General features: G+C 65.2%; 97 protein-coding genes and 1 pseudogene (2 of these 98 cut by a window edge). 65 read left to right on the forward strand and 33 right to left on the reverse strand.

Features of this window, described 5'->3' with window-relative positions:
* Nucleotides 1-101: the end of a class I SAM-dependent methyltransferase gene (locus LRR16_RS06135; protein ID WP_232205181.1), read on the forward strand. The gene continues 769 nt to the left of window position 1, outside the view; 101 of the gene's 870 nt are visible here — the last part of the coding sequence; the start codon falls outside the window, past its left edge; the stop codon is at nucleotides 99-101.
* Nucleotides 94-612, forward strand: a complete 519-nt coding sequence (locus LRR16_RS06140) for a DUF2938 domain-containing protein (RefSeq protein WP_232205182.1) — start codon at nucleotides 94-96, stop codon at nucleotides 610-612. Before LRR16_RS06135 ends, LRR16_RS06140 begins: the two co-directional genes overlap by 8 nt.
* Before the next feature lie 27 nt (nucleotides 613-639).
* Here the strand turns inward: LRR16_RS06140 and LRR16_RS06145 are convergent, their stop codons facing one another.
* Nucleotides 640-1,212 carry a TetR/AcrR family transcriptional regulator gene (locus LRR16_RS06145; protein WP_232205183.1) on the reverse strand — a complete coding sequence of 191 codons (573 nt, stop codon included), beginning with the start codon at nucleotides 1,210-1,212 and terminating at the stop codon, nucleotides 640-642.
* 184 nt (nucleotides 1,213-1,396) lie between these two features.
* On the opposite strand from LRR16_RS06145, the gene LRR16_RS06150 reads away from it, so the two are divergent.
* The 4 genes from LRR16_RS06150 (at nucleotide 1,397) to LRR16_RS06165 (ending at nucleotide 8,456) form a co-directional block, all read left to right on the forward strand.
* Complete coding sequence (locus LRR16_RS06150) at nucleotides 1,397-2,590, forward strand: efflux RND transporter periplasmic adaptor subunit (RefSeq protein WP_232205184.1); 1,194 nt, start codon at nucleotides 1,397-1,399, stop codon at nucleotides 2,588-2,590.
* A 35-nt stretch (nucleotides 2,591-2,625) separates the two neighbouring features.
* Nucleotides 2,626-5,793 (forward strand): efflux RND transporter permease subunit, encoded by a 3,168-nt coding sequence (locus LRR16_RS06155; RefSeq protein WP_232205282.1) that lies wholly within the window; start codon nucleotides 2,626-2,628, stop codon nucleotides 5,791-5,793.
* Nucleotides 5,790-7,289 carry an efflux transporter outer membrane subunit gene (locus LRR16_RS06160; protein ID WP_232205185.1) on the forward strand — a complete coding sequence of 500 codons (1,500 nt, stop codon included), beginning with the start codon at nucleotides 5,790-5,792 and terminating at the stop codon, nucleotides 7,287-7,289. The genes LRR16_RS06155 and LRR16_RS06160 overlap by 4 nt, the downstream gene beginning before the upstream one ends.
* Nucleotides 7,290-7,442: 153 nt before the next feature.
* On the forward strand, nucleotides 7,443-8,456 hold the full coding sequence (locus tag LRR16_RS06165; protein ID WP_064575275.1) for a tripartite tricarboxylate transporter substrate binding protein: 1,014 nt from the start codon (nucleotides 7,443-7,445) through the stop codon (nucleotides 8,454-8,456).
* Between the two features lie 5 nt (nucleotides 8,457-8,461).
* Here the strand turns inward: LRR16_RS06165 and LRR16_RS06170 are convergent, their stop codons facing one another.
* Nucleotides 8,462-9,658, reverse strand: coding sequence for a multidrug effflux MFS transporter (locus LRR16_RS06170; RefSeq protein ID WP_232205186.1), 1,197 nt, complete (start codon nucleotides 9,656-9,658; stop codon nucleotides 8,462-8,464).
* Between the two features lie 13 nt (nucleotides 9,659-9,671).
* Nucleotides 9,672-10,148 carry a MarR family winged helix-turn-helix transcriptional regulator gene (locus LRR16_RS06175; protein WP_232205187.1) on the reverse strand — a complete coding sequence of 159 codons (477 nt, stop codon included), beginning with the start codon at nucleotides 10,146-10,148 and terminating at the stop codon, nucleotides 9,672-9,674.
* A gap of 227 nt (nucleotides 10,149-10,375) precedes the next feature.
* On the opposite strand from LRR16_RS06175, the gene LRR16_RS06180 reads away from it, so the two are divergent.
* Together LRR16_RS06180 and LRR16_RS06185 are read left to right on the forward strand one after the other, a co-directional pair.
* Nucleotides 10,376-11,623: a molybdopterin-dependent oxidoreductase gene (locus tag LRR16_RS06180; protein ID WP_232205188.1), complete on the forward strand. Its 1,248-nt coding sequence runs from the start codon at nucleotides 10,376-10,378 to the stop codon at nucleotides 11,621-11,623.
* A 6-nt stretch (nucleotides 11,624-11,629) separates the two neighbouring features.
* On the forward strand, nucleotides 11,630-11,983 hold the full coding sequence (locus tag LRR16_RS06185) for a cytochrome c (RefSeq protein WP_064575281.1): 354 nt from the start codon (nucleotides 11,630-11,632) through the stop codon (nucleotides 11,981-11,983).
* 57 nt (nucleotides 11,984-12,040) lie between these two features.
* On the opposite strand, the gene LRR16_RS06190 is transcribed toward LRR16_RS06185, so the two are convergent.
* Complete coding sequence (locus LRR16_RS06190) at nucleotides 12,041-12,946, reverse strand: LysR family transcriptional regulator (RefSeq protein WP_232205189.1); 906 nt, start codon at nucleotides 12,944-12,946, stop codon at nucleotides 12,041-12,043.
* A 170-nt stretch (nucleotides 12,947-13,116) separates the two neighbouring features.
* Nucleotides 13,117-13,890, reverse strand: a complete 774-nt coding sequence (locus LRR16_RS06195; protein WP_232205190.1) for an SDR family oxidoreductase — start codon at nucleotides 13,888-13,890, stop codon at nucleotides 13,117-13,119.
* A gap of 576 nt (nucleotides 13,891-14,466) precedes the next feature.
* Here LRR16_RS06195 and LRR16_RS06200 point away from each other — a divergent pair.
* Both LRR16_RS06200 and LRR16_RS06205 read left to right on the forward strand, forming a co-directional pair.
* On the forward strand, nucleotides 14,467-15,885 hold the full coding sequence (locus tag LRR16_RS06200; RefSeq protein ID WP_232205191.1) for a hypothetical protein: 1,419 nt from the start codon (nucleotides 14,467-14,469) through the stop codon (nucleotides 15,883-15,885).
* Nucleotides 15,886-15,892: 7 nt separating this feature from the next.
* On the forward strand, nucleotides 15,893-16,540 hold the full coding sequence (locus LRR16_RS06205; protein WP_232205192.1) for an SMI1/KNR4 family protein: 648 nt from the start codon (nucleotides 15,893-15,895) through the stop codon (nucleotides 16,538-16,540).
* 159 nt (nucleotides 16,541-16,699) lie between these two features.
* Here the strand turns inward: LRR16_RS06205 and LRR16_RS06210 are convergent, their stop codons facing one another.
* The 3 genes from LRR16_RS06210 to LRR16_RS06220 form a co-directional block, all read right to left on the reverse strand.
* Complete coding sequence (locus tag LRR16_RS06210) at nucleotides 16,700-18,001, reverse strand: sodium:proton antiporter (protein ID WP_006575674.1); 1,302 nt, start codon at nucleotides 17,999-18,001, stop codon at nucleotides 16,700-16,702.
* Between the two features lie 78 nt (nucleotides 18,002-18,079).
* Nucleotides 18,080-19,588, reverse strand: a complete 1,509-nt coding sequence (locus tag LRR16_RS06215) for a sensor histidine kinase (RefSeq protein ID WP_232205193.1) — start codon at nucleotides 19,586-19,588, stop codon at nucleotides 18,080-18,082.
* Nucleotides 19,518-20,192 (reverse strand): response regulator, encoded by a 675-nt coding sequence (locus tag LRR16_RS06220; protein WP_023264320.1) that lies wholly within the window; start codon nucleotides 20,190-20,192, stop codon nucleotides 19,518-19,520. Before LRR16_RS06220 ends, LRR16_RS06215 begins: the two co-directional genes overlap by 71 nt.
* A gap of 143 nt (nucleotides 20,193-20,335) precedes the next feature.
* On the opposite strand from LRR16_RS06220, the gene LRR16_RS06225 reads away from it, so the two are divergent.
* The 4 genes from LRR16_RS06225 to LRR16_RS06240 all read left to right on the forward strand — a co-directional run bounded on the left by LRR16_RS06225 (nucleotide 20,336) and on the right by LRR16_RS06240 (nucleotide 24,176).
* Nucleotides 20,336-21,313: a tripartite tricarboxylate transporter substrate binding protein gene (locus LRR16_RS06225; RefSeq protein ID WP_064575289.1), complete on the forward strand. Its 978-nt coding sequence runs from the start codon at nucleotides 20,336-20,338 to the stop codon at nucleotides 21,311-21,313.
* Nucleotides 21,314-21,412: 99 nt separating this feature from the next.
* Nucleotides 21,413-21,856, forward strand: coding sequence for a tripartite tricarboxylate transporter TctB family protein (locus LRR16_RS06230; RefSeq protein WP_232205194.1), 444 nt, complete (start codon nucleotides 21,413-21,415; stop codon nucleotides 21,854-21,856).
* Nucleotides 21,853-23,358: a tripartite tricarboxylate transporter permease gene (locus LRR16_RS06235; RefSeq protein WP_006575679.1), complete on the forward strand. Its 1,506-nt coding sequence runs from the start codon at nucleotides 21,853-21,855 to the stop codon at nucleotides 23,356-23,358. Before LRR16_RS06230 ends, LRR16_RS06235 begins: the two co-directional genes overlap by 4 nt.
* A 29-nt stretch (nucleotides 23,359-23,387) precedes the next feature.
* Complete coding sequence (locus LRR16_RS06240; RefSeq protein ID WP_232205195.1) at nucleotides 23,388-24,176, forward strand: substrate-binding domain-containing protein; 789 nt, start codon at nucleotides 23,388-23,390, stop codon at nucleotides 24,174-24,176.
* A 34-nt stretch (nucleotides 24,177-24,210) separates the two neighbouring features.
* Here LRR16_RS06240 and LRR16_RS06245 read toward each other — a convergent pair whose 3' ends face one another.
* Together LRR16_RS06245 and LRR16_RS06250 are read right to left on the reverse strand one after the other, a co-directional pair.
* Nucleotides 24,211-24,813, reverse strand: a complete 603-nt coding sequence (locus tag LRR16_RS06245; RefSeq protein ID WP_232205196.1) for a hypothetical protein — start codon at nucleotides 24,811-24,813, stop codon at nucleotides 24,211-24,213.
* A gap of 62 nt (nucleotides 24,814-24,875) precedes the next feature.
* Nucleotides 24,876-25,100: a DUF2188 domain-containing protein gene (locus LRR16_RS06250; protein WP_064575299.1), complete on the reverse strand. Its 225-nt coding sequence runs from the start codon at nucleotides 25,098-25,100 to the stop codon at nucleotides 24,876-24,878.
* 228 nt (nucleotides 25,101-25,328) lie between these two features.
* Between LRR16_RS06250 and LRR16_RS06255 the strand changes: the two genes are divergently transcribed.
* Together LRR16_RS06255 and LRR16_RS06260 are read left to right on the forward strand one after the other, a co-directional pair.
* Nucleotides 25,329-25,859: a carboxymuconolactone decarboxylase family protein gene (locus LRR16_RS06255; RefSeq protein WP_217488891.1), complete on the forward strand. Its 531-nt coding sequence runs from the start codon at nucleotides 25,329-25,331 to the stop codon at nucleotides 25,857-25,859.
* Nucleotides 25,856-26,374 (forward strand): SgcJ/EcaC family oxidoreductase, encoded by a 519-nt coding sequence (locus LRR16_RS06260; RefSeq protein WP_232205197.1) that lies wholly within the window; start codon nucleotides 25,856-25,858, stop codon nucleotides 26,372-26,374. The genes LRR16_RS06255 and LRR16_RS06260 overlap by 4 nt, the downstream gene beginning before the upstream one ends.
* An 82-nt stretch (nucleotides 26,375-26,456) precedes the next feature.
* On the opposite strand, the gene LRR16_RS06265 is transcribed toward LRR16_RS06260, so the two are convergent.
* Together LRR16_RS06265 and LRR16_RS06270 are read right to left on the reverse strand one after the other, a co-directional pair.
* Nucleotides 26,457-27,947, reverse strand: coding sequence for an acyl-CoA-binding protein (locus LRR16_RS06265; RefSeq protein ID WP_232205198.1), 1,491 nt, complete (start codon nucleotides 27,945-27,947; stop codon nucleotides 26,457-26,459).
* The gene (locus LRR16_RS06270; RefSeq protein WP_232205199.1) at nucleotides 27,940-29,238 is read right to left on the reverse strand and encodes an MASE1 domain-containing protein; all 1,299 of its coding nucleotides are present in this window, start codon (nucleotides 29,236-29,238) and stop codon (nucleotides 27,940-27,942) included. Before LRR16_RS06270 ends, LRR16_RS06265 begins: the two co-directional genes overlap by 8 nt.
* Before the next feature lie 142 nt (nucleotides 29,239-29,380).
* Here LRR16_RS06270 and LRR16_RS06275 point away from each other — a divergent pair, with 142 nt between their 5' ends.
* From LRR16_RS06275 to LRR16_RS06290, 4 genes are all read left to right on the forward strand, one after another.
* Entirely contained in the window at nucleotides 29,381-30,838 is a 1,458-nt protein-coding gene (locus tag LRR16_RS06275; RefSeq protein ID WP_232205200.1) for an HdeD family acid-resistance protein, read from the forward strand.
* Nucleotides 30,839-31,073: 235 nt separating this feature from the next.
* A complete protein-coding gene (locus tag LRR16_RS06280) occupies nucleotides 31,074-31,607 on the forward strand; it encodes a TetR family transcriptional regulator (protein WP_232205283.1) in 534 nt (177 codons plus the stop codon).
* Between the two features lie 55 nt (nucleotides 31,608-31,662).
* Nucleotides 31,663-32,541, forward strand: a complete 879-nt coding sequence (locus LRR16_RS06285; RefSeq protein WP_232205201.1) for an NAD(P)-dependent oxidoreductase — start codon at nucleotides 31,663-31,665, stop codon at nucleotides 32,539-32,541.
* Nucleotides 32,542-33,424: 883 nt separating this feature from the next.
* Nucleotides 33,425-33,808 carry a cupin domain-containing protein gene (locus LRR16_RS06290; RefSeq protein ID WP_174780259.1) on the forward strand — a complete coding sequence of 128 codons (384 nt, stop codon included), beginning with the start codon at nucleotides 33,425-33,427 and terminating at the stop codon, nucleotides 33,806-33,808.
* Between the two features lie 319 nt (nucleotides 33,809-34,127).
* Here LRR16_RS06290 and LRR16_RS06295 read toward each other — a convergent pair whose 3' ends face one another.
* Nucleotides 34,128-35,057: a LysR family transcriptional regulator gene (locus tag LRR16_RS06295; protein WP_232205202.1), complete on the reverse strand. Its 930-nt coding sequence runs from the start codon at nucleotides 35,055-35,057 to the stop codon at nucleotides 34,128-34,130.
* 143 nt (nucleotides 35,058-35,200) lie between these two features.
* Between LRR16_RS06295 and LRR16_RS06300 the strand changes: the two genes are divergently transcribed.
* The 8 genes from LRR16_RS06300 to LRR16_RS06335 all read left to right on the forward strand — a co-directional run bounded on the left by LRR16_RS06300 (nucleotide 35,201) and on the right by LRR16_RS06335 (nucleotide 45,181).
* Nucleotides 35,201-36,133, forward strand: coding sequence for a tripartite tricarboxylate transporter substrate binding protein (locus LRR16_RS06300; RefSeq protein WP_232205284.1), 933 nt, complete (start codon nucleotides 35,201-35,203; stop codon nucleotides 36,131-36,133).
* Between the two features lie 161 nt (nucleotides 36,134-36,294).
* Entirely contained in the window at nucleotides 36,295-37,551 is a 1,257-nt protein-coding gene (locus tag LRR16_RS06305) for a CaiB/BaiF CoA-transferase family protein (protein ID WP_232205285.1), read from the forward strand.
* On the forward strand, nucleotides 37,548-38,330 hold the full coding sequence (locus LRR16_RS06310) for an enoyl-CoA hydratase-related protein (RefSeq protein WP_232205203.1): 783 nt from the start codon (nucleotides 37,548-37,550) through the stop codon (nucleotides 38,328-38,330). Before LRR16_RS06305 ends, LRR16_RS06310 begins: the two co-directional genes overlap by 4 nt.
* Nucleotides 38,327-40,129 carry an acyclic terpene utilization AtuA family protein gene (locus tag LRR16_RS06315; protein ID WP_232205204.1) on the forward strand — a complete coding sequence of 601 codons (1,803 nt, stop codon included), beginning with the start codon at nucleotides 38,327-38,329 and terminating at the stop codon, nucleotides 40,127-40,129. The genes LRR16_RS06310 and LRR16_RS06315 overlap by 4 nt, the downstream gene beginning before the upstream one ends.
* 286 nt (nucleotides 40,130-40,415) lie before the next feature.
* Nucleotides 40,416-41,558: a zinc-binding dehydrogenase gene (locus LRR16_RS06320; protein ID WP_232205205.1), complete on the forward strand. Its 1,143-nt coding sequence runs from the start codon at nucleotides 40,416-40,418 to the stop codon at nucleotides 41,556-41,558.
* A gap of 91 nt (nucleotides 41,559-41,649) precedes the next feature.
* Nucleotides 41,650-42,813: an acyl-CoA dehydrogenase family protein gene (locus tag LRR16_RS06325; protein ID WP_232205206.1), complete on the forward strand. Its 1,164-nt coding sequence runs from the start codon at nucleotides 41,650-41,652 to the stop codon at nucleotides 42,811-42,813.
* Nucleotides 42,814-43,294: 481 nt separating this feature from the next.
* Complete coding sequence (locus LRR16_RS06330) at nucleotides 43,295-44,377, forward strand: porin (protein WP_232205207.1); 1,083 nt, start codon at nucleotides 43,295-43,297, stop codon at nucleotides 44,375-44,377.
* A 285-nt stretch (nucleotides 44,378-44,662) separates the two neighbouring features.
* The gene (locus LRR16_RS06335) at nucleotides 44,663-45,181 is read left to right on the forward strand and encodes a hypothetical protein (protein WP_232205208.1); all 519 of its coding nucleotides are present in this window, start codon (nucleotides 44,663-44,665) and stop codon (nucleotides 45,179-45,181) included.
* Nucleotides 45,182-45,350: 169 nt separating this feature from the next.
* Here the strand turns inward: LRR16_RS06335 and LRR16_RS06340 are convergent, their stop codons facing one another.
* Nucleotides 45,351-46,385: an efflux RND transporter permease subunit gene (locus LRR16_RS06340; RefSeq protein ID WP_232205209.1), complete on the reverse strand. Its 1,035-nt coding sequence runs from the start codon at nucleotides 46,383-46,385 to the stop codon at nucleotides 45,351-45,353.
* Between the two features lie 59 nt (nucleotides 46,386-46,444).
* Here LRR16_RS06340 and LRR16_RS06345 point away from each other — a divergent pair, with 59 nt between their 5' ends.
* Genes LRR16_RS06345 through LRR16_RS06360 form a run of 4 tightly spaced genes read left to right on the forward strand, consistent with a single transcriptional unit; the run spans nucleotide 46,445 to nucleotide 51,923 of the window.
* Nucleotides 46,445-47,482: a zinc-dependent alcohol dehydrogenase family protein gene (locus tag LRR16_RS06345; protein WP_232205210.1), complete on the forward strand. Its 1,038-nt coding sequence runs from the start codon at nucleotides 46,445-46,447 to the stop codon at nucleotides 47,480-47,482.
* Nucleotides 47,483-47,504: 22 nt separating this feature from the next.
* Nucleotides 47,505-50,231, forward strand: a complete 2,727-nt coding sequence (locus tag LRR16_RS06350) for an HAD-IC family P-type ATPase (RefSeq protein WP_232205211.1) — start codon at nucleotides 47,505-47,507, stop codon at nucleotides 50,229-50,231.
* A complete protein-coding gene (locus LRR16_RS06355; RefSeq protein WP_232205212.1) occupies nucleotides 50,228-51,073 on the forward strand; it encodes a universal stress protein in 846 nt (281 codons plus the stop codon). The genes LRR16_RS06350 and LRR16_RS06355 overlap by 4 nt, the downstream gene beginning before the upstream one ends.
* Nucleotides 51,074-51,092: 19 nt before the next feature.
* Entirely contained in the window at nucleotides 51,093-51,923 is an 831-nt protein-coding gene (locus LRR16_RS06360) for a universal stress protein (RefSeq protein WP_232205213.1), read from the forward strand.
* A gap of 38 nt (nucleotides 51,924-51,961) precedes the next feature.
* Here the strand turns inward: LRR16_RS06360 and LRR16_RS06365 are convergent, their stop codons facing one another.
* The 3 genes from LRR16_RS06365 to LRR16_RS06375 all read right to left on the reverse strand — a co-directional run bounded on the left by LRR16_RS06365 (nucleotide 51,962) and on the right by LRR16_RS06375 (nucleotide 56,301).
* Nucleotides 51,962-54,685 (reverse strand): bifunctional acetate--CoA ligase family protein/GNAT family N-acetyltransferase, encoded by a 2,724-nt coding sequence (locus tag LRR16_RS06365; protein ID WP_232205214.1) that lies wholly within the window; start codon nucleotides 54,683-54,685, stop codon nucleotides 51,962-51,964.
* A 45-nt stretch (nucleotides 54,686-54,730) separates the two neighbouring features.
* Nucleotides 54,731-55,186, reverse strand: coding sequence for a universal stress protein (locus LRR16_RS06370; protein ID WP_174781649.1), 456 nt, complete (start codon nucleotides 55,184-55,186; stop codon nucleotides 54,731-54,733).
* A 101-nt stretch (nucleotides 55,187-55,287) separates the two neighbouring features.
* Complete coding sequence (locus tag LRR16_RS06375; RefSeq protein ID WP_370646760.1) at nucleotides 55,288-56,301, reverse strand: zinc-dependent alcohol dehydrogenase family protein; 1,014 nt, start codon at nucleotides 56,299-56,301, stop codon at nucleotides 55,288-55,290.
* Between the two features lie 320 nt (nucleotides 56,302-56,621).
* Between LRR16_RS06375 and LRR16_RS06380 the strand changes: the two genes are divergently transcribed.
* The 3 genes from LRR16_RS06380 to LRR16_RS06390 all read left to right on the forward strand — a co-directional run bounded on the left by LRR16_RS06380 (nucleotide 56,622) and on the right by LRR16_RS06390 (nucleotide 59,470).
* Complete coding sequence (locus LRR16_RS06380; RefSeq protein ID WP_174781650.1) at nucleotides 56,622-57,461, forward strand: universal stress protein; 840 nt, start codon at nucleotides 56,622-56,624, stop codon at nucleotides 57,459-57,461.
* Between the two features lie 73 nt (nucleotides 57,462-57,534).
* Nucleotides 57,535-58,893: an MBL fold metallo-hydrolase RNA specificity domain-containing protein gene (locus tag LRR16_RS06385; RefSeq protein WP_232205215.1), complete on the forward strand. Its 1,359-nt coding sequence runs from the start codon at nucleotides 57,535-57,537 to the stop codon at nucleotides 58,891-58,893.
* A 46-nt stretch (nucleotides 58,894-58,939) separates the two neighbouring features.
* Complete coding sequence (locus tag LRR16_RS06390; protein ID WP_174781652.1) at nucleotides 58,940-59,470, forward strand: flavodoxin family protein; 531 nt, start codon at nucleotides 58,940-58,942, stop codon at nucleotides 59,468-59,470.
* A 54-nt stretch (nucleotides 59,471-59,524) separates the two neighbouring features.
* On the opposite strand, the gene LRR16_RS06395 is transcribed toward LRR16_RS06390, so the two are convergent.
* Both LRR16_RS06395 and LRR16_RS06400 read right to left on the reverse strand, forming a co-directional pair.
* Complete coding sequence (locus tag LRR16_RS06395; RefSeq protein WP_232205216.1) at nucleotides 59,525-60,130, reverse strand: helix-turn-helix domain-containing protein; 606 nt, start codon at nucleotides 60,128-60,130, stop codon at nucleotides 59,525-59,527.
* A 260-nt stretch (nucleotides 60,131-60,390) separates the two neighbouring features.
* On the reverse strand, nucleotides 60,391-60,837 hold the full coding sequence (locus LRR16_RS06400; RefSeq protein ID WP_232205217.1) for a hypothetical protein: 447 nt from the start codon (nucleotides 60,835-60,837) through the stop codon (nucleotides 60,391-60,393).
* 436 nt (nucleotides 60,838-61,273) lie between these two features.
* Between LRR16_RS06400 and LRR16_RS06405 the strand changes: the two genes are divergently transcribed.
* The 5 genes from LRR16_RS06405 (at nucleotide 61,274) to LRR16_RS06425 (ending at nucleotide 65,664) form a co-directional block, all read left to right on the forward strand.
* Nucleotides 61,274-62,464 (forward strand): PAS domain-containing sensor histidine kinase, encoded by a 1,191-nt coding sequence (locus tag LRR16_RS06405; RefSeq protein ID WP_232205218.1) that lies wholly within the window; start codon nucleotides 61,274-61,276, stop codon nucleotides 62,462-62,464.
* Entirely contained in the window at nucleotides 62,461-63,108 is a 648-nt protein-coding gene (locus LRR16_RS06410; RefSeq protein WP_232205219.1) for a response regulator transcription factor, read from the forward strand. Before LRR16_RS06405 ends, LRR16_RS06410 begins: the two co-directional genes overlap by 4 nt.
* Nucleotides 63,109-64,067: 959 nt before the next feature.
* Complete coding sequence (locus LRR16_RS06415; RefSeq protein ID WP_174781657.1) at nucleotides 64,068-64,571, forward strand: universal stress protein; 504 nt, start codon at nucleotides 64,068-64,070, stop codon at nucleotides 64,569-64,571.
* 226 nt (nucleotides 64,572-64,797) lie between these two features.
* Entirely contained in the window at nucleotides 64,798-65,232 is a 435-nt protein-coding gene (locus LRR16_RS06420) for a YeeE/YedE family protein (protein WP_232205220.1), read from the forward strand.
* Between the two features lie 9 nt (nucleotides 65,233-65,241).
* A complete protein-coding gene (locus LRR16_RS06425; RefSeq protein WP_232205221.1) occupies nucleotides 65,242-65,664 on the forward strand; it encodes a YeeE/YedE family protein in 423 nt (140 codons plus the stop codon).
* Between the two features lie 141 nt (nucleotides 65,665-65,805).
* Here the strand turns inward: LRR16_RS06425 and fdhF are convergent, their stop codons facing one another.
* Both fdhF and LRR16_RS06435 read right to left on the reverse strand, forming a co-directional pair.
* Entirely contained in the window at nucleotides 65,806-68,598 is a 2,793-nt protein-coding gene (gene fdhF / locus LRR16_RS06430; protein ID WP_232205222.1) for a formate dehydrogenase subunit alpha, read from the reverse strand.
* Nucleotides 68,592-69,437 (reverse strand): formate/nitrite transporter family protein, encoded by an 846-nt coding sequence (locus LRR16_RS06435; protein WP_232205223.1) that lies wholly within the window; start codon nucleotides 69,435-69,437, stop codon nucleotides 68,592-68,594. The genes fdhF and LRR16_RS06435 overlap by 7 nt, the downstream gene beginning before the upstream one ends.
* Before the next feature lie 216 nt (nucleotides 69,438-69,653).
* On the opposite strand from LRR16_RS06435, the gene LRR16_RS06440 reads away from it, so the two are divergent.
* The 5 genes and pseudogenes from LRR16_RS06440 to LRR16_RS06460 form a co-directional block, all read left to right on the forward strand.
* Nucleotides 69,654-70,151 carry a hypothetical protein gene (locus LRR16_RS06440; RefSeq protein WP_232205224.1) on the forward strand — a complete coding sequence of 166 codons (498 nt, stop codon included), beginning with the start codon at nucleotides 69,654-69,656 and terminating at the stop codon, nucleotides 70,149-70,151.
* A 460-nt stretch (nucleotides 70,152-70,611) separates the two neighbouring features.
* Complete coding sequence (locus tag LRR16_RS06445; protein ID WP_370646761.1) at nucleotides 70,612-72,939, forward strand: copper-translocating P-type ATPase; 2,328 nt, start codon at nucleotides 70,612-70,614, stop codon at nucleotides 72,937-72,939.
* 45 nt (nucleotides 72,940-72,984) lie between these two features.
* A complete protein-coding gene (locus LRR16_RS06450) occupies nucleotides 72,985-74,715 on the forward strand; it encodes a phage integrase family protein (RefSeq protein ID WP_232205225.1) in 1,731 nt (576 codons plus the stop codon).
* 72 nt (nucleotides 74,716-74,787) lie between these two features.
* Nucleotides 74,788-75,390 (forward strand): hypothetical protein, encoded by a 603-nt coding sequence (locus LRR16_RS06455; protein ID WP_232205226.1) that lies wholly within the window; start codon nucleotides 74,788-74,790, stop codon nucleotides 75,388-75,390.
* Nucleotides 75,391-75,430: 40 nt separating this feature from the next.
* A pseudogene (locus tag LRR16_RS06460) lies at nucleotides 75,431-75,897 on the forward strand (tyrosine-type recombinase/integrase); the annotation flags it as partial.
* A 357-nt stretch (nucleotides 75,898-76,254) separates the two neighbouring features.
* On the opposite strand, the gene LRR16_RS06465 reads toward LRR16_RS06460, so the two are convergent.
* From LRR16_RS06465 to LRR16_RS06500, 8 genes are all read right to left on the reverse strand, one after another.
* Entirely contained in the window at nucleotides 76,255-76,770 is a 516-nt protein-coding gene (locus LRR16_RS06465) for a hypothetical protein (RefSeq protein WP_232205227.1), read from the reverse strand.
* Nucleotides 76,771-76,901: 131 nt separating this feature from the next.
* Nucleotides 76,902-77,216: an antibiotic biosynthesis monooxygenase gene (locus LRR16_RS06470; protein ID WP_006575691.1), complete on the reverse strand. Its 315-nt coding sequence runs from the start codon at nucleotides 77,214-77,216 to the stop codon at nucleotides 76,902-76,904.
* Between the two features lie 50 nt (nucleotides 77,217-77,266).
* Nucleotides 77,267-77,557: a DUF1330 domain-containing protein gene (locus LRR16_RS06475; RefSeq protein ID WP_064575313.1), complete on the reverse strand. Its 291-nt coding sequence runs from the start codon at nucleotides 77,555-77,557 to the stop codon at nucleotides 77,267-77,269.
* A 136-nt stretch (nucleotides 77,558-77,693) separates the two neighbouring features.
* Nucleotides 77,694-78,611, reverse strand: a complete 918-nt coding sequence (locus tag LRR16_RS06480; protein WP_232205288.1) for a tripartite tricarboxylate transporter substrate binding protein — start codon at nucleotides 78,609-78,611, stop codon at nucleotides 77,694-77,696.
* Nucleotides 78,612-78,893: 282 nt separating this feature from the next.
* Nucleotides 78,894-79,697, reverse strand: a complete 804-nt coding sequence (locus tag LRR16_RS06485; protein WP_006575694.1) for a metallophosphoesterase — start codon at nucleotides 79,695-79,697, stop codon at nucleotides 78,894-78,896.
* Entirely contained in the window at nucleotides 79,694-80,674 is a 981-nt protein-coding gene (locus LRR16_RS06490) for a diacylglycerol kinase family protein (protein ID WP_232205228.1), read from the reverse strand. The genes LRR16_RS06485 and LRR16_RS06490 overlap by 4 nt, the downstream gene beginning before the upstream one ends.
* Before the next feature lie 51 nt (nucleotides 80,675-80,725).
* On the reverse strand, nucleotides 80,726-81,217 hold the full coding sequence (locus LRR16_RS06495) for a VOC family protein (protein WP_064575320.1): 492 nt from the start codon (nucleotides 81,215-81,217) through the stop codon (nucleotides 80,726-80,728).
* 189 nt (nucleotides 81,218-81,406) lie between these two features.
* Complete coding sequence (locus LRR16_RS06500) at nucleotides 81,407-82,066, reverse strand: glutathione S-transferase (RefSeq protein ID WP_232205289.1); 660 nt, start codon at nucleotides 82,064-82,066, stop codon at nucleotides 81,407-81,409.
* A gap of 190 nt (nucleotides 82,067-82,256) precedes the next feature.
* Here LRR16_RS06500 and LRR16_RS06505 point away from each other — a divergent pair, with 190 nt between their 5' ends.
* Nucleotides 82,257-82,856 carry a TetR/AcrR family transcriptional regulator gene (locus LRR16_RS06505; RefSeq protein ID WP_232205229.1) on the forward strand — a complete coding sequence of 200 codons (600 nt, stop codon included), beginning with the start codon at nucleotides 82,257-82,259 and terminating at the stop codon, nucleotides 82,854-82,856.
* On the opposite strand, the gene LRR16_RS06510 is transcribed toward LRR16_RS06505, so the two are convergent.
* A complete protein-coding gene (locus tag LRR16_RS06510; RefSeq protein ID WP_232205230.1) occupies nucleotides 82,845-84,344 on the reverse strand; it encodes a HAMP domain-containing sensor histidine kinase in 1,500 nt (499 codons plus the stop codon). The two genes, LRR16_RS06505 and LRR16_RS06510, sit on opposite strands and share 12 nt — an antisense overlap.
* 114 nt (nucleotides 84,345-84,458) lie before the next feature.
* On the opposite strand from LRR16_RS06510, the gene LRR16_RS06515 reads away from it, so the two are divergent.
* From LRR16_RS06515 to LRR16_RS06540, 6 genes are all read left to right on the forward strand, one after another.
* The gene (locus LRR16_RS06515; RefSeq protein WP_232205231.1) at nucleotides 84,459-84,899 is read left to right on the forward strand and encodes a helix-turn-helix transcriptional regulator; all 441 of its coding nucleotides are present in this window, start codon (nucleotides 84,459-84,461) and stop codon (nucleotides 84,897-84,899) included.
* A gap of 76 nt (nucleotides 84,900-84,975) precedes the next feature.
* On the forward strand, nucleotides 84,976-85,386 hold the full coding sequence (locus LRR16_RS06520; protein ID WP_232205232.1) for a VOC family protein: 411 nt from the start codon (nucleotides 84,976-84,978) through the stop codon (nucleotides 85,384-85,386).
* Between the two features lie 332 nt (nucleotides 85,387-85,718).
* Nucleotides 85,719-86,360, forward strand: a complete 642-nt coding sequence (locus tag LRR16_RS06525; RefSeq protein ID WP_232205233.1) for a (2Fe-2S)-binding protein — start codon at nucleotides 85,719-85,721, stop codon at nucleotides 86,358-86,360.
* Nucleotides 86,357-87,538: a xanthine dehydrogenase family protein subunit M gene (locus LRR16_RS06530; RefSeq protein ID WP_232205234.1), complete on the forward strand. Its 1,182-nt coding sequence runs from the start codon at nucleotides 86,357-86,359 to the stop codon at nucleotides 87,536-87,538. The genes LRR16_RS06525 and LRR16_RS06530 overlap by 4 nt, the downstream gene beginning before the upstream one ends.
* The gene (locus LRR16_RS06535) at nucleotides 87,535-89,829 is read left to right on the forward strand and encodes a xanthine dehydrogenase family protein molybdopterin-binding subunit (RefSeq protein WP_232205235.1); all 2,295 of its coding nucleotides are present in this window, start codon (nucleotides 87,535-87,537) and stop codon (nucleotides 89,827-89,829) included. Before LRR16_RS06530 ends, LRR16_RS06535 begins: the two co-directional genes overlap by 4 nt.
* A 177-nt stretch (nucleotides 89,830-90,006) precedes the next feature.
* Nucleotides 90,007-90,822 carry a MetQ/NlpA family ABC transporter substrate-binding protein gene (locus LRR16_RS06540; protein ID WP_232205236.1) on the forward strand — a complete coding sequence of 272 codons (816 nt, stop codon included), beginning with the start codon at nucleotides 90,007-90,009 and terminating at the stop codon, nucleotides 90,820-90,822.
* Nucleotides 90,823-90,829: 7 nt separating this feature from the next.
* Here the strand turns inward: LRR16_RS06540 and LRR16_RS06545 are convergent, their stop codons facing one another.
* The gene (locus LRR16_RS06545; protein WP_232205237.1) at nucleotides 90,830-91,744 is read right to left on the reverse strand and encodes an EamA family transporter; all 915 of its coding nucleotides are present in this window, start codon (nucleotides 91,742-91,744) and stop codon (nucleotides 90,830-90,832) included.
* A gap of 101 nt (nucleotides 91,745-91,845) precedes the next feature.
* On the opposite strand from LRR16_RS06545, the gene LRR16_RS06550 reads away from it, so the two are divergent.
* Nucleotides 91,846-92,733, forward strand: a complete 888-nt coding sequence (locus tag LRR16_RS06550) for a LysR family transcriptional regulator (protein ID WP_232205238.1) — start codon at nucleotides 91,846-91,848, stop codon at nucleotides 92,731-92,733.
* Between the two features lie 58 nt (nucleotides 92,734-92,791).
* On the opposite strand, the gene LRR16_RS06555 is transcribed toward LRR16_RS06550, so the two are convergent.
* Both LRR16_RS06555 and LRR16_RS06560 read right to left on the reverse strand, forming a co-directional pair.
* A complete protein-coding gene (locus LRR16_RS06555) occupies nucleotides 92,792-93,640 on the reverse strand; it encodes a tetratricopeptide repeat protein (RefSeq protein ID WP_232205239.1) in 849 nt (282 codons plus the stop codon).
* Entirely contained in the window at nucleotides 93,618-95,681 is a 2,064-nt protein-coding gene (locus LRR16_RS06560; protein ID WP_232205240.1) for a bifunctional 2',3'-cyclic-nucleotide 2'-phosphodiesterase/3'-nucleotidase, read from the reverse strand. The genes LRR16_RS06555 and LRR16_RS06560 overlap by 23 nt, the downstream gene beginning before the upstream one ends.
* A 284-nt stretch (nucleotides 95,682-95,965) precedes the next feature.
* Between LRR16_RS06560 and LRR16_RS06565 the strand changes: the two genes are divergently transcribed.
* The 12 genes from LRR16_RS06565 to LRR16_RS06620 all read left to right on the forward strand — a co-directional run.
* Nucleotides 95,966-96,487 (forward strand): sigma-70 family RNA polymerase sigma factor, encoded by a 522-nt coding sequence (locus LRR16_RS06565; protein ID WP_232205241.1) that lies wholly within the window; start codon nucleotides 95,966-95,968, stop codon nucleotides 96,485-96,487.
* Nucleotides 96,488-96,515: 28 nt separating this feature from the next.
* Entirely contained in the window at nucleotides 96,516-97,550 is a 1,035-nt protein-coding gene (locus LRR16_RS06570) for a FecR domain-containing protein (protein ID WP_232205242.1), read from the forward strand.
* Between the two features lie 230 nt (nucleotides 97,551-97,780).
* Entirely contained in the window at nucleotides 97,781-100,240 is a 2,460-nt protein-coding gene (locus LRR16_RS06575) for a TonB-dependent receptor (protein WP_232205243.1), read from the forward strand.
* Nucleotides 100,241-100,271: 31 nt separating this feature from the next.
* The gene (locus tag LRR16_RS06580) at nucleotides 100,272-101,006 is read left to right on the forward strand and encodes a DUF4198 domain-containing protein (protein ID WP_232205244.1); all 735 of its coding nucleotides are present in this window, start codon (nucleotides 100,272-100,274) and stop codon (nucleotides 101,004-101,006) included.
* The gene (locus LRR16_RS06585; protein WP_006578879.1) at nucleotides 101,007-101,306 is read left to right on the forward strand and encodes a DUF3649 domain-containing protein; all 300 of its coding nucleotides are present in this window, start codon (nucleotides 101,007-101,009) and stop codon (nucleotides 101,304-101,306) included.
* A complete protein-coding gene (locus LRR16_RS06590) occupies nucleotides 101,303-102,952 on the forward strand; it encodes a PepSY-associated TM helix domain-containing protein (protein ID WP_232205245.1) in 1,650 nt (549 codons plus the stop codon). The genes LRR16_RS06585 and LRR16_RS06590 overlap by 4 nt, the downstream gene beginning before the upstream one ends.
* Complete coding sequence (locus LRR16_RS06595) at nucleotides 102,949-103,236, forward strand: DUF3325 family protein (protein WP_064575348.1); 288 nt, start codon at nucleotides 102,949-102,951, stop codon at nucleotides 103,234-103,236. Before LRR16_RS06590 ends, LRR16_RS06595 begins: the two co-directional genes overlap by 4 nt.
* A gap of 278 nt (nucleotides 103,237-103,514) precedes the next feature.
* A complete protein-coding gene (locus LRR16_RS06600) occupies nucleotides 103,515-105,776 on the forward strand; it encodes a DUF6603 domain-containing protein (RefSeq protein WP_232205246.1) in 2,262 nt (753 codons plus the stop codon).
* Between the two features lie 2 nt (nucleotides 105,777-105,778).
* Complete coding sequence (locus tag LRR16_RS06605) at nucleotides 105,779-108,325, forward strand: hypothetical protein (RefSeq protein WP_232205247.1); 2,547 nt, start codon at nucleotides 105,779-105,781, stop codon at nucleotides 108,323-108,325.
* Nucleotides 108,322-112,161: a hypothetical protein gene (locus tag LRR16_RS06610; protein ID WP_232205248.1), complete on the forward strand. Its 3,840-nt coding sequence runs from the start codon at nucleotides 108,322-108,324 to the stop codon at nucleotides 112,159-112,161. Before LRR16_RS06605 ends, LRR16_RS06610 begins: the two co-directional genes overlap by 4 nt.
* 54 nt (nucleotides 112,162-112,215) lie before the next feature.
* Entirely contained in the window at nucleotides 112,216-113,778 is a 1,563-nt protein-coding gene (locus LRR16_RS06615; protein ID WP_232205249.1) for a hypothetical protein, read from the forward strand.
* Nucleotides 113,771-115,343 carry the 5' portion of a S8 family serine peptidase gene (locus LRR16_RS06620; RefSeq protein WP_232205250.1) on the forward strand. The gene runs 839 nt beyond the window's last position, so only the first 1,573 of its 2,412 coding nucleotides appear in the window; it begins with the start codon at nucleotides 113,771-113,773; the stop codon falls past the right edge of the window. The genes LRR16_RS06615 and LRR16_RS06620 overlap by 8 nt, the downstream gene beginning before the upstream one ends.

The raw sequence follows: 115,343 nt of genomic DNA on the forward strand, positions 1-115,343 counted from the left end.
CCTTCGCACCCTACGTCGACGGCGGCGAGGTCCGGTTTACCTCGGCGTGCTGGATGGTCGAGGCGACGGCGGGCTCGCGCGAGGAGCACGGCCATGCATGACAAGCTGCCGCTGCTGGCCGTCGCCATCGGCGCCGGCGCAACGCTGACGATGGACCTTTGGGCCGAGATTCAACGGGTCGGGCTCGGCATGAAGCCGCTGGACTACGGCATGGTTGGCCGTTGGCTGGGCCATATGCCACGCGGCCGTTTTCGACACGAGGCAATCGGTCAGTCGCCGGCGATTCCGGCCGAACGCTGGATCGGCTGGACTGCGCACTACGTGACCGGCATCCTGTTCGCGGCGGCGCTGCTGGCCATCTGGGGACCGCAGTGGGCCTGCCGTCCGACCCTCGGCCCCGCGCTGATCGTCGGGCTCGCCAGCGTGGTGTTTCCCTTCCTGCTGATGCAACCCGGCATGGGCGCCGGCATCGCGGCCCGCCGCACGCCCAAGCCCGGCGTCGCCCGCTTGCGCAGCCTCGTCACCCATGCGGTATTCGGCCTTGGCCTGTACGCGTCGGCCCACGTGATGCTGTTGCTCGACGGGCTGCTGCCGGGCATCTGCGGGGGATGACGCCGACCGCGTCCTGACATTCGCCAATCAACCGGCGGTCGCGGCCACCCCGGCCCCCTGCAGGAAAGCCCGCTCCGCCAGACCCGCCAGCCCGGCGCGGGCAATCCGCCCGCGCCGCTCCCCGTCGAGCAGGCCGATCAGCACCGATGCCCAGATTTCGGTCAGTGCCTGCGCGGTAATGTCGATCCGAAACACACCTTGCTGCTGGCCGCGCAGAAAGAAGGCGTCCAGCTTGCCCTCCCAGTCGGTCTGCCAATCCGACGAGACGCCGGAAACCACCTCCCGCCAGTAATAGATCAGGAACGCCGCCACCTCGCGTTGCTCGATCATGTTCGCATTCAGGCGTCGCAGTGCGTCAAGGGGAGAGGGGTCGTCCAGTTCGGCGCACTGGACGACGTCGGCCAGCACGCGCACGCCATAGTCGATCAGGCGGGAAATCAGTTCGTCGCGTGTCCGGCAGAACCGGTACAGCGTGGCCTTGCTGATGCCGACGGCTTTTGCCAGGTCCTGCAGCGTGCCGCGCGGCTGGTCGACCAGCGCAAGCGCGAGCGCGGCCAGCAGGCGGCTGTTGTCTTCGTTCGATGCGGGGACGGCGGTCATGACAAGGTGAAATCCATTCTTTGTATCTCAAGAAGCACTTTCTGTGGCGTTTGCGGGGACGCAGCGCGTCGGTCCCGGATTATCCGGCAAAACAGGCAACTCCCATACCATATGAATCTTTATTGATTCATATGATGAATGAGCGTAGCATGCGCTCCTTTGCCGAACACTGAAGAAGGTAGACATGAATCACTTCCCAACGCGGGGATGGCGCACGCTGGCGGTAGCCGCCGCGGTCATCGTCACGGCGGCATGCGGCAATGCGGAACAGGCGGCCGCCCCGGCGGCGCCCTCGGTCGATGTGCTGACGGTGCAGCCGCGGCCGATGGCCGTCAGCAGCGAGCTGCCGGGCCGCATCGAGCCGGTTCGTGTCGCCGAGGTGCGGGCACGGGTCGCCGGCATCGTGCTCAAGCGCAACTTCAAGGAAGGCAGCGACGTCAAGGCCGGCGATCCGCTGTTCCAGATCGATCCGGCCCCGTTGCAGGCGGCGCTGTCGCGCGCCGAAGGCGAGTTGGCGCGTGCCGAGGCGGTACTGGCTGACGCCGACGCGGTGGTGCGCCGCTATGCGCCGCTGGTCGAGATCGAGGCGGTCAGCCGGCAGGATTTCGATGCGGCGCAGGCCACGCTCAAGAGCGCGCAGGCCGCCCGCCGCAGCGCGGCCGCCGAAGTCAAAACCGCGCGGCTCAATCTGGAGTATGCAACGGTGCGGGCGCCGATTTCCGGCCGGATCGGCCGCGCGCTGGTCACCGAAGGCGCGCTGGTCGGGCAGGGCGAGGCGACGCCGATGGCGACCATCCAGCAGCTCGACCCGGTCTACGTCGACTTCAAGCAGCCGGTCGCCGATGTGCTGCGCATGCGTGAGGCGCTGGAGCAGGGCCGGCTGCAGCGGGAGCCGGAAGGCGGTGTGCCGATCGTCGTGACCATCGAAGGCACCGACAAGAAGCGCGAAGGGCGGCTGCTGTTCTCGGACATCTCGGTCGAGCGCGGCACCGGACAGGTGTCGCTGCGCGGCCAGTTGCCCAATGCCGACAGCCTGCTGCTGCCGGGCATGTACGTACGCGTGCATGTCACGCACGCGGTCGATCCCGCCGCGATGCTGGTGCCGCAGCGGGCGGTGCGCCGCAGTCCCGACGGCAAGGCCCAGTTGCTGGTCGTCGGCAAGGGCGACGTGGCGGAGACCCGCCAGGTCCGCACCGGCCCGATGCAGGGCGCCGAGTGGCAGATCCTCGAGGGCGTGAAGCCGGGCGACCGCATCGTGGTCGGCGGCGAAGCCAGTCCCGGGCAGAAGGTCACCATCGCCCCCGCGGCGCCAGCCAGGCAGACCGGGGAAGCCGGACAGTCCGGCCCCTCGAACCCTCCTGCGGCGGAACGAGGCTAGGCGCGCAGGCGCCGCGCCACTGAACAGACATCATGCTGCCAAGATTCTTCATTCATCGCCCCAACTTTGCCTGGGTGCTGGCGATCTTCATCGTGCTGGCGGGCCTGCTCGCGATGCCATCGTTGCCGGTGTCGCAATATCCCACCGTCGCGCCGCCGCAGATCGCCATCTCGGCGGTCTACCCGGGCGCGTCCGCGACCACGCTGGTCGATTCGGTGACCAGCGTCATCGAGGAGGAACTGAACGGCGCCAAGGGGATGCTGTACTACGACTCGTCCAGCAGCTCGGCCGGCATCGCGGAAATCACCGTGACGTTCGCGCCGGGCGTCGATCCCGATCTGGCGCAGGTCGACGTGCAGAACCGGATCAAGCAGGCCGAGGCACGCCTGCCGGCCGCGGTCACCCGCCAGGGCCTGCGTACCGAGCAGGTCAGCGCGGGCTTCCTGCTGGTCTACTCGATCAACTTCAAGGGCGACGACGCTGGCAAGGACATGGTCACGCTGGCCGACTACGCGGCGCGCCGGATCAACAACGAGATCCGCCGCGTGCCGGGCGTCGGCAAGGTGCAGTTCTTCGGCGCCGAGGCCGCGATGCGCGTGTGGATCGACCCGCAGAAGCTGCTCGGCTTCGGCCTGTCGGTCGCCGATGTCAACGAGGCGATCGCCGCGCAGAACGTGCAGGTGCCCGCCGGCAGCTTCGGCAGCCCGCCGGGCAGCGCGGACCAGGAGCTCAGCGCGACCATCGCCGTCAAGGGCATGCTGACGACCACCGAGGAATTCGGCGCGATCGTGCTGCGCGCCAATCCCGACGGCTCGAAGGTGACGCTCGCCGACGTTGCTCGCCTCGAGGTCGGCCTGCAGGACTACAACTTCGACATGCTGACCAGCGGCAAGCGCGCGGTCGGCGCCGCGGTGCAACTGCGCCCGGGCGCGAACGCGCTGGAGACCGCCCGTGCGGTCCGCGCCAAGCTCGAGGAGTTGTCCAGGTCCTTCCCCGACGACATCGAGTACTCGGTCCCCTACGACACCTCGCGCTTCGTCGAGGTCGCGATCGAGAAGGTCATCCATACGCTGGTCGAAGCGGTGGTGCTGGTGTTCCTGGTGATGCTGCTGTTCCTGCAGAACCTGCGCTACACGCTGATTCCGACCATCGTCGTGCCGGTCTGCCTGGCCGGCACGCTGGCGGTGATGTATGCGATCGGCTTCTCCGTCAACATGATGACGATGTTCGGCATGGTGCTGGCAATCGGCATCCTGGTCGACGACGCCATCGTCGTGGTCGAGAACGTCGAGCGCATCATGGCCGAGGAAGGGCTTGGGCCTGTCGAGGCGACCGCCAAGGCGATGAGCCAGGTGTCGGGCGCCATCATCGGCATCACGCTGGTGCTGGCGGCGGTGTTCTTCCCGCTGGCCTTCATGTCGGGATCGGTCGGCGTCATCTACCGGCAGTTCTCGCTGTCGCTGGCCGTGTCGATCCTGTTCTCGGGCTTTCTCGCGCTGACCTTGACGCCCGCGCTTTGCGCGACGCTGCTCAAGCCGATTCCGCAAGGCCATCATGAAGAGAAGCGGGGCTTCTTCGGCTGGTTCAACCGCCGGTTCAGCCGGCTGACCGAGCGTTTCACCGCGCTGAACTCGAAGCTGCTGCGCCGCGCCGGCCGCTGCATGATCGTCTACGGCATGGTGGTGGCGCTGCTGGCGCTGCTGTACACGCGGCTGCCGGAATCGTTCGTGCCCATCGAGGATCAGGGCTACTTCGTGGTCGACGTGCAACTGCCCCCGGGCGCGACCAACCAGCGCACCGAGGCCGTGGTCAAGGAACTGGAGAGCTGGCTGCTCGGCCGCAAGGCGATGGAGTCGACCACGATGGTGCTGGGCTTCAGCTTCTCGGGCAGCGGCCAGAACGCGGCGCTGGGCTTTCCGACGCTGACCGACTGGTCGGAGCGGGGCAGCGGCCAGCATGCCAGCGACGAGGTGGCCGCCTTCAACGCGCAGTTTGCGGGGCTGAAGGAGGCGCGCGTGATGGCGGTCGATCCGCCGCCGATCGAAGGGCTGGGCAATGCCAGCGGCTTCGCGCTGCGCCTGCAGGATCGCGGCGGCCTGGGACGCGCCGCGCTGGTGGCGGCGCGCGATACGCTGCTGAAGGAGGCCAGCGCCTCGCCGGTGCTGGCGTACGCGATGATGGAGGGTCTGGAGGACGCGCCGCAGCTTCGCCTCGATATCGATCGCGACAAGGCCGAGGCGCTGGGCGTCGGCTTCGAGGCGATCAACACCGCGATTTCCAGCGCCTATGGTTCCGCGACGGTGGCCGACTTCGCCAACGTCGGGCGGCTGCAGCGGGTCGTCGTGCAGGCCGACGTGCGCGACCGCATGACGCCCGAAGCGCTGCTGTCGCTGAACGTGCCGAACGTGCGCGGCGAACAGGTGCCGCTGAGCGCGTTCGCCACGCCGGAGTGGGAGATCGGCCCGGTGCAGGTGTCGCGCTACAACGGCTATCCGACGATCAAGATCATGGGCGACGCCGCGCCCGGTTTCAGTACCGGCGAGGCCATGGCCGAGATCGAACGGATCGCCGCCAGGCTGCCGGCAGGCATCGGCTACGAATGGACTGGGCTGTCGTACCAGGAACGGCAGGCCGGCGCGCAGGCGCCGCTGCTGCTCGGGTTGTCCTTCCTGGTGGTGTTCCTGCTGCTGGTCGCGCTGTACGAGAGCTGGGCGATTGCCGCCTCGGTGATGCTGATCGTGCCGATCGGTGCGCTGGGATCGGTGCTGGCGGTCAATGCCCTTGGCATGCCGAACGACGTCTATTTCAAGGTGGGGCTGATCACGATCATCGGTCTGGCGGCCAAGAACGCGATCCTGATCGTGGAATTCGCCAAGTCGCTGCGCGAGCAGGGCATGCCGCTGATCGACGCCGCGCTGGAGGCGTCGCGGCTGCGGTTCCGCCCGATCGTGATGACGTCGATGGCCTTCATTCTGGGCGTCGTGCCGCTGGCCATCGCGACCGGCGCCGGCGCGGCCAGCCAGCGCGCGATCGGCACCGGCGTGATCGGCGGCATGCTGACCGCGACTACGCTGGGTGTGGTGTTTGCCCCGGTGTTCTTTGTCTGGGTGCTGTCGCGCTTCAAGCGGTATCGGGACAATGCAGGGGACAGCGCACGAACCACGACGCCGACTGCAACCACGACGACGGAGGGCGCGCAATGAAATCGATTCGATACCGCACGACGTTGCCGTGCCTGCTGTTGAGCGTCACTGCAGCCCTGACCGGTTGCTCGTTGGCGCCGGTCTATGAGCGGCCGGCGGCGCCAGTGCCCACGCAATGGACGTCCGGCCCGATGACGCAGATGGCCGGGATGGCGGCCGGCGAAGCACAGGCCGCGCCCTCATCGGCCGCCGTGCTGCAATGGGACCGCTTCATCGTCGACGACAAGTTGCGCGAGCTGGTCGCGCTGGCGCTCGAGAACAATCGCGACCTGCGGCAGGCGGTGCTGAACATCGAGGCGGCGCGCGCGATGTATCGCGTGCAACGTGCCGACCGTGTGCCGGGGCTGCAGGCTGAGGCGGGCGGCACGCGGCAACGCGTGGCCGAGGACCTGCGCCAGCCGGGCATGGGTTCTGTCCAGCAGACCGTGCAGGCCAGCATCGCGGTGCCGGCGTTCGAGCTCGACCTGTTCGGCCGCGTGCGCGACCTGTCCGAAGCCGCGCTGCGGGAATACTTCGCGACCGAGGAGGCCGCACGCAGCGCGCGGATCAGCCTGGTCGCCGAGGTCATCCAGGCGTATCTGGCGCGGGACAGCGCCCAGCGGCGCCATCTGCTGACCACGCAGACGCTGCAGACGCGCGAAGCGTCGCTGCGGCTGATTGCCCAGCGCCGCCAGGCCGGCACGGCGACCGCGCTCGATTTCTACGAGGCGAGCGGGCTGACCGACCAGGCGCGCGCCGACCTCGAACGGACCGACCGCGAGTTTCGCCAGGCCACCAATGCGCTCGCGCTGCTGGTCGGCGTGCCGGACATCGCCGCGCAATTGCCGCAAGCGCCGCGCGACGACGTGCTGCTGGTGCAGACACTGGCGCCCGGCACGCCGTCCGAGCTGCTGATTCACCGGCCGGACATCCTCGCCGCGGAACAGCGGCTGCGCGGACGCCATGCCGACATCGGCGCGGCACGCGCGGCGTTCTTTCCGCGCATCACGTTGACCGGCATGTTCGGCAGCGCCAGCGGCGAGTTGTCCAACCTGTTCGGCGCGGGCCAGACGGTATGGTCGTTCGCCCCGCAACTGACGCTGCCGATCTTCTCCGGTGGCCGCAATCTCGCGAACCTCGATCTGGCCCATGTGCGCAAGGACATCGCGGTGGCCAACTACGAGAAGACGATCCAGACCGCGTTCCGCGAAGTCTCGGACGCGCTGGCGGCGACCGACACGCTGCGCCGCGAAGAAGTGGCCCGCCGCGCCGTTGCGCAGACCAGCGAGCAGACGTTGCGCCTGTCCGAGGCGCGCTACCGCGCCGGCGTCGACGACCATCTGCGCTATCTGGAGGCGCAGCGCAGCCACTATGCCGCGCAAACGGCGCTGATCGACGTGGCCGCGCAGCGGCAAAGCGCGCTGGCCGCCCTGTTCAGGGCCCTCGGCGGCGGCTGGTCGAGCGAGCGGACGCAGGAGGCCGACGCGTCCACAGTGGGGCAACGTTCCCCGACATAGTGCTTCGGATGCCCCGTTGGGTAACACCTTGGGGATCCGTTTTGGGGCGGGCATTGGCCTTAAGTTTTTCTTGGGAGACGGCAAATAAAGTCTTAATTTTCTTTATTTGAGCGGGCCAGTAACATCGGGCGACCATAAGAGGAGAAGCCTGCCATGCCCGCCGTTCGCAACACCGTTCGCAACCCCGTTTGCAACCCCGTTCGCCGCCGTACCTTGCTCGCCGTCGCCGCGTTGTGCGCGATGCCTTCGCTGACAGTCGCCGCGGACAAGTACCCATCCAAGCCGATCCGCATGGTGGTTGCCTTCGCGGCGGGCGGGGCGAACGACACCATCGCCCGCATCCTGGCCAAGGAACTGCAGCAGAGCATGGGCCAGTCGGTCGTGGTCGAAAACCGCGGCGGCGCCGGCGGCCTGATCGGCTCCGACATGGTCGCCAAGGCGACCCCCGACGGCTACACGCTGCTGCTCGGCAGCGCCGGCGCGCAGACCATCATGCCGGCACTGACCCGCAAGATGCCCTACGATCCGCGCACCGGCCTGGCTCCGGTGTCGCTGGTTGCGGAGGCGGCCAATGTGCTGATGGTCAGGACCGGTCTGCCGTTCAACAATGTCAAGGAACTGCTGGCCGGCGCGAAGCAGAAGCCCGGCGCCTATACCTACGGCTCGTCGGGCAATGGCACCACGCTGCATGTCTCCGGTGCGCTGATGGAAAAGCTGGGCGGCATCGACCTGCTGCACATCCCCTACAAGGGCAACGGCCCCGCGATGAACGACCTGTACGCCGGCAACGTCGACATGGTGTTCGGCTCGGTCCCGGTGGCGATGGCGGCGCTGAAGACCGGCAAGGCGAAGATCCTGGCGGTCACCACGAAGAAGCGCATCCCGTCGCTGCCCAATGTGCCGACCATGGCCGAAGCCGGCGTGCCGGGCTACGACTTCTCCAGCTGGTACGGGCTGTTCACCACCGGCGGCACCGATCCGGCGATCGTCGAGCAATTGGCGCGCGAAACCGCCAAGGCGCTGGCCAAGCCCGACGTGGTCGCCGCGCTGGCGCAGCAGGGCGTCGAACCGGAGAGCAGCACGCCGGCGGCATTCCGCGCCCGCATCAACGACGAGCTGGTGCGCTGGGAGCGGGACGTCAAGACGATGAAGATCGCGGCGGAGTAAGACCGTCAGTCAGTATCGGCGCGCGCGGCGACGCGGTATGCGCACAGCGCCGCGCCGGTGATCGCGATCTGCACGATGGCGCAGGCCGTCGCCGGCGTCGAGCCGAATCCGACCAGCCTGGTGCCCAACGCGCCGATCGCCATTTGCCCGCAGCCGTAGAGGCCGGCGGCCGCGCCGGTCAGTCCGGGCACCGCCGAGATCGAACGCGACAATGCCGCGGGGCTGGCCAGTCCCGCCCCGACCGTCAGCATGAAGGTGATGGCGATCAGCAGCGGGGCGGTGAGCCAGCCGCCAAGCTGCACCAGCAGCAACGCCGATGCCATCGACAGGCTCAGCCCCGCGCCGGCATTCAGGAAGACCTCCGGCCTGAGCTGGCCCGCCAGGCGCTTGGTGATCATCGTTCCCACACTGGCGCCGACGATCGTGACCGTGGCAAACCAGCCGATCTGCCAGACCGGCAGACCCAGCTGGTCATGGACGATGTACGGCGAGGTCGCCAGATACGGGTAGAGCGCGGTCGTCGAACAGGACCCGCCCACCATGAAGCCGAGATAGCGCCGATTGCGCAGCAGGCGGCGGTAGTCTCGCGCGATCGTCAACACCTGCAGCGATCGGCGCTCCGGATTCGTCTCGGGCAGCAGCCGCCAGGCGCAGTACACCATCACCCCGGCAATGGCGACCAGGAATACATAGATCGCACGCCAGCCGAACTGGTCCGCGAGAAACGATCCCACGACCGGCGACAGGCCCGGGCCTACCAGCGTCAGCAGGTTCAGCAGCGCCAGTTCGCTGGTCACACGGTCAGGCGCGGCGGTGTCGCGCACGATCGATCGGCCCAGCGTGATGCCCGCAGCGCCGCCGAGCGCCTGCGCCATCCGCGCGAACAGCAGCCAGGTCAGCGACGTTGCGAACAGGGCCAGGATGCTGGCGCACAGGTATAGAGCCAGCCCGATCAGCAGCGTGGGCCGCCGCCCGATCGTGTCCGAGACCGGCCCATAGATCAGTTGGCCAAAGGCCAGTCCCAATACGTAGTACGTGATGGTCTGCTGCATGCCCGCGGTGCTGGCGTGCAGATCGGCGCCGGCGAGCGGCAGCGCCGGCACGAAGATATGCATGGCCATGGTGCCGCTGAGCGTCACCAACACCAGCAACCACATCGGGGCACGGACGGAAGGGGGAATCGCTTGTTGTGAGGACTGCATGATCGGGGCCGCTTCAGACTTCGGTCAGGCGGCGTGCGATTTTCTCGAGGGCGGCACGGGTCGTGCGCAATTCTTCGGGCGACAGCGCCTGCAGGATCTGCGCTTCGATTTCCAGACTCTTGCCCAGCATGCGTTTGGCCATCGCCCGGCCTTTCGTCGTCAGGCGAATGCTCTTGGCGCGCCGGTCGGACTCGTCCGCCTCCCATTCGACCAGACCCATCTCGCGCAACTGCGACAACACCCTGACCAACGACGACTTGTCGAGCGCCAGGTATTCGGCGAGCTCGCCCTGGCGCATGCTCGGCGCCGACGATTCATAGAGCGCCACCAGCGGCGCGCGCGAAGCATCGGTCAGCCCGAGCTCGCGAAAGCTCTGGTCGACGGCTTTTCGCCAGCGGCGATAGACGGCGCCGACCAGACGGCCGAGACGTGCGGGGGATTGTTCGACGGCGGAGAGATCGGGGGGCTGGGACGGCGGAATGGGTGGCATGCAAACTATTTTGCCGGGTAGATGGTTTGCATGTCAACCAAGCGCTATGGGCCAGACCTTGAGGCTCAAGAGGCCGGGAGCGGCGGTTCGATAGGCGATAAGGCTTCAGGGAACGGCGAAAGGCATTTGATTTCCCGGTAAGCGATATCAAAATTACCGGTTTTACTTGTATTCCCCGATCTTTTACGCTGGTCGCCATTCAATATTCGAAAGACGAGGAGACTTGAATGGGGGACCAGCATAAGCGCAGCGTTACCGATCCAAGCCGCCGCACCGTCATCAAAAGCGGTGCGGCGCTAGCGGTTCAGGGAACGCTCGGCCTGGTGGCACCGAGCGTGTTCGGAGCGACGCGGACCAGGGAAATGCCGTTCGACAACGGCCATCGCGAGCTGGTGGCATTTCCGCAGAAGCGTCCGCTGATTCTGCTGACAAGCCGGCCACCGCAGCTGGAAACACCGTTTGAAGTGTTTCGCGAAGGCGTGATCACTCCCAATGACGCATTCTTCGTGCGCTATCACTGGAGCGGCATTCCCACGGATATCGATCCCGCCAGCTATCGCCTGAAGATCGACGGCCATGTCGGCAACGCGATGGAGCTGTCGCTGCGGGAATTGCGCAAGATTGCCGATCCCGTCGAATTGGTCGCCGTCAACCAATGCTCGGGAAATAGCCGGGGATTCTCCGATCCACGCGTCAATGGCGGTCAGCTTGGCAATGGCGCGATGGGCAATGCCCGCTGGACCGGCATTCCGCTGCGGGCGCTGCTGGAAAAGGCAGGCATCAAGCCCGGCGCGGTGCAGGTCAGTTTCGATGGACTGGACCGCCCTCCGTTGGAAACAGGACCCGACTTCGTCAAGACGCTGACCGCCGACCACGCGATGGATGGCGAAGTCATGCTGGCCTGGGCGATGAACGGCAAGGACCTGCCCATGCTGAACGGCTACCCATTGCGCCTCGTCGTGCCTGGGCACTACGGTACGTATTGGGTCAAGCATCTGTCCCACATCCAGGTACTGGATAAGCCGTTCGACGGATTCTGGATGAACGCCGCCTATCGGATTCCGGCGAACGACTGCGCTTGCGTCACGCCAGGCACCGCGCCCAGCAGCACCGTTCCGATTGGCCGATTCAATGTGCGCTCCTTTATTACGAGCCATATGCAGGACAGTGTCGTCCCGATGGGCCGGGACGTCATCGTCAAGGGCATTGCGTTCGACGGCGGGCACGGCATCCAGGACGTCGCATTTTCCGACGATGGCGGCGCCAGCTGGCGCGCGGCATCGCTTGGCAAGGACCTGGGCCGGTATTCGTTCCGGGAGTGGACCATTGCGTTCCGTCCGAACAGGAAGGGCACCTATGACCTGCGGGTTCGGGCGAAAAGCCGGTCTGGCGAGACGCAGCCACTGACGGCGAACTGGAATCCGGCTGGATACATGCGCAACGTGGTGGAATCCACGCGCATCATCGTCAGGTGAGGGACCATGAAAAGAACGACATTGCCTTCCATCGTTGCTGCGCTCATTGCCTTCGCAACAACATCGAGTGCGACAGCGCTCGAAGTCCAGCTCCCTCAGGAAACGGCCATGTACCAGCCCAGTACCCTGCCGGGATACGCGCTTGCGCTGCAAAATTGCATGACCTGCCATTCCGCGCAATATGTCTCGACGCAGCCCGTGACTTCGTCGCGGACCTACTGGGAAGCCACCGTCAAGAAGATGAAGAAGCCGTTCGGCGCCCCGCTGAAAGACGAGGACATACCGGCGATTGTCGATTACCTCGTCAAGACCTATGGGGCCGAAAAAGGGGAGGGCGTTTCCTCGACCGTGAAAAAGTGAGGCGATGCAGGTGCGGGTGCAGGTGGTTCGCGGCGCGATCGTGGCGCTTCTCTGGTATCAGGCCTGGAGATGCGGATGGATCAATTCCTCGAACCACTCGATAAACGCGCCGACGCGGCGCGATCGATGGCCGCGATGCGGATAGATCAGCGAAATCGGCATCGGAGGCGGGCGGAATTCGGGCATGACTTCCACGAGCCTGCCTCGGTCCAGCAGGTGCTGTACGTCGAAACGCGGGATCTGGATCAGGCCAATTCCGGCGGTGCAGCAGGCGACATAGCTTTCGGCATTGTTGACGACGAGGCGGCTCGGAATCGTCGCATGATGCAGCGTGCCGTGCGACATGTATTCCCATGGCAACTCGCGTCCGGTGGTCGGCGAGGCATAGCCCACCGCCCAGTGGCCTTGCGAAAGATCGCCGGGATGCGCCGGCATGCCGTATTCGTGCAGATAGTCGGCGCTGGCGCAGTTGATCAGGGTCAGCATGCCGAGCCGATGCGCCACCAGGCTGCTGTCCTGCAGCATCCCGACCCGGATCGCGCAATCGACGCCTTCACGTACCAGGTCGATCGCGCGGTCGGTCGACCCCATCACCAATTGAAGCCTGGGATAGCGCCGCAACAGGTTGCGCAACGCCGGCGCAACCAGACGCCGTGCGATGCGGCTCGGCATGTCTACATGCAGCCGTCCCGAGACGGCGCGCTGGCTGGCGCGAAACATCTGGCCGATGTCGTCGGCCTCGTCAAGAAGCGGGCGAACGCGATCGAGCAGCAGCATGCCGTCGGCGGTCAATTGCACCTGCCGCGTGGTCCGGTGCAGAAGGCGGACGCCAATGCCCTGTTCCAGCTGCTGGATGGCCGCCGACACCGTGGTACGCGGCAGATCCAGCGCATGCGCCGCCTTGATGAAGCTGCCCATTTCCGCCACGCGGACAAAGACGCGGTATTGATCCAATCGGTCCATACGATTTCTTCCGTTGCCGCCATGCTACGGCATCGGCCGTCGTACCGGGAGCCGGGGCGCAAGAAAACGGCCCGCTCATGCGCCGATGGAACCGGGCGCGAGCAGGCCGTAAATGGGGGTAGGGGGAATCAGGGGGAATCCGCGGAGAACGTCGTCAGACCGCCGACCGCTTACTTCGTGGTGTAGCCGCCATTGATCAACAGGGTCTGACCGGTGATCCACCAGCCGTCACTGACGAGATGGCGGATAAAGGGAACCACGTCTTCGATATCGGTCAGGCCGGTCGCCGAGAACGGGGACAGCGCCGCCGCGGTCTTGTGATAGGCGACCGCGTCTTCGCCCTCTGCGGGATAGAAGAACGGGGTATCCATCGGCCCCGGCCCAACCGCGGTTACCGAGATACCGCGCGCGCCGAACTCCTTGGCGGCGGCCCGCGTGAAATGCTCGACTGGCGCCTTGGTGCCGGCATAGGCGGAATAGAAGGGTGTAAATGCGCCCAGCAGCGAAGTCACCAGCGTCACGATCTTGCCGTTGTCGTTGACGTGCCGACCGGCCTCCTTCAGAAAGAAGAAAGCGGACTTCGCGTTGACCGCGGCCATCTCATCGTATTCGGCTTCGCTGACCTCGAGGATCGGCTTTTTCAATACCTTGCCCACCGTATTGATGGCGATGTCCGGCCTGCCCACTGCGGCCACCGTATCGGCGAACAGTTTGCCGACCGCAGTCGCACTGCCGAGATCGCCCTGGAACGCAACGGCCCGGGCTCCGGCGCGCTCGATCGCCGCCAGTGTCGCTTCGGCATCGGCCTGACTGGCCGCGCTGTGGTAGTGGATGGCCACCGCCTTCGCGCCTTGCTCGGCGAGGTCGCGGGCAATCAAGCCGCCAAGGTTCTTTGCGCCGCCCGCAATCAGGACGGTCTTGTTCCGGATCGAATGGTCTGCCATTGCGGTCTCCCGTGCGTGTCGAGGGGACCAGTGTAGGCAGCAAACGGTGGGAAATTGAGAGGGCGCGTTGGGATGGACTATCCACGAATTGTGGACAATGCACCGCACATGCGAATTCCAGATCGCGACCCACGCGGAGTCTTCAGAAGGGGCATTTGGCAAAAGACAGTTTCTTATTGCCGACGTAGTTTCATTCTCCTCCCGGCGGGGAACAAGGCCGTCGCGTCGCGGTGCGGCTGATCCGGGCGCCGGCTCCAGTGATCTGACCGAAACATCGCTACACGATAAAGGATTGCATTTATATCCCTCTTTCGTATGGGAATGGATTCCGTTTGCTGAATTTCAGTTGACGGAAAAAGTTAGGAGAAAATTAGCATAAATACGAGAAGATGCCTTTGATCAAATACATCGGCAAGCCATTCTTTTAATCCAGATGGAAATTTATTTCATCCGTTGCTTCGAGCGATTCCAAATTATCCAGTGATATTCTTGCGCCGCATTTGGTGCCAAGTCTGTGGTCAGGAACGGTTGTGTGCACGACGGCCGTGGGGATAAAACGAATTTGGAAAACAGCTCATGCGCTCACGGAGCCAATGGTTTGCTTTTGATTCCCGCGCCGCAACGCTTGCTGCGGCTACCCTTGTTGCTTTGATTGCCGGCTGCGGAGGAGACGGTGCACCGGACGCCAAGTCAACCCTTTCCACGCAGGAGCCGATGCTCCGACCCGCTGCGGTAGTCCAGGTCGACGTGCCCGCCATCACTCAGGACAAGTGCCAGAACGACGCTGACTACATTTTCATGAGCGAGGACACCTCGAGCGACAATCAGCAGCTTGCATTGGTGAACCGGCATGTGGACTGCCGTTCGGGCCTGAGCGACCAGTTCGACCTCTACGTCGAGCTCAAGGAAAAGGACGGCGTCTACAGCTACGCCAATCCACAGGTCGATGGAACCGGTGACGTCGTCAGCGATTCGATCGGAACGGTTCGCTTTCGTACCAAGATGAGCGTCTATGGTCCCTACAACCGCCTCAGCAAGCGCGTGGCCGTGAGCGTCAAGGCGGAGGGATTCAACCCTAACCTTGAGTACAAGGGACCCGTCAAGCAGCCACTCATCAAGGTCATGCCGATCTTTGCCTGCGGCGAATCCCAGGAGGTCTCGGGCTACACGCCGGAATGCACCGTGGCTGGCAGCCCTCTGAGCGTTCCCTTGAATGGCGGGGAGGTCAGTAGCGAGTACACGATCACCTTCAATTGGGTTCAGACCGCCGAATTGAAGCGGGACGCGCTGACTTTCCCGGTCAAGTTCGACACGTTCGCCTTTGCGCCCGATGGTGCATCGTTCCAGAGCGCCTATGGGCAGACCATCTCGTTCTATCCGCGGCTCGATTCGTCCGGGATCCTTGTACGCTGCGACCGCGGGGTGGCGCACGGTGGGGAAAACGGCTGCGTCTTTCCCCAAGCCGCTGCGGTGCTTACCGTATCTCCTGCCGGCGCGGAGGAATATGCAGCTCACATCATGGAAGCCCAGGCAGCCGGTGCGCCGGGCAAGTTCCAGATGAAACCCGGCTTTCGAGCGATTGCCGATGATTCTGTAAGAGGGAACGGTCTTGAACTGCAGCGCACGCAAATCGAGATAATGAGGGACGCCAACCGATACGCATCGTGTGGTAGTTCGAGCTCGCTTATCAGTCAGAATCCCAAGGCCAGCGCCTCTTGTTCACCAACTGGCGGTGTGGCTACGTGCCAATGTGACGAATATCCCTTCGCAAGCACGTACCAGGGGGCATTCGAATTGCCATCGACCACTTCAGCCAAGTACATCTTGTCCGCTCACAATGCAAAAGGTGGAAATGACTTGCTAACATTCTATCGACAGCAACGCGTCATTGATCGCTCCTATGAAACCGGACAGCCTGGAACCCGTGTAGATCCTTATCCAGCGTTCGTTCGTGAGTATGGCGGTGACGCGTTCTGGGTGCATGTAACTCAGTGAGATAGCAATGGATGCCACCGTGGTACAGCTATGGAAGCGCCTGGATACGCTGCTCCTGGAAAGGGCGGAGCCGATGTACGCCATCTTGAAGCCGCCAGCACAGTCTGCCGATATCGACGCGCTTGAGCACACCTTGAGGTTAAGGTTGCCCGATGACGCACGCCAATGTTACATGTGTCACGGTGGCCAGCATTTCCAAGACTGGAATTCGCTCGCCTTCTTCCCATTCCTCTATTGGCATGACTTGGATCGCATAAGGGAGGACACGAAGTTCCTGTCGACGTTCCGTGAGGAGGGCATTGCAGCGGATGGCAATGCTGATATGTGGTTCCAGCCTAACGATTCGATTGCGGCACATCAATGCGTACGTTTTGACTACTGGAACCCCAAGTGGATTCCTATTGCGAAAAGTGTTACAGGAGTGAGGCTTTTTATTGATTTGGCGCCTGGTCCCGCGGGTAGGGTCGGTCAACTGGTCGTATGGGAACAAGACAACAATGCGAATGCACAACTTGTCGTGGCCCCAAGCCTTGCTGCTTATCTATCCGATATGGCCGATGCACTTGAGCACGACTGGCTACGCCTGTCAGGGAAGGAATGGTGGGATTGCATCCTGAATGGACCGTCTGGGGATAAATGGCCACGGAAAACTTAGCAGGGTTCCCAACCAATGAATACCGATGTCGCATCGCTTTGGAGGCGCCTTGATGCGCTACTTGCTAAGCGGGCAGCGTCAATGCAAGCCATTCTGCGCCCTCCAGCACTGCCGGGAGAGTTGCGCGCAGCCGGACCCGCCGAAGCACGCAGAGCCCTGTCACCTCCGGACCCGCTGGTACATCGCCATCAGTGGCGTGGCGGTCGAACCATGCAGCACTATCGACACGACGACCGTGCACAAGGTGATCTGCAGCAGTAGGTCGGCCTGCGCCATTTCCGGGGCATGGGCGAGCGAATAGGCCAGGTAGTACAGCGAGCCGATGCCACGGATGCCGAACCATGCGGTAAGCCGCCGTTGCGCCGGCCGCAAGCCCATGCCGGCCGTGGAGAGATAGACCGAGAGCGGCCGGATCAACAGGATGAGCAGCAGGGCGCAGCCCAGCGCCGGAACGCTGAACGTCGCCCGAGTCAGCATGGCCCCGATCAGAAGCGTGACGCAAAGCTCCGCCAAACGCTCCACGTCCAGGGAGAACGCGGATACGGTCTGCGTGAGATACGCCGCGGCCTTGTGCTCGTGAGTGGCGACCTGTTCGAGACCCTTTATGGGGACGGTACCGAGCACTTCGTCCGGCGGCGTGTTCGGGTTTTCGTCGCGTTCCACCTGGCGCATTGCCACACCGGCCGCAAACACCGCCAGGAAGCCATAGGTGCTCGCCGATAACGCGGCGCCATAGGAGACGCCGATCAGTCCCAACGTGAAGAAGCTCTCTAGCCCGACAGCCTCATGAAAGCGCATGCGCAAGGCAAGAATCGTCTTGCTGGCCAGCAGGCCCAGCGCGGCGCCGATCGCGAGGCCCCCTACCGTTGCCCAGATCAGGTCGACGGCAATCCATCGCGTCAAACCGGGGCCCAGCTGGTGATGGCCGAGCAGGCCCAGGCCAAGCATCACGAAGGGAAATGCCGTGCCATCGTTGAGGCCGCCTTCCCCGGTCAGGCTGAAACGAACGATGTCCCGGTCTTCGGTGTCCTCCATTTGCACGTCGGAGGCGAGCACGGGATCCGTGGGCGCAAGGATGGCGCCGGCAAGGACCGCGACGCCGAGCGGCAGGCCGAGCCAACCGACCCCTACCGCGCATACCCCGGCGATGGTGAGCAGCATCGCCACACTGGCAAGCTGGACCGGCAATCGCCATATCCGATATGACATGCGCACGCGCAAGCGCAGCCCGACGCCGAACAGCGAGATCAGCACGGCGATTTCAGTGACGATCTCCAGCGCGGCGACGTGGTCCGGATCGTGGAGATCGAGCAAGATAAGCCCGGCGCCAACCGGTCCGAGCGCCACGCCAAACAGCAGGTATAGCGCCGAGGGGGCGATCGGCATCCGTTTCACAACCGAGCCGATGAGGCCCATCGTTACCATCAGCCCACCGATTACCAGCGCCCAGATCGCGAACATCGTGACCTCCCGGCCAAGCCGGTTCGCCAACGCCGGGCGCAATATTCGACTCGCCCGTACGCAGCTATCCGCACCCAATCAACTTAGGCGAAGTTGGGCGATAGACGCAATGCCGGGCGCGGGCGCGGCGGGCAATTCGATCCGAACCCGAAGTCCTCGTCCATCGGGCCCGTCCTCCAGCAGTACCCGCCCGCCATGCGCCTCGCAAATCTGGCGCACGATAGCCAGGCCCAGACCACTGCCCGGCTGTGCCACGTTACCCAGGCGCGCGAATCGATCGAAGGCCTTGTCCCGCAGCGCCGGTGCAATCCCCATGCCGCTGTCGTCCACCAGAACCAGGTGCGTGGCGGTGCCGGCAATCACCGTCACTTCCACCCGTCCGCCCGCTGGCGTGTATTGCACGGCGTTGTCCAGAACGTTGGCGAGCATCTCGCGCAGCATGCCCTCGTCGCCATTGACGTAGGCCTGCGCCTCGTCGCGGGCGATCAGGCCAAAGTCCAGCTGCCGGTCGCGTGCGGCCAGATACCACTCGGCCGACACCGTCCTGCATAGCGCCGTCAGGTCGAGCGGATGTGCCGCGGCGCCAGCGGCAGAATGCGGCGGCTGGGCATCGCTACGTGCCAGCGTCAGCAGCTGGTTGGTCAGCCTGATGGTGCGGTCGATTGCGTCCCTGATCTCGCGCCATTCCGGCTTGGCCTGATAGGTGCGCACGGCATGGTCTGCCTGAGTTCTGACCAGTGCCAGCGCGGTGCGCAATTGATGCGAGGCGTCGTCGAGGAATTGCGATTGCCGCGAGATCATGGCGCGCAGGCTGTGCAGATAGCCGTTCAGCGACGCGAGCAGGGGATGGACTTCGCGCGGCAGCTCGGGGACGTCGATGGGGTCCAGACTGTCGGTGCCGCGGGCGCGCAGCGTTTCCTCGATGTTCTTCAGCGGTCGAAGCGCGACATGTACGGCCAGCGCGATCAGCGCAATCGAGGCGGCAATCAGCAGCGCTTGCTGCCACAGCGTGGTCGCCAGCAGCCGCATCGCCATATCGTCGCGCATTTCCAGCGTTTCGCCGACCTCGACCAGAGCGATACCGCCATCGCCAGCGCCTGCCACCGGTTGCCACAACGCCGCGACACGCAAGGGCGTGCCGAGATAGTCGGTATTGTAGAAATGCACGAGAGCAGGGTAGTCGTCGCTGCGCGGCACATCGTTGGGCATCGCGGGTAGATCGCGATCGCCGGAGACAAAACGCCCCGCCGGATCTCGCACCCGGTAATAGATGCGGCCGCGCGTATCGACCTGGAAGGTATCCAGCGCAACGTAGGGAACGTCGACCACCAGTTGCTCGTTGCGATAATCCAGCCGTTCGGCGATCGCGCGCGCGGAGGCCAGCAGCGTGCGGTCATGGGCCTGGTTCGCTTCGGCCAATGCCGTGCGATACGACGTGAAGGCGGTAAAGAGTCCTACCGCCACCAGTGGAATGGTCAGGCGCCACAGCAGACGCCGGCGCAGACTGTGCCGCCTGTCAGCCGTCGCCATGGTTCGCTTCGAGCAGGTAACCGATACCCCGGACGGCGGTAATCGTCGTTTTGCCATTGCGCAGCTTCTTGCGCACGCGCGACACGTAGAGCTCGATGGCCTCGGGATTGACTTCATCGTCGAGCGAGAACACCCGTCCCAGCAGGCTTTCGCGGGTCACGACCCGGCCCGCGCGAATGAACAGCGCCTCCAGCACCGCATGCTCTCGCCGCGACAGCGTCAGCGGTTCATCGCGCAGCAGAAAGGCGCGCTCGACCGAGTCGAAGGCGAGGTCGCCGAAGCGCGTCACGGGCTGGCCACCATGGGTGCGACGCAACTGCGCCTTGATACGCGCGCTCAATTCACCGAGGTCGAAGGGCTTGGCGATATAGTCGTCCGCGCCCAGGTCCAGGCCCTTGATGCGATCGGCAACTTCGGTGCGGGCCGTCAGAATCAGAATGGGCGCGCCGATGCCGCGAGCCCTCGCAATACGCAGTACCTCCAGGCCATCGATGCCGGGCAATGACAGGTCGAGCAGGATCAGGCCATAAGGTTGGTCCTGCAGCATCGACAGAGCCGTTTCGCCATCGGGGACATGATCGATATCGAATCCGTCCGCCCGCAGGGATTTGACCATCCAGGCTGCCAGCTCCTGATGGTCCTCGATCAGCAATAAACGCATGGAATAGGGTAAACGCTAGGCCGTGACAGTCGCAATGACAGGCTTGCGACAGGATCGGGCTCTACGATACGGCCAATCGCGCGGAAGTCAATTCGTGTTCGCGCGCCATAACAACGACCACAACGACCGGACCAGGAGACCCTATGACCGCCATTCCCAAGCTTGTTGCCGCCGTGCTCGCGACCGGTTTGCTGCTATCGACCAGCGCGCAAGCCCAGCCATCGCGACCGGAATGCATTGCGCCCGCCAAGCCGGGAGGCGGATTTGACCTGACCTGCAAGCTCGCACAGAGCGCGTTGCAGGACGCCGGGCAGCTGAAGTCCCCAATGCGCGTCACCTATATGCCGGGCGGCATCGGTGCGGTCGCCTATAACGCCGTGGTGGCGCAGCGGCCGGCCGATGGCCAGGCCATCGTCGCGTTCTCCAGCGGCTCGTTGCTGAATCTTGCGCATGGCAAGTTTGGCAAGTACGGCCCTGACGACGTCAAGTGGCTGGCCGCCATCGGCACGGACTACGGCATGGTCGCGGTCGCGGCCAACTCGCCATACAAGACGTTGAAAGAGTTGATGGCCGCGATGAAGGCCGATCCGCAGAAGGTGGTGTTTGGCGCCGGCGGCTCGGTCGGCAGCCAGGACTGGATGAAGGCGGCACTGGTGGCCAAGCAGGCCGGCGTCGAACATCGCGCGATGCGTTACGTCGCATTCGAAGGCGGCGGAGAGGCCATCACCGCGTTGCTCGGTAACCACGTGCAGGTCGTGCCCGGCGATATCGGCGAAGTCGCCGGCATGCTCGAGGCCGGCAAGATCCGCGTGCTTGCGGTGCTGTCGGACAAGCGGCTGCCGGGCAAGCTGTCGGGCATTCCGACCGCGAAAGAGCAGGGGTTCGATGTGCAATGGCCGATCGTGCGCGGCTTCTATATGGGGCCGAAGGTGCCGGACGCTGAATTCCAATGGTGGAGCACCGCGTTCCGGACCTTGCTGGCTTCCCGCCAATTTGGCGAGGCGATCGACGCGCGTGGCTTGTTCCCGTTCGCCAAGACCGGTCCGGAGCTGGACGCCTATGTCAGGGCCGAGGTGTCCCGTTATCAGACCCTGGCGCGTGAATTTGGCCTGCTGAAGTAGGCCGGCAAGCGGCCTGTGCCGGGCGCATGCCGCCCGGCATTCCTCCTGGCATTCCTCCTGGCGTCGCGTTCGCGGCCCTTCCAATACGCCGAGACATCGATGAATAGTGATCGCGTTTTCGCCATCGCGTGGCTGCTGCTGAGCGCCGCCGCCGCGTGGGTGGCCACCGGCTTTACCGCCGAGTTCAGTTACGAGCCGGTCGGCCCGCGGGCATTTCCGCTGTTGCTGTGCGTGCTGATGGCACTGTGCAGCGTCTGGTTACTGCTCTTCCCAGGACCCAGGGTGGCCTGGCCAGAGCGCCGCGGCGTCATCCGGCTCGCCATCATGGTGCTGACCTTGCTGGCGTATGCGCTGGTGTTCCAGTGGCTTGGCTTCGCCATTGCCACCGCCTTGCTGACGATCGTGCTGGGCCGGCTGTTCGGCGGCGGCTGGCGGGCCTGCGTGGCAACGGGCGCCGTCATGGGCATCAGCCTGTTCTTCCTGTTCGATCGCTGGCTGGAAGTCACGCTGCCGATCGGCTCCCTGATCGAGGGTCTGCTATGAGTGCGTTCGAACATCTGCTGCATGGCTTCGGCATCGCGTCGCAATGGTCGAACCTGCTGGTCGCGGCCATCGGCGCCTTTATCGGAACGCTAGTCGGCATGCTGCCGGGGCTGGGCCCGATCAACGGGGTCGCCATTCTGCTGCCGCTGGCGTATGCGATGAAGCTGCCCCCGGAGACCGCGCTGATTCTTCTCGCGGCGGTTTACATGGGATGCGAGTATGGCGGCCGCATTTCGTCGATCCTGCTGAATGTGCCGGGCGACGCGGGTGCGATCATGACCGCGATCGACGGCTACCCGATGGCGCGCAAGGGGCTGGCCGGCGTGGCGCTGTCCATCTCGGCGTGGAGTTCTTTCGTGGGATCGGTGATTGCCACCATCGGCCTGGTGATATTTGCGCCGGTGCTGGCCGACTGGGCAGTCGCCTTCGGTCCCGCCGAGTACTGCGCCCTGATGGTATTTGCCATCGCGTGCCTGGCCGGCATGGTCGGCGACAAGCCGGTGCGCACGCTGCTGGCGGCATTGATCGGTCTGACTCTGGCCACCGTCGGCGTGGACGCCAATAGCGGCGTGTACCGTTTCACCTTCGACAACGTGCACCTGTCCGACGGCATCCAGTTCATCGTCGTGGTCATCGGCTTCTTCTCGGTCAGTGAGTTGATGTTGATGCTCGAGCAGCATACCGAAACGGGACAGCAACTGGTCAAGAACACCGGCCGCATGATGTTCAACGCCCGTGAAGCCGCGCAGACCTGGTGGTGCACGGTACGTTCGTCGGTCATCGGCTTTTTCGTCGGCGTGCTGCCGGGGGCGGGTGCCACCATTGCCAGCGCGATCACCTATATGACCGAGAAGCGCATCTACGGCGGCAACGGGACGTTCGGTCATGGCGATATTCGCGGCGTGGCAGCACCCGAAGCCGCCAACAACGCCTCGGCGACCGGCTCCTTCGTGCCGATGCTGACGCTTGGCGTGCCGGGCTCCGGTACGACCGCGGTGATGATGGGCGCGCTGACGCTGTACAACATCACGCCCGGCCCGATGCTGTTTACACAGCAGCCGGATATCGTCTGGGGCCTGATTGCGTCGCTGTTTATCGGCAACGTGATGCTGCTGGTGCTGAACATCCCGCTGGTCAATCTGTTTGCGCGGGCACTTTCCACGCCGATGTGGATGCTGGTGCCGGCCATCGCGGCCATCAGCGCCATCGGCGTCTACGCCGTGCATGCGACCACCTTCGATCTGGTGTTGATGACGGTGCTCGGCGTGTTCGGCTACATCCTGCGCAAGATGGATTTCCCGATGTCCGCGCTGATCCTCGGCTTCGTGCTGGGCGAAATGCTGGAACAGAACCTGCGCCGCGCGCTGTCGATTTCGAATGGCGACGTGGCGGTGCTGTGGTCGAGCCCGATTTCGGCGGGCTTGCTGGCGGCGTCGATCACGATGCTGATTGCACCGTTTCTTGTCCGGCGGTTGCGCAGTGTGCGCAGGCAAGCGGCGTAAGGCCTGGAACGTTCCAGAGGAGATTGGCGATGTCCCTGTTGATGGCACCATGGCACCGCGCACTGGCGTTTGCCTTTGCTGTGCTGATCTGGTCCGGCCAGGCGTTGGCGGCCGATATTCATGTCGTGACCTCGGGCGGCTTCACGGCAGCGTACAAGCTGCTGGTGCCCTTGTTCGAACAGGCGACCGGTCATCGCGTGATCAGCGCCTATGGCGCTTCGATGGGCAACGCGGCCGACGCCATCCCCAACCGGCTCGCGCGTGGCGAGCGATTCGATATCGTGATTCTGGCCGATAGCGGCCTTGCAGCGCTGCAGCGCGAAGGGCGGGTCCAACCGGATTCACGGGTTGACCTGGGTCGCTCGCTGATTGGCGCGGTGGTCAGAAAGGGCACCGAGCCGCGGCCCGATGTCAGTACCGTGGAAGGCTTGCGGCAGGCCTTGCTCGATGCCAGGTCGATCGCGTACTCCGCCAGTGCCAGCGGCACCTATCTGTCGACCGAGCTGTTTCAGCGTCTCGGTGTCGCCGAACAGGTCAAAGGCAAGGCGCACCGCATTCTGAGCGAACGTGTGGGCGCCGTCGTGCTGCGAGGCGATGCCGATCTCGGTTTCCAGCAGGTCAGCGAACTGCTGCCGTTCACCCAGCTGGATTTCCTCGGCCCGATCGCGGCCGAAGCACAGCAGCGCGTGTTCTTTTCGGCCGGCCTGACGGCCGACGCGCGTGAACCCGAGGCAGCCCGGCAGCTGATCCAGTTCCTGGCGTCGCCTGCCGCTGCACCCATCGTCCGCATCACGGGGCTGGAGCCCGCAGGCCAGTGACACGGCATGGCCGGCCATTCGCGGCCTGCCGGGGCTATTGGTCGCGTTGCAGGTCGGCGAGCAGCTTCCGGCGTTCGCCCTTCTTCCTGATCTGTTCCGTATCCAGGGTAGCGCCATGCAAGCGCAGCCTGTCTGCCGCGGGCGTCACGACGAATCGACGCCGCGCACCGACCGGAAGATCCTCGGAACCGTAGACGCCGAGGACAACGATCGTCACGGCCTGCACCGCCGCAGCCCCTTCAGGCAGCTCCCGCAGTGCGGGCGCCATCAGATGTTCGAACGAGCCGATGTCCCGGATCGCCGCCGGCTGCAGCGGCCCTTGCCGCGTGCGCTCCAATGGCCGCGAGTAGGCCCGCTGTTCTTCGTCCTGAGTTTCGGTCGCCGGCATGACGATCGTTCTGTCTGGCGTCTCCAGCGCAATGAGGACGCTTTGCACATAAAGCGGGCCCCAGCTCATGTTCGTCACGAAACAGCGCGCGGCAAGGCCGTCCCCCGGGCCGCGCGTGATCAACAGCGTGGCGCGCAGTTGCCGCCGGTAACTGCTGACGAACACCTGCAGATAGATGACCCATACCAGCAAGGTTCCCACGCCCGTGAACGCGGAAATCAACTGGCTGTGGTCGAGAATCCACTGCAAGACATGCTCCGGGGAACGGTTTGGCACGAGAGGGCCCGGGGGGAGGCGTGCCGGGATCTTCGCTACCCCTTGATGTCGCGAGGGTCGTTGCCGAAGCTGTTGCGCTCGCGAATCCGGCCGTCGGCGCCATGGATGAACAACTCGACCTTTGCCTGTTGCGCCGCTTCGGTCGCGGAGGCAATCGCCTCCTGTTGTGTCGCGTAGGTAGGGCCGGTGCCGTCCGTTCCCTCGATCTGCACCGCCCATTTACCGCCGTCGGTCGGCACAACGTGGACATTTCCTGCCATGGTCGCCTCCTGTCAGTGCTTGGCTTGCATTCCGTTGTACGCCGAGCCGCAGAGATGCGGTATCGGGCGCCGTCTGACCGCGCCGGAGGCCAGGCGCAGCGTCCCGACCGATGGGACGGAGACTGCCAAGAGAATCGGGCAAGCATCGCGGACCAATAGGCATTCGCGCCTGCCGGCCGCAGCTGGACAATGACACGGTCAGACAACACCACCGCCGAGGGGCCTGTCATGCCAGATCGCCATCGCTTCGCTTTCCTTTCCCGTCTTCGTTCCGCCGATCCCGCCCTCGTGCTCGCCGCAATCTACGTCAGCGCTACGTTCAGCGTGGCGTACGCCCAAGGGGTCACCGGTAACCAGCCGGCGCAAGGCACGCCGCGCGAGCGCGGCAACGCCACCATGGACAAGCTTTCCGGCGGGGCGGGCCAACCCGTGCTGAACGCGTTGCGCAGGGACTTCCCACCGCTGGCGGACGCCATCGTCGACTACTCCCTTGGCGATGTCTGGTCCCGGCCCGGGCTGGACGACCGCACCCGCCAGCTCGCCGCCATCGCCGCTTTCGCGGCGCAGGGGAACCTGCAGGTCCTGAAGATCCACGCCGGCTACGCGCTGCGCCTGGGCGTGACGCCAGAAGAATTGAAGGAGGTGGTCTACCTGACCACGGTCACCGCCGGCTTTCCGCGGGCTATCGATGCGGCGAACGCGGTGCGCGAGGTGCTGGAGGCTGCTGGGCAGGGAAAGGGCGGGGTGGCTCCGCGTTGAATGGGATCGAGCGATCAGATCCTGATTTTCTGCCGCTTGTTATCATTGAATTTGCCAAGCCAAATGCGACTTTCTGCGATACCAGCGATATGAAACATCCCGAAGAAGCGTTGCAAGCTTTTCAGAATGCCTGGAACCAACACGATATGGAATCCCTTGGAGCCTTGTTCCATGAGGATGCGACGTTCGTGAACCGGTTTGGGCGATACGTTCGCGGCGTCGAGGCGATCATCGAGATGCACGCCCCGATTCACGCAACCATCTACAGTGATTCCACGCTCGAGAACGAATTGATAGACGTGGTGGCAATCGGTACTGATGCGGCGGTCATGCATTTCTGGAGCCGGCTGACAGTCGGAACGGCTCACCCCGCGGGCCCGCATGCTGTCGACACGCTGATCCTCGCCGTGCTGACGCGACAGGCGGGCGAATGGCGAATCAAGGCGCTCGAGAATGTCACCCTGACCAATCCTCGCACGGGTGAGCCCGTTTTAAGAGACGACGCGAAGCATTGAACCGGTAGGCGGTATTCCCGTACCCGCGCAACACGGTGCCGACGTACGACGCGGGAGGTCGCTTGGGGGTAAGGATATACCGCTAAGGCACCGCCGCTTCCTCTCTCGCCCGCAGCTCCTGCACCAGGCTGACGTAGGCCTGCATCGCCGCCTGCGTCGTCATGCCTTTGCGTGCCGCCCAGGCATCGTACTTGGCGCGGCCAACGACATCCATGACGCCCGGGCGCTCGCCTACCACATCGCCAATGCTGCCTTGCTTGTAGAGCGCGTAGAGGGCCAGCAGCGTGTCGTTGTCTGGCGCCTGGCGCAGCGTCTTCGACAGCGCCGCGGCTTCGGCGAACGCCTTTTCCTGCGGGCTCGGCCCTTCGGGAACCGGCTCGCCGCCGAAGAAGTGGTCTTCCAGCGTGACGTCGTCGGGAAACCAGCGTGCCTCGAGCAGCTTGCCGGCGCGCATCGCGAGTGCCAGTACGCCCGGCGAAGCGAGCGCATTGCCGGCCATCAGCGTGGCCGGCAACACCGCCACGCCGGCGTTCAAGCTCGGCATGCCGAAGGCGCCGAAGCGCAATGGCGGCTGACCCATCGCCCAGCCCTTGAGCCGGGCCAGGCCCTTGGCGCCGCGGTAGACGCCTGTCGCGCGGTTCGAGCCCGGTTGCAGCCATGCAAAGTCGGGAATGCCGGAGGCGTAGAGACCGGCGAAGTCCCCAGATTCGAGAAGGCGCCGCACGGATTCGAGCAGCGACAGCACATCGGCGGGCGCCATGGCCGCATCCACTGGTCCCATGCCCAGAGAGGCCGCGGCCGTGACATCGAAGAATTCCAGCACGTTGCGGGCGACGATTTCGCGGTCGTTGTCCACGCAGACCATGTGGTAGCTGTCCTCGAGCACCACCATGCGGGCCAGCCCGGCGCGCTTCCTGCCGCCGATGTGTTCGACCAGGTAAGTCGCCGAACGCAGGCTGGTCAGCTCGTCCTCGCGCGCATGGACGACCAGGGTCGGGCACACGATTCGGTCCAGCGCCGTCATGACGAACGCGCGCAAGCGGTCTACTTCGCGGATGCAAGCGAGCGGTACCCATCCATAGTGGAAGTTCTCGCCGCGCTCGAACTTGGCCTTGACGATGGCGCGCAGCTGCTCGTTCTTGATGCCGTACGGGTCTTCTTCCATGACCTTCATCCGCGCGGGCACACCCGGCAGCCGATAGAGAAGGCTGCGTGCGCCCCGATACCAAGGCGTTGCCCAGCCATCGATATAGACCGGCGGCGCCAGCACCACCAGCTTGCCCTTGGCATGGCGTTCGCGCTTGGCGGTTTCCACCGCCAGCAGCGAGCCCATGCACATCCCCATCAGGTGCAGCACGTCGTGCTGATCGATGATTTCGTGGTACTTGGCCCGTACCGCTTCGAGCCAGTCCTCCGCGCGCACGTCGACCAGGTCCTCCGGCGTCGTGCCGTGACCGGGCAAGGTCAGCGAATGCGTGACAAACCCCGCGTTCTTGAGCCGCTTGTGCATCGAGCCCAGGTCGTACTGCGTGCCGCCCAGCCCGTGTATCAGGAAGACGCCGGGCTCACGCATGGCGTTCCGCGCCGACCGGCGAAACCAGACGCAGCAGGCATGCCACGCGTTCGACCGCGCCATCTGGTCCCCGTACCGGAGCCAGACGCGCCTGCACATGCAGATCGCGGCCGTCAAGCCGGATGTCATACGCATCGGTGCTCATATCGCGATGTCCGGCGGACACAGCTTCCCAGCCGGCCTGCGCCAGCGGCCGGTCCGCATCGTCGACGCGGTCGAGCCAGTCGCGGATATTGCGCAGCTGCGCCGCCTCGGCGCCGAGTACGGCTTCGGCCGATTCTCCCCACCACGCGACGCCGGTGACGGCATCGAACTCGACGCTCGCCACGCCATTGGCCTGCAGCGTCCGTTCGTAGCGCAGCTGCCATTCACGTGCCTTGGCCAGTGCAATTCGTCGCGCCTCGTTGAGCGCGCGGCCGGCCAGAAGCAGCACGGCCCAGACCCAGACATAGGCCTGCACTTCGATCACCGACTCGCCCGGGAAACCTTCGCGGATCGCAAACGGTCCGCCGCCATGCGCGGTCAGCCAGATGATCAGCAGCGCGCCCACCATCGTGGCAACGGCACCGCCGCGCGGGCCCCAGAACATCGAGGCCAGCAGCAGGAACGGCATCGGCAGGTAAGTAAGCGTCGCCGCGACGTCGCCAAAGCGCTGATGCACGCTGCTGTCGAAGACGATCAGGGTCGTCAGCAGGAACAACGCGAACATGGCCGCGCCGGCGCCGAACTGCTTCATTGGCATGCCGCCGGAGCGCTTGACCGCAAATCCCTTGAAGCCGACGATCACGGGTGCGACGAGCAGGATGCCGACGATCGTGGAAAACGCCCAGGCGCGCCATTCGCGGGATAGGTCGATCGCGCGCTCCGGTTGCAGCCAGCGCCAGAACTCCACGGCCAGCGTCGCGCCCACCACACTGGTGACGATGGCGCCTGCCACGAGCAGTGCCGCCGCGGTCAGCGGCCGTGCGGCCTGCTGGCGATGCGAGGCGATCCAGGCGCCGATCGCAATGCTGGCTGCCTCGATCAACGCGAATGCAAGCGCGGCGCCGAAGGGCAGGGCGTGTCCGGCCACGCCCCAGATCGCCGCGGCAACCACGGTGCCGGCCAGCACCGCCGCCCGCATGCCGGGCGGACTCACCAGCCAGGCGCCGAAGCTGACGCCGCAGGCCAGCCACACGGCGACCGCTTGCGTATCGCTGGCGGCCATGGCGCGCGACAGCACGCCGACGGCCAGATAAACAACGGCGATCAGGATCGCCACGACGATGAAGCGGGTGCCTGCAGACTGCATCGGTATCCCCCATCGATCCGAATTCCTGCCGGAGCGAACCGCCCGCGCGGCCGCCATGCGTCGATGACGATAGTAGTACAAGGTCGCGCGGGCGCAACATTGTGACTAGAATCCGCGTGGAAGACATCGCCCTGGGGAAACGATGATCCGGCTCGCGTTGATCCTGTTGGGATTCGACTATCTGCGCCAACGGGCACGCGGAATGTTCTGGCTTGGCATCGCCTTTTTACTGGCCGGCATCGTGTTGTTCATCGATGGACTGGACGGCGCGGTCTATTTTCCGCTCGAACTCTTTGCGGTGCTGCTGATGGCTGGCGGCATCGGTACGCTGGTCGTCGCGTTCGTCGGCGCGGGCGGCATGCGGACCATGCGCGTGTTCAAGGGACTCTCGCTGATGCTCGCGGCATCGCTGATCCTGGCTGGACACCATCACGGCCACTTCTGGCTGTCGATGATCTTCGGCACGCTGTTCCTGCTCGATGGCTTGCTGCAATGCATATCGGCGAGCGTGGTCCGGTTCCCGCGCTGGCGCCTCGCCGTTGGTATGGGCGCGCTGGAAATCCTGATTGCGATGTTTTTCTTCCAGCCTTATCCGACGGACTATCGGGGCACGGTGCCTTACGCGTTGTCGCTGTGGATGTTGTTCGGCGGCTGGGGCATGGTCATGCTGGCCTACCGCGCGATGCGGGTTCCCGAGACGACAACGATCGAAAGCCTGATGCACGGTCCGCGACGGCGGCGCGGCGGGGCAGAGAAGGGCGGCGCCGCGGACGCCGGTTCTCCGCCGTTTCGTACTGGCACGGCGCAAGAGCCCGTGCACAAGGTCACGAAGACGCTGCTGTTTCCGCAGCCCGAACCATCCACGACGCTCCCCGCCAAGGATGGCCGGGCTCTGACGGTCCATGTCTGGACGCCGTCGGGGTCGGTACAGCGTCCGCTACGGCGCCGTCCGCTGGTCGACCGCTATATCGCCGCGGTCGACGCCAACGGCGCGATCTGGACCGGCCATGCCGCGCTGGAATCGCCGGAAGGCATCTACATCAGCTTCGACCCGGCCACGCCATTGAACCGTACGCCCGACAGCGTCGCGCAAGCACTGCGCGCGTCCAGCGACAACGATGTGGAGGGGCACTTCGAACCTGACTATCGAACGGAGTCGGCCCGCCGGGGCGATTCCACCGCGCGCGTGCACCTGCGCAACTACGATCCGGCGCGGCTCGAGCGATTCCGGGATGCCTGGTGCTCGGATACGACCTACAACCTGACGTATCGCAATTGCGCGGTCAGCGTGGCGCGCGGGCTGGAGGCAGCAGTGGAGGGCGCGCTGATGCGCCGGCGTGGCAATCGGCACAGCTGGGGCCTGCTGCTGACGACGATGCTGACGCCGGAACTTTGGCTTGCTGCGCAGATCCGCAAACGCGCGAAGACGATGGCATGGACGCCGGGCCTGGTGCGCGACTACGCGCGTGCGCTGAGCCTGCTGGTCGATCCCCATACGGGACCGCAAGTCCGGCGTGCATGGCGGCTCGGCATCCCGGCATTGAGGCGGCTCCAGCGTCAGCGCCGGCGATGGCAGGAGGAGGACGAGCGGGGCTGGTGATTCGTTCGCGGGTCCAGCTCGGGAGCGGAGGGCGCGGGGCGATCCTGGCACAGGAGGCACCGCAGTCTTGGCGATTAACGCTGGCGAGTTACCCGTGCTATATTAGAAAACGATCGATTCCAAAATAAACGATATCCTGAGCATGGCCTCCCAACCGCAAGCCCCCTCCGGCCCCCGCTCCCGCAGCCCAGGCCGACCGCGTGAATTCAACGTCGATCAGGCGCTCGACCGGGCCGTGCGGGTATTCAGCGAACGCGGCTACCACGGTGCCTCGATCTCCGATCTGACGCAGGCCATGCATCTGGCACAGGGCAGTCTCTACAAGGCGTTCAAGGACAAACAGCAGCTTTTCCTGGCGGCGTTTGACCGGTATCGCGCGCAGCGGATGGAGAAGCTGCGCCATGCCATTGGCGAGGGCGGTACTGGACTGGAACGGCTGCGCAAGACGCTGGCCTTTTATGCCGAATCCTCTCAGGGGGCGATGGGCCGGCAAGGATGCCTTGTCGTCGGCAGCACGGCGGCGCTGTCGGCGTTCGAGAAACCACTGGCCGACCACGTCTGCACGGCGCTGGCACGCAACGAAGCATTCCTCGCCGATCTGATCCGTCAGGGCCAAGACGATGGATCCATTGCTGCCCACGTCAATGTCGAGGCCACCGCGCGGATGCTGTTGTGCCTGACGCAAGGCATGCGCGTGGTCGGCAAAACCCGCCGCAGCCGCGAAGACATGCATGCGGTGGTAGAGGCCGCGCTCAGGGCGCTGGCCTGATTTTTTTTGTCTATTTAGGAAATGATCGATTCCATTTGAGCAAGGAGAATCCCATATGAAAGTCGCATTTCTCGGCCTCGGCACGATGGGCCTGCCGATGGCAGTCAATCTGGTCAGGGCAGGCCACGCGGTGCGGGGCTGGAACCGCTCGCCAGCACCGATGACGAAGTTGGCGGAGTTCGGCGCGCAAAGCGCTGCCACACCGCGGGAAGCCGCCGCCGATGCCGATGTCGTGATCTCGATGCTGGCCGACGACGCTGCCACACGCGCCGCCGTGCTCGAGGCGGGAACGCTGGCCGCCCTCAAGCCCGATGCAATCCACGTCAACATGGCCACGGTATCGGTCGCCCTGGCCGCCGAACTGGCAGCGCTGCACCAGCAGCAGGGCGTTGCTTACGTCGCCGCGCCGGTGCTTGGCCGCGTGAATGTCGCCGAAGCGGGCGAGCTCAATATCCTGGCTGCCGGCGCTGCCGCGACGGTAGCGGCAGTGCAACCGCTGTTCGACGTGCTGGGCCAAAAGACCTGGTACCTGGGCGAGCGGCCCGAGCAGGCCAATGCCGCCAAGCTCGCGGTGAACTTCATGATCGGCAGCGCGATCGGCACCATGGGCGAGGCGGTCGCGCTGGCGCAAGGACATGGCGTGGACAAGGCCGAGTTTCTTGAACTGGTCACATCAACAGTATTTGCCGCACCGGTCTACAAGGGCTACGGAAAGGCGATCGCCGAGGAGCGCTTCGAGCCGGCCGGGTTCAAGCTGGCACTTGGCCTCAAGGACATACGTCTTGCGCTGGCGGCAGCGGAGGAGGTCAACGTACCGCTGCCGTTGGCAAGCGCATTGCGCGACGCCCACATCGAAAGCCTCGCGCACGATGAAGGCCATCTGGACTGGGCGGCGTTGTCGCGGACGTCGGCACGTCGGGCAGGGCAGAGGTAGGACGATGTCAACGGAACGTTTGCACGCCGAGGCCTGGCTGAGCGAGAGGGCAGAACCCTACGCTTGTACGAACCTACCCTGTGTCGTCGCTGGAAATCGCATGGCCTTGGTCGCGCAAGGCCCTCGTCCAGCGCTTGATGCGGGCACGAGGGTCGCCCTCGGGCAGCATACTCGTTCGTTATTTCGGCCGCAGCCCGATGATGTGCTCGAGGTCTTCCCGATTCATGCCGGGGCTCCGAGCACAACGCCCGTCTTCAATGCTCGAACCTGGGCCAGTACCTGGTCCCGCACGGCGTCTGGTAACACCGTGGGCAGAGGAGAGGCTTGACGGAGCTCCTGGGCACGCCGGGTCCGGCCAAGCGCTTTGCGCCAGGATCGCTTGGCAAGGATCGATTCCCACTCTGACCACAGTGAATCGGACCGGTAGTCCCCCTTTGCGCGCCATCCTGTGCCCGGAACAATAGGGCAGGATTGGCCTCGATCAGTCGAACTGCCTCTCTGTGGAGCGCCAAACTCTGCAGGTCCTGCACCTCATGGCGGCCAGGATCTGTTCTGACCCGTACCTCGAGCTGTGGTGCAGCACGCCTGGAGGACGCCGCAACAGAATCCACCGGCGCCGGCTGGAACGTACGTGACGGCCGAGGTCAACAAGAGTGCTCAATCAGGAAGGCATGCACATGCTCAAAGGAAAATATCGCCATATAACCGCAGACTTACGTAGAGACCTATTTGTGAGTGCTGCCTTTTCTGTTTAGTCGCAGCCCGGGGTATTGCCTGTCGATTCACTTTCGTTATCGAATCGTTCCGACTTTGCTATTTCCTGATCCACGAGGTCTCTGTTAGCCTCTTTGCTGTTACAAGAGCGAGAAAGGCGGTGAAGCAAATGGAAACTAAACGTGCTCGTGGCTGTGTTATACGGCCTTCGCAGTTATCGGTCTACAGTCCGGCCAACCATCATGGTACCAAGAACATTAGACTAATTGGGGCCGATACGGGCGCGCGTCACTTGGAAATGTTGCTGGGCGAAATTACGGCCGGAGGAAGTGCCTTGCCGCATGCCCACCCGGGTCTGGAGCAAGCCGCTTACATACTGGAAGGATCTGGAGTTGCCACAATTGACGGTACGGAACATGAGGTGTCCAGTGGCGATGTACTGTTCTTTCCCGAGGGTGTTTTCCATTCCGTCAAGGTTACCAGCGGCGTGCTTAGGCTGCTGGTGATTTACTCCCCTCCCTATGGCGAGGATCCTGCCAAGGTGCTCAGGTAAGTGAAATGGCCGGACAATCGTGGAGGCTGCCGGGTTAAGTTGGGCGCGGTCCGGCAACAGGATTTTTTAGCTCCCGATAGTAGTTTGCCTCCGGTTTTTTGCGAGGCGAAACATAGCCGAGCGGTTCCGTCAGTAGAGTGGTGATCGAACCCGGCCGCCACCCTGCTGGCTGGCTCGAGGGATTCACGCGTGGTTTCGGCAGTGCGTAGATGAATCAGCTCAGCCTAGTGGATGGCGTTAATCGCTTCGGTAAGGGTGGTGTCATTGCTACCGCCTCGCACCGCATGGCTGCTGCGCTGCACAGCTCTCGCTCCAAACTTTAATCCCCAACAACATGGGACAGCGCATTTTGCTCAACATATGAGCAAAAGCGCTCCACGGCGGTCGACATACTGCGCCCCGCTAGGCTCAAAATACCAATGCGACGTTGCATGACTGGATCGTTTAAAGAACGCGCTGCCAAGCCCGCCTGTCCCAGATGGGTGAAGGTACTTCGAGGCAGAGCCGTCAAACCTAAACCCGAGGCAACGAGCCCTCCGATGAACTGCAAGTCCATGCTCGCAACTTCCAACACCGGGCGGATCGTAACTCCGGCTTCTATAAATGCGGCATCCGTTGCTGCGCGGGTACTGGTGCCGGGTGTAACAGCGATGAATGGGCGGCTAGCGAAGACCCGCCAGCTCAATGCCCGGTCGCGCGTCTTGTGATCGTTCAATGCGTCGTCTCGAGGACACACCAGCACGAAATGGTCATCGTACAGGTGGCGATAGTTGAATCGACCGTCCGGCGGAGGTTGCACGCCCAGCCCGACATCGATTTCGCGGCGCTCCAGCAGAGCTAGGATTTGATCCGCTGTATCTACCCTCAGGGTGAATCCAACTCCCGGATAGTCGGTGCAGTAGCGCTTGACGGAATCCAGGAGAAGGTATTGGGCAATGGACGGCAGGGCAGAAACCCGTACCCGTCCCCGCTTACCTTCCATGAACTGGTACAGCTCTCCCGTGGATTCATTGAACTCATCCAACACCCGAGTGGCAATGGGAATCAACTCCTCGCCCTCCGGCGTAAGTGTCACGCTGCGAGTGTCGCGGTCGAAGATCCGCGTTCCGAGGCTTTCTTCCGCAAGGCGTACGATCCGGCTGAGTGCTGGTTGAGAAACGTGTAGGTGTTCCGCCGCCGCTGTGAAGTTGCCATGCTTCGCAATGGCCAGGATGGCCTCCAGCTGCTTTAGGGTGAGACTCGTCCGCATCTATACCACCTTGTTATCGATTCCATCTGATTATTCTACTTCTTCTCTTGCTCGGGTTTCCGCACAATACCTGGAACCGCAGCACAAGCGGGACATTGGAGACAAAGGTGAAGGAATCATTCTTGCGGCGCCTTGCCTGCGCCATGGCGGCGGTACTGGTCACATCCGCCCCAGCTTTGGCTGACAACTATCCCAGCAAACCGATCACACTTGTGGTTCCGTTTGCCGCCGGCTCTGGTACCGATCAAGTGGCCCGCGCGATGGCTACCTCAATGCAAACTGCCTGGCCGGGAACGCCGGTAGTCGTCGATAACAGACCTGGTGCAAACGGCTTCATCGCCGCACTGGCCGTAGCCAAGGCAGCACCTGACGGCTACACGTTGTTTGTGACGACGAACACTACCCAGTCGGCCAACCCACACCTGTTCAAGAAGCTGCCCTATGACCCGGTCGCCGATTTCGCTCCCATAGCGGCGCTGGCACGCGGTTCTACTGTGCTGGTGGTGCCCCCGTCGAGTCCCTACAAGACGGTGGCGGAGCTAATAGAAGCAGGAAAGAAGCACGAATTGAGCTATGCCGCCGCCAATTCGTCCGGCCGTGTGAGTGCAGAGATGCTCAGTCAGATGACGGGAGCGAAGGTTCTGTACGTGCCTTATAAGAGCAGCCCCCAAGCTATGACCGACCTCATGGGTGGACAGGTCGACTTTATGTTTGCCGATGCTCCGACTGCCACGCCCATGGTAAGGGCCGGAAAACTCAGGGCCATTGGCTATGCCGGCGCCACGCGTTCTGAGGCCTTACCCAGTGTGCCGACGCTTATGGAATCGGGCATTAAAGGCTATGAACTCTACTACTGGGTCGCGGTGTACGCACCGCAAGGTACGGCACGAGATGTAATCCAGCGGTTGAATGAAGTGTTCGTTGCCGGTGCTAAGACCCCGGCGATCGGCACCGTCTTCAGCAACGCTGGACTGGCACCCTACACGACCACTTCACAAGGGTTGGCGAATCTCCAGCTTCGGGAAACCGAAAAATGGGGGAAGGTGATTCGAGCTGCCGGAATCCAGCCGGAATGACACCTGACTTTTTTCCGTGAGTACGTAAGACGTCGCCCTCGACAGGGCACCCTTGCCAAATCCTGGATTCAGGACTGACGGACGCATTGATGCGTGCAGTCCCCCGGACTTTTCCGCAAGCGGCATCCCAACCCAATGAGCGAAGGAATATCAGTTTCATTATGACCTGTATTTTGAGCAACGTTTCGGGCCCGCTCCAAGGCGTGCGGGTGCTGGATTTGACCACCGTGTTCATGGGGCCTTCCGCAACCCAGATGCTGGGGGACCTGGGCGCGGATGTCATCAAAATCGAAGCACCCCAAGGCGATTCCACACGCGGCATCGGGCCGTCTGGCGAAATCGGGTTGGGCCCCATCTTTCTCGGTCTGAACCGCAACAAGCGCAGCCTGGCGCTGGATTTGAAGACACCTGAGGCTATTCGAGCGCTGCTGCGGTTGGTCAAAGAGGCGGATGTATTTGTCACGAATGTGCGACCCGCGGCCATGGGGCGATTGGGCTTGGGCTATGACCGCCTCATGGCGATCAATCCGCGCTTGATCTATGTCAGTCTAGTTGGCTTTTCTCAGCGCGGGCCCTATGCCGCGAAGGCAGCGTATGACGACCTGATCCAGGCTGCCACTGGCTTGGCCGCGGCCGTGGGAGAGGTTCAAGGAGGCGTCCCGCGCTATGTGCCCAGCACCGTTGTAGATCGCTCCGTGGGGCTGTACGCCTTTGGAGTGATCACCACGGCCCTATACGCACGCGAGCGCACCGGGCAGGGTCAGTTCATTGAAGTCCCGATGTTCGAAACCATGGTGCCCTTTCTGCTCGGCGATCACCTTTATGGAAGAACCTTTGTGCCCGCTAAGGGCGAATGTGGCTACCCGCGCGTGATGACTCCGAACCGGCGTCCCTTCAAGACCCTGGATGGCTATGTGTGCTGCATCATCTATACCGACAGGCAATGGGACATATTCCTGCATGCCGTAGGGAAGGGCGACTGGCTAAAGACTGACGCGCGCTTCAGGGATATTCGCTCGCGCACAGAATCCATTGATGCGCTCTACCAGTTGATCTCCGACGAGCTCGAGCGGCGCACTACTGCGGAGGTGTTTGAGCTGCTGCCCGTCAATGAGATTCCCATCTTCCCCATGCACACCTTCGACACGCTACTGGAGGACGAGCATCTGAGGGCCACCGGCTTCTTCAGGAAGACCATGCACCCAGTGGTAGGTCAAATTGTGGAGACCGCTGTCCCCAGCGAATGGTCTGGTACCCCGCCGGCCAACCACCGGCCAGTGCCAATGCTGGGCGAGCACACAACCGAGGTGCTGCGAGAAGCCGGGTTTAACGACGAAGAAATCGCGGATTTCATAGCCAAGGGCGCTGCTCGCGTAGCTTGTGCTACGTCGAACCTCGGATCGGAGCAAGCGGCATGAATGCGGAAAAAACAACCGTTGAGCTTCACAGTCGTAAGGAAGACGGTGTGCTGTGGCTGACCATAGACCGCCAAGAGCGGCGCAACGCCATGAGCCCAAACGTCATTGCTGGGCTGACCGAAGCGATGGAGCGCGCCCGCACCGATCGCGAACTGCGCGCAATCGTGGTCAGCGGGGCGGGGGACAAAGCATTCTGCGCTGGGGCAGATCTACAGACTGGCACATCGTTCAAGTTCGACTACTCCGAACCGCAGCACGCTTTCGCCAATCTGCTGCGTACAGCGAAGGCTGCGCGTGTGCCCCTGATTGCACGTGTCAACGGTGCATGTATGGCTGGTGGCATGGGCCTGCTAGCGATGTGTGACTTGGCGATCGCCGCACCACATGCTCGCTTTGGTCTGCCAGAAGTGAAAATCGGTGTGTTTCCAGCCCAGGTATTAAGCGTGCTGCAAGGCTTGCTAGGCCGGCGCGCGCTAACCCAGATGTGCATCACCGGCGAGTCCGTGGATGCGCCCACCGCGCTGGCTTACGGCCTGGTCAACGAGGTCAGTACGGACTTGGATGGCGCCGTGCAAGCACTGTTGGCTCGGATTTTGGATAAATCACCGGCCGCAGTCCGTCGCGGCTTATATGTCATGAAGCATGTCGAACACATGACCTTTGAACAGTCCGTGGCGTTCACTGAAGGACAGATAAGCCTCTTCGCGCTGTCCGAAGATGCCGCCGAAGGTCAGCTGGCATTTCGCGAAAGGCGGCAACCGCAATGGAGCGGCCGATGAGTCAGGACAGAGTGATACGAATTGGGGGCGCTTCGGGATTTTGGGGTGATTCCAGCGTGGGTGCGCCGCAGTTGGTGGCTAGGGGCCATGTTGACTACCTGGTGTTCGACTATCTGGCTGAACTTACCATGTCCATCATGGCGTCCGCCCGGCTTAAAAAGCCCGAACTTGGCTATGCCACGGACTTTGTCACGGTGGCAATGAAGAGCGTTCTCCATGATGTCGTAGACAAGGGCATACGCGTCGTCAGCAACGCCGGCGGCGTGAATCCGCAGGGCTGTGCCGATGCCTTGCGGGCCCTGGCGGCCGAGCAAAATGTTTCTATCAAGATCGCCTTGGTAACGGGTGACGATGTTATGCCGCAGCTGGCGCAGTTGCGAGAAGCTGAGCCCCCGGTGACCGAACTGCAAAGTGGGGCGCCGCTGCCGTCCAAGGTGCTGACAGCAAATGCGTATCTGGGTGCCGGGAGCATCAAGGCGGCGCTAGACGCGGGGGCGGACATCGTTATCACCGGCCGCTGCGTGGACTCAGCTGTCACCCTGGGAATTCTCATGCACGAGTTCGGCTGGTCGGCCACCGACTGGGACAAGTTGGCCTGTGGCAGCTTGGCGGGTCATATCCTGGAGTGTGGGTGCCAGGCTACAGGCGGACTGCACACCGACTGGGACAGCGTGCCAGATTGGGCGCATATCGGTTATCCCATCGTCGAATGTAAGTCCGATGGCAGTTTTGTCGTCACCAAGCCAGAACGCACAGGGGGGCTCGTCGCACCGCAGGTGGTGGCTGAACAGATGCTCTACGAGATCGGTGATCCGGCGGCTTACCTGTTGCCCGACGTGATTTGCGACTTTACCCAGGTGCAGATGACTCGCGACGGCCCGCAGCGTGTGCTGGTGCAAGGCGCCCGTGGGCGCGCACCGACCCACAACTACAAGGTCTGCGCCACCTATATGGACGGCTTCAAGACCTCCGCGCAAATGACCATTGTGGGCTTTGACGCTGTGGCCAAAGCGCGCCGCACCGGCGAAGCGATTTTTGAACGTGTCGGTGAGATGCTCGCGGTTCAGGGGCTCGAACCTTTCAGCCGCATCCATGTTGAAGTGCTGGGCGCCGAGAGTTGCTTTGGCCCAGATACGCAGGCCTTTGGCACTCGCGAAGTCATCTTGCGTCTGTCAGCCTGCCATACGGACAAGGCGGCGCTCGAACTACTATCGCGCGAGATTGCGCCAGCAGGCACATCCTGGGCCCCCGGCACGACGGGATTTTCGGGGCGTGCGTCAGTGTCGCCCATGATTCGGCAATACGCTTTCCTCCTGGATAAGGCATGCGTGGAGCCGCATGTCGATTTGGACGGTGTTCCGCTCCACGTCCCCCCCGCATCGCAGACTGCTAGCGACATCGCTCCCGCGTCTGAGGACCTCAATATTGGACTCGAGTCAGAGGAACTGTCCCTGCCGTCAATCACTGTGCCACTGATCCGTCTAGCTTGGGCTCGCTCTGGCGACAAAGGCAATACTTCCAACATTGGTGTCATCGCCCGCCAACCGAAGTGGCTGCCGCTTTTGCGCGCCCAATTGACTGCCGAGAGCGTGGGCCGTTACCTGGGGCACCTGGTCGAGGGTCCCGTGACGCGCTATGAAGTGCCGGGGATCGACGCCTTCAACTTTGTGTGCGAGCGGGCATTGGACGGTGGAGGAATGGCCTCGCTGCGGAACGATGCGCTGGGCAAGGGAATGGCGCAGATTCTGCTGGCCATGTCAGTACAAGTCCCCCAAGCCTGGTTTCCGTCAGAGGCGTAGCCGCGCAGGTAGCCGTCAGAACACTGTTGTGGTGCAGCCAGGCGGAAACTGACCGCGGACAGATCCACCGCACTGGATAGACACGTCTACACATTGCCGAGCAAGACCCCATGCGGCACGCCGAGCGAGTCCCTATGGGATGGCAATAGTTGCAAGCTGCGGTCGCTACAAGGCAGTGATCGAGGTGAGGCGTCAGGTTAGTGAGTCGTCTGATCGCTATATCGCAAAATACCAGGAGCGCTGAGGTATGTACCTGATCGGCGCGACATTGAAACCAGAGTAAACCATGAATAAAGCATTGCCCGCAGGCATCCGCGCGCTGGTGTCTCACTTTTCGGAGACCCGCGAAGAAGCGCTTGCTACCGGCGTCGAATTGGTTGAGCAGCCAGCGCCGGATTTCGCCTCGTTATCGGAAACGGAGGTCCTCGTGGAAGTCGAAAGCGCTTGTGTCGCATATGTCGACCTCCTGATGCTCACCGGCCAGTATCACCATCGTCCACCACTGCCTTACACGCCAGGTCTTGAGTATGCCGGTGTCGTGCGCGGCGTGGGATCTGCAGTTCCGCCCTCTGTGCTAAAGCCGGGGGACCTGGTAATGAGTGACTACATGCACACAGGCCCACGGAGCGCGGGCGCGCATCAAGCTTGGGGCGGTTGGGCTCAATACGCTGTTGCTCCCCACAATGCGCTGATCCGCCGGCCGAACAACTTGTCCGCGGACGCGGCCTGCAATCTGCTGCTTAACGTTGAGACCGCATACTTTGCGTTGGTAAACCGCGCCAATCTGGTTCAAGGCGAAACCGTGCTTGTTACGGGGGCAACAGGAGCGGCGGGTCTCGCCACAATTCAGGTGGCAAAGCTCCTTGGTGCTCGACAGGTGATAGCCGTTGGCCGCGGGGTAGAACGGCTGCAAGCCGCAGTGAAGCAAGGTGCCGATGATGTTATTGACCTGCTCACGGTCGGGCACGAAAACAAGACTGCATTGCGCGATGCGGTCAAAGGGCTTACCGGCGGACGCGGCGTCGATGTTGTGATCGACGGCGTGGGTGGGGAGTGGCTAGTGGACTCGCTACGGACGCTGTCGTTTGGCGGTCGCATGGTGATCGTTGGTTGGGCCGCGAACACTGGCGTGGCCGCCGGTGGCGGTCGCGGCGGGTCACTTCAGCCTGACGTGCTGCCGACCAATCTCGTGCAGCTGAAAGGGCTCACGGTGATGGGATCGCCAATGGTCATTACTGGACAACGCGACCCTGGTGCGCGCGAGACCCGGCGGGCCGTCATTATCGACTGGATGCAAAAAGGCAAGCTGACGCCAGTCGTTAGTAGCGCCTTTCCTCTCACGTCATTAGAGCAGGCGATGCGAGCGCGGCTTGCCGGGGGCATCATCGGCGGCTGTGTCGTTCGACCGGTCGACCCTATCGCCATCTGAGTCTAGCCATCAAGCGTATCGACCGGCCAGCCGCTGAAATGACTGCCGAACAGTTCACCATGCGACTAATCGTTCAAAACGGATAATTTCAATGTTCAATCTGACAACAGAGCAGCGCGCCATCCGCGACGGCGTCGCTGCCGTCTGCCAACGGTTCGGCGATGAGTACTGGGCCGAGTGTGACAGGGAAGGGCTATTTCCACACGATTTCCACCGCGCCATGGCGCAGGACGGCTGGTTGGGCGTGACCATGCCTGAAGAGTTCGGCGGTGCTGGGCTGGGAGTTACCGAGGCGGCAATTGTGATGCACACCGTCGCCTCTTCAGGTGGTGGTATGACCGCCGCTTCATCCATCCATATCAACATGTTTGGTCCGCATCCACTAGTCGTTCACGGATCCGCTGAGCAGAAGTCGCAGTGGTTGCCGCGTTTGGTGCGAGGAGAAGACCAAGTGTGCTTCGGTGTGACCGAGCCGGACGCGGGCTTGAATACGACCAACATCAAGACGTTTGCGCGGAAGGTCGATGGCGGTTACCGCGTCAGCGGCCGAAAGATGTGGACCTCCACAGGTCAGGTCGCCAATAAGATCCTGCTGCTAACGCGCACTGCGCCCAAATCCGAAGGGGAGAAGCCCACCGACGGCATTACACTTTTCTACACGGAGCTGGACCGAAACAAAGTCGAAGTGCGGCGGATCGCAAAGCATGGTCGCAACGCAGTCGACTCCAACGCAGTGTTTATCGACGACCTGTTTGTTCCCGACGAGCACAGAATTGGGGAGGAGGGAAAGGGTTTTACGTACCTGCTCGACGGTATCAATCCGGAGCGGATCCTAGTCGGTGTCGAGGCCATCGGCATCGGCGAGGATGCACTGCAGCGTGCTGTCCGCTATGCACAGGAACGTATCGTATTCGATCGGCCGATCGGACAGAACCAAGGGATTCAGCATCCTCTGGCCGAATGTTGGCTCAACCTCCAGGCGGCGCTGATGATGGCTGATCGTGCGGCCCATCTTTACGACACTGGTCAACCGTGCGGTGCCGAAGCCAATGGAACCAAGCTGCTCGGTGCACGCGCCGGTTATCAAGCGTGCCTTCAGGCTGTCATGACCCACGGCGGTATGGGCTATGCCAAGGAGTACACGGTGGAGCGACTCTTGCGCGAAGTCATGATTGCGCGACTTGCACCGGTGTCCGAACAGATGATCCTGTGCTTTATCGCAGAGAAAGTTCTTCACCTTCCCAGGTCCTACTGAAGAGTGCATGTAGATATCACCGCAACAGAGTGGGCAACGCCTCGACAATGGCATTGCCGTTGAGGCCCTCCCTCCCAGGCAGATGACCGTCATGGTTTTGGGCCGTCGACTACATGCAAAAGTACGCCGCATTGAGGGACAGATGCGCCGTGAGGCCCGGCAGCCAAGAACGTCATAGCGTCGGGGCGGCCACTGGACACAGGATCCGTACAAGCGCCAGATTCGGCGCTGATATCCGCCGCTCGAATGCGCGTCAATGGCGCGGTCGGCTCGCCATGCGTGGCCAATCAAGAATGCTCTCAAGTCGTGCCCCCCGGGAATGAGATTTGATCCGATGCCATGCCGTTGAGAGCAATCTGAAGCTATTTCTCTCGGCTCATCAAATGCGGGATGCAGCAAAAAATAAAATTGTTCATGGAGGAGACTTATGCTATTGGGAAGGCAGAATTGGTTCGTCAGGTGTGTACCAGCAGCGGCATCGATGTTCTGGTTCAATTATGCAGATGCGCAGACAAGCATCGCGATTTATGGTATCGCCGACGCAAACGTCGAGTACGCGACAAACATGTCCAGTGTTGTGCCGAACGCCGCCAATGGTTTTAGAACTGGACCAGGCCACAGTGTTGCGCGGGCGAACTCCGGTGGGCAGTCTGGCTCTCGCTGGGGCTTGCGTGGCGTAGAGAATCTCGGTAACGGCTTACGGGCTCTGATCGTTCTGGAAGGCGGGTTCGGGATAGATACGGGTAGTATGCAGCAGGGCGGCCGGCTGTTTGGACGCCAGGCCTATGTCGGCATGGCGGCCGAAAAGATGGGCAGTATCACGTTCGGCCGACAATACACCGCAATCTTCGATTCGTTCGCAAACTTCTCACCGCAGGGGTACGCTGCCCAGTATGATCCGCTCTGGCTGCAACTCGGCTTAAATGCGCGTTCGGATAACACCATGAAATACGTGGGGAAATTCAGTGGCTTCACGGCAGCTGCGCATTGGTCGTTGGGAAATGGCGTCGCGGGAAATGGTGAAATACCTGGACAGTTCCGACGTGATAAAGGCTATGGCGCAGCGGTTCGCTATACCTCGGGCTTGTTCGGTGTCGCGCTTGTTTACGACCAATATAATCCCACCCTCAATGCGACCACGGGAGCCACAGGCTCGAACAGGAAGGCCGGTGCCGCTGCCAGCTATGTAGTCGGTCCCGCGAAGATAATGGGCGGTTATCGGTGGGGAAAGAACGAGGGCGCGGCAAGCCAGACGATTTCGCGGGACGACTACTATTGGGTTGGAGTCAACTATCAAATATCACCGATCACCCTGACGCTAGCGTACTACTACGATGACTGGAAAAACTTCAATGGGGCCAATCCGAAGAATCCATGGCAAATTTCCTTTGCCGCGAACTACGTATTCTCAAAGCGTACTGATTTGTATCTGACGACTGCGTTCGCCAGGAATGCTGGTCTTGCGCTCGACACGCAGCTGATCAACAACGTGAACGGATACTACCTTGGTAGCGATAAGACAAGCATGGTCGGCGTCGCGCTCGGTATTCGCCATAGGTTCTGACCGTGCAGTCATAGTGAGCCGGCCACCGAGCGCGAAAGTTCCCCGGTGGTTGACTTTACGGTTCGCCGGACGGTTCGGAGGTGTGGAAGCGAGCGCCATAGCGAAGTACAAAGGACGTTTATGCGTAGCAGTACAAACTCTGGGGAAAAGCTCGTCTCCGGGCTGTCGAGATTGCATCGTGAAGTCCGGCGAGTGACGCGGGGGGTGGCAGCACAGGCAGCGAAGATCTCCAAAGGGAATCACCGAGACTTCCTCGCTTGTGTGACCGCGCTTCTGGATCAACGCATGGTCGATGCCAATAGTGATGGAAAGGTGATCTGCCTGGCTTCCGCCGTCGAGTTTGGTCTGACGATGCCCCACCAATGGTCATGCTGCCGAGCGGCCGTGCTCAACGCTAATTCTGACGCAGTACGCGTTCTCTTTTATGCCGTCGTTCGTCGCATTCAAGATCTCCATGCAAGGCAGAACAAGATACCAGTCACCCGCGAAACAGCGCGTGCAGCCCGCCGCCCGCAGGGCCGCATAGTATTGGCGACAGCCGTTCATGCGGGTACATCAAGCGCACGCGCGACTGGCAAGCAATGCAACGAATGCGAAGGACTTCTCGCGGATGCCTGCCGTGCGGACGGTCACGAAGAACTGCGGCCGGCGTTGGGAGGGGGGCTCCGCCGTACCGGCGCGGGTTTTGTGTCGGAATTCCAAGCCTACGAGTGCGCGGTATGCGGCAGCCATTGGTCCCGTCACAAAATCGAAGCAAGCCTTTTCGTTACGTGGGTTATGCGCGACCAGGAAGGATCGCACTAATCGATGAGGCGCCGCGATCCAAGCTCTGCTCGATGCGCAATGCCGAATCAGCGGTTGGCTGGCCGGCCCCGGCGACTCTGCCGTCCGGTATCCGATGGCACGCCGCGATCGATCTGGCTGTCGGCTGGCGCCATATCGGCATGGGATGGCGCGGGTTGACCGAACCACCTCAGCCAGCAAAGCCCAGCACACCCGCGGACAGGGAGGCGACCAGGATCGCCATTTTGGAGGCATTGATGACGCCCGGCTCCCCGGTGAAGGCGAACCAGGGCGCCAAGGGAAATTCGCTGAAGATCGACCCCACCAGTTCCATCGCCGCGAAGACGATGGCGAGGGTCAGCGGAACTGCGCACGCGACCACGGCGCCCGGGCGAACGCCAAGGCTAACGAAGCTCACGATAAGAATGATAACGATGGCGTGCCAGAACGAGTCGATGAACTCCCCGATGGCGACGCTGATCGTGCTGGACTGGTCGGCCACCAAGGTGGGTTCGATACCGACCGGAAGATCCGCACGGATGCGCTTCATCTCCCGCGCAACATTTCTGCCGAGTGCAAGAATGTCGCCGCCCTGACGCATCGCGATGGCCAGCCCGATCGCCGGTGTGCCGTCCACCCGGAATGGCGCTTGCGGTGGGTCGCCATAGGCGCGCCGCACCTGCGCAAGGTCGCCCAGCCGGATATGCCGCCCGTCAACGACGAAGGTCGCCGAACGAATATGGTCTTCGTTGGCGGATGCTCCCGAAACGCGCAGGAATACGCGTTCTCCCTCTGCCTGGACCACGCCGGACGGCCGCACTATGTTCTGCTGCTGGAACGTCGACAGCAGCGCGTTGTAGTAGAGGCCGAGGGTCGCCAAGCGCGTGGTCGAAAACTCGATGACGATCTGTTCATCCTGAGCGCCGAGCACCTCGATCTTCGATACAGCAGGCACGGCAAGCAGCACCGAGCGGGCGCTTTCGACGTAATCGCGCAGCGCACGCTGCGAGTATCCCTCGTCGGTAAAGTCGAGGATGATGTCGAACGTGTCGCCGAAGTCGTCGTTGAAACCGGAGCCAACCACGCCGGAAGGCAACGCGCGCCGAATGTCGCTGACATTCTTGCGAACCTGATACCAGATGTCCGGAATCTCGGAAAGTGGTGTGGCCCCTTGCAGGTCGATGAAAATTGTCGTGCTGCCCGCCGTCAGCTTGCGCTGCGTCAATGTCCCGCTCCTGGTCCGCGTCTACTCTGGAAAGACGCCACCATCGCAAGGAGCAACAGATGAAAGCGCTGATTTACCAGGGGCCGGGTCGGCTGAGCCTGGAAGACAGGCCCCGTCCCACGGTGCAGTCCCCGACCGATGCGGTCGTACGCGTGACGGCGACCACAATCTGCGGTACGGATCTGCATATCCTCAAGGGAGACGTGCCAACGTGCGAGCCGGGCCGAATCCTGGGCCATGAAGGCGTTGGAGTGGTCGAGGAGGTCGGCACTGCCATCGCTACGCTCAAGCCCGGCGATCCTGTCTTGATCTCTTGCATTACCTCGTGCGGCAGGTGTTCATATTGCCGCCGCGGCATGTACTCACATTGCCAGAGCGGCGGATGGGTCCTCGGACATCGTATCGACGGTACCCAGGCCGAGTTCGTTCGCATACCGCATGCCGAAACAAGCCTGCATCGGATTCCTGACGGCATGGACGAGGAAGCGCTGGTCATGCTGTCCGACATTCTGCCGACGGGCTTCGAATGCGGCGTGCTCAACGGCAAGGTGGAGCCGGGCAGCACTGTCGCGATCGTCGGCGCGGGGCCGATTGGCCTGGCGGCGCTGTTGACGGCGCAGTTCTACTCGCCGTCCCAATGCATCGTCATCGATCCGGATGCCAACCGGCTGGAGGTGGCCCGCGCGTTCGGCGCCACGGCATGTATCCGGAACAGCGAGGCCGACCCGGTCGAGGAAGTCAGGCGGCTGACCGATGGCCTGGGCGCCGACTGCGTTATCGAAGCCGTGGGTATTCCGGCGACCTTTGAACTGTGCGAGGAGCTCGTGGCGCCGGGCGGGACGATCGCCAACGTCGGCGTTCATGGGGTCAAGGCGGATCTGCACCTGGAGCGTCTTTGGGACCGGAACATCACGATCACGACGCGCCTGGTGGACACGGTGAGCACACCGATGCTGCTCAAGGCGGTAGGAGCAGGCAAGCTCGATCCAGCCCGATTGATCACCCATCGGTTTCGTCTTGACCAGATGCTCGCTGCTTACGATACGTTCGGCAAGGCAGCCAGTACCAAGGCGCTCAAGATGATCATCCGGCCCTGATCGATGCCGGAGGGCGCGACATATGACCACGCCGCTTGCCAGGCGGGAGCCACTACCCACCCCTGTGGACGTCGGCCTGACAGAGCAGCAGGCACGCGACGCGCTTGAGCGATACGGGCCGAACGCCCTGCCGCAACCGGCGCTGCCGACGGTGGCGGCAGTCTTTGTCAGGCAGTTCCGCAGCCCGCTGATCTATGTGTTGCTGATCGCCGCGCTGGTATCGCTGGCGTTGGGCGATCTGCGGGATGCGGTCTTCATCGGACTGGTGCTGTTGATCAACGGCGCCGTCGGCACGGCCCAGGAATACTCGGCAGACCGGGCTGCCCATGCCTTGCGCGATCTGCAGCAGCCAAAGGCGCTCGTCGTCCGTGATGGCAAGCAGCGGGAAATCGATGCGCTCGCCGTGGTGCCGGGCGACCTGGTGCTGCTGCAGCCGGGCAACCGGGCACCCGCGGACTTGCGGCTGCTCGAGGCGGATGACCTGCGGTGCGACGAATCACTGCTGACAGGCGAATCGCGTCCGGTGGCAAAGTCGGCCCACACCGCCCAGGCCGCCGGCGAGCGTCCGGCCAACATGGTGTTTGCCGCCAGCATGGTGACGCGCGGGCGAGGGCGGGGCGTCGTGACGGCCACCGGCGCATCGACTGAACTCGGCAAGATCGCCGGGCATGTGCTCGGTGGCGAAGGCCACGTGGCTCCCCTGATCACCAGGCTCGATCGCTTCTCTCGCATCATCGGGCTGGTCGTCGCGGTGGCCCTGGCAGTCCTCATTGTGGTCGGATGGGCGAGAGGGATGCAGTGGCATGAGATGTTCATGATGTCGGTCGGTCTTGCCGTCAGCGCCATCCCGGAGGGGCTGCCCGTGGCCATTTCGGTGGCGCTGGCCGTGGCAATGCGGAAGATGGCGCGGGTTAATGTCATCGTGCGCCGGATGCCGGCCATCGAGGCGCTCGGATCGTGCACGCTGATCGCCACGGACAAGACCGGTACCCTGACATTGAATCAACTGTCTGTGACCGACCTGACCCTGCCGTCAGGCGCGCACTACCGTTGCGATACGGGGGCCGACCCGCACGCCTGTTCGATTCGCGCCGTCCATTCCGTGCCAACGTCAGCCGACAGCACACAGGCCGATCTGAAACGGCTGCTGTACGCAGCGGTCATGCCCAATGAAGGCGAACTATTGCTCGATGGTGGGGCTTGGCGCGGGACCGGCGACACCGTCGATGTTGCCTTGCTATTGCTGGCCGAGAAAGCGCGCGTTGCACGAGACGCCCTGCATGCGGCGTCGCCGTTGCTGCAGCGGATTCCCTACGAGCCTGACCTGCGCTATGCCGCGTCGTTTCACCATGGAGCGGACGGTGTCCATGTTTACGTCAAGGGCGCACCCGAAACGCTGATCGAGATGGCGGACAGCATGGACCAGCGGGGCGACGCGGTGCCGATCGATCGCGCCTTGTTGATGCGGCAGAAGGACGAGATGGCGTCACGCGGCTTGCGGGTGCTGGCATTCGCCAGCGGCACCATAGAGCGGGACACGTCGGGTCAGTATGGCCATGGTCACCTGGTCGACTTGACCTTTCTCGGCATGGCCGGAATGCAGGATCCAGTGCGGGCGGAGGTGCCGGCGGCGATCGCAGACTGCATCCGCGCCGGTATCGGCGTCGTGATGATTACCGGAGACGACCCTCGCACCGCAGCGGCGATTGCAAGCGAAGCCGGGCTGATGTTCACCGACGACCAGATCTGCACAGGAACCGAGGTGAGCGCGGCCGAAGTAGCCGGTGAATCGGCGCTCGACCGGCTGACCGAACGCGCCGTGGTTTACGCGCGCGTCGAACCTCAGCAGAAGCTCGCCATCGTCCTGTCGCTCGCGCGCCAGGGCAACGTGGTCGCGGTGACGGGCGACGGCATCAACGACGCGCCGGCATTGCGGCAGGCCCATGTGGGCGTCGCCATGGGCCGCGGCGGCACCGACGTGGCACGAGAGAGTGCCGACGTCGTGCTGACCGATGACAACTTCGCCTCCATCGTCAACGGCATCCGCGAGGGCAGGGTGGCCTACGCCAACATCCGCAAGGTCATCTTCATGCTGTGCTCGACCGGCGCGGCGGAGCTTCTGCTGTTTGCGCTCGCCATCCCGCTGGGCCTGCCGATGCCGTTGCTGGCGGTGCAACTGCTCTGGCTCAATCTGGTGACGAACGGCATTCAGGACGTGGCGCTGGCCGCGGAGCGTGCCGAAGGCGACGAGCTCCGCTATCCGCCGCGCTCGCCTGGCGAGCCGATCTTCGATCGCGTAATGATCCGGCGCGTTGTGCATTCGGCCATTTGGATGGGGCTCGGGGGCTTTGTGGTCTTCTACGTGGCGCTGCGGCGCGGCGAGAGCGTCGAATCGGCACGCAATCTGCTGTTGCTGCTGTTTGTGCTGTTCGAGAACGTGCAGGTGTTGCTCAGCCGATCGGAGCATCATTCGATCTTCCGGCAATCGCTGCGAGGCAATCCACTGCTGGTGGCGAGCGTGCTGCTGACGCAGGGGCTGCATATCGCCGCCATGTGGCTGCCCGGCGTCAGCGACACGCTGCATATCGCACCAGTGTCGCCAGCGAGCTGGGCGCTGCTGTTGGCCATTGCGGCCACGCTGCTGATCGTCATGGAGCTGGAAAAGTGGTGGGACAAGCGGCCCGACGGCGCGCCGCGCGCCCAGGTTCGCTACACGGGCGAGCGTCGCCAGCGGGGAGGCACGCCATGAACGTTTCACATGACTTCGCCAGCGTCATGGTGCATCTGGACGCGGGGAGCCGTTCGTTGTACAGGCTAGAGCTCGGTGCCGGTCTCGCACTGCGGCTCGATGTGCCGCTGACATGTCTGTATTCAACGTTCCAACCGGATCCGGCATGGCTGCGCAGGACCGACGACAGCGATCGCTACCTCGGCGAGATTGAGCAATGGCACCAGCGGACTCGCGAGCAGATGCGACGGCAATGGGCTGCGTTGATGCCGGAACTGCCGCGCGGCACGCGGTGGCTGGCGAGCGAAGCTGATCCGCTGGACTTTTGTGTTCGAACGTCACGGCAGGCAGGCCTGCTTCTTCTTGGCCTGCCTGACGATGTCGATCAGCATGCCTTTGTCGCGCCAGGCTTTGTCGAAACGATGGTGATGGCCAGCGGCCGGCCCGTACTGCTGATTCCACCACAAGGGCGATGCTCGCTGCATGCGCCTCACGCGGTCATTGCATGGGACGGAAGCCGGGAGGCGAGCAGGGCGCTGCATGACGCCATGCCGCTGCTCGCCGGCGGATCGGCGACGATTTTCCATGCCGCCAAGCCGGGCGACGCAACGCGCGGCGGCGGCGGCCTGCATCATGCCATCGCCGTTCTCGCCGAACACGGCGTATACCGCGATGTGAGGGTGGAGACGGTGCGAAGCGACAGCGACGTAACTCGACGCCTGCTGGAGGCGGTCGCCGATACGGGAGCCAGTCTGTTGGTAATGGGCGCTTACGGGCATGGCACGGTACGCCAATTCGTGCTCGGCGGCGTCACCAGGATGGTGCTGGCGCGTGCCGTGGTGCCGGTACTGATGTCACATTGAGTTACGCTCGGAGACAATCATGGAATTTCAAACGATCCTGGTCGAACTGGACGACGATGCTGCTTGCGCTGATCGGATCCGGGTGGCCGGGGATCTGGCGCGGCGTTATTCGTCGCACGTGCTGGGCCTGACCGCGACCGGTTTTCGCCTGGAGCCGTTCCGCTCGGTCGGCGAAGAGGCCCGCCGCTATGCCGAGGCTGCGCAGCAGACTCTGCGCCGACACGCGCAACTCGCGTCGGAACAGTTCACCCGTGTGCTGACGGAGGCGGCGCCAGGCGTCCCCCACTCGCACCGCTTGGTTGAGGAAGAAGCCGGCTGGGCGCTGGCGACCACGGGACGGGTGGCGGACATCGTCGTCGTGCGCCAGCCCCTGTGGCCGCCTTCGACGCCGCCATTGGCCTCCGAACCGGTCGAGTATGCGCTGCTGAATGCCGGGCGGCCGTTGCTCGTCGTGCCGGAAGGGGTGCGATCGTGCCCGGCCATCCACGTGATGATTGCCTGGGATGGCGGGCGAGAGGCCGCGCGGGCGGTCGCCGACGCCATGCCGTTCCTCAGGCGCGCCGACCGTGTGACGGCGGTCGCGATGACGACGCCGGAGCGGCAGGAGGAAGGCGCCCCGCTGGAGGACTTGCTGGCCTACCTGCGCCGCCACGGCGTGGACGCAAGCGGCATCAACGAACCAGATACGCCGCAGCCGGGTCCCGCCTTGCTGGCGGTGGCGACGGCGCTGGGCGCGGATCTGATCGTCGCCGGCGGCTATGGCCATTCGCGCATGCGCGAACTGATGATGGGCGGGGCGACTCGCAGTCTGATCCGGGCCTCCCGTGTGCTGGTGCTGCTGTCGCATTGAGCGGCGGGCGGCGCGACGGCCGGCACGCCGCCCCATCGTCAGTCCAGATCCAGCCGCAGGTGCCAACCGTTTGCCGCGGGAGCGGCACGCGCGACGGTGAAACCGCACGCGGTGGCCAGGGCCAGCATGGCGGCGTTGTCGGGCAATGTCATGCCGACCAGGCGGGCAAGCCCCCGCGTCCGGGCATAGGCGATGGCCATTTTCAGCAGCAAGGTGCCCAGCCCACGATGCTGCAGGTCCGAGCGCACGGCGATGGCAAATTCCGCGCTCAAACCATCCGGATCGGCCGCTAATCTAGCTTCGCCAATGATCTGTCCTGCGTCGACAGCCGGCTTGCCCGCGCTGTTGCCGCGCCCGTGGGCAGCATCGGGCGACAGTACCGCGACGAATGTCATGTCGCGCGCATAGTCCAATTGGGTCCAGCGCAGGAAGTGAGTGGGATCGGCAGGGCGATGGATGGCGCAGAAGAATCGCCGATGCGCATCGATCTCGCTCAGCGCATCGACGAAGGCGGCATAGCGCACGGCGTCGTCGGGTCGAATCGGGCGCAGCAACAACGTGTGACCGTTCCAGTCGATCGTCTGCACCAGTTCGGTGGGGTAGGGCAGGATGGATAGCCGATCGGTCGGTCGCCCGCTGGCAGGGCGTATGCCGACGCGGGCATCCAGCGCCAGCACGCCGCTCTCGTCGGCGATCAGAGGATTGATATCGAGTTCCGTCACCTCTGGCAGCTCGCACGCCATGCGCGCGATACGGATCAGCACGCGCAAGATGCCGCGGCGATCCGCGGCGGGCACCGCGGCGTAGGCGCCCAGCACGCGCGCTACTCTGGTGCTGTCAACCATCTGGCTGGCCAGCGCCTCGTTCAGAGGCGGCAGACCGATCGAGCGGTCGCCGATGCGCTCCACCGCGGTGCCGCCCTGGCCGAACAGCACCACGGGGCCGAAAACCGGATCGGTGGCAATGCCGACGATCAATTCTCGTGCACCCGGGCGGCCGGCCATACGCTGGACCGTGAATCCGTCGAGGCGCGCGCCGGGATGGATGGCACCGATGCGCTCGAGCATCCGTGTCGCATCGGCGCGCACTTCCTGCGACGACGCCAGATCCAGTGCCACGCCGCCGACCGAGGATTTGTGAGTGAGGTCTGGGGAGCGTATCTTCAGCGCGACCGGGAAGCCGATGCGCGACGCCACCTCGGCGGCGTCGACGGGGTCGCGCGCGATCTCGGTTTCGACCACCGGTATGCCATAGGCCTTCAGCAGGCGCTTGGATCGCGCCTCGTCCAGCATCGTGGTCCCTTCGCGCAAGGCGGCCTCGATCACGGCCCGCGCGGCGTTGCTGTCGACGCATTCCGTGTCGTCCGCCTCGGCGGCGCTCGGCACATGCAGCAGCATGCGTTGATTGCGCTGGAACTCGACCAGCTGCAGAAAGCCGCGAATCGCCTGCTCCGGCATGGCGTAAGCCGGGATGCCGGCTCGCTGGCAGAGCAGCCGCGCGTCGCGCGCATCGTCGCCACCGAGCCAGCACGCTAGCAAGGGGTGCGTCGCGCCGGCCGCGCCGTCGATGATGGTTTGCGCCACGGCCCGCGTGGGCACCAGTGCGGTCGGTGCATGGATCGTGAGCACGGCGTCGACGTCGCTGGCATGCGAGACCACGGCCAGTGCATTCGCATACCGGCCAGCGTCGGCGTCGCCAACGATGTCGACGGGGTTGCCGCGTGACCATCCCGCCGGCAGGCAACGGTCCAGCGCCGCAATGGTGTCGACACCGAGAGTCGCCAGGGTGCCACCGCTCAGCACCAGGGCATCGGTCGCCAGCACGCCTGCGCCACCACCGTTGGTGATGATACAGAGCCGCTCGCCCGCCAGCGGACGCCCCCGAGCCAGCGTCTCGACGGCGTCGAACAGCTGCTCGGTGGAGGTGACGCGCAGCAAGCCTGCGCGCCGGATGACGGCATCCCACACATCGTCTGCGCCAGCCAACGCGCCGGTATGCGAGGCGGCGGCACGCGCCCCGTCGGGCACGCGCCCTGCCTTGACGATCACCACCGGCTTGCTTCTTGCTGCGGCGCGGGCCGCGCTGAGAAACTTGCGGCCGTCCCGAACGGCCTCCACATAGAGAAGGATGGCGCGCGTGGAGGCATCCGTCGCCAAATAGTCCAGCACGTCGGCGACGTCGATATCCGCGCTGTCGCCGAGCGAGACAAAGTGCGAAAAGCCAATGTCGCGCGAGCGGGACCAATCCAGCACCGCGGTGGCAAGCGCGCCGGATTGGGTGGCAAAGGCAAGCGGCCCACTCTTGAGCGGGCCCGTGGCGAAGCTGGCGTGCAGGCCGATCCGCGGCACCATCAGGCCGACGCAATTCGGCCCCAGCACGCGGAGCAGGTAAGGCCGGCTGGCGTCGAGGATGGCTTGCCGCCATGCAGCCCGCTGGCCGCCCTCCGCGGGTGGGCCCGCCGTTACCACCACCACCGCGCGTGTGCCCTTCCGGCCTAATTCCTCGACCAGCTTCGGTACGGACTCTGCCGGCGTGCAAATGACGCCCAGTTCCGGCGCCTGTGGCAGCGCAGCGACGTTGCGGTAGCAGGGCCGTCCTGCCAGTGTGTCGTACTTGGGATTGACCGGATACACGGGCCCGGCGAATCCACTCTCCATCAGGTTGGCGAGGATCGCGGCGCCGATGCTGCCGGGCCGGCGCGATGCCCCGATCACGGCGATCGACTCGGGCCGGAACAGATGCTCCAGATTGCGCGTGCTCATTGCCGCGGGCGCCGGGGCAGGTGGGCAGAGTCGGGCCGCATCTTCTCAATCCTCCTTCTCGCTGCGGATCAGAAGGACCGGCTTGTTGGACTGCCGAATCACGCCTTCCGCGACGCTGCCCATCACCAGTCGACGCACGCCGCGCCGCCCATGGGTGCCCAACACGATCAGGTCGGCGTTCCTCGCATCGGCTTCAGCGACGATGGTATCCGCGATCTTGCCGGGCGACACCGGCCGCTCGATCAGCTTCAGCTGGTGTTCGATGCCGGCTTGCGACAGACGTTGCCCGGCCTCGTTCAGCGCATGTTGCCCGTTGGCGAGGATTGCCTTCATCAGCATGTCGGGGTTGTAGTAGCCCGCATCGAAGTAGACGTCGACATTCTCGGCAATGAACAGGGCCTCGACTTCGGCTCCGCACGCTTTTGCCAGCGTGATGGCCTGGGTCAGGGCGAGGTCGGACGAACTGCTGCCGTCCACCGCCAGGACGATCTTCCTGTACATGATTGCACTCCTCCGTAGTTGGGCTGGCGCCCGGGATCCCGATGTATCGAGCTTAGCCATTTGATCGCGAACGCCGTTGACCTTAATCAACTTTGCGTCGATCAAGGTCCGATCCTGAGGACCGCCGCGCCGGCAAGGCGGCCAGCGCGCAGGTCCGACAGCGCCCGATTGGCATCGGTCAGCGCATACGGCGTGACCTGCATGTGCAGGGACACTTCGTCGGCAATGCGCATCATCGCGTGCCCGTCCGCGCGGGTCAGATTCGCCACCGAAACCAGGCGACGCTCCTGCCAGAGCAGGCTGTAGGGAAAACCAGGGATGTCCGACATATGGATCCCACCGCAGACGACCGTTCCCCCTTTGCGTACGGCGGCGAGCGCGAACGGCACCAGCGCCCCGACCGGAGCGAAGATCAGCGCGGCATCGAGCGCCACCGGCGCCACCTCATTGCTGCCGCCAGTCCACAAGGCGCCGCTTGCCTGTGCCAGCGCCTGGGCAGCGGTGTCGCCCGGACGCGTGAAGGCATAGATCTCCGCGCCTCGCGCGAGCGCAATCTGGGCCACCAGATGCGCGGCTGCGCCGAAGCCATAGATGCCGATTCTGCGCGCAGGGCCAGCCATATTGAGGGTGCGTAGCCCGATCAGGCCCGCGCACAAAAGCGGGGCGGCCTGCAGATCGTCGTAAGCCTGCGGAATCGGAAAGCAGTACGCGGCATCGGCGACGGCGTAGTGGGCGTAGCCGCCATCGCGGAGATAGCCCGTGAACTGCGGGGCGTCGCACAGATTCTCCTGGTTGTTGAGGCAGTAGTCGCAGTGCATGCAGGTGCGCCCGAGCCAAGGAACGCCGATCCTGTCTCCGGGTCGGAGACTGGTCACACCTGGGCCACAGATGTCTACGCGGCCGACGATCTCATGGCCAGGAATCAAAGCGGGCTTCGGCAGCGGCAGCTCGCCATCGACGATATGCAGATCGGTCCGGCAGACGCCGCAGGCCGATATCGCGACCCGGACCTCGCCAGGACCTGGTTCGGGAATGGGTACTTCGCGCAACTCGAGCTCGGGCGAATGGCCATCGAAGACCATGGCATGCATAGTGGTGCGAGTCGCGGTGTTCATGGCTGGTGGACTATGGATCTTGGCCATTGGGACCCGGCGCATAAGCGAGCGCAGAGGGGACGAATTGTTGCATCGCCATGGCTCCAAGTGGGATTGCTTCGCGTCGGCGTCGGCGTCCGCTTTTGGCAAGGCATCGCGGTGCCGGTACCCGCACTGTCGACTGTACGTGGCGCGGCAGAAATTTCCTTGACGTCCATCAATGAAACGATCGACGTGCCATTGCAGCAAATGCGAGAAGACGCCGTGACGCCTTGATGTGCATCAATACGGACGAGGATCCTTTCCATACAGTGAAGGCATGTAACGTCAGGAGAATCGCCATGCCTTACAGCAACATCATGGTCCACCTGGACGCCGGCCGGCGTGCGATGCATCGACTGGAGCTGGCCGCAGGCCTTGCCAGGGATCACGGTGCCAGGCTGATCGGTCTGTATGCAGGCTTCATGCCGGATCCGGCCTGGTTCTATTTGATGGAGGGCGCCGGAATCGTGCTGGAAGCCGACCGCAGGCGCAGGCAGGAAATCAGAGAGGTGGTGCGGCGCCAGTTCGAGGCGTGCATGCACGCTTTTGGACTGGAGCGTGCGCAATGGCGGGTCGTGGAAGGGGTGCTGCCGTCTGCAGTAGTGCGCGAAACGCGCGAGGCCGACTTGATTGTCGCAGGTCAGTACGATTCGGAGGACCCGGGCAGCTATGTGGCACCGCAGTTCGTCGAGTCCCTCGTGCTGGAGTCTGGGCGCCCCGTGCTTGTCGTTCCTTACGCGGGGACGTTCGAGACGGTCGGGCGCAGAGCGGTGCTGGCATGGAACGGCAGCGGGCAATCGGCCCGTGCCCTGCACGACGCCGTGCCATTGCTGGCCGGGGGTGCCGTGACGGTGATCAGTGTCGAGGAAGAACTCAGACCACCGCACGTGGACGCCAGCCCGGTCGAACAGGCCCTGACAGCGCTGGGCGACCATGGCATTCAGGCGCGCGCCGAGTCTGCCCTTTGTGACGACGATATGGCGGTGGCGGAATTCCTGCTGTCGCGAACGGCGGACTGCGGAGCCGACATGATCGTGATGGGCGCATATGGGCGCGGCAGACTGCGCGAGATGGTGCTCGGTGGCGTCACGCGGACCATGCTCGCGGCGATGACCGTACCGGTGCTGATGTCCCACTGACCGGCAATGAGCATCTGCACGCAGATCGATTTCGACCCGCTTCTCAGAGGGGCGGGCACAGAGGATTCAGGACATGCGTTTGCAATTCTTGGGAGCGACGGATACGGTCACCGGGTCGCGATTCGTACTCGATACAGGACGGTCGCGCGTGATGGTCGATTGCGGATTGTTTCAAGGCTACAAGGCGCTGCGTCTGCGTAACTGGGACCGGTTGCCGGTGGAGCCGTCGAGCCTCGACGCCGTTGTACTGACGCACGCGCATCTGGACCACAGCGGCTACGTGCCACTACTGGTCAAGAACGGCTTTCGGGGGCGCGTCTACTGCACCGCTGGGACGGCGCAATTGTGCGGCATCCTGTGGCCGGACAGTGCACATCTGGCCGAGGAGGACGCCGCTTATGCAAATCGCAAGCACTTCTCGCGGCACCAACCGGCGTTGCCGTTGTATCAGACAGCCGATGTCGCGCGGGCGCTTCGCCGGCTCGAATTGGTCTCCTTTCATCAACGGCGACGCGTGACCGATGACATCGATGTCGAGTTTTCACGCGCCGGCCATATCATCGGCTCGGCTGTCGTCACGCTCCATGTCAACGGTCGTCAAATCGTGTTCTCGGGGGACCTTGGCAGACAGCAGGATCTGGTGATGCGACCGCCTGAACCGATCGAACACGCCGATGTCCTCCTCGTCGAATCGACGTACGGGAACAGGGCACATCCCTCGGACGATCCTCGCGACACATTCGGAGCGGCTGTCACGCGGACGGTCGAACGTGGCGGCACGGTTATAGTCCCCGCGTTCGCGGTCGGACGCACGCAGACGATATTGTATTGCCTGAAGTGGCTGCGTGATCAGGGCCGATTGCCATTCGTGCCGGTGTACCTGAATAGCCCGCTGGCCATCAATGCGACCAAGATATTCGCATTGCATCCCGAGGATCTCCGGCTGGACAGAGATCAGATCGCTTCCGCCTGCGAGCTGCCGATCCTCGTAAAGAGCACCGATGAGTCGATCGCGCTGAACAAGAGTCGGGCGCCGAAGATCATCATCGCGGGCAGCGGCATGGCGACCGGCGGGCGCGTGGTGCACCATATCGAGCACTTCGGAGGCGACGCGCGCAATTCGATCCTGTTGTGTGGCTTTCAAGCTGCCGGCACAAGAGGCGCTGCTTTGGCCGAAGGCGCACGCTCGCTGCGGATTCACGGCCGCGACGTGGCAATTGAAGCCGAAGTCATCGAGATCGAGAATCTGTCCGCGCACGCCGACGCAGAAGAGTTGCTGGGATGGCTGGGAACATTCGCCGCGCCACCGCGAAACACGTTTATTGTCCATGGCGAACCGCCGGCTGCAGATGCCTTGCGTCAGCAAATCGAGCGGCGGTTGCGATGGCACGTGACGATGCCGGAGTATCGGGAATCGTATGACCTGGGATAGCACGCATCGCGCAGCGAAGCGCGGCCATCATTGAAGGAGAGCAGCCATGGAAGAAGTCCTGATTGTCTACTACTCCCGTACTGGCACTACCCGCCAGGCGGCCCAACAGCTCGCTGCAATGACCGGGTGGCCACTTGCCGAGGTGGTCGACGAGTCGGGCCGTGCCGGCTGGGTCGGCGACCTGAGGTGCATGCTTGATGTCCTGCTGCGGCGGCGTCCGGCCTACGGCTATCGGGGGCCGGGCTTTGCCGGCACTGAACATCTCGTCGTCATGGCTCCGGTTTGGCTTGGCCGGCTTGCTGCGCCGATGCGAGCCTTCCTGTGCGACCGTGGGACGCTGGCCAATGGCGTATCGGCTGTTATCGTGATGGCCTCGCGCGGCGGCCTGAGTGCCGGCGAGGAGATTGGGCGCATAGTCGGACGCGCTCCGCGTCCCATGTTGACCTTACGGCAGCGCGACGTGCAGAGCGGAGCGGCAGCCGGGGCGCTGGAAGGCTTCGTGGCCGACTGGAACACCGAGCAGCGAGGTCAGGGCGCGCCTAACCGGCCAGCATGGCTTTCGCCGCGCGAAGCATGATCGACCGAAGTAGCGACGTGCCGCCGTAGTGCCGCACAAAATTCTACAGGCAATCTACAGGCGATCAAGGCGGTCCTTGTCAGTCAGTGTCACCTGCTTTCCCTTGACGGAGATCAGGCGGTCTTGCTGCAAGCGCGAGAATGTCCGGCTCACCGTTTCGAGCGTCATGCCAAGATAGCTGCCGATCTCCGCCCGCGTCATGCGCAGCCGCAGGTCGGTACCGGAGTACCCATGGGATTGCATACGCGAAGCAAAGTTGAGCAGGAACGAGGCTAGCCGCTGCTCCGCGCTCATGTCCGCCAGCATTACCATCATGCCGGATTCCCGCACGATTTCCGCGCTGAAGAGCCGATGAACATATTGTTGCAGGGACCTGACTTCCCGACACAATGCCTCCAGGGCATGGAAAGGAATGACGCACACCGTGCTGTCTTCCAGCGCGACGGCGTCGGACGGATGATGGTTGGTACAGATTCCGTCCAGGCCAATGGTCTCTCCCGCATGATGAAACCCCGTGACGTGATCACGGCCGTTCCATTGCATCACGACTGTCTTGAAAGATCCGGACCGGACGGCATAGACGTTCTGGAAGGCGTCTCCGGCCCGAAAGAGGTATTCGCCCCGGCGGACGCTTCGCCAGGTCTGCACGACGGTGGTCAACCTCGGTAGCGAATGATCGTCGACGCATGAGGCGACACAAGCGTGGTGCCTTTGAGGACAGTGCGTGCACTGGGCCATCGCGCGTTCGCCGGCCAGTGCGGTAGCCATCGACCCTGAAGGGCGGTCATCACGTATGGGCAATTCCGGATGCCGAGGGATGTCGGTCGTCGATTCCCTCGTTGCTATCGCTTTGAACACGTGAATCTCCTTGGTTGGATAGCCTCAATCTCGATCTACTTGCTTCGGTGTCGCAGCGGACGCTACGCAATGGGCGGTGTCGCTATCAAAGGTGTTTGACGCACCTCGTCATCCGAGCGGCTCGCTTTTCCCAGCTGTTGCAGGCAATTCATCAACTCCGCGAACTGCAGCGTCATGTCCAAGCAGTAATCTGCGCCGGCCTCCAAGTACCGTTGCCGGCTCTGCCATGCACAGCCATGCGCCAGTAACAGTACGATGGCCGTCCGTGCTGCTTCACGGAGGCTCTGCAGCCGATGCAATGCATCGCGGTGGCCCGCGCCAATGTCCAGGACAACGATGTCCGGCCGCACCGCTTCGACGGCCGCAATCGTCCGGGACGAATAGCGGCCGACGCCGATGCAAGCGACGTTGGGGATACGCCGGAACAACCTAAGCAGGCGTGCTGCGACCCATTGGCCTTCATGGACCAGGTAGATGGTCAGCGGACGTGGAAACGGGGCCGTGTTCATGAGCTTCAGTATGGAAGGCCCCTTAAGCGGTAGAAAGCAGGGTTCGCTGAGATTGACGTCAGCACGACGTCCGGACTTGTCAGGGAATGCTGACAGGGGACTTCCGCCATTCCGGTGGACGAGGGCCTCTCTGGGCTTGCGTTTGTGCCCAGTTCGGCGCGATTGGACTAAGATTCACGAAGCGACGCCTTCAGGCGGTGTGGCCGGCAGAAGACGGCAGTGGTCAGCCGGTTGCCACGATCGGGAGCCCGGCTAGACGAAAACAGATGGGGTAGATATGCGCGGCAAACAGTCTTCCGGTGCTTCCCCTCGACCCAGTCAGCATTCGATCGCACGCCATGCAGACCGCTCGGAATGGGTAGGGGGGCTGGCAGTCGCCCTGACCGTTGCGGCGGCGTTCTCGCTTGTGCTTGCCGCCAACGGATCGCGAACTATCATGCCGCTTGTTCCCGTCTTCGGTTTACTTGCAGGCGCGGTATTGGCGGTTTACTGGGTGCGACTTCGCCGCATGCGGGACGTTTCCACCGCGAATCTGGCGCGCATCCGGGAGAGCGAAGAGCGGCTCGCCGGCATCATTCGATCGTCGATGGAAGCCATTATTACCGTCGACAGTGATCAGCGTATTGTCCTGTTCAACCCGATGGCCGAATCGCTGTTTCGTTGCAACGCGGGCAATGCCATCGGCCGTCCCCTTGGCGATTTCATTCCGCCGCGGTACCGCGAGGCACATGAGGAACACGTCCGTCGTTTCGGTATCACTGGCGTTTCCGAACGACAGATGGGGCGACAACGTGCCCTCTATGCGCTGCGCAGCGATGGCACCGAATTTCCGATCGAAGCCTCGATCTCGCAGACGGTCGACCGGGCCGGCAAGTTGTACACGGTGATGCTGCGCGATATCACCGAGCGTGTCAGAGCCGAACAGGCTTTGCGTCAGTCTCGGGAGGAATTGCAGCAGCTGTCCGACAGTGTGCTGACCGCGCGTGAAGAGGAGAAGCGGCGCATTGCACGCGAGCTGCACGATGACCTCGGCCAGAGATTGAGCGCATTGAAGATGGACCTGGCTATGCTGGGCGCCGATCTGGAGGAGGGCGGCGCCCCGCAGGCGGCATTGAGGCAGGTCGGCGCCATGCATCAAGTCATCGACGAGACGGTGGCTTCGGTACGGCGGATCGCCTCAGACTTGCGCCCAGCGCTGCTCGACGAGCTCGGTCCGGCCGCGGCGCTGAATTGGCTGGGCAAGAACACGGCCGAACGCTACGGCATTTCGGTCAGCGTGACCGCCAGTGAGGATATCGATCTTGCCGAGCAGGCTGCGGTCGCCGTCTTTCGCATTGTCCAGGAGGCACTGAACAACGTGGTACGGCATTCGCGCGCATCGGATGTGGAGATCCGCTTTGAACTCGTCGACGGGCAATACGAGCTGGTGGTGCAGGACAACGGTATCGGCTGGGACGGCCGCACGGCGCCATCTACCGAAGGAAGATCGATGGGGCTCGTAGGGGTGCGCGAGCGCGCGCGCCTGCTAGGCGGCGCTGCAACAATGGAGTATCGACCGGGCGGCGGCTTCCGACTGGCTGTTCGTTTCCCGCAGTCGGACGTGATCCCGAGCGGGGGGAAACAATGATCAAGGTCTTCATCGCGGACGACCATGCCGTCGTACGAGACGGCGTCCGGCACATTCTTGAACGGGCCGGTGGTTTCGAGGTCGTGGCGGAAGCCGAAGATGGGACGCAGGTGTGCAGCCAGCTGCGGCAACACCGCAGCGATGTGATCGTGCTCGATCTGTCCATGCCAGGGCGCAGTGGGCTGGAGCTGATTAAGCAGATTCGGACGGAGTTTCCTGGGCTGCGGATACTGGTGCTGACGATGCATGCCGAGGAAGAGTACGTGCGCAGGGCTTTCCGAGCCGGCGCGTCCGGCTATCTCACCAAGGAAAGCGCCGCCACGGAATTGGTCGCCGCAACCGGCAAGGTCGCATCCGGTGGCACCTACGTCAGCCAGGCGATCGGGGAAAAGCTTGCCACCGGGCTTCAGGGCGGGACGGAGCAATTGCCCCATCTCTCTCTATCGGATCGCGAGATGGAGGTGTTCCGAAGACTGGTTCTGGGAGAAACGGTCTCGGCGATCGCCGCCGGCCTGTGTGTCAGTGCGAAGACGATCAGCACGTACAAGATGCGTCTGATGGAGAAGCTCGGCTTGCCAAACGAGGCGGCGTTGGTTCGGTATGCAATTCGACATGGCTTGTTTGGCGACGATGCCACGCTGTGAAGCCTGTGCGGCAACGAGGGCCCGTTACCCGGCGGTTACCGAGACGACGGCGCTTGGCGTGGGATAGTAGTCTCAAGCCAGTCGGTGCAGAGTGAGACAGCTTGGGACAGTTCAGCCGGCTGGTCAAAGGTTCCCCCCAGTGTTCGCACCAGCGACGACCGGCTGCACTGACAGTCAGCCGACCCGTCGCCACGGTTTGGCGCGGTGGTGTCCGAGCTGTTGCCTCCGACAATAGCCAACGCAGGAATAGGGCAGGCATCCTGATTCGCGCTCCTGGCCAGGTCTCGCGGACCGCGCAGGGTCACCAAGGCGCAGAACGTAGCATGACCGGCCACCGCCATCGTCGCCTCTGACGCCAGCTCGCCTGCTGCTACACATACCAGAGGTATCGGACCGCACGGCGCCTCGGATTCAAGCCATTCCGCGACGCGGGCGACGCGGTGCACGAGATCCGTATGTCTGTGGAAAGTGTCGGCCGAGTGCCGGTGACGGTGAGGGGCAATGTCGATCAAGGCAGTTGCGTACCCCAGCTTCCACAGCTTGCGGCAGAAGTAGTTCGCCGATGCGATGCGCGATGAGGCTTTGCCTGCGTACAGCATCACGACGAGCGCTCTCGGCAGGGAAGGGCGATCAATGACGATTCGCAAACGCTCCCCTGCCGCCTGGAGCGTTTCCACTCGGCACATATCCTCCTGGTCGTACACGCGACGGTTCGATGGTCCAGTGCTGCCACGGGTTCGATGTCGCTGCGGTACAAGCGTTGTCTGCATGGATGTCTCCTTGGGGTCGTGTGGCTGCCACGGACACAGGTGGCCTGCTCCGGCAGCATTGGCGCTGCAAGGTCCGGTCAGACAATAGCGGCAAGAGAAGCCAGGGAGCTTGATGCAAATCAATAGCTGGACGGTGCGCGCTCATATGCTTGTCTCACGCGCATTTACAAGTGGCGAAGGGGCATGATCATGTACAAACGAATTCTGGTAGCGGTGGATGGCAGCGAATTGTCCCGATTGGCAGTAATGCAGGCAGCCCGTCTTGCGCAGAGCTGCGGCGCGATAGTCCAGGCCTTGTATGTTGTCGACAGTACCGATATCTACTACGGCATAGGCCCATACGATCCGGGCGGCGTCACCGAGGCGTTGCTGACTTACGGGGAAGCGGTTCTGCAGGACGCCGCGGCGTCGCTGGCGGGGGCCGGTGTAGAGCATTGTACGAAGCTGCGAAAAACCTCGGTGGCGCCCGGAAGGGTGGCGGCGACGATCGAGCTCGAGGCGCAAGAGTGGAATGCGGACCTGATTGTCATGGGCACGCATGGTCGAAGGGGGATGCAGCGATTGCTGATGGGCAGCGTGGCGCAGGGTGTGGTCCATCGCTCGACGCGTCCGGTCCTGCTGGTTCGCCATCCGGCTCAGCGTGCTGACAAATCGGAGCCGGCCACGGTATCAACTTCGAACGACGCACACTAGGGGCGTACGCCGGAATGGCTCTGATGGCCGAGAGGAATGAGAGGGCCCGACCGGGTCTTCACCGGATGCGGTCGGGTTATGCCCTTGGAGCGGAGGCATCCGCGCCGCCAGCCCCAGCTGTCCCTCGCTTCCCGGCAATCGGCTGAATAATTGAGCCGCTGCTCACGAGCCCCGCTGTGTCGGAGCCGGATCCAGTTTCCGCTGTACTGTCCTAAGGAATAGCCCCATGACGATCGACTGGAGTGCCTTCACTCCATTGGCTTCGCTGGCGGGCGGCATAATCATCGGCATCGCCGCCGCCATGTTCGTTCTGCTAAATGGCCGGATCGCCGGCATCAGCGGCGTGCTTGGCGGACTGCTCACGCCGGTGCGCGGCGATGTCGCCTGGCGCGTGGCATTCATTGCCGGACTCATGGGCGCTCCACTCATGTACGGAGTATTCGCGCAGCTGCCGATGCCGCGAATCGACGCCGGCTTCGGCACACTGACCGTGGCAGGACTGCTCGTGGGGGTAGGCGCGCGTTACGGGGCGGGATGCACGAGCGGGCACGGCGTGTGCGGCATCTCGCGCCTCTCGGCGCGCTCGCTGGTGGCCACTCTCACCTTCATGGCGTCCGGATTCGTTACCGTCTTCGTCGCCCGCCATCTGCTTGACGCTTGAGAGGAAACGATGCCTGGGTTCTTTGCACTTCTGGCTGGCGTTGTTTTCGGCATCGGCCTGATTCTTTCGGGTATGGCGAATCCAGCCAAGGTCTTGGCATTCCTGGACCTGGCCGGTAACTGGGACCCATCGCTTGCTTTTGTCATGGCCGGTGCCATCCTGGTCGGCGTTGTCGCCTTCGCCGTGGCTCGCCGGCGCAGCGCCTCGCTGCTCGGACTGCCAATGCGAATGCCGACGGCCACCGTCGTCGACCGACGTCTCGTGGGAGGCAGCCTGCTGTTTGGCATCGGCTGGGGCCTCGCAGGTTTCTGCCCGGGACCGGCCCTGGTCACCTTGGGCATGCGCGACTACAAGACGGTGGTATTCGTGGTAGCCATGCTCGTCGGAATGGGGCTATTCGAGCTTTTGGAGCGGGGAAGGAGGCGTAGCTGAATTCGTGCCGGCGAAGGAGAGCCAGGGTGTCCAACATACGGTGGAACTGGATGGTTCTGGAGGAGCGACCGCTACACTGCGCAAGAAACATCCTCCTAGGCTATGCGATTTGCGGCACGGGTCTGCGTCGACGACTTCGGCTTACAACGGACCAGGCGGAAAGGACTGCACCCGGCTCACTCGAACCGCGCATACCTTGAGCTCGGGAATCTTGGCGACGGGATCCAGCGCCGCCTGCGTGAGATGGTTGACGTTGGCCTCGTCCGGAAAATGGAAATTGCCGAAGACCACTCCCGGTGGCACCCGATCTGTCACATGTGCAACGGCCCACACCTCGCCGCGGCGCGAAGTCAGACGCAGCGCATCGTGGTCCGCTATGTCGAGCCGGGCGGCGTCCCCGGGACTAATCTCGACCAGCGGCTGCGAGCACAGCGCCAGCAGGCCCGGCACGCGGCGTGTCATCTCGCCCGCGTGCCAGTGTGGCAGGACGCGGCCGGTGGTAAGCAAAAGAGGGTATTCGTGGTCCGGCAGTTCATGGGGTGGCACGTGGTCGGCAACGTGGAACTTCCCCTTGCCGCGGCTGAAGTGCTCTACATGCAGGATGGGCGTCCCCGGGTGGTTTGCGTCCAGCACGGGCCAGTGCAGCGATTCACCCCGTGACAGCCGCTCCGGCGTAATCCCGGCGTAGGAGGGACACAGCCGACCAATCTCGATCAGGATGTCATCGGGACTGGCATAGTCCCAGCCAGCGTGCGGTCCCGTGGCGGACCGTCCCTGCAGTGCAAGCGTCCGCCGGGCCAACTCGCACACGATGTCCCAGTCGGGCCTCGCATGGCCCGGCGCATTTACGGCTTTCCGCACCGGCTGTACCCGCCGCTCGGTGTTAGTGAACGTCCCGCATTTCTCAGCCCATGCGGCGCCGGGCAGCAGCACGTCGGCGAAGTCGGCTGTGTTCGACGCGAACAATTCCTGGAGCACTACGAACTCGGCAGAATCCAGATGGGCTTTGACCTGGTTAAGGTCGGGATCGGTCGCAGCCGGATTCTCGCCAACGATGTACAGCACGCGCAGAGCGCGCTGGCCGGCTGCACCGATCATTTCCGTCACGGTGAGCCCCGGCACCTCTGCGAACACTGAGCGCTGGGCGGGTGTTGTTGCCCAAGCGCTGGCGAATAGTTCCCGCGCAGCGGCATCCGCGACACTCTGATATCCGGGGAATACGTTGGGCAGCGCCCTCATGTCGCACGCGCCTTGCACATTGTTCTGACCGCGTAGTGGATTGACTCCACCGCCGGGTACGCCGAGGTTTCCCAACAGCATTTGCAGGTTCGCCAGCGCTAGCACGTTGAGGACGCCACTGGTATGTTGGGTGATGCCCATGGCCCAGATGACCGCCATGGGCTTGGCATGGGCCAGCAAGGATGCTGCGCGGAACAGCTGGGCTTCGCTTACACCGGTGATCTGTGCCACGCGCGCGGGGGTATAGGCGACCAGGCTGGTGCACCACGCCTCGAAACCTTCCGTGCGTTGCCCAATGAACGTTCGGTCATGCCAGCCTTCGGTCAGCATGATATGCATCAGCCCATTGAGCAGCGCCACGTTCGTGCCGGGACGATGGCGCAGGTGCACGGCCGCGAACTCCGTCAGGTCAATGGCCCGGGGGGCGGCGACCACGAGCGGAATGCCACGCCGGCGTACGGCTTGACGCAGCATGGTACCGAACACGGGGTGCTGCTCGGTCGGGTTCGAGCCGATCACGAAGACCGCGGCCGCGTCTTCAGCAACATCCTTCAGGGTATTGCTCATGGCGCCGGAACCGTACGCCATGGACAACCCCGCGACCGTGGATGCGTGGCACAGGCGCGCGCAATGGTCGACGTTGTGGGTGCCCAGCACTTGGCGCGCGAGCTTCTGCAGAAGGTAGTTTTCTTCGTTGGTGCACTTGGCCGAGGCCAGGACGCCCAGGCCTTCCGCACCAGCCTCCATGCGGGCGGTGGCGAAGCGCCGTGCGACGATGTCGAGCGCGGTGTCCCAGTCGACGGTAGTCCACTGCCCACGCGGCGCGTTCGGAGGCCGAATGCCGCCGTCCAACAGATAACGTCTCACTTGCGGCTCCCGCAACCGCCCGCCATGGTGTACGAAGTCATGGCCATAGCGGCCCTTTACACACAGGTGAATACCGTTGACTGGTGCCCGCACATTCGAACTCACGCGTACGATCTTCTCTTCCCGTACATGGAGGTCCATGCCACAGCCCACGCCGCAATAGGGGCAGATCGTTGCGACCTTTCGATCGGAGCTTTGTTGTTGCAGCGCATTTCTGTCGGCCAGCGCTCCGGAGGGACAGACCGCCGCGCAAGCGCCGCATGACTCGCAGCGGGCTTCCAACATGGTGGTGTCGAGCCCAGCCACGATGTGGGCGGCTTCCCCCCGTCCGGCCACGCCCCAGACGAAACGCCCCTGTACCTCGGCACAGGCGCGCACGCAGCGAGTGCAGAGGATGCACTTGTTGAGGTCCACGCGGATAAAAGGGTGGGGGTCCGTGTCGGCCGCGAATCTGGCCGGAGTTTGCGGTAACGCCGGGCGACGCGCGCCGTATTGCCGCACCCACCGCATGAACTCGGAGTTTGTCTCGGGCTGTACCTCGTCGTCATAGCGCACGAGCAGCATCTCCAGCACCGCCCGTCGCGCCTGGACTATAGCAGGCGTGGACGTACGCACCGCCATGTTCTCCCGGACGGGCAGCATGCAGGCGGTCGCGAAGGGGGCGTCGCCCACTATCTCGACCACGCAAAGTCGGCAAGAGCCGACGGGCGAGAGATCAGGGTGATGACACAGCGTCGGAATCTCGATGCCGTGAAGGCGAGCAGCTTCGAGCACCGTTTGTCCGCGCGAAGCGGATACCGCTTTGCCATCGATCGTCAGGCTCAGCATCCCGGTTCCTTCCCGAGCGTGGTGGCAACCGCGTTTGCCCTCATTGCGGCCGGCCGCAAGTAGATCGAGTAATAGACCAGTGCCACCAGCACGCTGCCACCCACGAGGTTGCCGGCGATGACCACGGTCAGGTTGCGCGCAACGTCATCCCAGCCCAGCGGCGCTCCAAGCAGCATCGCCATGGGAAAGTAATACATATTGGCGACGGAATGCTCGAAGCCGGCAGCCACGAAGGCGGTAATCGGGAAGACGATGGCCACTGCCTTGTCCACCACGCTGCGTCCCGCCAGTCCCATCCACACCGCCATGCACACCAGCACGTTGCACAGGATGCCCCGGAAAAAGGCCTCGATGGCCGGCAATCCTGCCTTGGTCATCGCAACGGCCACGACTGTGCTACCTACGGCGCCATCGTTCATCGCGGCGTAGCCAGAGAGCCAGACCAGCAGCGCGAGTCCGAGCGCCCCGATAAAGTTGGTTACGCACACGACGAACCAGTTGCGCAGCACGTCGCGCGTGCTGACGCAACCACTAGCCCAAGCCATGGCAAGCAGGTTATTGCCAGTGAATAGCTCGGCGCCGGCCACCGTCACCAGGATCAGCCCGAGCGAGAACGCGAGCCCGCCCAATAGACGGCTGACCGCGAAACCCAGCGAGGCATCGCTGCTGACCAGCGCGAACATCAGCGCTCCGAGCCCGACGAACGCGCCGGCAAGCATGCCGAGCATCGCCAACGTTAGCAGTGGCATTTGCGCCTTGGCAATGCAGAATGCATTGACCCGGTCGGCGACCTGTTGGGGCGTGTAGGCGTCCAGGCCGGAAACAGATTCTGGCGTCACGGCGGCACCTCCTGGAAGGCGACGATTCGGATGGCTCCCATCTGCCTGCTACTGTAGGACGCCGGTCCGACCATCACTTGATCTGGCGCAAGGCACAGTTCCGGGCCGCGCCTACAATCGGGCAAACGTCTCGTTCCGGGCCCGTGTCATTGCCGTCAATGGCCGGATGCCGTCACCGGCCGGATGCCGTCACCGGTCGATCATCAGGAGAGCACCATGCCTCTACGTAACTTTGTTTCTGCCCTTGCCGTACTGACGGCGGCCGGATGTGCCGTGGCCCAAACGCCCAAGGACGCGGAGGATCACTCGGCCCACCATCCAGCCGGCAGCCCCACGGTCGGAGCGGCCCCGGCGCCGGTGGCACCCGTGGTACCGGACGGGTTCGACATGCAGATGAACGCCATGCAGGACATGCACCGTCGCATGCAATCGGCCAGGACGCAGGCCGAGCGCGCGGCCTTGATGGACGAGCATATGAAAATCATGCAGTCCGGCATGGCGATGATGGGACAAATGCGCGGAATGGGTGGCCCCGGCGGTCAAGGAGGCAAGGGAATGCCGCCGTCACAGCCCCCGGCCTCGGGCGCGATGCAGCAGATGCAAGGGATGGCCGGCATGATGGATATGCATCGACAGATGGAGCGGCGCATGGCCATGATGGAGCAGATGATGCAAATGATGGTGGACCGCGAGGCCGCCATGCCCCGCAAGTAGAACGGGAGCAGCCATGAACCTTGCTGAGGGCGCCCGTTGGTCTGTCCTCCACGGTCTAACCGGTGACGCGTGCGGCCATCGACGCGATGGCTCCCGGGCACTGCGCCCCTTGGCAATGCCCTGCGCCACCGTGTCATCGTGCCGGGATGTTTCGTCTTTTCTGTTCGAAGGACCGTGATGGGAAGTACTTCGTCGCCATCAAGAGCGTTGAAGTCGCCTCGGCGATCGGTGCAATCGTCCTTGTCGGCGGCTTGGCGCTGCTCGCCGCCCCAGATCTTGCAAGGCCACGCGCTTCTCATTGTGTTCACCGGCCTCGTGGTACACGGCGATAGCATGACGCTGAAGTCCCGTCTGGAACGCCGCGACGCACCGCCGCTGGGGTGGGAGCGAGTCATGTTCTGGCTCTGCTGGGCTTGTCTTGCAGGCTTGGCCAGATGGCTACTGCTGCGGAGATAGGCCGATGAGTCTGCCTGAACTGCCTGCCGTGGGCGACAAATCGAAGGAGGGCCACGTGCAACGTCCGAGGCCGCTGTCTGCCGAGCATCATCAGGGCCACTCTCAGCGGCCCCACGACCATGGTGTAAATGGCCCCGCGAAGAAGCACGACGATCAACGGCCCACGCCTGTGCCGGTACGGGCAAATGGAGAGCAGTACACCTGTCCGATGCACCCCCAAGTGAGACAGAGCGGTCCGGGGCACTGCCCGTTATGCGGGATGGCCTTGGAGCTGGTCATTCCCACGGGCACGGCTGGCGACGGTGACGAGCTGCGGGACATGACGCGGCGCTTCTGGACCGGACTGGCGCTCACGCTGCCCGTTGCGGGGCTCGAGATGGGGGCTCATCTCTTCGACATCGGTCAAGTGTTGACCGCACGGACGTCCAACTGGATCCAAATGCTTTTCGGAACACCGGTGGTCCTTTGGGCCGGCTGGCCGTTCTTCGAGCGAGCCTGGGCGTCCCTGAAGCGCCGCAACGTGAACATGTTCACACTGATCGCCCTTGGAACAGGCGCGGCCTGGGCATATAGTGTGGCGGGCACGCTGGCCCCGGCACTGTTTCCCACCCCACTGCGGGGACACGAGGGAGCGGTGCCGATCTACTTCGAGGCGGCAGCCGTCATCACGGTGTTGGTGCTGCTGGGCCAGGTGCTCGAGCTTCGGGCGCGCGAGAAGACCTCCGGCGCCATCAAAGCGCTGCTCGCCCTGGCACCCAAGACAGCGGTGCGGGTGGCGGCCGACGGCTCGGACCAGACCGTGCCCATCGAATCCCTTTACGTCGGGGACTTGCTGCGGGTGCGCCCGGGCGAGAGGGTACCGGTAGATGGCCAGCTCACCGAAGGTAACGGCACGGTGGACGAGTCCATGGTGACCGGCGAACCCATGCCGGTGGCCAAGGTGCCAGGCTCCATGGTCACCGCCGGCACGATGAACCAGACCGGCGGGTTCGTGATGCGCGCCGAGAAGGTTGGTGCCGACACGTTGCTCGCTCAGATCGTCTCCATGGTGGCTGACGCGCAGCGCAGCCGCGCGCCCATCCAGCGCATGGCGGACCAGGTATCGGCCTGGTTCGTCCCCGTCGTCATTGGGATAGCGCTGCTCACCTTCGGCGCATGGCTGGTGTGGGGACCCAGCCCAGCGTTGTCCTATGCATTGATCACGGGGGTGGCCGTGCTGATCATTGCGTGCCCCTGCGCGCTGGGTCTGGCTACTCCCATGTCCATCATGGTGGGCGTGGGCCGCGGTGCGCAGCACGGGGTGTTGATCAAGGATGCGGAGGCATTGGAGCGTATGGAGAAGGTCGATACGCTGGTGGTCGACAAGACTGGCACGCTGACGGAGGGACGTCCCAGCGTCGTGCATATCGAACCGGCGGCCGGCTTCACAGCGGAGGAACTGCTTCGCAAGCTCGCCAGCGTAGAACGCGCGAGCGAACACCCGCTCGCCATGGCCATCCTTCAGGCGGCCCAGGAGCAGCAGATTCCGCTGTCGCCGGTCATAGACTTCGACTCGCCCGTCGGCAAAGGCGTCCTCGGGACGGTAGATGGTGTGGCCGTGCTGTGCGGGGCAGCCAAGTTCCTCGCCGAGCACGGAGTCGACGTGGGGCCGCTGCTGCAGGCGGCAGAGGCGCAACGCGCCAGGTCCGCCACCGTCATCTTCGTGTCGATGGATGCCAGACTCACCGGCTTCGTGGCCATCGCCGATCCCATCAAGCCCACCACGCCGGCGGCCCTGCAGGGCCTGCGGGAAACTGGCGTGCGAATCGTGATGCTGACAGGCGATGGCAGCACCACGGCCGAGGCCGTAGGGCGGGAGCTTGCCATCGACGAGGTAGTGGCAGAGGTGTACCCCGAAGAAAAGGCCAACATCGTCCAGCGCCTTCGCAGCGAAGGCCGCGTGGTCGCCATGGCTGGCGACGGCGTCAACGACGCCCCGGCGCTCGCGGCGGCCGATGTCGGTATCGCGATGGGCACGGGCACCGACGTGGCGATGGAGAGTGCGGGGGTGACGTTGCTCAAGGGCGACCTCATGGGCATCGTGCGAGCGCGCATGCTTTCGCACGCCACCATGCGTAACATCCGGCAGAACCTTTTCCTGTCGTTCGCCTACAACGTCGCCGGTATCCCGTTGGCCGCCGGGCTGCTGTATCCGTTCTTCGGGCTACTGCTGTCGCCCGCCGTCGCGGCCGCCGCGATGGCGCTGTCCTCCTTGAGCGTTATCGCGAATGCGCTGAGGCTGCGGACCATTGACGTCGATTGGCCGGATAAGGAATCAGTGTCATTAAGATAAGTATCCTTATCGTAATAGCGATTTCACTGCGCTAAACTGGCATGCATGAAATCGCGCTTGACCCGACCGCTACCTGCACCTGTTGCCAGCTCCCGCCTGAATGCCGGGCTCGCCGACACCTCTCCGGCGTTCCCCGATGCCGCCTCGCTGGCCGCGCTTCGCGCCTGGCATGCCGGCCTGAGCTCCCGGCAAGCCGTGGCACAGTACCTGGGGGAGGAGAGGGCGCATGGCCAATCCTCGCGCGCCGTGCTCGGCCGCATTCGCCGCCGGCTTGCCGCGCTGGCACGCGAACGCGGCCGCGACGACCTGGCCGCATTGTTCGAGATGCCGGCGTCCGAACGCGTGGAGCAGGGCAGGGCGGCCGATCGTGCTATCGAGGTCTTGCGCACGCTGCCCACGCCACAGCCAGCGATCACCGACGACATCGGTCGTTGGCTCCCGGCGCGCGCCGTCGCTGCCTTGCGCGCCCACGGCATCGATACGCTGGCGGCGTTGACCGTGCGCGTGCCCAGGCGCCGCCGCTGGTGGGCGGCCATCCCGCGGCTGGGCGCCACCAGCGCCAGGCAGATCGAGGCGTTCTTCGCCGCGCATCCCGAGCTGACCGAACGGGCGCGCGCGTTGATCGTGCAGGAGCGACGCAGCGTCGTCGTGCCATGGGAGCAGTTGCGCCTGCCTCATGAAGTCGACGGCTCGCAAGGGCGGTTTCGCGCGCCGCGCGAGGGCTGCACCTTGACCGCGGACAACGACTACGAGGCAGTGCAGGCCTGGCTGGCCCTGCACGAGTCGCCCGCCACCCATCGCACCTACCGCAAGGAAGCGGAACGGCTGATCCTGTGGGCCATTGTCGAGCGGCAACGGCCGCTGTCGTCGCTGACCACCGAGGACGCCGTCGCCTATCGCGCCTTCCTGCGTCGACCCACGCCGCGCGAGCGGTGGGTCGGTCCGCCACGGCCGCGCTCGTCGCCGGACTGGCGGCCATTCACGGGCGCACTATCGGCACGCTCGGTCGCTCATGCGTTGTCGATCCTCGGTGCGATGTTCCGCTGGCTGGTCCAGCAGCGGTATGTCCTCGCCAATCCGTTCGCCGGGATCAAGGTCCGCGGCGGGGGCCGCACGGCGGCGCTGGACAATTCGCACGCCTTCACCGAAGGCGAATGGAAGCTGGTGCGCACCATCGCCGACGGGCTCGAGTGGTCCTACGGGTGGGAGGCCGCGGCCGCGCAGCGGCTGCGTTTCGTGTTGGACTTTGGCTATGCCACCGGACTGCGTGCCAGCGAGTTGATCGCGGCAAGGCTTGGCGATATCGAGGCCCACGCGCAGGGGGATGAATGGCTCAAGCTGACAGGGAAGGGCGGGCGCAGCGGCAAGGTGGCCTTGCCGCCGTTGGCCCGGCGGGCGTTGGAGCGCTACCTGTTGGAACGCGAACTGCCGATCAGCCGGAGCCTGTGGCGCCCGGAGATTGCACTGGTGGGTGACCTGACCGGCGAGCCGGATATCGGCATCACCAGTACGCGGCTATGGCATGTGGTGAAGCGGTTCTTCACGCTGGCCGCGGATGTCATAGATGCGGACCATCCCGCGGTGGCGGACAAGCTGCGCCGGGCCAGTCCGCACTGGATGCGGCATACGCACGCCACGCATGCCTTAGCCCGCGGCGTGGAGCTGACCAGCGTTCGGGACAATTTGCGGCATGCGTCCGTATCGACGACCTCGGTCTACCTGCATAGCGATGAAGTCAAAAGGGCGCGGCAGATAGCGGAAGCTTTTGGGGCTTAAAGGGATGGCAGCGCGACCGGAAAATGTATGATTCGACGCTATGTCGAACGAAAATCAGTTTGTCGAACTAGCATGAGCCTATCCTTCGAGATTGTCGCACTCACCTCTTTCGTCCTCGGCTTCATCGTAAACAACTACCTTCCCGCATACCTGAAAGGGAAGGGTGCGAACCTAGCCACGAAGGAAGATATAGCTCAGATTACGAAGCTCCAGGAAGAGGTGAAACACAGCTTCAATGTGCTGCTTGAACAATCGAAGCAACGAAACAGTTTGCGAGTACTAGTTGCAGAGGAACGCATGCGTGCCCACCAGGCGGCGTTCCTTCATGTCCACCGACTGCTCAGTGCGCGCGATAACACTAGCGTTATCGAGGAATGCCGTACGTGGGCCAACGAAAACTGCTTGTACCTTGCACCTGACGCTCGGCAAGCCTTCTACGGAGCCATCGCCGCGGCAGAAAATCGGGCGATGTTTCTTACGGAGGCCAGGTCCGAGGGTACGTCGGCGTCGATACGAAGTCAGTACCACGATAAGGCGGTGGATCTTTGGTCAGAAATTGCGAGGGCTTTCCCTGCAATCGTGAAAGGTGCAGAGCTGCCGCCGTTTAGCGCGGAGGAAGAAAACACCATGCTCCGCAGCTCGCCCGATGCAAACAATGAGGATGGACCTTCGTAGCTCACGGAACTTTGTCCCTCTTCTCATTCGCTCCGGGAAGGCCGCGCAGCGCCTTCACTTCGGCTATGCCACCGGACTGCGGGCCAGCGAACTGATCGCGGCGAGGCGCGGCGATTGAGACCGACGGGCAGGGCGACGAGCGACTGAAGCTTGGGGAAGGGCGGGCGCAGCGGCAAAGTGGCCTTGCCCCCGCTGGCGCGACGGGCGTTGAAGCGCCACCTAAGCGCGGCCTGCCGATCTGTCGGAGCCTGTGGCGACCTGAACCTGCCCTCTTAGGTGACCTCGCCGGCGAACCCGATATCCGCATCAGGAGCACTCGGCTATGGCATGTGGTGAAGCGGTCCTTCAAGCTGGCAGCGGATCTCATGGGCGCCGACCATCCCGCGGCGGCGGAGAAGCCGCGCCGTGCCCGTCCGCACTGGATTCGGCATACGCATGCCACGCTTGCTCTAGCCCAGGGGCGTGGAGTTGACCAGCGTTCGGGATAATCTGCGGCATGCTTCGGTAGTGAAAGAAGTATCTTCACTTAGTGCAGCTTTGCGTGGCTTTACCTAACGACTGACACTTCGGGGAGAAGTAGCCGGTAGAGCTCTTCATGTTGGCACTGGGTGGGAACAGTGCACAGTTTTAAGTTCGAGCACTGCCGACAAGCGCCAGCGGGGACAGAGACGATGCGGCCGCCGCCAACTTAACATAAGAAGTATTATCGGCAACAAATTTGAAGTGCTGTTTTAGGCACGTCGCCGTTTGCGCTTTCCGGATACCGAAAATACCCACTCCCGACCACCACGGGGCGGCACCGTCGGGCCTTCTATATCGATTGCCGGCCGCTCCTGAATACAACGCACGCCGCAACGCGAGCCATCACAGCATGGCGAGTGTCGCGGCCTTCTGCATCTGTTCCGGCGGGGTTTTGCTCTCTCGCAGGGTCCGATTCAACATGCCGAGTGCTTCGGTCAGTGCGCCGTTGATCGAGGCCAGCTCGGACTGCAGCGCCTGTTGGCGCAACTGTCGCTGTTGTGGCGTCATACTCTGGTCGGCCATCAGCGCCTGCAGTTCCTGCTGCTTCTCCTGCAACTGCTTACGCAGCTCACGAATGCGTTTCAGCAGGTCCTGAATAGTTTCAGGAAGACCGCTTTCCTCGATATCCTGATTGCCGGAGGCGGCCGCGCTGCGCTGCGCCAGGCTTTGTCCGGGACCGGATATGCGAACGTTGACGCCGTTCACGGAGTTCTGACGGGCGCCGTTCTCGCTGCGGGAGTTGCTCGCCGTGGCGCTGACGGTGTCTGGCGAATCGGTGGACGCCTCCGCGCTCGTAGCGTCGCGCGGGACGGGGATTCCGAAGCCCACGGCGGGCAAAACAGGTTCGATTGTGCTCATTGTTATTGCTCTTGGCGGATCGAGGAACGAGATGCCGGTGTCCCGGCTCTCTTCTTATCGGCCGCCGAAAGCTTGGACTTGAGCCTGCAGGCCGCGCTGTGATCGTGGAGTCGGAAAGATCCGCCGTAGCGCTAGCCCACCGGCCCGCTCAGCTTGCCGTCCCCGTACTGTCGCTTGATTTCGGCGATCACCACGCGATAGCCGTCGAGCCAGCGTGCCTGTTTGGCCTTCGCTTCGATGTGCGCGGGATGTCGAATCAGCTCGAGCAGCGCTTCTTCGGTGTCCCAGTAGTAGACATTCTGGATCAGCCCCGCGGCGCTGTTTTCCCAGGTCTCTTCCCCGAGATATCCCGGAATGGATCGAGCCACCTCGGCAATTTGCTGATCCAGGCGATGAAATTCCGCATCGTACTGGCCTGCACGGAAAATGAAGGTGGACGCGAACATCAATGGCTATGCAGCACGGCGGGACAAGCGCAAATCATATCGCACTGATGCTATTCGTAGCCCTCGATGACCACCAGATCCGCCTGCGAATACGGTGCTCGCAGCGCGATCAATGCCTGATAGTCCGGCGACTGGTAGCACTCCAGCGCGCGCTGGTAGCTGTCGAACTCGAGCACGACCACGCGCGATCGCGGGTGGCCCTCGACGACGGTCTTTTGACCATTGCGGACCAGGAAACGGGCGCCGAATTTTTCGAATACCGTTTTATTGGCGGCGATGTATTGCTGATAGCCTTCCATATCCGCAACATCAACCATCGCGACCCAATAACCCTTGGCCATGTCTTCCTCCGATGTTGAATTGACCTGTCAGGCCGTCCGGCGCACGTCATGGAGCGCGGGAGCGACGACAGACCAGTCTATATCGTGTATCGGAAAAGCATGAACCAGTACAGGTTGGCGGCGCCGGCCGAGCTCCCTACTCCAACCGTGCCCCGGACTCCTTGACCACCTTGCTCCAGCGGTTGATTTCGGCGTCGATATGCGCACCGAGCGCAGCCGGGGTCGAGCCGACGGGTTCATAGCCATTTGCGGCCAATTGTTTCTTCAGTTGGGGCTCGGCGATCACGATGGCGATTTCCTTGCTGAGCTTGTCGACCACCGCGGTTGGCGTGCCGGCCGGGGCCAGTATCGCGTACCAGCCGTTGATGTCGAAGCCGGGCACGCCGGCCTCGGCGAGCGTCGGTACCTCCGGGGCCAGCGATGCGCGCTTGCCGCTCGTCACGGCGAGCGCCCGGAGCTTGCCGCTGCGTATATGCGGCATCGAAGTCGAAATACTGTCGAAGGTCAACTGCACCTCTCCGGCCAGCATGGCGGTCACGACCTGGGCGCTGCCTTTGTAGGGGACATGGGTCATCTTGACGCCGGTCATCGAATTGAACAGCTCGCCGGCGAGGTGGCCGGTATTGCCGTTGCCGGCCGACCCGAACGTCAGTTTCCCCGGCGCCGCCTTTGCCTCGGCGATCAGCTCGCCGATGGTATTGGCGCGCAGCGAGGAACTGCCCGCCACGATCAGCGGCAGATTGGCGACCAGCGACACTGGCGCAAAGTCCTTGCGGGTGTCGTAAGGCAGCTTGGGATACAGACTGGCGTTGATGGCGTGCGCGGCCAGCACCATGATCAGCGTGTGACCATCCGGTTTCGCGCGCGCCAGCGCCTGCGTCGCGATGGTGCCGCCGGCGCCCGGACGATATTCCAGAACGACGGGCTGCCCCAGACGCTCCTGCAATCTGGCGGCGACCGGACGTGCCAGCAGATCGGCGCTGCCGCCCGGCGGATAGGGTATCAGCAACTGGATCGGACGCGCAGGCCAGGTGTCGGCGCGCACGGGCGTCATGGCGCTGGTCAGCAGCCCCACTGCCAGCACGGTGACAAGCACGGCGCGACGGCGCGGCGTGAGCTCGTGCGATGGTTGTCTTGGCATGATGGCTGTCTCCCCGATTGAACCTTCGGCGCTCGATTGCTCCGGCTGCATGCGCGACGACCGGAACCAGTGCATCGGGGCGGAAGTTGCGCCACGAGCTAACAACATAGATGGTGCGCGACCGTACCGGAATTCGACACTGGCGAACCGGCACTTCGGCCACGCGAAAGTCTGCCCTCTCCTTTCGCGGATTCGTTATCGGCTCAATTCCAGACTGGTGCTGTTCACGGCGACAAACGCTCTGCCGCTGCGGTCGTAATCCCAGCGCTGAACCCGGCAGCTGACTTGCCCGTCTTCGAATCGATGTTCGATGAGATTGACGGAATTGGGAATGGAGCCGCGCACCCGGTGCGAGACCGCGGTGCCAGCCTGTACCGCCCAGGCGCGACGCGTGGAGTGGGCCGGCAGCGGCGCCACATACGGAAGGTGGATATGGCCGCCGAGCACGATATCCACGCCGGCATCGACCCACGCAGGTACGGCCGCTTCGCGCCCGATCAACAGATTTCGCGTATCCGACGCGACGACCGCTCGCACCGGTTGATGCACGACGACGATGCGCAGTTGGTGAGGCTGAGCTTGGCGCAACTGCGCGCACACGCGGTCGACCTGTTCGCGCGAGATTTCGCCATTCTTGTGTCGTGACGGCCTGGTGGTGTTCACGCCGATTGCAAGCACACCGTCATTGCTGAAGACCGGTTCGAGGTCCATGCCTATCGCGCGCCGGTAGCCTCCATATGGATCCAGGATCCGAGCCGCGACATTGAATAGCGGAATATCGTGGTTGCCCGGTATCACCAAGGTCGGCCGACTCAGTTTCGAGATAAAGGCCCGTGCCGCTGCGAATTGTCCCCTTCTCGCTCGCTGCGTGATATCGCCCGACAGAACCACGACATCCGGCTTCATGCTGTCCGCCAACTCCAGCACGGCCTCGACGACCAGCGTCTGCTCGGTACCGAAGTGCGTGTCGGACAGGTGCAAGACGCGGCTGACTGTCATGAACGGTCCAGGCGGCTTTGGTCTCGTGGGATCAGCAGCTGCAAGCGCTTCGGCGATACCGAAAAGTCCAACGGCGTGCGGGCCCAGTGGATCTCGCCATCCATCGCCACCTTGATGCGCCGGCGCCCGCGCACGCGCACCGTCAACGTTTCAAAGCTGAAGCTGATGACCCTGGAGGTATCGCCCAGCCGGCCGATAGCGCCCATCAGCAACAATCCATACAGCGCGAGCGTGCCGACCGGCTTTGCGATCATGGCGACCAGGCGGTTGTCTTCCAGATGCGCGACTTCCGGTATGCCGACCTGCTCCAGCTGCAGGCTGTTGTTGCCGACCACCAGCGTCGGCGTTCGCATTACCTGGTGCTCGCCATGGGACAGCAGTTCGAGCGTCAGCTGCGCCGGCGCACGCGCCAGTGTGACCAGCGCCGACAGCAGCGCGACCCAGCGCCGCCGGCCGAGCATCTTCTTGTAGACCTCGCGGTCTTCCAGCAGTTGCGGATACAGCCCCAGACTGGCATTGACCAGGAATGGACGTCCGTCGAGCAGGCCGACCTGTACCGGTTCGATGCGGGCGTCCAGCAGGCTTGCCAAGGCCTCGTCGGTTTCCCGCGAGATGCCGTAGGTGCGCCCGAAGTAATTGAACGTGCCGCGGGGCAGGATGCCGAAAGGCAGCCCCGTCGGCAACACGGCTGCGGCCACCGCGTTCAAGGTGCCGTCGCCACCCGCGGCGACGACGATGCCGTTGGCCTGTCTGGCGCGCTCGACCGCCATCTCGGCGATCCGTGGCAATTGCCTGGGCCGGTTCACCGTGAAGATGGTATGAGCGCGTCCTGCTTCGCTCAGTCGCTTCTCGATCGCCGCGCGCGTCTCCATCGCGTCGCCACTGCCGGAGCCGCCATTGAAGACAATGAAAAATGGCTCATTGCCGGACAGCCTGGCAATCGGTTCGGTGACTGGCGAGATGTCTTCGGTCGGCATGGTCACAAGACTTGAACGGGCGCTATCGCAACGAGAGTCAGGGCTGTTACATCAAGCGCCTTGTCCACCGAGCCGTGCCGCCTCGATCGCTGCGATGTCGATCTTCTTCATCGTCATCATCGCGTCGAATACGCGCTTGGCCGCCGCGCGATCCGGGCCGGTGACCGCGTCAGTCAGGGCACGCGGACTGATTTGCCATGACAATCCCCACCGGTCCCTGCACCACCCGCATTCGATTTCCTGTCCGCCATTGCTGACGATCGCGTTCCACAGGCGGTCGGTTTCGGCCTGGTCGTCGGTGGAAATCAGAAACGAGAAGGCCTCGTTGTGTTTGACCTGCGGGCCTCCGTTCAATCCGACGCAAGGAATGCCGATCACCGTGAATTCGACCATCAGGACATCGCCCTCCTTCCCGGACGGATAATCGCCCGGCGCCTTGTGGATGGCGCCGACCGCGCTGTCGGGAAAAGTCTGGGCATAGAAGGTGGCGGCATCGAGCGCGTCGTTGTCGTACCACAAGCAGATCGTGTTCTTGCTGAGCATGTCGTGTCTCCTGGAGCGTCAAGAATCCGTCATCGGACGCCGCGCTCGCGCAGCGGCCGCTGTCCACATTGGTGGGCCGGTCCAGCGGATCGAGCGGATGCCGTTGTCGGGCCCTTGTCGGGCCCTGCCACTGTCGCACACTCTCGCCACAGGAGCGAGGCCAGCGCTCCACCATCACGGCTGCGATCTTCAAGCCGATGCGCGGGACAGCGCCGAGAACACCGGCTGGCTGCCGACCGTGGGGCGTTGCAGCATTCTCGCGTACCAGGCTCGCAGCGCCTCGCACTCGGGAGGCACCGGCAGCTTGACCAGAGCGGCAAAGATCAATCCACCGATCACCGCGATATCCGCCATCGAAAAAGCCTCGCCAGCGACATACGGCTGCCGTTTGAGGACCGAGTCGAAATAGTGCATGCCCCTCACTGCCTTGTCGCGTTGGCGCAAGCCCCATTCCGCGTTTTGATAGATTTCGACATCCGGCCCCAACCCCGGGGTGCCGTGATGGAAATAGACACTGATGGCATCAAGCAATTCCAGTTCGGCGCGCTTGTTCATCATGTGGATGATGCCTTTTTCGCGCGCCGTCCGGCCGGTCAGAATCGGTTGGCCATCGACTGCGTCCAGATATTCGGTGATGGCCGTACATTCGGCAATGCACGTGCCATCGCCAAGCTCGAGCACCGGCAGTGTGCCCGAGTAATTCCTGGTGGCAATGAACTCCGGCCTTTTGTGCTCGCCCTGGTAAAGATCCACCATCACGAATTCGACACGCGACTGAAGGTTCTTTTCGGCCAAGGCAATGCGAACGCGCGTTGGATAAGGCCCGGTCGGGAAATCGTAGATCCGCATCGGGGATATGGTTGTGGCGGTGATGCTGTTGGAATGGGAAGTCACGATTGCCGTTCTCCAAAGTGAATGGCGGGTCCGATGGAGGGCGTGTTGACCTCCGCAGTCTATCTACCTAACGATCGTTAGGGTCGACGATAGAAGGTACAATGCGGCACGTCAAGAACTGGTTGTGGTCCGAGAGGCACAAACGATGACAAAGCACACGAGCGCGAGAGAGACCCCTGGCCCCGCCTCCGGCTCCAGGGTGCGAATCCTGGCCGCGGCCACTCGCATCGCGCAGGCGCACGGCTACGGCGGCTTGAATTTTCGTGATCTCGCGGAGGCGGTGGGCATCAAGGCCGCCAGCATCTACCACCATTTCGATAGCAAGGCCGATCTTGGCGCGGCCGTAGCGCGGCGTTATTGGCAAGGCACAGCGGACGCTCTTGAAGAACTGCTCGCCAGATCGCCGGATTCGCTATCAAGCCTGCATCGCTATCCCGAGTTGTTTCGCAAGGCGCTCGAAAGCGGCAATCGCATTTGCCTATGCAGCTTCATGGCCGCGGAAACGGATGACCTGCCGGAAGTGGTAAAGGCCGAAGTCAAGGCCTTTCAAGACGTGAATATTGCCTGGCTGAGCAAGGTGTTGTCGGCAGCGGCCGTAGTCGATCCGGCTCAGAGCGGCCAGCGGGCACGCGCGATCTTTGCCGCCATCGCGGGCGCTCAACTCGTTGCAAGAAGCCATGCCGACATTGCTGTGTACGACGCGTTGGTCGACAGTTATCGAAACGCTGGTCTTCTACCGGCATAGCGTCTTTTCTGCTGGCTGAACGAATTCGGGCCGCACCAATTCGGCGCGGCCCGTTTCATCGCACATCCGGCCCATGGAGGGCCGGCAATACGTGATCGATATCAGGCGGTGGCTGCCGTGACCGGGGCTGGCGGCGGGCGGTGCGGTTCGCAGCGGCAATACCACCCTTGCCACGAGCCCCGGCCCGCCATCCACGCGCCCCGTCAGTTCGACGCGGCCGCCCAGGTTCGCGGCAATCGTCTGCACGATGGCGAGTCCGAGTCCACTGCCCTCTTCGTCGGTCGCGCCGCCGCGGTAGAAGCGCTCGAAGACCCGCAGGCGAGCGGCCTCGGGAATGCCCGGCCCGGTGTCGGCCACTTCGATCACGACATTGTCCCCGCCACCGCCACCGCCACCGCCTTCGTCGCGGCGCACGCTCACGTCTACCCGCCCTCCCCGGCCGCCATACCGGATGGCATTGTCTGCAAGGTTCTTGATCAGCATGCGCAGATCCGTCTCCGTGGCGGCGAGCCGCACGTCGTCCAGCCGCTCCACGCCCAGGTCGACGCCGCGGTCGATGGCAAGCGGCAACAGGTCGGTCACGACATCGGTGACGACAGCGGCCACCGCCACGTTATCCAGCGCGCGCGGCGTGCCGATTTCCGCGCGAGCCAGTTCGAGCAATCTGGTAATCAGCGTTCCCGTGCGCCGGATGCCGCGGCGCAGTTCTTCGAGTTGCTCGTCGATGTTGTCGCGCGGCGCGAGAATCAGGTTCTCGACCTGCAGCTGCAGGGCGGTCAGCGGCGACCGCAATTCATGCGCGGCGTTCGCGATAAAGCTGCGCTCCGTATTGATCAGCCCGGACAGCCGGACCATCATCCGGTTGACCGATTCCAGGAAGGGGCGCAGTTCCTCCGGCGCGGTGCCGGTATCGACGGGCTCCAGATGATTGAGGTCGGCCTGCGCGACGCGCTCGCCGATCACGCTCAATGGCCGCAGCGCCTGTCTGACGCTGACACGGATCGCCCATACCAGCACCGGCATCAACACCACGACGGGAATCGCGGCCCACGCCGCCACCCGTCGCGCATTGGCCGCGCGGACCGCTCGCTGCTGGGCAATCTGCATGTAGGCATCGCCGGCCTGCATCGCGAACACGTCCCAAACGAGCCCGCCGGCTTCCACGTCGGAGAAGCCGAGCTGCATCCGCGGCAGCAGCACCCACGGGGCGCTGCTGTGGCCAGGGCGGACGCCGTCGTCCGGCCCCCAGGTCTGCACCAGCACAGGCGGGGCCGGCGGGGGCTTGCCTTGGGACGGCGCCGGCATGACCGGTGGTGCGGCGCGGATCGCGGCGGCGGCGTGCCGCAGATCCTCGTTGAACTCGCTGGCGAGCTGCCGGACCACGATCCACGCGCCCAGCGCGCCCAGAAGTCCGACAAGGAGCGCCAGGCCGCCGAGCGACAGGCTCAGACGTCGGTGCAACGATCCGAGGGCAGCGGTCTTGGCCATGTCCGACTCCGGTCAGGTTCACGAACGCAGTGTGGGTGATTGGTTTCCCCGTGCCAATCGGGTTGGCCCTGCCCCGAGGTTGAGCCCGTGACTTGCGCATGGCACGATACGGCGATGCCCGCCGCCGCCCCCGACACCACGCTACGAGACCTGGCCCGCCTGCGCCGCGTCCGCGACCGCATCGATCGCGACTACGCCAAGCCGCTCGACGTCGAGGCGCTTGCCCGGGGCGTCCACATGTCGGCCGGCCATCTGAGCCGCCAGTTCCGACTGGCGTACGGCGAATCCGTCTACTCCTACCTGATGACCCGGCGCATCGAGCGCGCGATGGCGCTGCTGCGCCGCGGCGACCTGAGCGTGACCGAGGTCTGCTTCGAGGTCGGATGCGCGTCGCTGGGCACGTTCAGCACGCGGTTCAGCGAACTGGTCGGCGTCTCCCCGAGCGTTTACCGGCGCGACTGCGCCGGCCAGGCCGAGGGCATTCCCGCCTGCGTCGCCAGGCAGGTCACGCGACCGATCAGGAATCGAGAAGCGCCGGAAAAAGAGCCCGTCTAGACTGGCTCACATGGCTTCGAGCCCACGCCGCGACGGCGCGGCCGACGCCTGTCCTCAAACACCATGGAGCCTGATCTTGGACATCACCATCCACTCGACCTTCCTGCCCCACACCGACCCGGAGGTCTCGCTGGCCTTCTATCGCGACGCCCTGGACTTCGAGGTGCGCAAGGATGTCGCCTTCGGCGGCCATCGCTGGATCACCGTCGGTCCGAAGGGCAAGCCCGACACCTCGATCGTGCTGTACCCGCCCAATGCCACGCCCGGTGTCACCGAGGACGAAAAGCGCACCGTCGCCGAGATGATGGCCAAGGGAACCTTCGCAATGCTGCTGCTCGGTGCCAGGGACCTGGATGCCGTGTTCCAGCGCCTTCAGGAGCGCGACGCGGAGATCGTGCAGGAGCCGACCGACCAGCCTTACGGCGTGCGCGATTTCGGCGTGCGCGATCCGGCCGGCAACATGATCCGGATCCAGCAGTTGAAGTGAGGTCGAACGGGCGGCGCGCGTTGGATCGATTGATGGCTCGCCGCCATCCCCGTACCCTGCCCTTCCCTTGGGGAACCCCTGCTGCGATGCCTGACGTTTTTACCAACGACTACGCGTCAAGATTGCATCGCCTCACCGTATCCTCCGCACGCCAAAGCAGCTCCCGGATGTAGCACGGCGCACGTTTGCCGGGGATTGGTGCCGCCTTGGCGTCCAGCCGCCGCGCCAGCCGCCTTCTGCCGCCTCTCCTGCCGCATTGGCGCAGCCCTTGCGTGGCCGCCCAAGGTGCTCCGCTTCTGTCGGGGCCTGATGGCGACACACGGAGGACCGACATGCTGGCACCCGAGCCCAAACCGATCACCCGCTCCCCGCATAACGAGCCTCGCCCCGTGCCCTCGCGGCTGCCGGTACGTCTTCGCATCAATGGCGCCGATTACACGCTGCACGTCGAGCCCTGGGTCACGCTGCTGGACCTGTTGCGCGAGCAGCTGGACCTGACCGGCACCAAGAAGGGCTGCGACCATGGCCAGTGCGGCGCCTGCACGATTCTTGCGGACGGCCGCCGGATCAATGCCTGCCTGGCGCTGGCGGTCGCCTACGATCAGGCCGACATCACGACCGTCGAAGGACTCGCCCGGCTCGGTGGCGACGGGCATGCGCTGCATCCGCTGCAGCAGGCCTTCATCGAATGCGATGCCTTCCAGTGCGGCTATTGCACGCCAGGACAACTGTGCTCGGCGGCTGGCTTGATGAACGAAACCCCGCCGCGCAACGTGCCGGAGATTCGCGAGCGGATGAGCGGCAATCTGTGCCGCTGCGGCGCGTATCCGCAGATCGTCGAGGCGGTGTCCCGGGTCGTGCTGAACGGCCGCGCACGGGACGAAGGCGCACGCCAAACGGAAAACGCAGACGAAACCGCCGCGATTCCTGCCGGCGCAACGCCGTCATCGGCAACACCGGAGCAGACGCCATGAACCCGTTCCGCTATGAACGCGCCGACACCATGCCGGTGGCGCTTGCACTGATCCATGAGGCCGCCGAGCGCGCATCGGGCAATGCGTCCGCACGCTGCCTGGCGGGCGGCACCAATCTGGTCGATCTGATGAAGGTCGACGTGATGCGCCCCGTCACGCTGGTCGACCTGGGCCTGCTGCCGCTGGCCGAGATCGAGGAACAGCCCGACGGCAGCCTGCATCTTGGCGCGATGGCGCGCAACGCGGACACCGCCGAGCATCCGCTGGTGCGCGAGCGCTATCCGCTGCTGCGCGCCGCGATCCTGGCCGGAGCCTCGCCGCAGATCCGCAATATGGCGACCAACGGCGGCAATCTGCTGCAGCGCACGCGCTGCTACTACTTCTACGATGCCGGCGTGCCGTGCAACAAGCGCGCGCCGGGCACCGGTTGTCCGGCCGCGACCGGGCTGGCCCGCCAGCACGCGATCCTCGGCGCCACCGAGCATTGCATTGCGACCCACCCATCGGATATGTGCGTGGCGTTGGCGGCGTTGGACGCGACGGTCCATGTCGAATCGGTCAGCGGCACGCGCGAGATTCCGTTCGGCGAATTCCATCGCCTGCCGGGCGATCGGCCGGACATCGATACCACGCTGGCGCCCGACGAGATCATCACGCATCTGTCGCTGCCGCCGGCCGAGGCCTTCGCCGCTCACAGCTGCTATCTGAAGGTCCGCGAGCGCGCCTCGTACGCCTTTGCGCTGGTGTCGGTGGCGGCGGCTCTCGATCTGGAGGCCGACGGCCGCATCCGCGCCGCCCGGCTCGCACTGGGCGGCGTCGCCCACAAGCCCTGGCGCGACACCGAGGCCGAGGGCCTGCTGGCCGGCAAGCCGGCGGACGCCGAAGCGTTCGCCGAGGCGGCCCGTTTCGTGCTGCGCGACGCGCGCGCCTGGGGCGGTCCGGCGCTGCCGGAAAGCTGGCCGGACAGCCCGCGCAACGGCGGCACCAACCATGCCCCGAATAACGGCCCAAATAACGGCCCAAATAACGGCCCAAATAACGGCCCAAATAACGGCCCAAATAACGGCTTCAAGATTCCACTGGCCGAGCGCGCGATCGTGCGCGCGCTGGAAATGGCGGCGGCCGGCATCCTGACCAACACCGGTCAGGACGCCTATCGCGAGGAGACACTGGCATGACCAAGACCGTGCTCGAACCGATCGACGAGAATCAGCAGCCGGTGGCGCTGCCCGGCTCCGGGCAGTCGGGAATCGGCACGCCGACGCCCCGCATCGACGGCGTTGCCAAGGTGACCGGCCACGCGCGCTACGCGGCCGAGCATCCCGCGCCGGATCTCGCCTACGGCGTGGTGGTCAACAGCACCGTTGCGCGCGGCCGCATCGTTTCGATCGATGCAAGCCAGGCGTTGGCGGTGCCCGGGGTCATCGACGTGATCACGCACGAGAACCGTCCCAAGGTCCGCTCGCTGCGGCTGTTCTACAAGGACATGACGGCCCCGGCCGGCTCGCCGTTCCGGCCGCTGTACGACGACGAGATTCACTACAGCGGCCAGCCGGTCGCGCTGGTGGTGGCGGAAACCTTCGAACTGGCGCGCTACGCCGCGATGCTGGTCCAGGTCCAGTACGAGGCCACCCCGCACGAAACGAACCTGCTGGCCAACTTGCAGCACAGCCACGAGCCGTCCTCGCTGAAGGCTGGCTATTCGCCAACACCGAAGCCGAAAGGCGACGCCGATGCGGCCTTCGACGCCGCGCCGGTCAAGATCGATGCCGAGTACTACGCCGGCGTCGAGCACCACAACCCGATGGAGATGCACGCCAGCACGGTGATCCGCGACAGCCGCGGCCATCTGCTGATCCACGACAAGACCCAGGGCTCGCAGAACTGCCGGTGGATGGTGTCGCGCGTCTTCGGCCTGCCCAAGCGCAAGGTGGTGGTGCGCAACCAGTTCGTCGGCGGCGCCTTCGGCTCGGGCCTGCGGCCGCAGTACCCGCTGCTGATGGCGGTAATGGGCGCGCTGAAGCTGCAACGCTCGATGCGCGTGGTGCTGACCCGCCAGCAGATGTTCACCTTCGGCCATCGTCCGGAAACCTGGCAGCGCGTTCGGCTGGCCGCGGACACCGAGGGCCGGCTGAAGGCCGTGATCCACGAGGTCGCCGCGGAAACGTCGCGCCATGAGGACTACGTCGAGGTCGTCGCGAACTGGTCGGGACAGCTCTACGCCAGCGAAAACGTTCGCCTCGAATATCGGCTGGTCGATCTGGACCACTACACACCGATGGACATGCGCGCGCCGGGCGCGGCCCACGGCGTGCATGCGCTGGAAGTGGCGATGGACGAGCTGTCGTACGCGGTCGGCATCGACCCGCTGGCGCTGCGGCTCGCCAACTACGCCGAGCGCGACGGCAACAAGGGCCTGCCCTTCTCGACCAAGTCCCTGCGCGTATGCTATGACGAGGGCGCCCGGCGCTTCGGCTGGCACAAGCGCCCGCTGCAGCCGCGCTCGATGCGGGACGGCCACGAACTGGTCGGCTGGGGCATGGCCACGGGGACCTGGGACGCGATGCAGATGGCCGCGCGCGCCAGTGCGACGCTGCATGCGGACGGCATGCTCGAAGTCGCCAGCGCGGCCAGCGACATTGGCACCGGCACCTATACCGCGATGACGCAGATCGCGGCTTCCGCGATGGGCCTGCCGCTGGAACGGGTGGTGTTCCGCCTCGGCGATTCGGAATTGCCATTCGCGCCGATCGAGGGCGGCTCCTCGCATGTGGCGACCGTCGGCTCGGCCGTCGACGGTGCCTGCGAACGCCTGCGACGCCAGCTGTGGCGCCTGGCCCGAGGACTGCGCGACAGCGCCTTCCACGGCTGCGGCTTCGAACAGGTGGCATTCCGCGACGGCATGATCTGCCTGCGCTCCGATCCCGCCGCTGCGATGCCGCTGACCGATCTGCTGTCGGCCAACGGCAAGGACAAGCTGGGCGTGCGCTATCTGCTGGTGCCCAATCTTGCGGAACAGAAGAAGACCGTCCGAGCGGTCCATTCGGCCGTGTTCTGCGAGGTACGCGTCGACGAGGCGCTGGGGCTGGTGCGCGTGATGCGCGTGGTCAGCGCGGTGGCGGCCGGCCGCATCGTCAATCCGCTGACGGCCCGCAGCCAGGTGATCGGCGGCGTGGTCTGGGGCATCAGCCAGGCGCTGCACGAGGAAACGCATGCCGACCATGCGCTGGGCCGCTTCATGAACCATGACATCGCCGAGTACCACGTCGCGGCCAACGCCGACATCCGCGATATCGATGTCGTCTTCATCGAAGAGGACGACCGCATCGTCAGCCGCATCGGCGCCAAGGGCGTCGGCGAAATCGGCATCGTCGGCGTCGCGGCCGCGATCAGCAACGCGATCTTCCATGCGACCGGCAGGCGGCTGCGGACGACGCCGATGACGCCGGACAAGGTGATGGCGCGGTAGGTCGCCCCCAACGCAGCCCGATCGTTGCGCATATGCGCCCGCCGCATATGCGCATGCCAATTTGCAGCTTCGCTCCCGTCTCGCCCGTCCCTACAATGGGCCGGCATGTTCCCCGGCGCAACCGCGCCGCAGCAGAACCAGTCGCAGAACAGAATCGAGAACCAACGGGAGAATTCGATGCGAGTCGCAAGCCGAGTCCGGATACTGGCCGCCCTTCTGCTGGCGGCCGGCGCCATGCAGTCCGTCAGTGCCGCGGACCCTGACAAGAAGGAAATCCGCTTCGGTGCGACCGCCGGCCCCTATGCCGACCAGATCCGCTACGGCATCAAGCCGATCCTGGAAGGCCGAGGCTACAAGGTGACCATCGTCGAATTCAGTGACTACGTGCAGCCGAACCTGGCGCTGGCGGACGGGGCGCTCGATGCCAATGCCTTCCAGCACTCGGTCTATCTGAAGACCTTTTCGGCCGACCGCAAGTTGCAGCTGTCCGAGGTAATCCACGTGCCGACGGCACCGATCGGCATCTACAGCCGCAAGCACAAGGCGCTGAGCGACGTGAAGCCGGGCGCGACCGTCTCGCTGCCCAACGACCCGACCAATCTGGCGCGCGCCATCGCGATCCTGCAGCAGATCGGCTGGATCACGCTGAAGCCCGGTACGGACGCGGTCCGTGCATCGGAGCGGGACATCGCCGGCAATCCGCACAAGCTCAAGCTGGTGCAGCTCGAAGCGGCGCAACTGCCCCGCTCGCTCGACGATGTCGACTATGCCTTCGTCAACGGCAACTTCGCGCTGGCCTCCGGGCTGAAGCTGACCTCGGCACTGGCGCTGGAAAAGATCCCCGACTACTACATGAATCTCGTGGCCGTCAAAACGAGCGATCTGAACAAGCCCTTCGTTGCCGATATCCGGGATGCCTACCGCTCCGCCTCGTTCAAGGCCGTGACGCAGCAGCGCTTTGCCGGCTTCGTGGTGCCGGCATACCAGAAGTAGCGTATCGTCACGGCCGCCCCGCGCTCGCGGGGCGGCGTCCCGACAGCAGCGGCCGGATCGCGATGGCCATCAGCGCCAGCCAGATCATTGCCAGCGCGATCACGGTATTGGCCGATACCGGCTGCCGGTAGACGAACGTCGCCACGACGAACTGCGTGGTCGGCAGGATGAATTGCAGCAGGCCGCTGATCGACAGCGACAGGTGGTTGGCCGCATAGGAAAACAACATCAGCGGAACCGCCGACACCAGCCCGGCCATGGCCAGCGCGGCCAGATGCGGCTTCGACATATCCGCCGGCAGGGCAAGCGTCATGTCCGAGAACATCAGTGCCAGGCCGCAGCCGATCGACAGGAACGCCGTCTCCATCAGCAGGCCGCTGACCGCGTCCAGCGGCGTGAACTTCTTCAGGCAGGCATAGCCACCCCAGCTGATCGCGGCGGTCAGGTATAGCCAGTGCTGCAGTTCGCCGCTGCGCCACAACAGCAGTGCGATCGCGGCCGCGATGACCAGCAGCGCGCCGCCGACGAGCTTGTCCACCTTCTCGCGAAACACGATGATCCCGGCCGCGATCGAGATGCACGGCGCCGTCAGATAGCCGAGCCCCGTCTCGACGACGTAGCCGTAGATCGAACTCCAGATGAAGACGCTCCAGTTGACCACCACCAGGCACGATGCGGCGACATGCAGCGCCAGAACGCGCGGCGCCAGCTTGCCGCGCAGGGCCCGCAGCCGCCCCGTCAGCCACAGGATGGCCAGCAACGTCGCCAGCGAAATGAAGATGCGATAGCCGACCAGCGTCATCGGTGCAATGCTCGCCAGCAGCCGCCAGTACAGCGACGACGCGCCAAACACGACGTTGGCGGACACGCCGGCCGCTGCGGCGGCCATGCCGTTCGGGATTGCGAAACGCGATGCGGTCATCCGTTGAGCCTCGTCGATGCAGTTGCCTTACCGAAACTGTATGATCGACTGTCCATCGCGTAAAATGAATTATCCCGAACGGATCATTCGGAGAAATCGATATGCTGGAGTTGTCGGACCTGAAGACCTTCGCCGCCGTCGTGCAGGCCGGCGGTATCAACAAGGCCGCGGAATCCCTGCATCGTGCGCAATCGAGCATCACCGTCCGCATCCAGCAGCTGGAAGACAAGCTCGGCGTGACGCTGTTCCATCGCGACGGACGCAAGCTGGCGCTGTCGCCGGCGGGCAAGGTGCTGATGGACTATGCGGAACGGCTGCTCGATCTGGCCGACGAAGCGGCCGAGGCCACCCGCAACGACAGGCCCAGCGGCACGCTGCGGCTCGGCGCGATGGAGAGCACGGCGGCGGTTCGCCTGCCTGCGCCGCTGGGCCTGTTCCACGAGATGTATCCGGACGTCGCGCTGGAACTGTCGTCGGGCGATCCGGCCGAGCTGGCGCAACTGGTCATCGATGGCCGGCTCGATGCGGCGCTGACCACCGACCCGGTCTCCGACAAGCGCTTGAACGCGATGCCGATCTACGAGGAAGAACTGGTCATCGTGGCCGGCGCCGGCCATCCGCCGATCGCCTCGCCCAAGGACATCCCCTCGAAGACGATCCTGGCCTTTCCGCGGGGCTGTCCGCATCGCCGCTGCCTCGAGGACTGGTTCGCCCGCTCGCGGACGCGGCCGCGGCGCGTCGTCGAAGTCGGCTCCTATCACCTGATCCTGGGCTGCGTGGCGGTCGGCATGGGCGTTGCGCTGGTACCGCGCAGCATCGTCGGCATCTACAGCGAGCGAGCCCGGCTGAGCCTGCATCCGCTGCCCGCCAAATCAGGCCGCATGGTGACCCGGCTGATCTGGCGCAAGGATGCGGCCGAGGCCAATATCCTGGCGCTCTCCCGGACACTGCTCAAGGGCAGCAGCAAGCCGCCGGCCAGCCCAGCCTAGTCGCGCGGCGGGAGCGGCGAACCCGATCGACTGGGCAGGTGTTCAATCCGGGGCGATTTCAGGGCTCGAGGGCCGGATGCTTGAGCGCGTGCGCCGTCTCGACCAGGTGGAAGCGGAAGTTGCGCTCGTCGGGATCGAGGCCCAGCTCGCCATGGCGGTAGGCGATGGCCAGTGCCTGGATCGATTCCGGATGATCGCGCTCCGCGGCAGCTTCGTACCAGGCCACGGCCTTGGCGTCGTCGCGCGCTACCCCGCTGCCCTCGCGATAGGCGTTGGCCAGCATGAACATCGCCTGCGCCACCCCGCCCTCGGCCGCCACCGTGAACCAGCGCGCCGCTTCCCCGGGGTTCGGCTGCGCACCGTAACCGCCGCGATGGAGCAGGCCGAGGTAGTAGGCCGCGCCGACATGGCCCGCCTCTGCCGCGGCGCGCAGATGCCGCCAGGCCGCCTGATGGTCGGGCTTGCCGTTTATCGCCGCGCCGCCGTCGCGGCCAGCACCGCCAAGGAACGCGGCCTTGCCGAGCACGAAATTGGCACGCGCGTCGCCCGTCGCCGCCGCGCGCTGCAGCCACTGGCGTGCCTGTTCTCGCTCGGCGGCATTTGGCCGCGACCCCAGCGCTTCGCCCAGCGCGGTCTGCGCGGCGGTCTCGCCGCGCTCGGCCGCGGCACGCAGCGCGGCCAGCGCGTCAACGTCGCCGGCCGCCGTGGCCAAGGTCTGCCATTGCGCCAGCTGCATCCGGCGCGCGTCGTCGTGGTGCGCGGCATGGTGGCGCCAAAGCGCCGCACCGGCGACGCATGCAGCGGCCAGCAATACCGCCATCGTGCCGATGACCGGCAACGGACGCAGCCGGCGCCACGCGAAGCGCTTGCCGCCGCCCGGCCACTCAGCTGTCGAGGTCGATCGCATATTTCGCCAGGTTCTTGCCGGAGCCGTCGTCGGCGCTCTCCAGCGTGATGTTGGTGAGACCGGCGGCCTGCGCCTGCGGCAGCTGCCCCGGCGCGGAACTGAACACCACCTTGCCCGCGGTCGCGACCTTGGTGAAACGCCAGCTGCGTGCCGAGCCGTTGGCGGCACGGGTGATGGTGCCGATCTTCTTGATGTAGGCAATCAGCACGTCGCGGTTCGCATCGGGCGAGGCGTAGACGGTCTTGCTGCCGTCCAGCCCCGGGAAGTTGCCGCCGCCGCTGGCGCGGTAGTTGTTGGTGGCGACGATGAACTGCTGGCTGGCGGTCACCGGCGCGCCGAGGTAGCTGAGATTGCGGATGCGGCTGCCGACCGGCTGCGTTACGTCGATCTCGTAGCTCAGGTCCGCGCTGGTGAACATATCGAAGTTGTAGCCCGGAAAGCTGCTGATCAGCTTCTGCTCGGTGGTGGCCGTGGTGCTGATCTGGTTGAAGCGGCGCGCCGCGGTCTCGAGCCAGGCCTTCAGCTCGTCGCCGTTGACCTTCACCGCGTAGACCGTGTTCGGATACAGGTAGAGATCGGCGGCGTTGTTGATGGCCAGGTTGCCGGCCTGCACGTCGGTGTAGTCGCTGCCCCCGCCGAAACCGCTCTTGAACGGCGCCGACACCGACAGCACCGGCAGCGATGCCAGCTCCGGCAGGTTGGCGGCGATGTAGTCCTTGACGTAGGCGGCCTGCGCCTGGTTGACGATCTGGATCGCGCCCGGATCCCCAACGTCAGCAAAGTAGCTGTTCATCCGGTAGTCGGTGGTGCCGATCGGCGTCTTCACGTAGGCGATGGTGGCCTGGTGCTCGGCTTCGATCGCGGCGGCGACCTCGGGGTCGGCCTCGACATAGCTCTTGTCGGCCTTCTGGATCGAGCGCGCCTGCACCGTGGTCGCGTTCTTGTCGACCGTCCAGCGCGTGCCGTCATGGGCCAGTTCGAGCTTGATCACGCCAAGGTGCTTGCCCCAGTAGTTCGCCATTACCGTCGGCACGCCGTTGACCAGCCCCTTGGCCTTGTCGACGCCCGGCAGGTTGAATTGCGCCACGGTGCTGGTGGCGTCGGGGAAAATCTGGTGCGAATGCCCGATCAGCATCGCATCGACGCCGGGCACCTTGGACAGATGCCAGCTCGCGTTCTCCATGTTGGGCGAATACGTCGACGCATCGAGGCCGCCATGCGAGATCACCACCACCAGGTCGGCGCCCTTGGCGCGCATTTCCGGGATGTATTGCTCGGCGGCTTCCCTGGCGCCGACCGTGTAGACCTTGCCGTCGAGCCAGCGCTTGTCCCAGGTCATGATCGCCGGCGGCGCGAAGCCGATGATGCCGACCTTGACGGGCACCGTCACGGCCTTGCCGTCGGGCGCCGTGGCGCTCAACTGCCGCGTGATGATCGTGTAGGGCTGGAACAGCGGCGCCTTCGACTTGACGCTGTAGACGTTGGCCAGCACCTGCGGAAACGTCGGGCCGGCGCAAGCGGTCTGCGCCGCCGGCTCGGGCAGCCCATCGACGTTGAAGCGGTTGCCGGTGACCTGGTTCAGGAACGGCAAGCCGTAGTTGAACTCGTGATTGCCGATACCGCCGCCATCGAACCTGGCTGCGTTCATCACCTTGTACATCGCCAGCGTATCGCCGCACGACAGCGGGCTGACCTGCGCCTGGTAATCGGCCAGTGCGGTGCCCTGGATCGTGTCGCCGTTGTCCAGCAGCATCGTGTTGGGGAATTCGGCGCGCGCCTGCTTGATCAGCGTCGAGACGCGCTCGAAGCCCATGGTCTGGTCTTCGGCCAGCTTGAAATAGTCGTAGCTGCGCACGTTGCTGTGCAGATCGGCGGTCTCCAGCAAGGCCAGCGTGGCCCGGGTGCCCGGCGCGACCGCGGCCGGCGGCGGCGTGCCCGGACCGGGATTGCCCGCGCCGTCGTCATCGGAACCGCAGGCAGCCAGCACGGCAACCGTCGCCAGGGCCGCCAGCCTGGTCAACCTGGATTGGAGTGAGGACACGGGTCTGCTCCTTTGCTGGGGGAGAAGCCGAACATTGTCGCGGCCGACTATGGCGGCGGCATGGCAGAAATGTGGCAACAGGCGGACGGCGGACGACGCGCACGCCGTCCTTGCGGCTGGCCCCGATGCTGCCTTGACAGATTTCGTTTAACTCTGTTATTAATAATGATTACTATTTGCATCATTCTGTTTTCGTCACCTTTCCTTGCCATTCCGCCTTCCGCTCTGCCGTGTCCGCCTCCGCCCCGCCGGAGCGGCGGTCGAGCGGAATCTCCTGCTGCAACATGCCTACGCCGGTCTGCCTGCCACCCACGAGCATCGAGTCGCTGTATTGCGACCACCATCTATGGCTCAAGGGCTGGCTGCACCGGCGCCTGGGCAGCGCCGAGCAGGCCGGTGACCTGGCGCACGACACCTTCGTGCGGCTGCTGAACAGCGACCGTGTACCGAGCCGGCTGGACGAGCCCCGCGCCTACCTGACCACCGTCGCGCAGCGCCTGGTGTCCAACCACTGGCGGCGCGAGAAGCTCGAACGCGCCTATCTGGAAGCCCTGGCGCAGGCGCCAAGCCGCGCCGAACTGTCGCCGGAGGAACGGGCGATCCTGCTCGAGACCCTGTTCGAGCTCGATTGCCTGCTCGACGGGCTGCCGCGGATCGTCAAGGAAGCCTTCCTGCTGTCCCAGCTCGACGGGCAGACGCACGGCCAGGTCGCGCAGGCGCTGGGCATCTCGATTCCGACGGTCAAGCGCTATGTCGTCAAGGCGCTGCAGCGATGCTTCTTCGCCGACCTGTCGTTCGTCGGATAACGACCGCATCCACCCGGATATCGCCGCCTTGGCCTCCACCTGGTACCAGACCACCGCCGATGCGGCCAATATCCCGGCCGACGTGGCCGAGCGCGCGCTGGAATGGCTGCTCGAGCTGCAGGGCGAGGACGTGGCGCCCGAGGTCGTCGAGGCCTTGCAGCGCTGGCGCGCCGCGCATCCGGATCACGAACGGGCCTGGCAGCGGATCGAATCGGTCAAGGACCGGCTGCGGCCGCTGTCCTCGCCGGTGACCGCCGAATTCGCGCGGGCCGCGCTCGCCCCGCCGGGATCCCCAGGACCGACCAGGCGACGGCGCGCGATCAAGGTGCTGGCGCTGTCGCTGTTCGCCGGTGGACTGGCCTGGAGCGCGCGTGACCAAACAGCGTGGCGCCAATGGGCCGCGGACCATCGCACCGCGGTCGGGGAACGGCGCGTGGTGATGCTGCCGGACGGCACGCAGCTGTGGTTGAACACCGCCAGCGCGGTCGATATCGAATTCGATGCGGTCCAACGGCGCGTCAGGCTGCTGGCCGGTGAAATCCTGATCGCCACGGCGAAGGACGATGCATCGCCATCCCGGCCCTTCCTCGTCGAAACCGCGCAGGGCACGGCGCAGGCGCTCGGCACGCGCTATGTCGTGCGCCAGCGCGGCGACGATACCGACGTCAGCGTCTTCGAGGGCAAGGTCGAAATCCGCCCCAATGGCAGAGGCAATGATGGCCGCTCGATCGTGCTGCCGGCCGGCTATCGCGCCAGCTACACCGCGGACGGCATCACGTCCCCTGCCCCGGCCGAGACCGCCGGCGCGTCGTGGGCCGAAGGGTTCATCGTCGCCCGCAGCATGCGGCTGGACGATTTCCTGGTGGAACTGGGCCGCTACAGCAACGACGCATTGTCGTGCGACCCGGCGCTGGCGGGCCTGCGCGTGTCCGGCTCGTTCCCGGTCGACGACATCGGCAAGGTGTTGAGCGCGTTGGGCACGACGCTGGATGTGCGCACCGAAGTGGTGACACGGCTGTGGGGAAGGCGCGAGATCCGGCTGACCCCCAAGCCTGCCGCGTAGCGACCCGATGCCGACGATGCCCGAAAACCCACCACGTCATTCCCGCGAAAGCGGGAATCCAGCGTCCTGGCAAGCCACTGGGTCCCCGCCTTCGCGGGGACGACGCAGAATTGCCGGCCGACCCATTACCGGAGATCTGAAAAAAATTTGCCGCGAGCTGATCCGTTTTGGTTTTTCGCGGGTCATGGAGGTGAGCACTCCAACTTCTCCTCCTTCAGAAAGGTCAGATCATGGCTTCCCTCCGGGTCCACGTCACGGCGCCGACGCGCCAGCCCACTCACCGATTCCGGCGCAAGCTGCTGGCCCGCGCGGCGCGGCAGATCGCATGCGGCGCCGCCGTGGTGCTGCCGGCGCTGTCCTTGCCGGCCATCGCCCACGCACAGCCGGCCGCGGCCAGCCGCAGCTATGACATCCCGGCCGGCACGCTCGAATACGCGCTCAGCCGCTTCGGCCGCGAGGCCGGCATCATGCTGTCGTTCAAGCCGGAACTGACCGCCGGCCGCAGCAGCGGCGGCCTGAAGGGCGACTACACGGTTCGCCGCGGGCTGGACACGCTGCTGGCCAGTTCGGGGCTGGCGGCGGTCGAGCAGGCGAACGGCACCTACGTCGTCACTGGCGCGCCGCGGTCTGCGCAGGCCGGCGACGGCGTCGCGACGCTGCCGACGGCCACCGTGGTCGCCTCCGCCAACGACGGCGGGCTGCCCGCGCCCTATGCGGGCGGCCAGGTCGCGCGCGGGGGCGGCCTCGGCGTATTGGGCATGGCCGACGTGATGGACGTGCCGTTCAGCACCACCAACTACACGGCCGAGATGCTGCAGGACACGCAAGCCCGCACGCTGGCCGACGTGGTCGTCGGCGAGGCCTCGGTGCGCACGCTGACCTCGAGCGGCGGCTTCGGCGAGGACTTCCAGATCCGCGGCTACACCGTGTCAAGCGGCGACGTTGGCTTGAACGGCCTCTATGGCATGGCCTCCGCGAGCCGGATGCCGGCGCTGATGATGGAGCGCGTCGAGGTGCTCAAGGGCCCGGGCACGCTGATGTACGGCATCGGCCCGAACGGCAGCATCGGCGGCGCGATCAACGTGGTCACCAAGCGTGCCGGCGACGAGCCGCTGACCCGCCTGACCGGCACCTTCCAGAGCAAGTCGCAGCTCGGCGTGCAGGCGGACATCGGCCGCCGCTTCGGCGACAACAAGGAATGGGGCGTGCGCTTCAACGGCGCCTACCAGAACGGCAAGACGACGCTGGACGATGGCCGCGCCGAACAGACGGTCGGCGCAATCGGGCTCGACTATCGCGGCCGCAAGCTGCGCTGGTCGCTCGATGCCTACAGCCAGCACGAGGGCATCGACAACTTCCGGCCGCAGATCGGCTTCCTGGCCGGCGTCACGTCGATTCCCGAGGCGCCGTCCGGTCACCGGAATTTCTACCCCGGCACCAAGCTGAACCTGCACGACACGGCCGTGATGAGCCGGGTCGAATACGACCTCGCGCCTAACCTGATGGTATGGGGCGCGGCGGGCTATCACGAGGGATCGACGTATCAGGACTTCCCGTCGGGACGAGTCGATGCCCTGGGCAATTTCACCGTCAACAACGCCTGGTACGACGCGTACAGCAAGACGCGCACCGCCGAGGTCGGCGCGCGCGCAAGCTTTGCAACCTGGAACGTCGGCCATACCGTTACGTTCAGCGCGACGCGGCTCAATCAGGAGGCCGGCAACTTCTATCGGGCGAATCCGCTCAGCGACGGCGTGCCGTCCAGCATCTACAACCCCGTGCCGATTCCGCCGGTGCGCGGCACCCGTGACGAACCGCAGCGCGCCTCCGAAACCGAACTGACCAGCTTCTCGCTGACCGATACGCTGTCCTTCGCCGACGATCGCGTGCTAATCACCGGCGGCCTGCGCCACCAGCGCGTGGCGCTGGAAAATTTCACGGCTGGCGTGCAGTCGGGCAAGTACGACGACAGCGCGGTCTCGCCGCTCGCCGGCATCGTGATCAAGCCGCTGTCCAACGTGTCGGTCTACGGCAACTACACCGCGGGCCTGACGCGCGGCGGCGTCGCGCCGGCCGGCACCGAGAACGCGGGCGAGGTCTTCGCGCCGTACAAGTCCCGGCAGTACGAGGCCGGCGTCAAGGTCGACTGGAGCCGCCGCGTCACCACCACCGTCTCGGTGTTCCAGATCGAACGCCCGAGCGCCGTCACCGATCCCGCCACCAACATCTACAGCTTCGACGGCGAACAGCGCAACCGCGGCCTGGAACTGTCGGCCTACGGCGAAGTGATGCGCGGCCTGCGGCTGATGGCCAGCGCGACCTTCTTCGACGCCAAGCTGACCCGTACCGCCGGCGGCGTCAACGACGGCAAGGACGCCAACAACGTGCCCAAGCGCACCTTCAACCTGGGCGTCGACTGGGATACGCCGTGGGTGCAGGGCCTGAGCCTGTCCGGCCGCGTGCTGCATACCTCGTCGATGTACTTCAACGCGGCCAATACGCTGAGCCTGCCCAGCTATACCCGCTACGATATCGGCGCCCGCTACCGGACCCGCATCGGCAGCACGCCGGTGGTGCTGCGCGCCAATGTGCTGAACCTGTTCAACGACAACTACTGGCTGGCCAGCGGCACCTATGTCACCGTGGCGGCCCCTCGCACGCTGATGCTATCGGCGCAATTCGACTTCTAACGGCTATCCAGGACTATCCAAGGACGATTCCATGAAACCTACCGCATCGCTTGCCTTCGCGCTGATGGCCTTCGCCACCGCGGCGCAGTCGCACCAGATCTGGATCGAACAGGCGCCGGGCCAGAACGCCAGCGTCCGCTTCGGCGAGTTCGCCGAGAACCTGCGCGAGGTCTCGCCGGGCACGCTGGACAAGCTGGGCGTGCCGAGCGCCGCGCTGCTGTCGTCCAAGGAAGAGCGGGCCGCCGACGGCGTCAAGACCGGCGACGGCTATGCCCTGCCCTTCCGGGCCAAGGCCGGCGACGCGATCGTGGCCCAGGCGCCCCACTACCCGCTGTATCCGTTCAAGCGCGGCGACCAGCAGCTGACCGGCTGGTATTTCCCCGCCGCGCGGCTGGTGACCGAGCTGGCGCCACAGGCGCCGAAGCTGGTGCTGGACGTGGTGCCGGCGGGCAAGGCCGGCGAGCTGCAGGTCTTTTTCAGCGGCAAGCCGCTGCCCAAGGCCAAGGTCGCGCTGGTCACGCAGTCGGGATGGGCCAAGGAAAAGCAGACCGACGAGCAAGGCAAGGTCGCCTTCGACATGCCGTGGCAAGGGGTCTATGTCGCCGAGGTCAGCCACCAGGACGAAACCCCGGGCGAGCGCCAGGGCCAGGGCGGCCCCGAGCGATACCATCGCGTCGACTATGTCAGCACGCTGACCTACGTCAAACCCGACGGCCTGCCCGCCGTGCCGGCCATTCCTGCACCGTCCAAGAAGGCCAGCCACTAAATGCAAGCCGCCGTGCCCCGAGCCCTGAAGATCGGCTCGCTCGTTTCGCGCATCGTCGCCGCGGTGCTGGGCGGCTATGCGCTGGCGGCGCTGGCCAGCGTCGCCGCGCTGGCGCTGCCAATCAGCAAACCGCAGGCCGTGCTGACCGGCATGCTGGCCAGTTTCGCCATCTACGCGGGCGCCGTGATCTGGGTGTTCGCGGTACGCAGCGCGGGGCGCGCGTGGGCCGGCCTGCTGGTGGCGGCCGCCCCGTTGCTGCTGGCCGCCTGGTATGCCGGCGCCGTAGGGAGTGCATCGTGACGTCTACCGCGAAGGCCCCCAACAACAAAGCCGCCCAGGGCCGCGGTATCCGCCAGACCATGTCCGACCTGCATACCTGGGCCGGACTGCTGGTCGGTTGGATTCTGTACGCGATGTTCCTGACCGGGACGGTCAGCTATTTCAAGGACGAGATCTCGCAGTGGATGCGGCCGGAACTAGCCCATCAGCTCGAGGTGCCCGATCCCGCGGTGGTGGCCCAGCGCGTTGCCGACACGCTGGGGACCGTGGCCGCCGGCAGCCCGCTGTGGGGCATGGAGATGCCCACGGACCGGCACAACGTCGTCAGCGCGTTCTGGCGCACGCCGGGCGCGCCGTCCGGCAAGCGCGCCTTCGACAGCGGCACCTTCGATCCGGCCACCGGCCAGAAGGTCGCGGCGCGCGATACCAACGGCGGCGAGTTCTTCTATCGCTTCCACTTCCAGTTCCACTACATGCCGGTGCTGTGGGGGCGCTGGCTCGCGGGCTTCTGCGCGATGTTCATGCTGGTGGCGATCGTCAGCGGCGTAATCACCCACAAGAAGATCTTCGTCGACTTCTTTACCTTCCGCTGGGGCAAGGGCCAGCGCTCCTGGCTCGATGCGCATAACGCGCTGTCGGTGTTCGGCCTGCCCTTCCACCTGATGATCACCTATACCGGCCTGGTGACGCTGATGGCGATGTATATGCCGTGGGGCCAGCAGGCGGCATTCAAGACGCCGGCCGAGCGGCAACAGCTGACCGCGCAAATGAATGCGTCCCCGCCGCCCGTCAAGCCCAGCGGCGTGCCGGCCCGGCTCGCCCCGATCGACGACATGGTGCGCCTGGCGCAGGCGCGCTGGGGCCAGCACAACATCAGCCGCGTCACGATCGCCCATGCCGGCGATGCCTCGGCCCGCGTCACCGTGTTGCGCGGCGAGGCCGCGCGCGTGTCGATGAGCCCGCAGTACCTGGTGTTCAACGGGACCACCGGCAAGCTGCTCGAGGCGCGCGACAGCGTCGGCCCGGCGGCCGAGGTGCGCGGCGTCATGTATGCGCTGCACCTGGGGCGATTCAGCGATCTGCAACTGCGCTGGCTCTACTTCATCGTCAGCCTGGCCGGCACGGCGATGGTCGGCACCGGGCTGGTGATGTGGACCGTCAAGCGTCGCCAGAAGCTGCCGAATCCGGAGCGGCCGTATTTCGGCTTCTGGCTGGTCGAGCGGCTCAATATCGCGGCGATCGCCGGCCTGTCGATCGCGATGACGGCGATGCTGTGGGGCAATCGCCTGCTGCCGGCCGAGCTCGCAGCCCGAGCCGCATCGGAGATCCACCTGTTCTTCATCGCGTGGGCGGCGACGCTGCTGTACGCGCTGCTGCGTCCGGCGCGCAAGGCGTGGATTGAACTGCTGTGGCTGGGCGCCGCGCTGCTGGCGCTGCTGCCCGTGGTCAATGCGCTGACCACCGACAGGGGCCTGTGGCGCAGCGTCGCCGACGGCGACTGGGTGTTTGCCGGCTTCGATCTGATGATCTGGGCCTTCGCCGCACTGCACGCGATGCTGGCGGTGCGGACCGCGCGTCATCGGCCGAAGAGCAGGCCCGCCCCAAGGACGCGCGCGAGGTCCGTCACCACCACGGCCACCGCCACGCTGTCGGAGGACGGCGCATGATGGACCTGCTCGCCTTCCTGTTGTGCCTGGCCGCCTTCGGCGCGCTGGCGCTCGCGATGGAGCGCCATCAGCAAGCGATCTTTGCCGCTTTGCTGCCACGGCCGCGCACGCGGCTGCTGCGCGCGGCCGGCTGGCTGGGCCTGCTGCTCGCGTTGTGGTTGCTGGTCACGCACCGCGGCTGGGCGCTCGGCCTGGTCCATTACAGCGGGCAGACCAGCGTTGCAGCGGGACTCGTCTATGGCGCGTTGATCTGGCGGGAGCGGCGGCACGCGGCTCGCCGGTAACGCGGTCTCGATCGCTACGGCGTAAATACCCCCGCGCCCTCGCACTGTTTCAGCGCTGATACGAATAAAACCGCGCGAGAATCAGACCTGCACAGAATTCATTTGCGTCCCCCGTTGCTGTCGCCTCAGATAAGACGTCCCTGTCCTTCCATCGTGTGAGGCATCGGGGGTGCCGCGCGGCAACACGCGGCACTGCCCCACCCGGATCGCACGGACCGCCTGCTCGCCCGGCCTGATCGGGCGGTCCTCGATCGACGCAGTCCGCCAGGGCACGACGCATGGCCAGCAGCGAAGTCATCCGGTACGCGGTGGAATTGGGGCACAGCCTGCGGCGCACGCTCGGCCCGGCGGCTCCCTCCGCGGATCTGGATGCGCTGCAGGCCGCCGCACAGCAGCTGGACCAGTTCGCGCAGCAGGCGCCGTCGGCGGCCGCCTGGACCGCGGCGGTCGATGCATGGACCGCCGCGCGCAACAGGCTCGCGGCCCATCTGAACCGGTATCTGCTCGAAGGCTTGCCCGATATCCCGGGCCTGCAGGACCTGGTGCGCGCGCTGAACTGGGACAGCCCCCACGGCCTCAATGGCGAACTGCCGCTCGGCCCGCTGAAGCTGGCGCTGTCCTCGTCCGCGCTGGTACTGCAGCCCAGGCTGCCGGACGGCACCACGTTGCCGCCGTTCGCCGTCGGACCCCGGCAACCGTCCGGCATTGCGGTCTCGCTGCCCTCGCCGTTCGGCGGCGGCCTGCCCGGCGGCGGCGCGATCGTGCGGCTGCCTTCGGCGACCGGGTTCGGCGGCGCGCTGAACGTTCCGCTCGGACCCGTGTCGGTCAGCGCGTCGGCCGTGCTAGAGCGCATGCCCGACGGCGTGCCATCGTTTCTGGCGCTGATGGGCGTGTCGTTCGTCCCGCCGATCCAGCTGTCGTTCGGCTTCTCGCTGGACCGCGTCGGCGGCCTGGTCGGCGTGCACCGTCGCGCCGATACCGATGCGCTGGCGCTGGCCGTGCGGTCCGGCGCGGCGGCCGACACGCTGCTGGCCACGCGCCCGCCGGCGAACCCGAGCCTTGCGATCGAGGCGCTGCAACGCTTCTTTCCCGCGTTCCGCGGCAGCCATCTGGTCGCGCCGACCTTGCGGCTCGCGTGGCTATCGGCCGGCGCGGGCAGCTTCCTGTCGCTCGATCTCGGCCTGGTGGCCGAGGTCCCGAGCGGCAAGGTCGTGCTGCTCGGCGTCGCGCGTGCCGGCATTCCCGGCGTGCCTGGCTTGGTGCAGTTGCGGCTGGACCTGCTGGGCATCGTCGATCCGGCGCAGGCGCTGGTATCGCTCGACGCCAGCCTGGTCGACAGCCATGTGCTCGGCGTCTTCTCGGTGTACGGCGATGCCGCGATGCGGCTGCACTGGGGCAGCCAGGCGTATGCGGTGGTGTCGATCGGTGGCTTCTATCCGGGCTTCAACCCGGAGCCGGCGCAGTTGCCGGCCTTGCGCCGCGTCGGGCTGTCGATGCAAACGCTGGGCGGGCCGCTGTCGATCCGCGCCGAAGGCTATCTGGCGTTCACGACCAACACGATCCAGCTGGGCGGGCGGTTCGATATCACGTTCTCGATGGGGCTGACCGCGCATGGCTTCCTGCAGATCGACGCGCTGGTGCAGTTCCGCCCGTTCGCCTTCGTCGCCAATGCGTCCGCGGGATTCGACGTGCGCGCCGGCGGCTTCAGCTTCGGCGGCGTGCGGCTCGACGGCACCGTGTCCGGTCCCGGCCCGCTGGTGATCCGCGGCCGGCTGACCATCGAGACCTTCCTGTTCGACGTCTCCTGGGACGAGACCTTCTCGCTGGGCAGCGGCCCGGCCGACATGGCCGCGAACCCAGGCGAGCTGCTGACGATCCTGCAGCAGGAGATCGTCCGTGCCGGCAATGTGCGGGCCGCGTCGATCGACGATCCCGCGGTGGTGCTGGCCCCGCGCCCCACGCGCCCAGGCATCGCCGCGGTGCCGCCGACCGGCGCGCTGCAATGGTCGCAACGGCGCGCGCCGCTGGGCCTGCCGATCGACCGCGTGGACGGCCTGCCGCTGCCTGCACGCGGGGGCGCGCGTGTGTTGACGCCGGGCGAGCCGGTCCTCGAACGCTTCGCGCCGGGCCACTACTGCAACCTGAACGAGGCCGAGCAGCTGAACCGTCCGCCGTTCGACGTGCTCGATGCCGGCGTGGTGTTGAGCGGCGGCCCGCCCCACGACAGCGCGGCGCAGAACGACGACCGGAAAGTCGACCTGGTCGTGATCCTGCCCGGGCTCGAGGACGAATGGATCGCCCAGCGCACCGACCTCAGGGCGATCGCGCATCTGGTCGCGGCCAGCCATCGTCCCCCCGCGCTCGGCAACACGGCGCAACTGATCCACGCGGCCCGCGAAGTGTGGACCACGGTGCCGCCGACGGAATTCGCGAGCTACACCAGCGCCACCGCCGCGCATGCCTTTGCCCGCCACAACAGTACCGGGGGCGCGGTGCCGATGGCCGACCTGCTGTCGCCGGTCGACCTGTCCGGAGTCTGAGCATGGCGAAGTTCCTTTCCTGGCGGGTCACCGCGCTGCGCCACGGCGCCAACGGCAATGTGGTCGCGGGACGCCTGCAGGCCGGCGCCACGCTGACGCTCGAAGAGATCGTCACCGGCGGTACGCCACGCTCGATCACGGCGCCCGCCCCCTACGAGCTGTTCGGCCCCGGCGACGTGCAACGGCTGGCGCCCGGGACGATCACCCGGCGCTACCCGCCGCCCGGCGCGTCCGATGCGGAAAACACCAAGCGCGCGCTGGTCGAATTCAGCCACCCGGATACGCTGGACCTGCCGTGGCGGTATTCGCCCGATCCAGGGCTGCCCGCCGCGATCCGGCCATGGCTGGTACTGGTGGTGGGGCTGCCCACCGACGTCGTGCCCGGCGGCGATGGCCGCGTTACGCTGTCCGCGCAGGCGCAAGCCGGCCATCCGCTCGGCGACTCGCACCAGTGGGCTCATGTGCATGAAGTCGACGGCGACTGGTACAGCCGCATCCTGAGTCCGCTGAAGCTCGAAGCGCAAACGGCGTACGTCGCCTGCCTGGTACCCGCGTATGTGGTCGAGCCCGACGGCACGCTGCGCGATGCATGGCCCGTCGCCGCCGGGCAGCCGGTGCGCGTGACCTGCTACGACAGCTGGGGCTTCCGTACCGGCGAAGGCGGCGATTTCCGGGACATCGCCAAGCGGCTGCGCACGCCGGTCGACGGCGAGCTGAAGGAGGACTTCGGCCGCGCGAAGCTGCGATACCAGCGGCGAGGCCCCGCCGCCGCCGGCGAGCCCACGACGGTCGCGCTGCCGATGGGCGGCGCGCTGCAACGGGTCAGCATGGTCGGCGCACCAGGCGAGCCCCTCGCGCCCTGGCTCGCCGCGGAAACCGCCGCGCTGACCGCAATGCCGCCGGTGCCGCCGGGCCGCTGGCTGCTGACCGCACCGCGCTACCACGCGCCGTTCACGATGCCGGGCACCAGCCCCGCGGCCGGATGGAGCGCGCAGTTTCATACCGATCCGCGCCATCGCGGCGCGGCCGGTCTCGGCGCATGGGCCGCCATTGCGTGGCAGGACCGCATCGCCAAGGCCGCCGCCACGCGTGCGGGCGATCTGGCGATTGCACGCGAGCGCATCGGCAACGTCGCGCTCGGCGTCGAGGTGTCGCGCTCGCTGTGGTTCCGCCATATGCCGCCCGACCCCGTCGACAAGCTCGCAGTGCTCGGCGCCATGCTCGGCCGGATGCCAGTCAACGCCGAGCAGACAGTGTCGTCGGCGTTGACCGGACGCACGCCCGGCATGGTGCCGGCGATCTGGTCGTCGGCCGCGCGGCGCGCGCTGCGTCCGGGCCCTGCGCGCTCGGTGCTGACGCGCGATGGCGTGATTGCCCATCGCGTGCTGCTCGACGCGGCCGCCGCCTGTCCGGCGCCGCCCGACGATCCCGATGCGATCTGGCACCGGCCGCGCGGTGACGCCGCCCCCTTGCTGAAGGACGCGGTGCGGCGCGCGTTCGACGACGAGCGCCAGGCCGATGACCTATTCCGGATGCTGATGGACAGCGAAACCACGACGGACCTGAACCGCCTGGCCGCCGCGCTCGATGCGCTGACGCCCGATGCCGATGGCCGCGTCGACCCGGATAAGGTCATTCGGGCCGTGCGGGAACCCGGACAGCGGATCGACGAGCCGGCCACCGCCCAATGGGTCGACACGCTCGCGGGGAGCCGCCCGCGTTGCCGGCCGGTGGACCTGGACACGCTGGGCCAACGCGTTGCGGACGCCGTCAATCCGTTCGCCGCGCGTCCGCCGGCGGCCGATCGCGTGCTGGCCACCCTTGTCGGCATCGACGACATCGGCCCCGTCGAAATCGAACCCGAGCTGGACCTGCCGCTGTGGCAGTTCCTCAACGAGGCCGCGCCCGACTGGATGCTGCCGGGCATCGGCGACCTGCAACAGGACCGCGTGGTCGGGCTGGCCACGCACGCCGCCTTCGTCGAGGGCGTGCTGGTCGGCGCCAATCATCAGGCGCTGGGCGAGCTGCGCTGGCGCAATGTCCCGATCGCCCCACGCTGGTCGCCGCTACGCAAGTTCTGGCAGCGTACCGGCGGCCAGTTCGATATCCATCCGATCCGCCAGTGGCCCGCCGATGCGGCCCTGGGCGCCGCCGCGCTGACGCCGACGCCGCTCGCCAGCGAGGCGGTCGTGCTGTTCAAGACTCCGCTGTTCCGCCGCTATCCCGACACGGTGGTCTATCTGTACAAGGCCGAGGCGGATTGGTCCGTGCCGGACCCGGACGAACCACTGGACGAGTCGCTCAAGCAGTATCCGACGTTCCCCGGCAGGATCGGCCGCGACGTCGCGTTCTTCGCGTTCAACGTGGCGCCCGCGGATCTGGCCAACTATTGGGTCGTACTGGAAGAGCCGCCGGCCGGCTACCGCTTCTACAGCCGGCACGACGATCAGGACCGGCCCATTGGCAGCGTCGCCGATGGCGCCGCCTACGCCCTCGAAACCTTCGCCCGGCCGGTTCGCGTGATGATCGGCAAGCTGGAGCTGGCATGAGCGCCGTCGAGGTGCTGGCCCCGCTGCGGATCGAGACGCGCTTCTACGCGCCGGACGGTGCGCGGCCCGGCTGGCTGCTGCGGCTGCGCGTCTGGCCCGACGAATTCTCGATGGCGCGCCGGCCCATCGCCCCGTCGCCGGCCGAGCTCGATCTCTACGACGACGTGCTGCGCCAGTTCCCCGCCGATGCCGGCATGCAATGGCGCATGCTGGCCGCGCGGCTGGGCGTCGAACGGGCGCTATGGCTGCGACGGACCGTTGCCATCGTGGCCGATCCGAGCCCGAGCACCGATCGCGGCATGGCGCAGCCGCGCGATCCGTTGGCCTGGCCCGACACGCACCAGCCCTTCGGTCTGCCGCCCGCGATCCACGTCTGGTTCGTTCAAGCCGGCCAAGCCGGCCAGGCAGCAACGCCCACGCTGGCCGGTACGATGCGTCCCAAGCGCGAACGGATCGCCGAACAACTGGGCTTGGCCGCCTTCGAAAATCCTGCCGCCACCGGCGAGCTGCCGCAAACGTGGTGGACCTCGTTCGAGGTCGCCATGGACGTCGAACTGGCGATCGAAATCACCTTTCCCGCCGGCGCGCAGCCGCCCGCGCTCGACGCCATCGTGGTCGCTGGCATCGGCGACGTCTCGCCGGAACCGCTGATCGCGATGCACGCCGCCAGCGGGCGGCTGTCGGTGCTGCGGCCCGGCACGCCGACCAATACGGTGGACGGCGAGGCCACCGCCGAGGTCGCATCCAATGCCCGCGCCGATCCGGCCGCATGGGAAGGCATCGACGATGCGCCGCCAGCCGCGGACAGCGCCTCGGCCGCCGTGATGCAGGCGCTGGCCGGACCGGATGCGGTACCGATCAAGCTGCAAGGGGGCGACGTTGCCGCAAGCGGATACGACCCGTTGGTCGTGCATGCGTTATGGCCGGTGCTGTGGGGGCATGCGCTGCGCGATGTCGTCGGCGCCGGCGAACAGGAGGCGCGGCTGGCCGAATGGGCGCAGGCGTGGCTGGCGCCGCAGGGCCCGTATCCGGCGATTCGCGTCGGCTCGCAGCCCTACGGCCTGCTGCCGGCCACCGTACTCGCCGGCTGGACCGGCCAACACATCACGGCGGGACAGATCCGCGCTTGGGCCGGCCCGTGGCGCGATGCGGCCGCCGCCGATGCCGCGGTCTACCCCGGCACCGTGGTGGGCGCCTCCGCGCAGCGGGCGGCGGAACTGCTGGGCGAGGATACGCCCACGCGCCGCTGGGCCGTGCGGCTGGTTTCGCCCTTGCCCGTGGTCAAAGCGATCCGGGCGATGCGCGCAATGCCGCCGCTCCAGCCGAGCGCGTGGGAAGACGACACGGCCTCGATCCTGGCCGGCCGCAAGACGCCGCTATCGCCGCTGGGCGCCTTCTCGGAGCAGGCCCCTGTGCCCGCCAGCACGCCCGAAGCCGACAGCGACGACCCGGAAACGCTGCGCCTGCTGCTGGAGGACGACAGCGAGATCTTCCCGCAGCGCTGGGACCACAAGCTGGGCCTGCTGGGACATCTGATCTTCGAAGCGCTGTGCCTGCTGCGCGCGAGCGTCGGCCAGGCGCGTGAGTCGATCGAAACTGGCCAGCCCGTCGACCCGCACGCGCCCTTGCCGATGCAGGCGGGCACCGATGCGCTGGTCAGGCTGGTGCGGCGCGGTTATCCGGGCACGCCGTCGCAGCCGCAACTGGACGATCTGTTCGCCTCTCCGGACGCCGGCGCGCAGCGCGTCGCCAAGCGTTGCCTGCGCGGCATCGAGGCGTTGGTGGCGCTGGTGCAGGCCTATGCCGATGACCCAGACGGCGTCTTCGGGTGCGTGCTGGCCGCGCTGGACACGGCCAGCCATCGCGTCGACCCGTGGGTCACGGGCCTTGCCAGTTCGCGCCTGCGCGAGCTGCAGAACGCACGGGCACCGTGGCGGCTCGGCGTCTACGGCTGGGTCGATGCGCCGGCGCCCTACGATGCCGCCACTGCCGGCCATGGCCTGCCGCCCGGTCCCACCGCCGCCGGCCTGCTGCACGCGCCGTCGCAGACGCAGGCGATGACGGCCGCGCTGCTGCGCGATGCGGCGGTCCGCCATCCCGGCGATGCGCGCTGGCGGATCGCCATCGATTCGGCCAAGGTGCGCGCCGCCATGCGGCTTGCCGAGCGGGTTCGGCTCGGCGTGCATCCCTACGAGGCGCTGGGCCTCGAGGTCGAGCGCATCGTCGGCGACTGGGACACCGTGCGCAAGCTGCGCGAGGACTACCCGATGCGCGACACGCATGCGGGCACGCGATGCTGCGACGGGGCGCGCGTGCTGCGGCTGCTGTTCCGGCATCAGGCGGGCGATCCGCCGCCACCGGCGCTGCCGGCCGGCGTGCGGGAAGCCCTGGCCACCTGCGATGCGGCGCTCGACACCTATGCCGATCTGCTGGTGGCGGACGGCGTCCATGCGCTGGTCAGCGGCCATGGCGGCCTGGGCAACGCGGCGATGGAGGCCGCGGCGGGCCTCGGGCCGCCGCCCGAACTGCGCGCGATACGCACGCCGCGGCAGGCCACCAGCGTGCGCGTATCGGCGTGGGCGGTGCTGCCGCCCGGCGATGCGGCGCAAGCAGGCGGCCAGACAGGCGCGCCGCCGGCCGTGCTCGCCGATCCCGCGTTGGCGAGCCTGCTCGACCGGGAGTTGGGCCCGGCAAGCGGCTGGACCTGGACCGTCGGAGCCGATGCGGTAAGTCTGGCCGACCTCGGCCTGCATGCGATCGAGGCGCTCGCACTGTCGCCGGCGGAACTGGCGCAGCGCCTTCGCGGCCAGCGCGACGCGTCGCTGCCCCTCGCCTCCGGCACCGGCGCCGGCAAGCTGGCCCGCGCCACGCGGCTGGCCGAGCTGCTTGGCGGCGGCGACAGCGATCCACCGATTCCCGGTGCGATCGATGGCCGCGACGACGATGCTGCGCCCGGCTCGCCCCTGCGTGACGCGATGATGGCCGACCTGGCGGGCCGGCTCGGCGTGCTGCGAAACCGGCTGACCTCGCTGCTGGCTTCGCTCGCCGCGCTGGATCTGAACGACCCCGCCGCGGTGACATGGTCGCTGCAACAATGCCGCGCCTGGGGTGCCGTGCAGGCCGACGACGCCGAGCCGCTGGCCCAGGCGCTCGCCCGCCTGCAGGCACGGCTGACGGCTATGCCGGAAAGCGGCGCCGATGGTGCGGGCGGCCTGCGCGGGCTGCGGCAATCGATCCGTGCCCTGGTTGGCCATCCTCGCCTGCCGGTGCTGCCGCTGGTGCCGTCGCTGGCCGTGGGCCCGTTGCGCGCGGCGATGCGCGACGACGAAGGACGCCCGCGCACCGATCGGGATTGGCTCGAGATCGTCGCCGCCGTGCGCCCGCGTCTGGCGAGCCTTGAAGCCTGGCAGCTCGATCCCGCGACGCAGCCCTGGGGCGCCGCCGTACGGACTGGCGATGGCTCGGGCAATCCGTGGAGCCCGGCGGGACCGGTGGTGGTCGCGTATGGACCCGACCCGGCCGCGCTGGCCGGCAGCCTGGCCCGGGTCGCGATCGCCGGGCTGGACGCCTGGCAGGACGCGATCCCTTCGGCCCGGCACACGACCAGCGCGGCCTTTGGCTTCAACGGCCCGAAGTCGCGCGCGCCGCAGGCGGTGCTGCTGGCGGTGCCGCCGGACCCCAGCCAACGGCTGAACGACGCGGAACTGGTGGCGCTGGTGCTGGAGACGCGGCAGCTGGCGCGCGCCCGCGCCTGCCGTCCGCGGCCGGGCAGCCGGATCGCGACACCGGCTGCGCTGTCCTCCTTGCCGGATATGTTCTGGAGCCATTGGACCTGAGGCCGCCCACCGGCCCGCGACGCCCGCCGATGGCTCCCACCGATCGAGACCGCCATGTCCCTGCATTTCCGCCTCGAACCGCTGAGCCCGCCGACCGACTTCCATCGCGGCCTGCGAGCGCGCGTCGCCGATCCCGTCTGGTTCCTGACGCGGCAATGGCAGCTCGGCGAACTGCAGGGCGAAGACGTGTCGAGCCCGGTCTCGGTGGCGGTCAGCGTCACGCATGAGCCGTTGCGCTATGCGCCGCGCCGCCCCGATCTCGATCCGGCGCGCATACCGGCCGAAGCGCTGGTCGAGGCCGAGCCCGGAGACTGGTGGACCATCGGCCGGCGCATCCGCCTGGGGCGTGCCGCCGCGCCGCTGTTGCCTGCGCTGCCGCCGCAGCGCCTGCAGACCTTGCGCCTCGGTCCGCTGCCCGCGCCCTACGAAGCGCTGTCGGACGAACTGGACGGGCGCGCGATCTTCACCGCGGGACTGCTCGCCGGCCATGCCCTGTGGAACGAGGTGCCATCGCCACCGGCCGACAACTGGTCGTCGCGCCGCCTGACGCACGATGCGCGCTTCAGCGCGGGGACGCGCGCGCTGGAGATTCGCGACCACGATGGCGGCGACGTGGACTGGTACTCCGCCGACGCGGGCGGAACGGTGCTGCGCGCGGACGCCGGCGCGGCCGCGCCCGTGCCTTCGTCGCGGCAACTGCTGGTCAGCCGGCTGTCCTACCCGGGCGCGCCGCATCCGCGCTGGTGGCAGATCGAGGATCAGGCGGTGGACCTGGGCGCCTTCTCGCCGGACCGCGCGCATCTGGGCACCGCGCTGCTGCTCGATGTGGCCCTAGCCCATGCCGACGACTGGTTCTGGTTCCCGGTGCCCGAGCCACCGCCCGCGACGAACGGGAAACGACCGCCTTCGTCCGGCATGCTGGTGACGCTGCGCGAGACCGTGGTGCACGACAGCTTCGGCGATATCTGGACGCTGGCGCCGCCGCCGGTGGACGGGCAACACGGCTGGTCGCTGTTTCGCACCACCGGCATGGAAGCCGGCGCGTTGCTGATCTGGCCAGTCGCGGTCGCGCCGCATGCGGGCCCGTGGCTGGACGACGTGTCGCTCGGCATCGACGAGGACGCGAACGTGGCATGGGCGGTGGAACTGCGCGCCGATGGCCGCGTGCTGCTGGCCGACGATACGAGCGAGGCCGCCGCGCGCGAGACCACGCGCACCGGTACGCGGCGGTTCCGCTATCTGCCGATGACGACCCTGCCCGCGCACTGGCATCCGTATCGGCGTACCGGCCCCGACGGCATCCATGGCGACTGGCAACAGGGACTGGTGGCCGATCTCGGCGGCGTGCTGCCGCGCGTGCGGGCGGGTCCGGCATCGCGGCTGATCGGCGGACCGTCGGGGCCCGGCTTCGGGCGCGGCCACGAGATCGCTGCCGAGGCGATTGCCAGCAGCGGCGCATCGTTGCGCCGCCGTGCCCGCCTGGCGCGCGATACCGAGGGCCGCCCGGTGCTGTGGGTCGAGCGCAGCCGCACGCCGCTGGCCGGACCGCCGGTCTCGCATCTGCGCTTCGACGTGATGGCGGAGGATGAGGTGCCCCCGGGAGACGGCGATGGCTGAGGCCTATGTCGACGTGAAGCTGTTCGACGGCTTCGTACTGCCGTACGAGAGCGGCGCCGAGCAGTATCTGGGCGAGCTCAAGCCGTGGTGGGACGAGCTTGCCGCGAGTTATCCCGGGCTGCGGCTCGATCCGGGCTTTCCCGTCGAGCAGATTGGCTTGCTGGCCCATATGGTCGATGCCGGGCGGATGCTGGGCGGCGAGCCGCCCGATCCGTTCGCCTGGTTCGAGGTGCCATGCGAAGCGGCGCAGCTGGAGGCGCTGGTGGGTTTGCTGTATGCGCTGCCCTTCGTCGAATGGGCCGAGCCGCGGATACAGAACTATCCCGCCGCACGCGTCGCTTACGGGACCAACGAGGATGCGCTGGCTTCGAAGCAGCTGCGCGCGGCACCGGTCGGCATCGACGCATGCTTTGCATGGCGCGTGCCCGGTGGCGCGGGACGCGGCATCCCGCTTGCCGATGTGGAGCATGGCTGGAATCTGCAGCATATCGATCTGGCCAGCGTACCGATCACGCCGTTCTCGATGTTTGGTGCCCCTAACCAGCAAGACATCGACCATGGCACGTCCGCCCTCGGCATCGTGGTCGCAGGCGACAACGGCGGCGGCATCGTCGGTATCGCCCCGCAGGCGCATGCGCATGTCGTGACATCGATGCGGCAGGACGGACAACATCGGCTGGATGCCGCCATTGCGGTCGCCGGCGATGCAGTGCGGCCCGGCGGCGTCGTGCTGATCGAACTGGGCAGCGCGCGGCCCTGGGCCGGCGATAACGAACCCGGGCTGCCCGTCGAGCTGTCGAGGAAAGTCCAGACCACACTCCAGCTGCTGGGATTCTTTGGCATCACGGTGATCGAGCCGGCGGGAAACACTGGAGAAAACCTGGACATGCATCACGAATGCAACCACTTCCATCCCGCCCATCCCGGTTTCCGCGATTCGCTCGCGATCATGGTCGGCGGTGCCACACAGGATCCACCCGTCGCGGGGGTGCATCAGCCATGGCAACGCGGTTCGACGTTCGGCACGCGGGTGGACTGCTTCGCCGCGTTCGCGGGCGTGCGTGCCCCGTACGATCATGCCCCCTATCCCTATCGCGAATTCGGCGGCACGTCCGCAGCCTCCGCGGTGATCGCCGGCGTGGTTTGCGCGATTCAAGGCATGCAGGCCGCCAGGGATGGGCAGTGCCTCTCCCCTACTTCCATTCGCGATCTGCTTCGCAACCCTTCCCTTTGCACGCCGGCCGCGTCCGACCCGCCTGGCAATATCGGCGGCATGCCGGACCTGCGCAAGATTGCCGTGCATATGGGCTGGCCGCGCATTCTGCCCGCGCCAGCAGCGGCGGCCATCGCCGGCGACAGCGCGCTGCTGGTGGGGCTTGGCGCCGACGACCGCCTCAGCCTGCGGATCTGGTCGCGCTTGTTCGGCCCGGGGCCCGAACTGCCCCAGCCGGACAGCAAGCCGTTCGACCTGTCCGATTGTCAGCCTGCTCTGTTGGTCTCGCTCGAGACCGCGCCGCTGCTGCGTACGGTATTCGAGGTCCTGATCACCGGCGTCGACGGGTCCT

It is taken from the genome of Cupriavidus sp. UGS-1 (genome assembly GCF_021213615.1).
Lineage (GTDB): Bacteria > Pseudomonadota > Gammaproteobacteria > Burkholderiales > Burkholderiaceae > Cupriavidus.

Bases quoted from the DNA above. Each gene is read 5' to 3' on its own strand.
- LRR16_RS06205 (WP_232205192.1), top strand. From the start codon at position 15,893: ATGGATGCCACCGTGGTACAGCTATGGAAGCGCCTGGATACGCTGCTC.
- LRR16_RS06525 (WP_232205233.1), top strand. From the start codon at position 85,719: ATGCTGGCACCCGAGCCCAAACCGATCACCCGCTCCCCGCATAACGAG.
- LRR16_RS06375 (WP_370646760.1), bottom strand. From the start codon at position 56,301: ATGAACACCGCGACTCGCACCACTATGCATGCCATGGTCTTCGATGGC.
- LRR16_RS06195 (WP_232205190.1), bottom strand. From the start codon at position 13,890: ATGGCAGACCATTCGATCCGGAACAAGACCGTCCTGATTGCGGGCGGC.
- LRR16_RS06465 (WP_232205227.1), bottom strand. From the start codon at position 76,770: ATGAGCACAATCGAACCTGTTTTGCCCGCCGTGGGCTTCGGAATCCCC.
- LRR16_RS06470 (WP_006575691.1), bottom strand. From the start codon at position 77,216: ATGTTCGCGTCCACCTTCATTTTCCGTGCAGGCCAGTACGATGCGGAA.
- LRR16_RS06185 (WP_064575281.1), top strand. From the start codon at position 11,630: ATGAAAAGAACGACATTGCCTTCCATCGTTGCTGCGCTCATTGCCTTC.
- LRR16_RS06210 (WP_006575674.1), bottom strand. From the start codon at position 18,001: ATGTTCGCGATCTGGGCGCTGGTAATCGGTGGGCTGATGGTAACGATG.
- LRR16_RS06485 (WP_006575694.1), bottom strand. From the start codon at position 79,697: ATGACAGTCAGCCGCGTCTTGCACCTGTCCGACACGCACTTCGGTACC.
- LRR16_RS06490 (WP_232205228.1), bottom strand. From the start codon at position 80,674: ATGCCGACCGAAGACATCTCGCCAGTCACCGAACCGATTGCCAGGCTG.
- LRR16_RS06290 (WP_174780259.1), top strand. From the start codon at position 33,425: ATGGAAACTAAACGTGCTCGTGGCTGTGTTATACGGCCTTCGCAGTTA.
- LRR16_RS06605 (WP_232205247.1), top strand. From the start codon at position 105,779: ATGGCGAAGTTCCTTTCCTGGCGGGTCACCGCGCTGCGCCACGGCGCC.
- LRR16_RS06365 (WP_232205214.1), bottom strand. From the start codon at position 54,685: ATGAGCACGCGCAATCTGGAGCATCTGTTCCGGCCCGAGTCGATCGCC.
- fdhF (WP_232205222.1), bottom strand. From the start codon at position 68,598: ATGCTGAGCCTGACGATCGATGGCAAAGCGGTATCCGCTTCGCGCGGA.
- LRR16_RS06150 (WP_232205184.1), top strand. From the start codon at position 1,397: ATGAATCACTTCCCAACGCGGGGATGGCGCACGCTGGCGGTAGCCGCC.
- LRR16_RS06535 (WP_232205235.1), top strand. From the start codon at position 87,535: ATGACCAAGACCGTGCTCGAACCGATCGACGAGAATCAGCAGCCGGTG.
- LRR16_RS06330 (WP_232205207.1), top strand. From the start codon at position 43,295: ATGTTCTGGTTCAATTATGCAGATGCGCAGACAAGCATCGCGATTTAT.
- LRR16_RS06480 (WP_232205288.1), bottom strand. From the start codon at position 78,611: ATGACGCCCGTGCGCGCCGACACCTGGCCTGCGCGTCCGATCCAGTTG.
- LRR16_RS06345 (WP_232205210.1), top strand. From the start codon at position 46,445: ATGAAAGCGCTGATTTACCAGGGGCCGGGTCGGCTGAGCCTGGAAGAC.
- LRR16_RS06200 (WP_232205191.1), top strand. From the start codon at position 14,467: ATGCGCTCACGGAGCCAATGGTTTGCTTTTGATTCCCGCGCCGCAACG.
- LRR16_RS06235 (WP_006575679.1), top strand. From the start codon at position 21,853: ATGAGTGCGTTCGAACATCTGCTGCATGGCTTCGGCATCGCGTCGCAA.
- LRR16_RS06220 (WP_023264320.1), bottom strand. From the start codon at position 20,192: ATGCGTTTATTGCTGATCGAGGACCATCAGGAGCTGGCAGCCTGGATG.
- LRR16_RS06615 (WP_232205249.1), top strand. From the start codon at position 112,216: ATGTCCCTGCATTTCCGCCTCGAACCGCTGAGCCCGCCGACCGACTTC.
- LRR16_RS06595 (WP_064575348.1), top strand. From the start codon at position 102,949: ATGATGGACCTGCTCGCCTTCCTGTTGTGCCTGGCCGCCTTCGGCGCG.
- LRR16_RS06300 (WP_232205284.1), top strand. From the start codon at position 35,201: ATGGCGGCGGTACTGGTCACATCCGCCCCAGCTTTGGCTGACAACTAT.
- LRR16_RS06545 (WP_232205237.1), bottom strand. From the start codon at position 91,744: ATGACCGCATCGCGTTTCGCAATCCCGAACGGCATGGCCGCCGCAGCG.
- LRR16_RS06565 (WP_232205241.1), top strand. From the start codon at position 95,966: ATGCCTACGCCGGTCTGCCTGCCACCCACGAGCATCGAGTCGCTGTAT.
- LRR16_RS06600 (WP_232205246.1), top strand. From the start codon at position 103,515: ATGGCCAGCAGCGAAGTCATCCGGTACGCGGTGGAATTGGGGCACAGC.
- LRR16_RS06145 (WP_232205183.1), bottom strand. From the start codon at position 1,212: ATGACCGCCGTCCCCGCATCGAACGAAGACAACAGCCGCCTGCTGGCC.
- LRR16_RS06215 (WP_232205193.1), bottom strand. From the start codon at position 19,588: ATGGCAAAACGACGATTACCGCCGTCCGGGGTATCGGTTACCTGCTCG.
- LRR16_RS06515 (WP_232205231.1), top strand. From the start codon at position 84,459: ATGCCCGCCGCCGCCCCCGACACCACGCTACGAGACCTGGCCCGCCTG.
- LRR16_RS06160 (WP_232205185.1), top strand. From the start codon at position 5,790: ATGAAATCGATTCGATACCGCACGACGTTGCCGTGCCTGCTGTTGAGC.
- LRR16_RS06390 (WP_174781652.1), top strand. From the start codon at position 58,940: ATGGAAGAAGTCCTGATTGTCTACTACTCCCGTACTGGCACTACCCGC.
- LRR16_RS06295 (WP_232205202.1), bottom strand. From the start codon at position 35,057: ATGCGGACGAGTCTCACCCTAAAGCAGCTGGAGGCCATCCTGGCCATT.
- LRR16_RS06140 (WP_232205182.1), top strand. From the start codon at position 94: ATGCATGACAAGCTGCCGCTGCTGGCCGTCGCCATCGGCGCCGGCGCA.
- LRR16_RS06315 (WP_232205204.1), top strand. From the start codon at position 38,327: ATGAGTCAGGACAGAGTGATACGAATTGGGGGCGCTTCGGGATTTTGG.
- LRR16_RS06510 (WP_232205230.1), bottom strand. From the start codon at position 84,344: ATGGCCAAGACCGCTGCCCTCGGATCGTTGCACCGACGTCTGAGCCTG.
- LRR16_RS06175 (WP_232205187.1), bottom strand. From the start codon at position 10,148: ATGCCACCCATTCCGCCGTCCCAGCCCCCCGATCTCTCCGCCGTCGAA.
- LRR16_RS06170 (WP_232205186.1), bottom strand. From the start codon at position 9,658: ATGCAGTCCTCACAACAAGCGATTCCCCCTTCCGTCCGTGCCCCGATG.
- LRR16_RS06610 (WP_232205248.1), top strand. From the start codon at position 108,322: ATGAGCGCCGTCGAGGTGCTGGCCCCGCTGCGGATCGAGACGCGCTTC.
- LRR16_RS06380 (WP_174781650.1), top strand. From the start codon at position 56,622: ATGCCTTACAGCAACATCATGGTCCACCTGGACGCCGGCCGGCGTGCG.
- LRR16_RS06255 (WP_217488891.1), top strand. From the start codon at position 25,329: ATGCCAGATCGCCATCGCTTCGCTTTCCTTTCCCGTCTTCGTTCCGCC.
- LRR16_RS06310 (WP_232205203.1), top strand. From the start codon at position 37,548: ATGAATGCGGAAAAAACAACCGTTGAGCTTCACAGTCGTAAGGAAGAC.
- LRR16_RS06495 (WP_064575320.1), bottom strand. From the start codon at position 81,217: ATGCTCAGCAAGAACACGATCTGCTTGTGGTACGACAACGACGCGCTC.
- LRR16_RS06500 (WP_232205289.1), bottom strand. From the start codon at position 82,066: ATGCGGATCTACGATTTCCCGACCGGGCCTTATCCAACGCGCGTTCGC.
- LRR16_RS06325 (WP_232205206.1), top strand. From the start codon at position 41,650: ATGTTCAATCTGACAACAGAGCAGCGCGCCATCCGCGACGGCGTCGCT.
- LRR16_RS06180 (WP_232205188.1), top strand. From the start codon at position 10,376: ATGGGGGACCAGCATAAGCGCAGCGTTACCGATCCAAGCCGCCGCACC.
- LRR16_RS06305 (WP_232205285.1), top strand. From the start codon at position 36,295: ATGACCTGTATTTTGAGCAACGTTTCGGGCCCGCTCCAAGGCGTGCGG.
- LRR16_RS06385 (WP_232205215.1), top strand. From the start codon at position 57,535: ATGCGTTTGCAATTCTTGGGAGCGACGGATACGGTCACCGGGTCGCGA.
- LRR16_RS06360 (WP_232205213.1), top strand. From the start codon at position 51,093: ATGGAATTTCAAACGATCCTGGTCGAACTGGACGACGATGCTGCTTGC.
- LRR16_RS06585 (WP_006578879.1), top strand. From the start codon at position 101,007: ATGCAAGCCGCCGTGCCCCGAGCCCTGAAGATCGGCTCGCTCGTTTCG.
- LRR16_RS06265 (WP_232205198.1), bottom strand. From the start codon at position 27,947: ATGCGTGAGCCCGGCGTCTTCCTGATACACGGGCTGGGCGGCACGCAG.
- LRR16_RS06550 (WP_232205238.1), top strand. From the start codon at position 91,846: ATGCTGGAGTTGTCGGACCTGAAGACCTTCGCCGCCGTCGTGCAGGCC.
- LRR16_RS06240 (WP_232205195.1), top strand. From the start codon at position 23,388: ATGTCCCTGTTGATGGCACCATGGCACCGCGCACTGGCGTTTGCCTTT.
- LRR16_RS06440 (WP_232205224.1), top strand. From the start codon at position 69,654: ATGCCTCTACGTAACTTTGTTTCTGCCCTTGCCGTACTGACGGCGGCC.
- LRR16_RS06370 (WP_174781649.1), bottom strand. From the start codon at position 55,186: ATGTACAGGAAGATCGTCCTGGCGGTGGACGGCAGCAGTTCGTCCGAC.
- LRR16_RS06450 (WP_232205225.1), top strand. From the start codon at position 72,985: ATGAAATCGCGCTTGACCCGACCGCTACCTGCACCTGTTGCCAGCTCC.
- LRR16_RS06540 (WP_232205236.1), top strand. From the start codon at position 90,007: ATGCGAGTCGCAAGCCGAGTCCGGATACTGGCCGCCCTTCTGCTGGCG.
- LRR16_RS06455 (WP_232205226.1), top strand. From the start codon at position 74,788: ATGAGCCTATCCTTCGAGATTGTCGCACTCACCTCTTTCGTCCTCGGC.
- LRR16_RS06405 (WP_232205218.1), top strand. From the start codon at position 61,274: ATGCCGCTTGTTCCCGTCTTCGGTTTACTTGCAGGCGCGGTATTGGCG.
- LRR16_RS06475 (WP_064575313.1), bottom strand. From the start codon at position 77,557: ATGGCCAAGGGTTATTGGGTCGCGATGGTTGATGTTGCGGATATGGAA.
- LRR16_RS06400 (WP_232205217.1), bottom strand. From the start codon at position 60,837: ATGAACACGGCCCCGTTTCCACGTCCGCTGACCATCTACCTGGTCCAT.
- LRR16_RS06410 (WP_232205219.1), top strand. From the start codon at position 62,461: ATGATCAAGGTCTTCATCGCGGACGACCATGCCGTCGTACGAGACGGC.
- LRR16_RS06285 (WP_232205201.1), top strand. From the start codon at position 31,663: ATGAAAGTCGCATTTCTCGGCCTCGGCACGATGGGCCTGCCGATGGCA.
- LRR16_RS06415 (WP_174781657.1), top strand. From the start codon at position 64,068: ATGTACAAACGAATTCTGGTAGCGGTGGATGGCAGCGAATTGTCCCGA.
- LRR16_RS06425 (WP_232205221.1), top strand. From the start codon at position 65,242: ATGCCTGGGTTCTTTGCACTTCTGGCTGGCGTTGTTTTCGGCATCGGC.
- LRR16_RS06335 (WP_232205208.1), top strand. From the start codon at position 44,663: ATGGTCGATGCCAATAGTGATGGAAAGGTGATCTGCCTGGCTTCCGCC.
- LRR16_RS06270 (WP_232205199.1), bottom strand. From the start codon at position 29,238: ATGCAGTCTGCAGGCACCCGCTTCATCGTCGTGGCGATCCTGATCGCC.
- LRR16_RS06355 (WP_232205212.1), top strand. From the start codon at position 50,228: ATGAACGTTTCACATGACTTCGCCAGCGTCATGGTGCATCTGGACGCG.
- LRR16_RS06165 (WP_064575275.1), top strand. From the start codon at position 7,443: ATGCCCGCCGTTCGCAACACCGTTCGCAACCCCGTTTGCAACCCCGTT.
- LRR16_RS06420 (WP_232205220.1), top strand. From the start codon at position 64,798: ATGACGATCGACTGGAGTGCCTTCACTCCATTGGCTTCGCTGGCGGGC.
- LRR16_RS06555 (WP_232205239.1), bottom strand. From the start codon at position 93,640: ATGCGATCGACCTCGACAGCTGAGTGGCCGGGCGGCGGCAAGCGCTTC.
- LRR16_RS06505 (WP_232205229.1), top strand. From the start codon at position 82,257: ATGACAAAGCACACGAGCGCGAGAGAGACCCCTGGCCCCGCCTCCGGC.
- LRR16_RS06190 (WP_232205189.1), bottom strand. From the start codon at position 12,946: ATGGACCGATTGGATCAATACCGCGTCTTTGTCCGCGTGGCGGAAATG.
- LRR16_RS06580 (WP_232205244.1), top strand. From the start codon at position 100,272: ATGAAACCTACCGCATCGCTTGCCTTCGCGCTGATGGCCTTCGCCACC.
- LRR16_RS06350 (WP_232205211.1), top strand. From the start codon at position 47,505: ATGACCACGCCGCTTGCCAGGCGGGAGCCACTACCCACCCCTGTGGAC.
- LRR16_RS06250 (WP_064575299.1), bottom strand. From the start codon at position 25,100: ATGGCAGGAAATGTCCACGTTGTGCCGACCGACGGCGGTAAATGGGCG.
- LRR16_RS06230 (WP_232205194.1), top strand. From the start codon at position 21,413: ATGAATAGTGATCGCGTTTTCGCCATCGCGTGGCTGCTGCTGAGCGCC.
- LRR16_RS06275 (WP_232205200.1), top strand. From the start codon at position 29,381: ATGATCCGGCTCGCGTTGATCCTGTTGGGATTCGACTATCTGCGCCAA.
- LRR16_RS06530 (WP_232205234.1), top strand. From the start codon at position 86,357: ATGAACCCGTTCCGCTATGAACGCGCCGACACCATGCCGGTGGCGCTT.
- LRR16_RS06445 (WP_370646761.1), top strand. From the start codon at position 70,612: ATGAGTCTGCCTGAACTGCCTGCCGTGGGCGACAAATCGAAGGAGGGC.
- LRR16_RS06225 (WP_064575289.1), top strand. From the start codon at position 20,336: ATGACCGCCATTCCCAAGCTTGTTGCCGCCGTGCTCGCGACCGGTTTG.
- LRR16_RS06320 (WP_232205205.1), top strand. From the start codon at position 40,416: ATGAATAAAGCATTGCCCGCAGGCATCCGCGCGCTGGTGTCTCACTTT.
- LRR16_RS06575 (WP_232205243.1), top strand. From the start codon at position 97,781: ATGGCTTCCCTCCGGGTCCACGTCACGGCGCCGACGCGCCAGCCCACT.